The sequence below is a fragment of the Guptibacillus hwajinpoensis genome (genome assembly GCF_001039475.1).
GTDB lineage: Bacteria > Bacillota > Bacilli > Bacillales > Guptibacillaceae > Guptibacillus > Guptibacillus hwajinpoensis.
In genome coordinates this window covers 287733-403075 of sequence record NZ_LELK01000001.1, presented here as the reverse complement: position 1 = coordinate 403075, position 115343 = coordinate 287733, and the positions used below count along the sequence as shown (strand labels likewise).

At 38.8% G+C, this 115343-nt stretch carries 129 protein-coding genes and 2 riboswitches (1 of these 131 only partly in view); of the genes, 16 read left to right on the top strand and 113 right to left on the bottom strand.

What is annotated here, in order from left to right; genetic code table 11:
- Positions 1–719, bottom strand: partial view of a 3-dehydroquinate synthase gene (gene aroB, locus AB986_RS02180; RefSeq protein ID WP_048309240.1) — the 5' portion only. It extends 355 nt beyond the left edge of the window; 719 of the gene's 1074 nt are visible here — the first part of the coding sequence; its start codon is at positions 717–719; the stop codon falls past the left edge of the window.
- 2 nt (positions 720–721) lie between these two features.
- A complete protein-coding gene (gene aroC, locus AB986_RS02175; RefSeq protein ID WP_048309239.1) occupies positions 722–1894 on the bottom strand; it encodes a chorismate synthase in 1173 nt (390 codons plus the stop codon).
- 454 nt (positions 1895–2348) lie between these two features.
- Here aroC and AB986_RS02170 point away from each other — a divergent pair, with 454 nt between their 5' ends.
- Positions 2349–3770: an amidase gene (locus AB986_RS02170; protein WP_048309238.1), complete on the top strand. Its 1422-nt coding sequence runs from the start codon at positions 2349–2351 to the stop codon at positions 3768–3770.
- A 78-nt stretch (positions 3771–3848) separates the two neighbouring features.
- Here AB986_RS02170 and ndk read toward each other — a convergent pair whose 3' ends face one another.
- The 17 genes from ndk to AB986_RS02085 form a co-directional block, all read right to left on the bottom strand.
- Complete coding sequence (ndk, locus tag AB986_RS02165) at positions 3849–4292, bottom strand: nucleoside-diphosphate kinase (protein ID WP_048309237.1); 444 nt, start codon at positions 4290–4292, stop codon at positions 3849–3851.
- A 102-nt stretch (positions 4293–4394) separates the two neighbouring features.
- Positions 4395–5366 carry a heptaprenyl diphosphate synthase component II gene (hepT, locus tag AB986_RS02160; RefSeq protein WP_048309236.1) on the bottom strand — a complete coding sequence of 324 codons (972 nt, stop codon included), beginning with the start codon at positions 5364–5366 and terminating at the stop codon, positions 4395–4397.
- A gap of 43 nt (positions 5367–5409) precedes the next feature.
- Positions 5410–6123: a demethylmenaquinone methyltransferase gene (locus AB986_RS02155; protein ID WP_048309235.1), complete on the bottom strand. Its 714-nt coding sequence runs from the start codon at positions 6121–6123 to the stop codon at positions 5410–5412.
- 3 nt (positions 6124–6126) lie between these two features.
- Positions 6127–6957 carry a heptaprenyl diphosphate synthase component 1 gene (locus AB986_RS21040; RefSeq protein ID WP_053216005.1) on the bottom strand — a complete coding sequence of 277 codons (831 nt, stop codon included), beginning with the start codon at positions 6955–6957 and terminating at the stop codon, positions 6127–6129.
- A gap of 216 nt (positions 6958–7173) precedes the next feature.
- Complete coding sequence (mtrB, locus tag AB986_RS02145; RefSeq protein ID WP_048309234.1) at positions 7174–7395, bottom strand: trp RNA-binding attenuation protein MtrB; 222 nt, start codon at positions 7393–7395, stop codon at positions 7174–7176.
- Between the two features lie 23 nt (positions 7396–7418).
- Positions 7419–7985, bottom strand: coding sequence for a GTP cyclohydrolase I FolE (folE, locus tag AB986_RS02140; RefSeq protein WP_048309233.1), 567 nt, complete (start codon positions 7983–7985; stop codon positions 7419–7421).
- Between the two features lie 118 nt (positions 7986–8103).
- Entirely contained in the window at positions 8104–8376 is a 273-nt protein-coding gene (locus tag AB986_RS02135) for an HU family DNA-binding protein (RefSeq protein WP_048309232.1), read from the bottom strand.
- Positions 8377–8746: 370 nt separating this feature from the next.
- The gene (gene spoIVA / locus AB986_RS02130) at positions 8747–10225 is read right to left on the bottom strand and encodes a stage IV sporulation protein A (RefSeq protein ID WP_048309231.1); all 1479 of its coding nucleotides are present in this window, start codon (positions 10223–10225) and stop codon (positions 8747–8749) included.
- A gap of 220 nt (positions 10226–10445) precedes the next feature.
- On the bottom strand, positions 10446–11165 hold the full coding sequence (locus AB986_RS02125) for a hypothetical protein (protein ID WP_048309230.1): 720 nt from the start codon (positions 11163–11165) through the stop codon (positions 10446–10448).
- Positions 11166–11196: 31 nt separating this feature from the next.
- Positions 11197–11394 (bottom strand): DUF2768 domain-containing protein, encoded by a 198-nt coding sequence (locus tag AB986_RS02120; protein WP_048309229.1) that lies wholly within the window; start codon positions 11392–11394, stop codon positions 11197–11199.
- Positions 11395–11714: 320 nt separating this feature from the next.
- Positions 11715–11966, bottom strand: coding sequence for a stage VI sporulation protein F (locus tag AB986_RS02115; protein WP_048309228.1), 252 nt, complete (start codon positions 11964–11966; stop codon positions 11715–11717).
- A gap of 69 nt (positions 11967–12035) precedes the next feature.
- Positions 12036–13091: an NAD(P)H-dependent glycerol-3-phosphate dehydrogenase gene (locus tag AB986_RS02110; RefSeq protein WP_048309227.1), complete on the bottom strand. Its 1056-nt coding sequence runs from the start codon at positions 13089–13091 to the stop codon at positions 12036–12038.
- A 12-nt stretch (positions 13092–13103) separates the two neighbouring features.
- Entirely contained in the window at positions 13104–13703 is a 600-nt protein-coding gene (gene plsY, locus AB986_RS02105) for a glycerol-3-phosphate 1-O-acyltransferase PlsY (protein ID WP_048309226.1), read from the bottom strand.
- Positions 13704–13756: 53 nt separating this feature from the next.
- Positions 13757–15070, bottom strand: coding sequence for a ribosome biogenesis GTPase Der (der, locus tag AB986_RS02100; RefSeq protein WP_048309225.1), 1314 nt, complete (start codon positions 15068–15070; stop codon positions 13757–13759).
- Between the two features lie 196 nt (positions 15071–15266).
- Positions 15267–15452, bottom strand: a complete 186-nt coding sequence (locus tag AB986_RS02095; protein ID WP_048309224.1) for a capping complex subunit for YIEGIA — start codon at positions 15450–15452, stop codon at positions 15267–15269.
- On the bottom strand, positions 15449–16339 hold the full coding sequence (locus AB986_RS02090) for a YIEGIA family protein (RefSeq protein ID WP_048309223.1): 891 nt from the start codon (positions 16337–16339) through the stop codon (positions 15449–15451). Before AB986_RS02090 ends, AB986_RS02095 begins: the two co-directional genes overlap by 4 nt.
- Positions 16336–16938: a YphA family membrane protein gene (locus AB986_RS02085; RefSeq protein ID WP_048309222.1), complete on the bottom strand. Its 603-nt coding sequence runs from the start codon at positions 16936–16938 to the stop codon at positions 16336–16338. Before AB986_RS02085 ends, AB986_RS02090 begins: the two co-directional genes overlap by 4 nt.
- Positions 16939–17074: 136 nt before the next feature.
- Here AB986_RS02085 and AB986_RS21330 point away from each other — a divergent pair, with 136 nt between their 5' ends.
- Entirely contained in the window at positions 17075–17212 is a 138-nt protein-coding gene (locus tag AB986_RS21330; RefSeq protein WP_084006366.1) for a YpzI family protein, read from the top strand.
- 72 nt (positions 17213–17284) lie between these two features.
- Here AB986_RS21330 and rpsA read toward each other — a convergent pair whose 3' ends face one another.
- From rpsA to prsW, 7 genes are all read right to left on the bottom strand, one after another.
- Positions 17285–18430: a 30S ribosomal protein S1 gene (gene rpsA / locus AB986_RS02080; RefSeq protein WP_048309221.1), complete on the bottom strand. Its 1146-nt coding sequence runs from the start codon at positions 18428–18430 to the stop codon at positions 17285–17287.
- A gap of 182 nt (positions 18431–18612) precedes the next feature.
- Positions 18613–19182 carry a lysophospholipid acyltransferase family protein gene (locus AB986_RS02075; protein WP_048309220.1) on the bottom strand — a complete coding sequence of 190 codons (570 nt, stop codon included), beginning with the start codon at positions 19180–19182 and terminating at the stop codon, positions 18613–18615.
- A 19-nt stretch (positions 19183–19201) separates the two neighbouring features.
- Positions 19202–19873 (bottom strand): (d)CMP kinase, encoded by a 672-nt coding sequence (gene cmk, locus AB986_RS02070; protein ID WP_048309219.1) that lies wholly within the window; start codon positions 19871–19873, stop codon positions 19202–19204.
- Between the two features lie 149 nt (positions 19874–20022).
- Complete coding sequence (locus tag AB986_RS22190; protein ID WP_161797315.1) at positions 20023–20190, bottom strand: DUF5359 family protein; 168 nt, start codon at positions 20188–20190, stop codon at positions 20023–20025.
- 15 nt (positions 20191–20205) lie between these two features.
- Positions 20206–21555, bottom strand: coding sequence for a germination protein YpeB (gene ypeB / locus AB986_RS02065; protein ID WP_048309218.1), 1350 nt, complete (start codon positions 21553–21555; stop codon positions 20206–20208).
- A 15-nt stretch (positions 21556–21570) separates the two neighbouring features.
- A complete protein-coding gene (sleB, locus tag AB986_RS02060) occupies positions 21571–22362 on the bottom strand; it encodes a spore cortex-lytic enzyme (RefSeq protein ID WP_048309217.1) in 792 nt (263 codons plus the stop codon).
- A 259-nt stretch (positions 22363–22621) separates the two neighbouring features.
- A complete protein-coding gene (gene prsW, locus AB986_RS02055) occupies positions 22622–23308 on the bottom strand; it encodes a glutamic-type intramembrane protease PrsW (RefSeq protein ID WP_048309216.1) in 687 nt (228 codons plus the stop codon).
- A 125-nt stretch (positions 23309–23433) separates the two neighbouring features.
- On the opposite strand from prsW, the gene AB986_RS02050 reads away from it, so the two are divergent.
- Positions 23434–24405 (top strand): asparaginase, encoded by a 972-nt coding sequence (locus AB986_RS02050; RefSeq protein ID WP_048309215.1) that lies wholly within the window; start codon positions 23434–23436, stop codon positions 24403–24405.
- Positions 24406–24443: 38 nt separating this feature from the next.
- On the opposite strand, the gene AB986_RS02045 is transcribed toward AB986_RS02050, so the two are convergent.
- From AB986_RS02045 to AB986_RS02035, 3 genes are all read right to left on the bottom strand, one after another.
- On the bottom strand, positions 24444–25439 hold the full coding sequence (locus AB986_RS02045; protein ID WP_048309214.1) for a YpdA family putative bacillithiol disulfide reductase: 996 nt from the start codon (positions 25437–25439) through the stop codon (positions 24444–24446).
- Positions 25440–25555: 116 nt separating this feature from the next.
- Positions 25556–26836: a Glu/Leu/Phe/Val family dehydrogenase gene (locus tag AB986_RS02040; RefSeq protein ID WP_048309213.1), complete on the bottom strand. Its 1281-nt coding sequence runs from the start codon at positions 26834–26836 to the stop codon at positions 25556–25558.
- A 281-nt stretch (positions 26837–27117) separates the two neighbouring features.
- Positions 27118–28035 carry a D-alanine--D-alanine ligase family protein gene (locus tag AB986_RS02035; RefSeq protein WP_048309212.1) on the bottom strand — a complete coding sequence of 306 codons (918 nt, stop codon included), beginning with the start codon at positions 28033–28035 and terminating at the stop codon, positions 27118–27120.
- A 201-nt stretch (positions 28036–28236) separates the two neighbouring features.
- Here AB986_RS02035 and AB986_RS02030 point away from each other — a divergent pair, with 201 nt between their 5' ends.
- Positions 28237–28953, top strand: a complete 717-nt coding sequence (locus AB986_RS02030) for a PIG-L deacetylase family protein (protein WP_048309211.1) — start codon at positions 28237–28239, stop codon at positions 28951–28953.
- A gap of 29 nt (positions 28954–28982) precedes the next feature.
- Here the strand turns inward: AB986_RS02030 and AB986_RS02025 are convergent, their stop codons facing one another.
- From AB986_RS02025 to AB986_RS02005, 5 genes are all read right to left on the bottom strand, one after another.
- Complete coding sequence (locus AB986_RS02025) at positions 28983–29573, bottom strand: genetic competence negative regulator (RefSeq protein ID WP_048309210.1); 591 nt, start codon at positions 29571–29573, stop codon at positions 28983–28985.
- Between the two features lie 139 nt (positions 29574–29712).
- Complete coding sequence (locus AB986_RS02020) at positions 29713–30636, bottom strand: MerR family transcriptional regulator (RefSeq protein ID WP_048309209.1); 924 nt, start codon at positions 30634–30636, stop codon at positions 29713–29715.
- Positions 30637–30730: 94 nt separating this feature from the next.
- Positions 30731–31489, bottom strand: coding sequence for a metallophosphoesterase (locus AB986_RS02015; RefSeq protein ID WP_048309208.1), 759 nt, complete (start codon positions 31487–31489; stop codon positions 30731–30733).
- The gene (locus tag AB986_RS02010) at positions 31486–31881 is read right to left on the bottom strand and encodes a hypothetical protein (protein WP_048309207.1); all 396 of its coding nucleotides are present in this window, start codon (positions 31879–31881) and stop codon (positions 31486–31488) included. Before AB986_RS02010 ends, AB986_RS02015 begins: the two co-directional genes overlap by 4 nt.
- A 59-nt stretch (positions 31882–31940) precedes the next feature.
- Positions 31941–32576: a CBS domain-containing protein gene (locus tag AB986_RS02005; protein ID WP_048309206.1), complete on the bottom strand. Its 636-nt coding sequence runs from the start codon at positions 32574–32576 to the stop codon at positions 31941–31943.
- A 210-nt stretch (positions 32577–32786) separates the two neighbouring features.
- Between AB986_RS02005 and AB986_RS02000 the strand changes: the two genes are divergently transcribed.
- Entirely contained in the window at positions 32787–33002 is a 216-nt protein-coding gene (locus tag AB986_RS02000; protein ID WP_048309205.1) for a hypothetical protein, read from the top strand.
- Positions 33003–33005: 3 nt separating this feature from the next.
- On the opposite strand, the gene AB986_RS01995 is transcribed toward AB986_RS02000, so the two are convergent.
- The 4 genes from AB986_RS01995 to AB986_RS01975 all read right to left on the bottom strand — a co-directional run bounded on the left by AB986_RS01995 (position 33006) and on the right by AB986_RS01975 (position 36889).
- Entirely contained in the window at positions 33006–33455 is a 450-nt protein-coding gene (locus AB986_RS01995) for a DUF2663 family protein (protein WP_048309204.1), read from the bottom strand.
- 287 nt (positions 33456–33742) lie between these two features.
- Entirely contained in the window at positions 33743–34321 is a 579-nt protein-coding gene (locus tag AB986_RS01985) for a CPBP family intramembrane glutamic endopeptidase (RefSeq protein ID WP_048309202.1), read from the bottom strand.
- Entirely contained in the window at positions 34302–35843 is a 1542-nt protein-coding gene (locus AB986_RS01980; RefSeq protein WP_048309201.1) for a RecQ family ATP-dependent DNA helicase, read from the bottom strand. Before AB986_RS01980 ends, AB986_RS01985 begins: the two co-directional genes overlap by 20 nt.
- Positions 35840–36889 carry a YpbB family protein gene (locus AB986_RS01975; protein WP_048309200.1) on the bottom strand — a complete coding sequence of 350 codons (1050 nt, stop codon included), beginning with the start codon at positions 36887–36889 and terminating at the stop codon, positions 35840–35842. The genes AB986_RS01980 and AB986_RS01975 overlap by 4 nt, the downstream gene beginning before the upstream one ends.
- Positions 36890–37108: 219 nt before the next feature.
- Between AB986_RS01975 and AB986_RS01970 the strand changes: the two genes are divergently transcribed.
- Positions 37109–37357, top strand: a complete 249-nt coding sequence (locus tag AB986_RS01970) for a ferredoxin (protein ID WP_048309199.1) — start codon at positions 37109–37111, stop codon at positions 37355–37357.
- A 412-nt stretch (positions 37358–37769) separates the two neighbouring features.
- The gene (gene serA / locus AB986_RS01965) at positions 37770–39350 is read left to right on the top strand and encodes a phosphoglycerate dehydrogenase (protein WP_048309198.1); all 1581 of its coding nucleotides are present in this window, start codon (positions 37770–37772) and stop codon (positions 39348–39350) included.
- Between the two features lie 41 nt (positions 39351–39391).
- On the opposite strand, the gene AB986_RS01960 is transcribed toward serA, so the two are convergent.
- From AB986_RS01960 to AB986_RS22185, 16 genes are all read right to left on the bottom strand, one after another.
- On the bottom strand, positions 39392–40201 hold the full coding sequence (locus tag AB986_RS01960; RefSeq protein WP_048309197.1) for a histidinol-phosphatase: 810 nt from the start codon (positions 40199–40201) through the stop codon (positions 39392–39394).
- Between the two features lie 218 nt (positions 40202–40419).
- Positions 40420–42216 (bottom strand): ATP-binding protein, encoded by a 1797-nt coding sequence (locus AB986_RS01955; protein ID WP_201779265.1) that lies wholly within the window; start codon positions 42214–42216, stop codon positions 40420–40422.
- Positions 42213–42929, bottom strand: coding sequence for a response regulator (locus tag AB986_RS01950; protein WP_048309195.1), 717 nt, complete (start codon positions 42927–42929; stop codon positions 42213–42215). Before AB986_RS01950 ends, AB986_RS01955 begins: the two co-directional genes overlap by 4 nt.
- A 131-nt stretch (positions 42930–43060) precedes the next feature.
- On the bottom strand, positions 43061–44260 hold the full coding sequence (ccsB, locus tag AB986_RS01945) for a c-type cytochrome biogenesis protein CcsB (protein ID WP_048309194.1): 1200 nt from the start codon (positions 44258–44260) through the stop codon (positions 43061–43063).
- Between the two features lie 21 nt (positions 44261–44281).
- Complete coding sequence (gene resB, locus AB986_RS01940; protein ID WP_048309193.1) at positions 44282–45913, bottom strand: cytochrome c biogenesis protein ResB; 1632 nt, start codon at positions 45911–45913, stop codon at positions 44282–44284.
- Positions 45914–45925: 12 nt separating this feature from the next.
- Positions 45926–46453 carry a thiol-disulfide oxidoreductase ResA gene (gene resA, locus AB986_RS01935; RefSeq protein WP_048309192.1) on the bottom strand — a complete coding sequence of 176 codons (528 nt, stop codon included), beginning with the start codon at positions 46451–46453 and terminating at the stop codon, positions 45926–45928.
- A gap of 65 nt (positions 46454–46518) precedes the next feature.
- The gene (locus AB986_RS01930; protein ID WP_048309191.1) at positions 46519–47256 is read right to left on the bottom strand and encodes a pseudouridine synthase; all 738 of its coding nucleotides are present in this window, start codon (positions 47254–47256) and stop codon (positions 46519–46521) included.
- Between the two features lie 143 nt (positions 47257–47399).
- Positions 47400–47921, bottom strand: a complete 522-nt coding sequence (locus tag AB986_RS01925; protein ID WP_048309190.1) for a spore maturation protein — start codon at positions 47919–47921, stop codon at positions 47400–47402.
- Positions 47921–48508 (bottom strand): nucleoside recognition domain-containing protein, encoded by a 588-nt coding sequence (locus AB986_RS01920; RefSeq protein ID WP_048309189.1) that lies wholly within the window; start codon positions 48506–48508, stop codon positions 47921–47923. The genes AB986_RS01925 and AB986_RS01920 overlap by 1 nt, the downstream gene beginning before the upstream one ends.
- The gene (locus AB986_RS01915; protein WP_048309188.1) at positions 48501–49664 is read right to left on the bottom strand and encodes a D-alanyl-D-alanine carboxypeptidase family protein; all 1164 of its coding nucleotides are present in this window, start codon (positions 49662–49664) and stop codon (positions 48501–48503) included. Before AB986_RS01915 ends, AB986_RS01920 begins: the two co-directional genes overlap by 8 nt.
- 66 nt (positions 49665–49730) lie before the next feature.
- The gene (locus AB986_RS01910) at positions 49731–50279 is read right to left on the bottom strand and encodes an isoprenylcysteine carboxyl methyltransferase family protein (protein WP_048309187.1); all 549 of its coding nucleotides are present in this window, start codon (positions 50277–50279) and stop codon (positions 49731–49733) included.
- 3 nt (positions 50280–50282) lie between these two features.
- Positions 50283–51374, bottom strand: coding sequence for a type III polyketide synthase (locus tag AB986_RS01905; protein WP_048309186.1), 1092 nt, complete (start codon positions 51372–51374; stop codon positions 50283–50285).
- Between the two features lie 119 nt (positions 51375–51493).
- The gene (locus AB986_RS01900) at positions 51494–51844 is read right to left on the bottom strand and encodes a hypothetical protein (protein WP_053216003.1); all 351 of its coding nucleotides are present in this window, start codon (positions 51842–51844) and stop codon (positions 51494–51496) included.
- Positions 51845–51873: 29 nt separating this feature from the next.
- Complete coding sequence (gene scpB / locus AB986_RS01895; protein WP_048309185.1) at positions 51874–52458, bottom strand: SMC-Scp complex subunit ScpB; 585 nt, start codon at positions 52456–52458, stop codon at positions 51874–51876.
- Entirely contained in the window at positions 52455–53201 is a 747-nt protein-coding gene (locus tag AB986_RS01890; RefSeq protein WP_048310787.1) for a segregation/condensation protein A, read from the bottom strand. The genes scpB and AB986_RS01890 overlap by 4 nt, the downstream gene beginning before the upstream one ends.
- A 303-nt stretch (positions 53202–53504) precedes the next feature.
- Positions 53505–53648, bottom strand: a complete 144-nt coding sequence (locus tag AB986_RS22185) for a hypothetical protein (protein WP_161797314.1) — start codon at positions 53646–53648, stop codon at positions 53505–53507.
- A gap of 133 nt (positions 53649–53781) precedes the next feature.
- Between AB986_RS22185 and AB986_RS01885 the strand changes: the two genes are divergently transcribed.
- Entirely contained in the window at positions 53782–54309 is a 528-nt protein-coding gene (locus AB986_RS01885) for a DUF309 domain-containing protein (protein ID WP_048309184.1), read from the top strand.
- Between the two features lie 25 nt (positions 54310–54334).
- Here the strand turns inward: AB986_RS01885 and AB986_RS01880 are convergent, their stop codons facing one another.
- From AB986_RS01880 to AB986_RS01750, 27 genes are all read right to left on the bottom strand, one after another.
- Positions 54335–54697: a GNAT family N-acetyltransferase gene (locus tag AB986_RS01880; RefSeq protein WP_048309183.1), complete on the bottom strand. Its 363-nt coding sequence runs from the start codon at positions 54695–54697 to the stop codon at positions 54335–54337.
- Between the two features lie 227 nt (positions 54698–54924).
- The gene (gene ribH, locus AB986_RS01875; RefSeq protein ID WP_048309182.1) at positions 54925–55395 is read right to left on the bottom strand and encodes a 6,7-dimethyl-8-ribityllumazine synthase; all 471 of its coding nucleotides are present in this window, start codon (positions 55393–55395) and stop codon (positions 54925–54927) included.
- A 46-nt stretch (positions 55396–55441) separates the two neighbouring features.
- Complete coding sequence (locus AB986_RS01870; protein ID WP_048309181.1) at positions 55442–56635, bottom strand: bifunctional 3,4-dihydroxy-2-butanone-4-phosphate synthase/GTP cyclohydrolase II; 1194 nt, start codon at positions 56633–56635, stop codon at positions 55442–55444.
- Positions 56636–56657: 22 nt separating this feature from the next.
- The gene (ribE, locus tag AB986_RS01865; protein ID WP_048309180.1) at positions 56658–57311 is read right to left on the bottom strand and encodes a riboflavin synthase; all 654 of its coding nucleotides are present in this window, start codon (positions 57309–57311) and stop codon (positions 56658–56660) included.
- Positions 57311–58396, bottom strand: coding sequence for a bifunctional diaminohydroxyphosphoribosylaminopyrimidine deaminase/5-amino-6-(5-phosphoribosylamino)uracil reductase RibD (gene ribD / locus AB986_RS01860; RefSeq protein ID WP_048309179.1), 1086 nt, complete (start codon positions 58394–58396; stop codon positions 57311–57313). The genes ribE and ribD overlap by 1 nt, the downstream gene beginning before the upstream one ends.
- A gap of 141 nt (positions 58397–58537) precedes the next feature.
- A riboswitch (FMN riboswitch) is annotated at positions 58538–58685 on the bottom strand.
- A 24-nt stretch (positions 58686–58709) separates the two neighbouring features.
- A complete protein-coding gene (locus tag AB986_RS01855) occupies positions 58710–59147 on the bottom strand; it encodes a peptidylprolyl isomerase (protein WP_048309178.1) in 438 nt (145 codons plus the stop codon).
- Positions 59148–59239: 92 nt separating this feature from the next.
- Positions 59240–60559, bottom strand: coding sequence for a diaminopimelate decarboxylase (gene lysA / locus AB986_RS01850; protein WP_048309177.1), 1320 nt, complete (start codon positions 60557–60559; stop codon positions 59240–59242).
- Positions 60560–60660: 101 nt separating this feature from the next.
- Positions 60661–60849, bottom strand: a riboswitch (Lysine riboswitch).
- Positions 60850–60895: 46 nt separating this feature from the next.
- Entirely contained in the window at positions 60896–62389 is a 1494-nt protein-coding gene (locus tag AB986_RS01845; protein WP_048309176.1) for a spore germination protein, read from the bottom strand.
- Positions 62370–62951, bottom strand: coding sequence for a stage V sporulation protein SpoVABEA (gene spoVAEA / locus AB986_RS01840; protein WP_048309175.1), 582 nt, complete (start codon positions 62949–62951; stop codon positions 62370–62372). The genes AB986_RS01845 and spoVAEA overlap by 20 nt, the downstream gene beginning before the upstream one ends.
- Positions 62952–62956: 5 nt before the next feature.
- The gene (gene spoVAE / locus AB986_RS01835; RefSeq protein WP_048309174.1) at positions 62957–63307 is read right to left on the bottom strand and encodes a stage V sporulation protein AE; all 351 of its coding nucleotides are present in this window, start codon (positions 63305–63307) and stop codon (positions 62957–62959) included.
- Positions 63307–64320, bottom strand: coding sequence for a stage V sporulation protein AD (gene spoVAD / locus AB986_RS01830; RefSeq protein WP_048309173.1), 1014 nt, complete (start codon positions 64318–64320; stop codon positions 63307–63309). Before spoVAD ends, spoVAE begins: the two co-directional genes overlap by 1 nt.
- A 13-nt stretch (positions 64321–64333) precedes the next feature.
- A complete protein-coding gene (gene spoVAC / locus AB986_RS01825; RefSeq protein ID WP_048309172.1) occupies positions 64334–64792 on the bottom strand; it encodes a stage V sporulation protein AC in 459 nt (152 codons plus the stop codon).
- Entirely contained in the window at positions 64792–65223 is a 432-nt protein-coding gene (locus tag AB986_RS01820; RefSeq protein ID WP_048309171.1) for a stage V sporulation protein AB, read from the bottom strand. Before AB986_RS01820 ends, spoVAC begins: the two co-directional genes overlap by 1 nt.
- Complete coding sequence (locus AB986_RS01815) at positions 65220–65837, bottom strand: stage V sporulation protein AA (protein WP_048309170.1); 618 nt, start codon at positions 65835–65837, stop codon at positions 65220–65222. Before AB986_RS01815 ends, AB986_RS01820 begins: the two co-directional genes overlap by 4 nt.
- A 136-nt stretch (positions 65838–65973) precedes the next feature.
- On the bottom strand, positions 65974–66729 hold the full coding sequence (gene sigF / locus AB986_RS01810) for an RNA polymerase sporulation sigma factor SigF (protein WP_048309169.1): 756 nt from the start codon (positions 66727–66729) through the stop codon (positions 65974–65976).
- A 12-nt stretch (positions 66730–66741) separates the two neighbouring features.
- Positions 66742–67182 (bottom strand): anti-sigma F factor, encoded by a 441-nt coding sequence (spoIIAB, locus tag AB986_RS01805; RefSeq protein WP_048309168.1) that lies wholly within the window; start codon positions 67180–67182, stop codon positions 66742–66744.
- Positions 67182–67532, bottom strand: coding sequence for an anti-sigma F factor antagonist (gene spoIIAA / locus AB986_RS01800; RefSeq protein ID WP_048309167.1), 351 nt, complete (start codon positions 67530–67532; stop codon positions 67182–67184). Before spoIIAA ends, spoIIAB begins: the two co-directional genes overlap by 1 nt.
- Positions 67533–67632: 100 nt before the next feature.
- A complete protein-coding gene (locus tag AB986_RS01795) occupies positions 67633–68811 on the bottom strand; it encodes a D-alanyl-D-alanine carboxypeptidase family protein (RefSeq protein ID WP_048309166.1) in 1179 nt (392 codons plus the stop codon).
- A gap of 167 nt (positions 68812–68978) precedes the next feature.
- Complete coding sequence (locus tag AB986_RS01790) at positions 68979–70280, bottom strand: pyrimidine-nucleoside phosphorylase (RefSeq protein ID WP_048309165.1); 1302 nt, start codon at positions 70278–70280, stop codon at positions 68979–68981.
- Between the two features lie 22 nt (positions 70281–70302).
- On the bottom strand, positions 70303–71133 hold the full coding sequence (locus AB986_RS01785; RefSeq protein ID WP_369810596.1) for a purine-nucleoside phosphorylase: 831 nt from the start codon (positions 71131–71133) through the stop codon (positions 70303–70305).
- Positions 71134–71152: 19 nt separating this feature from the next.
- Positions 71153–72331 (bottom strand): phosphopentomutase, encoded by a 1179-nt coding sequence (gene deoB, locus AB986_RS01780; RefSeq protein ID WP_048309163.1) that lies wholly within the window; start codon positions 72329–72331, stop codon positions 71153–71155.
- A 142-nt stretch (positions 72332–72473) separates the two neighbouring features.
- Positions 72474–73364, bottom strand: a complete 891-nt coding sequence (gene xerD, locus AB986_RS01775) for a site-specific tyrosine recombinase XerD (protein ID WP_048309162.1) — start codon at positions 73362–73364, stop codon at positions 72474–72476.
- Between the two features lie 12 nt (positions 73365–73376).
- On the bottom strand, positions 73377–73604 hold the full coding sequence (locus AB986_RS01770) for a YqzK family protein (RefSeq protein WP_048309161.1): 228 nt from the start codon (positions 73602–73604) through the stop codon (positions 73377–73379).
- Between the two features lie 96 nt (positions 73605–73700).
- Positions 73701–74183, bottom strand: coding sequence for a ferric iron uptake transcriptional regulator (fur, locus tag AB986_RS01765; protein ID WP_048309160.1), 483 nt, complete (start codon positions 74181–74183; stop codon positions 73701–73703).
- Positions 74184–74303: 120 nt separating this feature from the next.
- A complete protein-coding gene (gene spoIIM, locus AB986_RS01760) occupies positions 74304–74945 on the bottom strand; it encodes a stage II sporulation protein M (RefSeq protein WP_048309159.1) in 642 nt (213 codons plus the stop codon).
- Positions 74946–75027: 82 nt separating this feature from the next.
- Positions 75028–76182: an endonuclease Q family protein gene (locus tag AB986_RS01755; protein WP_048309158.1), complete on the bottom strand. Its 1155-nt coding sequence runs from the start codon at positions 76180–76182 to the stop codon at positions 75028–75030.
- A gap of 11 nt (positions 76183–76193) precedes the next feature.
- A complete protein-coding gene (locus AB986_RS01750) occupies positions 76194–76727 on the bottom strand; it encodes an NUDIX hydrolase (RefSeq protein ID WP_048309157.1) in 534 nt (177 codons plus the stop codon).
- Between the two features lie 117 nt (positions 76728–76844).
- Between AB986_RS01750 and mciZ the strand changes: the two genes are divergently transcribed.
- A complete protein-coding gene (mciZ, locus tag AB986_RS21325; protein ID WP_084006365.1) occupies positions 76845–77003 on the top strand; it encodes a Z-ring formation inhibitor MciZ in 159 nt (52 codons plus the stop codon).
- Positions 77004–77051: 48 nt separating this feature from the next.
- Here mciZ and AB986_RS01745 read toward each other — a convergent pair whose 3' ends face one another.
- Positions 77052–77591: a cysteine hydrolase family protein gene (locus AB986_RS01745; protein WP_048309156.1), complete on the bottom strand. Its 540-nt coding sequence runs from the start codon at positions 77589–77591 to the stop codon at positions 77052–77054.
- A 146-nt stretch (positions 77592–77737) separates the two neighbouring features.
- Here AB986_RS01745 and AB986_RS01740 point away from each other — a divergent pair, with 146 nt between their 5' ends.
- On the top strand, positions 77738–78649 hold the full coding sequence (locus AB986_RS01740; RefSeq protein ID WP_048309155.1) for an aldo/keto reductase: 912 nt from the start codon (positions 77738–77740) through the stop codon (positions 78647–78649).
- A gap of 223 nt (positions 78650–78872) precedes the next feature.
- Here AB986_RS01740 and AB986_RS01735 read toward each other — a convergent pair whose 3' ends face one another.
- The 3 genes from AB986_RS01735 to AB986_RS01725 are packed head-to-tail and all read right to left on the bottom strand — an operon-like array spanning position 78873 to position 81448.
- Positions 78873–79544, bottom strand: a complete 672-nt coding sequence (locus AB986_RS01735; RefSeq protein WP_152670903.1) for a CoA transferase subunit B — start codon at positions 79542–79544, stop codon at positions 78873–78875.
- A 7-nt stretch (positions 79545–79551) separates the two neighbouring features.
- On the bottom strand, positions 79552–80238 hold the full coding sequence (locus AB986_RS01730) for a CoA transferase subunit A (protein ID WP_048309153.1): 687 nt from the start codon (positions 80236–80238) through the stop codon (positions 79552–79554).
- Positions 80239–80263: 25 nt separating this feature from the next.
- Complete coding sequence (locus AB986_RS01725) at positions 80264–81448, bottom strand: acetyl-CoA C-acetyltransferase (RefSeq protein ID WP_048309152.1); 1185 nt, start codon at positions 81446–81448, stop codon at positions 80264–80266.
- A gap of 163 nt (positions 81449–81611) precedes the next feature.
- Here AB986_RS01725 and AB986_RS01720 point away from each other — a divergent pair, with 163 nt between their 5' ends.
- On the top strand, positions 81612–82535 hold the full coding sequence (locus AB986_RS01720; RefSeq protein ID WP_048309151.1) for a hydroxymethylglutaryl-CoA lyase: 924 nt from the start codon (positions 81612–81614) through the stop codon (positions 82533–82535).
- Positions 82536–82584: 49 nt separating this feature from the next.
- Here AB986_RS01720 and AB986_RS22180 read toward each other — a convergent pair whose 3' ends face one another.
- From AB986_RS22180 to AB986_RS01655, 14 genes are all read right to left on the bottom strand, one after another.
- Positions 82585–82746, bottom strand: coding sequence for a hypothetical protein (locus AB986_RS22180; RefSeq protein ID WP_161797313.1), 162 nt, complete (start codon positions 82744–82746; stop codon positions 82585–82587).
- Positions 82747–82766: 20 nt separating this feature from the next.
- Positions 82767–83081 carry an iron-sulfur cluster biosynthesis family protein gene (locus AB986_RS01715; RefSeq protein ID WP_048309150.1) on the bottom strand — a complete coding sequence of 105 codons (315 nt, stop codon included), beginning with the start codon at positions 83079–83081 and terminating at the stop codon, positions 82767–82769.
- Between the two features lie 608 nt (positions 83082–83689).
- Positions 83690–84781, bottom strand: a complete 1092-nt coding sequence (locus tag AB986_RS01710) for an FAD-dependent oxidoreductase (RefSeq protein ID WP_048309149.1) — start codon at positions 84779–84781, stop codon at positions 83690–83692.
- An 18-nt stretch (positions 84782–84799) separates the two neighbouring features.
- Positions 84800–86227: a dihydrolipoyl dehydrogenase family protein gene (locus AB986_RS01705; RefSeq protein ID WP_048309148.1), complete on the bottom strand. Its 1428-nt coding sequence runs from the start codon at positions 86225–86227 to the stop codon at positions 84800–84802.
- A 15-nt stretch (positions 86228–86242) separates the two neighbouring features.
- Entirely contained in the window at positions 86243–86824 is a 582-nt protein-coding gene (locus tag AB986_RS01700; RefSeq protein ID WP_048309147.1) for a CDP-alcohol phosphatidyltransferase family protein, read from the bottom strand.
- Between the two features lie 17 nt (positions 86825–86841).
- Complete coding sequence (locus tag AB986_RS01695) at positions 86842–87498, bottom strand: TVP38/TMEM64 family protein (protein WP_048309146.1); 657 nt, start codon at positions 87496–87498, stop codon at positions 86842–86844.
- A complete protein-coding gene (locus AB986_RS01690; RefSeq protein ID WP_053216002.1) occupies positions 87495–88484 on the bottom strand; it encodes an ABC transporter ATP-binding protein in 990 nt (329 codons plus the stop codon). Before AB986_RS01690 ends, AB986_RS01695 begins: the two co-directional genes overlap by 4 nt.
- A 13-nt stretch (positions 88485–88497) precedes the next feature.
- Entirely contained in the window at positions 88498–89280 is a 783-nt protein-coding gene (locus tag AB986_RS01685; protein WP_048310785.1) for an ABC transporter permease, read from the bottom strand.
- Positions 89281–89312: 32 nt separating this feature from the next.
- On the bottom strand, positions 89313–90197 hold the full coding sequence (locus tag AB986_RS01680) for an ABC transporter permease (protein ID WP_048309145.1): 885 nt from the start codon (positions 90195–90197) through the stop codon (positions 89313–89315).
- On the bottom strand, positions 90166–91404 hold the full coding sequence (locus AB986_RS01675) for an ABC transporter substrate-binding protein (protein WP_048309144.1): 1239 nt from the start codon (positions 91402–91404) through the stop codon (positions 90166–90168). The genes AB986_RS01680 and AB986_RS01675 overlap by 32 nt, the downstream gene beginning before the upstream one ends.
- Positions 91405–91638: 234 nt before the next feature.
- Positions 91639–93021, bottom strand: coding sequence for a copper amine oxidase (locus AB986_RS01670; RefSeq protein ID WP_425545184.1), 1383 nt, complete (start codon positions 93019–93021; stop codon positions 91639–91641).
- A gap of 344 nt (positions 93022–93365) precedes the next feature.
- On the bottom strand, positions 93366–93839 hold the full coding sequence (locus AB986_RS01665) for a GNAT family N-acetyltransferase (protein WP_048309143.1): 474 nt from the start codon (positions 93837–93839) through the stop codon (positions 93366–93368).
- Positions 93840–94038: 199 nt separating this feature from the next.
- Positions 94039–94470, bottom strand: a complete 432-nt coding sequence (locus AB986_RS01660) for a GNAT family N-acetyltransferase (protein WP_048309142.1) — start codon at positions 94468–94470, stop codon at positions 94039–94041.
- A 120-nt stretch (positions 94471–94590) separates the two neighbouring features.
- On the bottom strand, positions 94591–95154 hold the full coding sequence (locus tag AB986_RS01655) for a GNAT family N-acetyltransferase (protein WP_048309141.1): 564 nt from the start codon (positions 95152–95154) through the stop codon (positions 94591–94593).
- A 146-nt stretch (positions 95155–95300) separates the two neighbouring features.
- Between AB986_RS01655 and AB986_RS01650 the strand changes: the two genes are divergently transcribed.
- Positions 95301–95924 carry a LysE family translocator gene (locus AB986_RS01650; RefSeq protein WP_048309140.1) on the top strand — a complete coding sequence of 208 codons (624 nt, stop codon included), beginning with the start codon at positions 95301–95303 and terminating at the stop codon, positions 95922–95924.
- A gap of 49 nt (positions 95925–95973) precedes the next feature.
- On the opposite strand, the gene AB986_RS01645 is transcribed toward AB986_RS01650, so the two are convergent.
- The 6 genes from AB986_RS01645 to AB986_RS01620 form a co-directional block, all read right to left on the bottom strand.
- The gene (locus AB986_RS01645; RefSeq protein WP_048309139.1) at positions 95974–96750 is read right to left on the bottom strand and encodes a 3-hydroxybutyrate dehydrogenase; all 777 of its coding nucleotides are present in this window, start codon (positions 96748–96750) and stop codon (positions 95974–95976) included.
- 143 nt (positions 96751–96893) lie between these two features.
- On the bottom strand, positions 96894–99143 hold the full coding sequence (locus AB986_RS01640; protein ID WP_053216001.1) for an FUSC family protein: 2250 nt from the start codon (positions 99141–99143) through the stop codon (positions 96894–96896).
- Between the two features lie 114 nt (positions 99144–99257).
- Complete coding sequence (locus tag AB986_RS01635) at positions 99258–100787, bottom strand: glycine betaine uptake BCCT transporter (RefSeq protein WP_048309138.1); 1530 nt, start codon at positions 100785–100787, stop codon at positions 99258–99260.
- A 195-nt stretch (positions 100788–100982) separates the two neighbouring features.
- Positions 100983–101738: an anti-sigma factor gene (locus AB986_RS01630; RefSeq protein ID WP_048309137.1), complete on the bottom strand. Its 756-nt coding sequence runs from the start codon at positions 101736–101738 to the stop codon at positions 100983–100985.
- Positions 101722–102294, bottom strand: coding sequence for an RNA polymerase sigma factor (locus AB986_RS01625; RefSeq protein WP_048309136.1), 573 nt, complete (start codon positions 102292–102294; stop codon positions 101722–101724). The genes AB986_RS01630 and AB986_RS01625 overlap by 17 nt, the downstream gene beginning before the upstream one ends.
- 144 nt (positions 102295–102438) lie before the next feature.
- The gene (locus AB986_RS01620) at positions 102439–102684 is read right to left on the bottom strand and encodes an HPr family phosphocarrier protein (RefSeq protein ID WP_048309135.1); all 246 of its coding nucleotides are present in this window, start codon (positions 102682–102684) and stop codon (positions 102439–102441) included.
- Positions 102685–102880: 196 nt separating this feature from the next.
- Between AB986_RS01620 and fabL the strand changes: the two genes are divergently transcribed.
- A complete protein-coding gene (fabL, locus tag AB986_RS01615; protein ID WP_048309134.1) occupies positions 102881–103636 on the top strand; it encodes an enoyl-[acyl-carrier-protein] reductase FabL in 756 nt (251 codons plus the stop codon).
- 100 nt (positions 103637–103736) lie between these two features.
- Here the strand turns inward: fabL and AB986_RS01610 are convergent, their stop codons facing one another.
- From AB986_RS01610 to AB986_RS01600, 3 genes are all read right to left on the bottom strand, one after another.
- Positions 103737–104666, bottom strand: a complete 930-nt coding sequence (locus AB986_RS01610; protein WP_048309133.1) for a manganese-dependent inorganic pyrophosphatase — start codon at positions 104664–104666, stop codon at positions 103737–103739.
- 144 nt (positions 104667–104810) lie between these two features.
- Entirely contained in the window at positions 104811–105455 is a 645-nt protein-coding gene (locus AB986_RS01605) for an SDR family oxidoreductase (RefSeq protein ID WP_048309132.1), read from the bottom strand.
- Between the two features lie 62 nt (positions 105456–105517).
- Positions 105518–106693: an MFS transporter gene (locus AB986_RS01600; protein WP_048309131.1), complete on the bottom strand. Its 1176-nt coding sequence runs from the start codon at positions 106691–106693 to the stop codon at positions 105518–105520.
- Between the two features lie 147 nt (positions 106694–106840).
- Here AB986_RS01600 and AB986_RS01595 point away from each other — a divergent pair, with 147 nt between their 5' ends.
- Positions 106841–107599 carry a TrmB family transcriptional regulator gene (locus tag AB986_RS01595; protein ID WP_048309130.1) on the top strand — a complete coding sequence of 253 codons (759 nt, stop codon included), beginning with the start codon at positions 106841–106843 and terminating at the stop codon, positions 107597–107599.
- Between the two features lie 124 nt (positions 107600–107723).
- Here the strand turns inward: AB986_RS01595 and AB986_RS01590 are convergent, their stop codons facing one another.
- Positions 107724–108029: an AbrB/MazE/SpoVT family DNA-binding domain-containing protein gene (locus tag AB986_RS01590; RefSeq protein WP_048309129.1), complete on the bottom strand. Its 306-nt coding sequence runs from the start codon at positions 108027–108029 to the stop codon at positions 107724–107726.
- A 373-nt stretch (positions 108030–108402) separates the two neighbouring features.
- Here AB986_RS01590 and AB986_RS01585 point away from each other — a divergent pair, with 373 nt between their 5' ends.
- Both AB986_RS01585 and AB986_RS01580 read left to right on the top strand, forming a co-directional pair.
- Positions 108403–108855 carry a MarR family winged helix-turn-helix transcriptional regulator gene (locus AB986_RS01585; protein WP_048309128.1) on the top strand — a complete coding sequence of 151 codons (453 nt, stop codon included), beginning with the start codon at positions 108403–108405 and terminating at the stop codon, positions 108853–108855.
- Positions 108852–111494: an MMPL family transporter gene (locus AB986_RS01580; protein WP_048309127.1), complete on the top strand. Its 2643-nt coding sequence runs from the start codon at positions 108852–108854 to the stop codon at positions 111492–111494. Before AB986_RS01585 ends, AB986_RS01580 begins: the two co-directional genes overlap by 4 nt.
- A 43-nt stretch (positions 111495–111537) precedes the next feature.
- Here the strand turns inward: AB986_RS01580 and AB986_RS01575 are convergent, their stop codons facing one another.
- The 4 genes from AB986_RS01575 to AB986_RS01560 are packed head-to-tail and all read right to left on the bottom strand — an operon-like array spanning position 111538 to position 115336.
- The gene (locus tag AB986_RS01575) at positions 111538–112059 is read right to left on the bottom strand and encodes an RNA polymerase sigma factor (RefSeq protein ID WP_048309126.1); all 522 of its coding nucleotides are present in this window, start codon (positions 112057–112059) and stop codon (positions 111538–111540) included.
- A gap of 11 nt (positions 112060–112070) precedes the next feature.
- Positions 112071–114092: a DUF6449 domain-containing protein gene (locus AB986_RS01570; RefSeq protein WP_048309125.1), complete on the bottom strand. Its 2022-nt coding sequence runs from the start codon at positions 114090–114092 to the stop codon at positions 112071–112073.
- Positions 114067–114966 carry an ABC transporter ATP-binding protein gene (locus tag AB986_RS01565; protein ID WP_048309124.1) on the bottom strand — a complete coding sequence of 300 codons (900 nt, stop codon included), beginning with the start codon at positions 114964–114966 and terminating at the stop codon, positions 114067–114069. The genes AB986_RS01570 and AB986_RS01565 overlap by 26 nt, the downstream gene beginning before the upstream one ends.
- A complete protein-coding gene (locus AB986_RS01560) occupies positions 114959–115336 on the bottom strand; it encodes a GntR family transcriptional regulator (RefSeq protein WP_048309123.1) in 378 nt (125 codons plus the stop codon). The genes AB986_RS01565 and AB986_RS01560 overlap by 8 nt, the downstream gene beginning before the upstream one ends.
- Positions 115337–115343 lie beyond the last annotated feature (7 nt).

Sequence of the window (115343 nt, the reverse complement as noted above, 5' to 3'; positions counted from 1 at the left end):
AAGTTCAAATATGCTCTAACGCCTGTTTCACGTTCATCCTCTTTAACAATTGCGCCTTTAACGTTAATGCCCTTTTTCAGCATGAATTGAAGCTCTTCATCAGAATAATTCTGAACAGCCTTTCTTCGATCGACTAGCCAGTTCAAGAATGTCTCGTCATGAATGAGTGCGTGCTTAATCACTTCACTAAATCCAGAGCGCCACTCTCGATCAGGCAGAGTTCTTAAACATTCGATGTCATAAATAACTGCAGCAGGTTGGTGAAAAGCCCCAATTAAATTCTTACCCAATTCATGATTAATGCCTGTTTTACCACCAACACTTGAATCATGTGCAAGCAAAGTTGTAGGAATTTGAATAAAATCGATCCCTCTCATATATGTAGCAGCAGCGAAGCCAGCTAGATCCCCAACTACTCCGCCACCGAGTGAAATGATACATGATTTACGATCGAGCTCAGCCTCAAGCAACGCAGTCATACATTGGTGATATTGCTCAAAGGATTTAGATTCTTCTCCAGACGGAACTATGAAATAGGAGAGCTTCTCTTCTCCCAGAATAGAAGACAAATAGTGCGCTTCAACAGCTTCATCCGTAATAATAAAGAAACTAGAGTAGGAAGCATAATCGTCTATCAATTCTCTCCACTTCGTCCGAATGCCCTTTCCGATATGAACCGGGTAACTACCACCACTCGTTTCTATTCTAATTGTATCCACAATTAAAACTCCCGGCTGTATTTCCTGTGCTGATTAAGCGCTGCTGAAATTTCTTCAATACGATCATGTCCGAATTTATCAAGAATTGAGCATGCAACTTCCCAAGCTACTACATTCTCTGCTACGACACTTGCTGCAGGTACAGCACAGCTATCAGAACGCTCAATACTTGCTGAGAATGGCTCTTTTGTATCAATATCAACGCTCTGAAGAGGTTTGTATAGAGTCGGTATTGGTTTCATCACGCCTTTTACGACGATTGGCATACCTGTTGTCATGCCACCTTCAAAACCTCCGAGTCGATTCGTTTTTCGCGTGTAGCCCTCTTCCTCTGACCATTGAATTTCATCATGAACTTCACTACCAGGTTTCTCCGCAGCTTCAAATCCAATTCCAAATTCAACACCTTTGAACGCATTGATGCTCATAATTGCTCCAGCTATCTTGGAATCTAGTTTACGGTCGTAATGAACATGACTACCAAGTCCAACTGGTAACCCTTCAACAACAACCTCTACAATGCCACCAATTGAATCACCATTACTTTTGGCATCGTCAATAGCAGTCATCATTTTCTTTCCTGCCTCTTCATCAAGACTTCGAACAGGAGATTCTTCTGACACACGTTGCATTTCTTCGAGTGACATACCACCTTCATAGCTACTTTCAATGCCACCAATCATTCGCACATGCCCCGCTACTTGAATGCCTAGTGTTTTAAGCAACTTCTTAGCAACTGCTCCAGCAGCGACCCTAACCGTTGTTTCTCTAGCTGAAGAACGCTCCAATACGTTTCTCATATCGCGATGTCCGTATTTAATAGCACCATTTAAATCAGCATGTCCTGGACGGGGACGTGAGATTTGTCGTTTCATATTGTCTTCCTGTTCTTTTGTTAACGGTTCAGCACCCATATAATTCTTCCAGTGCGTCCAATCTTTATTTTCAACAACTAACGCAATTGGAGCCCCAGTTGATTTTGCATGACGAACACCGCTTAGGATTTGTACTTGATCTTTTTCAATTTGCATACGACGTCCACGACCATATCCAAGTTGACGCCTTGCTAATTCTGTATTAATATCTTCCGCTAATAGCTCTAGACCTGACGGAAGCCCCTCTAGAATTGTCGTTAATTGTGGTCCGTGTGATTCTCCTGCTGTTAAGTATCTCATCCTATCTCCTCCATATGCTTTGACGCTTTTACGTACTACTATATCATACCGAATAAAATTAGTGTAACGATTATTTAATTTTCAGGCTATGTTAATGTACAGTGTTGATTTTTGACTCATTTACGCCCTGCGGTGACCAATCGCTTCGAGCAAATTCATTTACTCAGACGATTGATCACCGCAGGACGACCTTTCAGCAGAGCTGAAAGGCGAGTGAAACTAAGGTTTCACTCGAATGAGCCAAAAATCGAGAAACCAACAATTTGAGCTAACATAGCCAAATTTCAATGAATGTTGCAAATATCCTATCACACTCTCACTAAAAAAACAGTAATAGAATGCTTTAAATTATTCTCGATCATTTCGCTGTTATGAAGTATCCGATTTTCAAGTTTGATTGTAGATCTACTATTCGCTACAGTTAAGACAACTGTTTCTAAAAGGAAGTGTACATATGTCTATAACTGATTTTACTGCAAGAGAAATGGCCCAACAAATAGCCACGAGAAAAATATCTCCAGTAGATGTTATTACTAGCCATCTTGAACGAATTAGACACCTTAATCCAAAATTAAATATGTTCATCACGGTATTCGAAGAAGAAGCTTTAAAAGAAGCTCAATTAGCCGAGAAAGATCTTATGAAAGGTAAACCAATTGGCCCTCTCCACGGAGTACCGATCGCTATAAAAGATCTCACACCTGTTAGTGGTAGGTGCACGACGTTTGGCTCACCTCTTTTTCGTAATCACATTTCTACCCATGAGCCTACAATTATTAAACGAATTAAAAAAGCCGGTGCCATAATAATAGGCAAAACAAACACTCCCGAATTTGGCCATAAAGGAACAACCGACAATCACATACTTGGTCCTGCTAAAAATCCATGGAATCCTTTATTAACTGCAGGTGGTTCGAGCGGAGGTTCAGCAGCTGCTGTAGCGAGTAAATGCGTTCCGTTAGCAGAAGGTAGCGATGGCGGTGGTTCCATTCGGATTCCTTCAAGCCTTAATGGAATCATTGGATTAAAACCGACTTTTGGACGAGTTCCATTTGATAGCTCACCTGTGAATCGCTTTGGAACAACCCAGCCCTTCGTCCACTATGGGCCCATGAGCAGAACAACAGAGGATGCAGCCCTTCTCCTTTCCATTATCGAAGGTTACGAACCGAATGACCCTTATTCAGTTCCGATACCCGAAGAAAACCTTCTCAATAGACTTTCAGAAGGTGTTAAAGGGTTAACACTTGCTTATACAGAAGATTTTGGTCTGTATCCATGTGATCCCAAAGTGAAAGCACAAATAGAAGATACGATTGAAATTTTAAGAAAGCATGGTGCAATGGTCGAAAAGGTCTCCGTTCAATTTGGTATGAAGCTTGAAGAGCTTATTTCTTTCTTTAATAAAATGTGGTTCGCAGGGCTTGCTTCAGCTTATGGCCCTTTGTTCGATCAATTTCCAACACAATTTAGCACATCTGTTTCGGATATGATTAATGCTGGTAGAGAGTTAAGCGCGGTTGAGCTTCGTGAGACTGAACTTCAACGAACCGTCGTATGGAATACATTACAAGAGAAACTAAATCACTATGATGCGATTCTCTCACCAGTTTTAGGAGTACCCGCATTTCCTCACACCAGTGAGGGTCCATCTTCCATTAATGGAAGAGCGACTTCACCAATTTCTGATTGGATGATGACGCAACTATACAACTGTACTGGTCATCCTGCTATTTCAATCCCGGCAGGATTAACTCCTGAAGGGCTCCCTGTAGGGTTACAAGCTGCAACAACTAAATTTAATGATCGTTTACTGCTACAAATGGCACGAACAATTGAGTTAGAAAGAGCGTTTCCTTCGCCTATCCTTTCCTAATACTTACTCCAAAAATAAAAAGCCGGACACTTAGTCCGGCTTTAATAAATATAAGCGCTTTCATTTCAGGGTGAAAAATTAAACCCACTTAGAAATAGTTTTTGTATACTCGTTCAATTCATTTTCATTGAAAAACAAGGAAATTTCGCGTTCTGCACTCGTTGGAGAGTCTGAACCATGAATAACATTCATGCTAACTTGAACACCATAATCGCCACGAATCGTTCCAGGGTTTGCATCTTTAGGATTCGTTGCTCCCATCATTGTACGAGCAGTTGAGATCACATTGTCACCTTCCCAAACCATGGCAAAGACAGGACCTGATGTGATGAAGTCTACAAGCTCACCGAAGAATGGACGCTCTTTATGTTCTCCATAATGGTTTTCTGCAAGTTCTTTTGAAACCGTCATCAATTTTGCGCCTACTAAGTGAAAGCCCTTTTTCTCAAAACGTGTAACAAGTTCACCAATCAAATTGCGTTGCACGCCATCAGGCTTGACCATTAGAAATGTTTTTTCCATGAAAATCTCCTCACCTTCAACAAAGTATATGTACAGGGCAGAAAGCGTTTTTCTGCCCTTCAAAATTCTATCAAATATTCGCAAAAATAACAACATTTCCTTTTAATGTTTTCTTTTACCGATATATTCTGCAATTTGTCTAAGTGAAGTTCTAGCAGACTGAGATGGAAGCTGATCAAGTTCATTAAACGCTTTCTGAAGATAGCGGTCACTGATACGCTGTGAGAATTCAATTCCACCAGAAGATTTTACAATCGAAATAACTTGATTGACCTTCTCTTGTGAGGTATTCAATTCTTTAGAGAAAATGTCCATGATTTCATGCTTCTTGTTATCTTGATTCATAGCGTATAGTACAGGCAACGTTATATTGCCCTGTAGCAAGTCACCACCAGCTGGCTTTCCAAGTTCTTTAACAGTTCCAGTATAGTCTAAGATATCATCTGTGATTTGATAGGACATGCCTACATAGTACCCGAATTGTTTAAGGTGTCGTTGTTCTGCCTTAGATGCGCCTGCAGCTACAGCACCTAATTCACATGATGTAGCAATTAAGAGAGCCGTCTTCCGTTTAATTCTGCGAAAATAATCCCTAACATTTTGATCCCAATTGAATTGGTCTTTTATCTGTTCGATTTCTCCTATGCTCATTTCTAAAATGGCATTTGATAAAATGGTATTAGCCGATGGCTCTTTAAGCTCAGTAACAAGTTCAATCGCGCGCGCAAAAATATAATCTCCTGTATACATTGCTACACGATTATCCCACTTAGCCTTAATCGTTTTCTTGCCTCTTCTCATCTCTGCATCATCGATAACATCATCATGTACAAGTGATGCCATATGAATTAATTCGAGTGCAACTGCAACATTCTTCATAAGTACTAAATTATAATCTCCGAACTTTCCTGAAAGTAAAACGAAAACAGGACGGATTCGTTTCCCTCCTGCTTTTAATAGGTGGTTAGAAGCGTCACGTAGAACAGGATGATGAGCATTCACGGTCTGCTCCAATTCGGATTCAATAAAGGATAAATCATTTTTTAAAGAAGCATAAATTGTTTTTAATTTCATGAGATCCACCTAACTGATTATCACAAAATATCTATTGTCTTTTTTATGGTTGAACTGCTTTAAATCCTCTATGCATTGCTGCAACTCCACCAGAATACGGTTTAACATCTACGCGACTAAACCCATTCTTAAAGAAAAGCTGTTTTAACTCATCTCTTCCAGGAAACGTACTTGCTGATTCTTGCAACCAAGAATACTCTTCATAGCTTTTCGCTAACATTTTTCCTAGAGTAGGCATGATATATTTGAAGTACCCGTAGTATACCTGTCGAAAAACGGGAATTGTTGGTTGAGATGTTTCAAGACAAACAACTTGACCACCAGGTTTCACCACGCGATGCATTTCTTGAATCACCTGATCATAATCTGGAACATTTCTAAGACCAAAACCAATAGTCACATAATCAAAAGAATTGTCCTCGAATGGCAGATTCATTGCATTACCGTGAATAAGGGTTACATTCTTTCTTTTCTTCTCTTCCACTTTCACTTTCCCAACTTCTAACATATTCTCGCTAAAATCAAGCCCTATCGCACTTCCAGTTTCTCCTACGGCTTCACCCATAGCAAGTGTCCAATCCGCTGTACCGCAGCATACATCAAGTGCAGTTGAACCTTTTTGGACATCCATTAATCGCATAGTATCTTTGCGCCAAGCTTTATGACGTTGAAAACTAATAACCGAATTCATGACATCATAACGTTTTGAAATGGTTTGAAAAACATCGTGTACGCGTTCTTCTTTAGATGTAGACATGCCTTATCCCTCTTCCGCCAATTTCTCTTCCTTTATTCCAATAATGCCCCAATTATACTCGAGTCGATTTTGAAACCAACGATGTAGCTCTGAATAATGCTGACATAGAAAATCAATTTCTTTTTTGGCATGTCCCACATAGGAGTCCAAAACGATTTTCGCTTTTGATGCTTGCTGATCGGAAGAAAGCTTAGATTCTTTAACTGTTAGAAGAGTTAAAGCAATCTTCTGTAGCAAATTAGAACTAGAATGAATTAATCCTTGCTTCCGCTCTAAGAGAAGGCGGTTCATGTAGAAATACTGCATGCCAAATGTTTTCCAGTTATCTAACCCATAATGTTCAGCTACTTTTCTAACTAAAATGGATTCGATTTCCTTTAAATTATCAAAAATAGGTTCAACCGTTCTATGATCTGTTTGATAAAAAGACATTTTGGCTTCGTTTATTTCTTGAATCGCTTCAGATAGCGTGCGAATCATTTCATTATCATTCCATTTTGAAAGAATTTGATAATACATGCTACTAAAGTAGTCGCCTGCTAATACGGTTAGCTGACGATTCTTTCTATCATTCTCATTCGTAACATCATCAAGTGAAATCAGATCATGGGTATCGAGTGCAATTTGCACCAGCATGATTGATAGAAGGGTATCTTCCTTCCTTTTTCTTTCGAGCTTGGTTTGTTCTAGCATGCCGTAGAACACATATAACCTCTCTTCATCGATAATTGGAAAATCAATGAATTGAAGCAAATATGAATGGGATAGGCGAGACTGCAGCATGTCCCGAACTCCAGCTATGTGTTTATATGTGGTTTCCTTTGGATTTGTCATATCCCATACCCCTTACATGTCATCCAATTAGAAAAATTCGCCTTCCTATCCTACTTAAATGGAAGTCTTTACTTTCGTTATACTTTATTCCAACCCACTAAATGTTCATAAAGTACAAATTATGTATTTATTCATAGTATAGCACAATAAGCCCCTAGCTAAAACGTGACTTGCTCCGTTCTTAAATCAAAGAAAAGCAGGTTCACACCTCCTGCTTTACTCTTCTGTGCTTATTTCTCCATGCTCTGTTTGAATTACTGCTTTTCCTCTTACCTTAACGGCAGAAGTATGTTCAGTAAACTGAGCAATCATCACTTCGCCTTTGTCTAGCTTTTCTGAATGATGAAATCGTGTATCAGAACCACGTGTTAACCCTATGACGTTAACGCCATTCTCTAGGGCTTTAATTACAAAAAAATCAGTACTTTCGCTTTTCATAGTTATCACTCCGCTCAACAGAATTAACCTTTAATTAGGCCAAGCACTTCAGAACGCGCTGCAGTATCATGTTCAAACACGCCTCTTACAGCTGATGTAACAGTAGATGACCCAGGCTTCTTAACGCCTCTCATTGTCATACACATATGCTCAGCTTCCACTACTACCATTACTCCATGAGGATCTAGCGTTTCCACCATAGAATTAGCGATAGTTGACGTAATACGTTCTTGTAGCTGTGGCCGCTTGGTTACAGACTCTACTGCTCTTGCAAGCTTACTTAGACCTGTTACTTTTCCACCTTTAGGTATGTATGCTACATGAGCTTTTCCAAAGAAAGGAACAAGGTGATGCTCACAGGTTGAATAGAAAGGAATATCCTTTACTAGTACTAACTCTTCGTGATCTTCTCCAAAAATGGTTTGGAAATGTTCCTTAGGATCTTGATGAAGTCCCTGAAAAATCTCTTGATACATTCTTGCAACGCGTTTTGGAGTATCTAACAAGCCTTCACGCTCAGGGTCTTCCCCAATTGCTTCAAGAATCATTTTAACTGCTTCTTCTATTTTATCATGATTAACTTCGTACATGGTTCTTAATCCTCCATTCAGGGCCTTTAATACCTATGAAGATTCTAGCATAAGGTGAAAAAGTTAGCAAAAAAGAAGAGCCGCAGAATGTGCGGCTCTTCTTTGCCCTATGTATTTCTTACTTCACTGCATCCTTAAGGGCTTTACCAGGTTTAAATGCAGGAACCTTACTTGCAGCGATTTCGATCTCTTCGCCAGTTTGAGGATTACGCCCTTTACGAGCAGAACGCTCACGGACTTCAAAGTTACCAAAACCAATTAGTTGAACTTTGTCACCCTCTTGCAAGGATTGCATAATGTTATCAAAAACTGAGTCAACAGCTTTTGTCGCTTCTTTTTTAGAAAGCTCTGCAGATTCTGCAACAGCATTGATTAGATCTGTCTTGTTCATTCTGTTCACCTCCTCTCAAGAGAGATGGATAATTACATTCATTCACTTAATGCCCAATATTTATACGTTGCAATGCGCGTTTAGTACGTTCGCAAGCCCTATATTATACGAAGATGCGAAAGAATTCAATACGTTTGTCTTGATTTGGGCGATTTTTTACTTATTATCTGCATAAAGTACCATTTGTAAACGCTTTACATAGCAGTTTAGTGAGATAAGTTCATGTAGTCAATTTCCTTTCTATTTACCATTTAGATACGAAAAGGAGGGCATAGAATGAAGAATGGCAAACTTTTTTTCATACCAAAGTGTTATTTCTCATCTTATCGGATCATAAAAAAACTGACTCCATATAGTGGAGTCAGCTAAGTTATAGTATGATCGCAATTAATCCTCCTGAACCTTCGTTAATAATGCGTTCAAGCGTTTCCTTTAATTTATAGCGAGCATTCTCAGGCATTAATCCAAGCTTTGCCTGAATGCCTTCCCTTACAATTGAATTTAGAGAACGTCCGAAAATATCTGAATTCCATATGGAAAGCGGATCCTCTTCAAAGTCTTGCATAAGATAACGAACTAATTCCTCACTTTGTTTCTCAGTGCCTATTATAGGGGCAAATTCTGACTCTACATCCACTTTTATCATATGAATGGATGGAGCTACAGCTTTCAGTCTTACACCAAATCTTGATCCTTGGCGAATAATTTCAGGCTCATCTAAGCTCATATCTTCAATTGCAGGTGCGGCTATTCCATAGCCGGTTTGTTTAACCATGCGTAGAGCATCTGAAACATGATCGTATTCAGCTTTTGCAAAAGCAAATTCTTGCATAAGTTGAAGTAGATGATCCTTCCCTCTAATCTCAACTCCTACTACTTCTTTGAGAATTTGATCGTACAAATCGTCTGGTGCATAGAGGTCAATTTCTGCGATCCCTTGCCCCATTTCGATACCTGCGAGCCGTGCATCTTGGATAAATTCGAACTCTTCAAATTGTCCTACGACCCGATCAACATCCCTTAGACGCTTAATATCTTTTACAGTTTCTCTTACAGATTCTTCATAATTTTGTCTGAGCCAATGATCTTGGTGAAGTACCATGACCCAGCTAGGCAAGTTTACATTCACTTCCAATACAGGAAACTCATAGAGTACTTCCCGTAATACATTGTTAATATCATGCTCCGTCATACTTTCCACACTCAACGAGATGACCGGAATATCGTATTTTTGTGACAAATCCCCTCTTAAACCTTCAGTTTGTGGATGATGAGGATGAGCTGAGTTAACAATCATAATAAATGGCTTGCCCACTTCTTTTAATTCTTCTACTACTCTTTCTTCTGATTCCAAATAATCGTGTCTTGGAATTTCACCAATTGATCCATCTGTGGTAATGACAACACCAAGTGTAGAATGTTCTTGAATTACTTTTCTTGTACCGATTTCCGCAGCTTCTTGGAATGGAATTGGTTCTTCATACCACGGTGTATTAATCATTCGCGGACCATCTTCGTCTTCGTATCCTTTTGCTCCTGGTACAGCATAACCAACGCAATCGACAAGCCTCACATTGACATCAAGTCCATCTTCAACATGAATCTGAACTGCATGATTTGGTACAAATTTTGGCTCAGTTGTCATAATCGTACGGCCAGCAGCACTTTGTGGAAGTTCATCTTGAGCTCTAGCTCGATCTGAATCACTTTCCATATTTGGCAGTACGATAAGTTCCATGAACTTTTTAATAAATGTCGATTTTCCCGTTCGAACAGAACCTACGACTCCAAGGTATATATCTCCCCCTGTACGCTCTGCGATATCTTTGAAGATATCCACTCTCTCCACGTGATCGCCTCCTGAATTCCGTCTCGCTGGACGAAATGATTCACTCTAGACCGCAGACTTTCTTGAACACTATCATTCTATGATGTTGTCCAACAAATATGACAGTTCATAGTAAAAGGATTTGATACAGCAGGTAAGCTTTCCGTCCTCTAGTAGAAATAGTCATAAAAAAGTCCCTCCTCTTTTTAATAGTTGTATTGCTAAAGAGAAGGGAAAATACCTATTTAACTAAAAAAACAGCTTCATCGTCTTTAATTGTATATGGTACAGAAGTTACTGGAACGTAAAACGAATTATCTGCTAATAGATCTCTAATGTCGTCGCCATTTTTATACGTATGATCAGGGTTATTCACAATCGCTTTGTTGAGATCATTGGTGTAATCTATATATACTTCACCATTCTCATTTAAGAAGAAAGGCAATTGATCATTTGTATATGGACTTTTCACAGTTGGCTCTTCATCCATACCAAGCGCTTCATAATCAATCGAATACCTATTCTTTTCTAGGACATCTTTAAACGGTGGATACGAATTGTTACGTCGGTAATCGTTGACTTGAAGCTGAAGATCCTTTACCTTCTCTACAGTCAATAAGTCAATTAATCTAACAGTTGGGTTTTCATCTGGATGAATTAATACATATTGAAAGACACCACCGTTTTCAAACGAATTCCCAGGTGCCTGCTGTAAAAAAGAAGGTACGATTTTTTGAAAATCGATTGGATACTTTTGATAGATCGGTGTACTCTGATCTCTTGTTTTAATAGGTAGTATGGATTTATTCTCTTGATATTGCTCTACGGCAGATTGAACAGATTGAATTTGATCTGTATATGGAATTTGATTCTCGTTTTTCTGACTTTCTGGATAAAGACATCCAGAAAGCACGGCTACTAAGCATGTCCATACTAGGATCTGCGTTACTAATCGCTTCATTACACTCATTCCTTATTCAAGATTTCCTGTCTTAGTTCGTCGGACCTGTGAATACCACGAGTAGCATGAGTACTCCCGCTACAAACATACACAGATAAGCGAAGGTTGAAACAAGTATACTTATAATTCCTTTTAATTTCGATCGGCTCAACATTATAGCCATTACTGCAATAAACATTAAACCAAGCGCCGCTAGCGCTACCCACATCTTAATTAATGCTGGTGACATGATTATCCCCCTACTCTTAGTACTCGCACTGCCCACCATTATAACAAAACTTCCTATGATTTACCTATAGCGGTTTTAACAAATCATGGACAGCTCTTCTAAGCTAGTTTAAAATTCTATAGCATCTACACAAAACCCTGGCATTTTTCTCTAGAAGACTTGGAATCCCACAAGTAAAAAGCTGAAGAAAGGGGCTTTTCTTCAGCTTTGACTATATTTTTCATTTTGAAGTGTGCTCATGCACATTGATGGTTCCTTTTTAGTATATGTTCTTAATTGAAGGTGGTATGGTTGATTAGCCTATTTTTGAAACTCTTTTCCTATTTCTGGCTAAACAACTTAGCTATGGACGAGAGGTCAAATGGAATATTTTTGTTCACAATGGCCTTCACAATCCGGTCTTCTTTTTCTTTAGTGACGTTTACATTCGCAACGCGTGCAACATTCGCAATTAGCTTGCGCACCGTTTTTTCATCGGTAAAATCTGCTCCTTGAACCGAATTCGCCAATTTAAAGATGTCTTCCTTTTTTACGTTCGTTTTCTTTTCTATGTTATCAAACAAATCGCTCACGCTGTTTCCTCCTTACCATTAACGTTCAACATAGTGTATGCAAGGAGGAATACTTCGTGCTTCGCCTATTTATAGTTCTTTAGGATTTAATTCAAAACGATCTGCTAATAACGATGTTAAGTCTTCCGTTTCATGAGTACGAAGTCGTCCCATTAGTTGGTCAACTCCATCTTTTGCAGCTTTGTTATTAAAGAGTACCTCAAATAAGACAGATGTTATCGGCATCTCAACGTTTTGTTCTTTGGCAAGGTAATACGCTGCCTTAGTTGTTCGAACACCTTCTACAACCATCCCCATGTTCTCCAACACTTCTTCAAGGTTGTTTCCTTTACCAAGGAGGTTACCAGCACGCCAGTTACGACTATGTACACTTGTGCACGTAACAACCAGGTCACCTATTCCAGTAAGGCCCATAAACGTTAAAGGATTTGCCCCCATAGCGGCCCCAAGTCTTGCAATTTCAGCTAAGCCTCTCGTAATAAGAGCTGCCTTTGCGTTATCGCCATAACCCAAACCATCAGATAAGCCAGCACCTAATGCAATGATGTTTTTCAACGCTCCTCCGAGTTCCACTCCGATGATGTCATGGTTTGTATAAACACGGAAATTTGAGTTGATAAAAAGATCTTGAACAAATTCAGCTTCTTCAATTGATTTGGAAGAAACTGTAACTGTAGTTGGGTGACGAAGACTCACTTCCTCTGCGTGACTAGGACCAGATAACACAACGACTGCTTTACGAAGGGATTCTGGTATTTCTTCCTCAATCACCTCAGAAATACGTTTGGAGGTATCTGGTTCAATCCCCTTACTTGCGTGGATGATTGTGACAGGATTATTCAGATATGTCTTTAGTTCTGGTAATACTTCTCGAAGTGCTTTTGTTGGCGTAACGAGTAATATTGCTTCTGAACCCTTCACACATTCTTCAAGTGAACTCGTTGCTTTAATTCCATCAGGTAATGTAATCCCAGGCAAATACTTTTCATTTGTATGCTTTTCGTTTACTTCTTCTGCAAGATCTTCTCTTCTTGCCCACAGTTTTACAGTATGATTGTTGTCTGCTAGTACAATTGCAAGAGCCGTTCCCCAGCTACCTGCCCCTACTACTGATATAGTTGCCATTGAATTTCCTCCCTACTGCTCGACCTTTTGACCGAGTTTGCTTTCAGTTCCAGAAACCAAACGTTTTACATTTGTACGATGTCTCCATACAGAAACAACTGCTAGTATCGTCCCCAGCCAAATATAAGAAGCTGGATAGCCGCCAAGCAAGAAGATAAATGCTGGAGTTAACACTACAAAAATCAGTGATCCCAGTGATACAAACCTAGTAATAAAAATAGAAAGAATTGCAATAATCCCTGCATATAAAGATGGTAGAAAAGCAAGTGTTGCAAATACCCCTATTGTTGTTGCCACTCCTTTTCCACCTCTAAATCCAAAGTAAACCGGCCAATTATGACCAATGATTGCACATATTCCCGCAAGGAAAGGGACAATCGGTTCACTAGAGAACCAATACCCTAACCAGACGGCAAGTATGCCCTTCACTACATCTAGACTCAGGACTGCAATTGCAGGACCTGTTCCTAGAACCCTAAGTGTGTTTGTCGCTCCTGCATTACCGCTTCCATGATCTCGTATATCTATCTTCTTAACTATGCGAGCAATTAAATAACTAAAGCTAACCGAACCAAGAAGGTAAGCAGCAATGCAAATCAGGATCGCGATCATGTTATTTCCCCCTTCTTATTAGCATGACTCCCCCTGTGGAATAGAAACAGAAATTATTCGCTTTTTCTTCGAGCAAAAATACGAAGTGGTGTACCTTGGAATCCAAACGTCTCACGAATGCGATTCTCTAAGAAACGACGGTAAGAAAAATGCAATAGCTCTGGATCATTTACAAAGAGAACGATTGTTGGTGGCTTAACCGCAACTTGTGTCGCATAATTAATCTTCAATCGCTTTCCGTTATCTGTTGGTGTAGGGTTCATTGCAACAGAATCCATAATTAATTCATTTAGAATATTAGTCTTCACACGAAGAGCATGGTTCTCAGCCACAGTGTTCACGACCGGCAATAGCGTATGAAGACGCTGTTTTGTTTTAGCAGATAAGAAAACAATTGGTGCATAACTTAGGAATAAGAAGTGATCGCGTATTTTTTGTTCAAAGACGCGCATCGTTTTATCATCTTTTTCAACAGCATCCCACTTGTTGACTACGATAACAACTGCTTTACCCGCTTCATGTGCATAACCTGCCACTTTCTTATCCTGTTCAATAATACCTTCTTCTCCATCGATCACAACGAGTACTACGTCAGAACGTTCGATTCCTCTCATAGCACGGAGAACACTGTACTTCTCAGTCGTTTCATAAATTTTTCCGCGCTTTCTCATTCCTGCGGTATCAATAATAACGTAATCTTGTCCATCTCTTGTAAACATTGAGTCAATAGCATCTCTTGTCGTTCCAGCAATATCACTTACAATTACTCTTTCTTCACCTAAAATGGTATTAACAAGAGAAGATTTCCCAACATTTGGTCGTCCAATTAATGAGAATTTAATTGTACCTTCATCGTATTCTTCTTCATTCTCTTCAGGGAACGATTTAAATACCTCATCTAAAAGGTCACCTAGACCAAGTCCATGTGATCCTGATATGCCATACGGCGTACCAAAACCTAGTGAATAGAAATCATAAACGAGTGTCTGCTGTTCAGGATTATCAACTTTATTAACTGCAAGAACAACAGGTTTATTAGACCGATAAAGAATCTTCGCGACTTCTTCATCTGCGTTTGAAATGCCATCACGGCCATTCACCATAAAGATAATAACGTCAGCTTCATCAATAGCTATTTCTGCTTGATAACGAATCTGTGAAAGAAATGGTTCGTCACCTATCTCAATACCACCTGTGTCGATGATATTAAATTCACGGTTTAACCACTCACCTGTACTATAAATACGGTCTCTTGTTACTCCTGGAGTATCTTCTACAATAGAGACTCTTTCTCCTACTATACGATTAAAAATGGTCGATTTCCCAACATTTGGTCGACCTACTATTGCGACAACTGGTTTTGTCATTACTTTGCACGCCCTTTCTAAAAAACTATCTAAGCTTACCTCCAGAAAGTCGTGGACAAACTTTCCAGCAGTTCATTGTAAAAAACCCTCCTCTATAAGAAGGGTATAGTCTTCGATAGCTTTTATATCTTATCAAAAAAGCAACCAATGAACAACAGAGGAAAATGAATCTTCCTGCAGTGGTTCTTTTTTCCTGCTAGTGTTTAACGATAATATACACACCATTACTTAATTTATGTGCGATTCCATCTAATATAGCCTCAAGGTCAGCAGCTACCTGGTCCATTTCATCTTTTGTTTCACATACAAATACATTTGCACCAACTGGCACTTTACTCCCAGAAAGAGTTACTGCCGCTAGAATCAACTTCTCTAAAGTCACGATTGTCCACTTCCCTTTTCTTTTGTTTCAGTTGGCATTCTAATCGCATTTTCTAGGGTTGGCACTTGTGAAATAACTTTCATGGCGAGATCAGCGCTTTTGTTTTGCGGAAGAATAAATATACCTATTCGACCATCATCCAAATCCCTTTTGATTAGTGGAACCAAAGCAGGAGTTCCAGAATCGCGATAAACACCAAGAGATATAGCAAGATCGTGAAGTATAGCTTGGCGTTGACCTAGATTTCCGATCGTCGAGCGAGCGTCAAAGTTCTTTGGATTAATAACAAAGCCAAGTCCGTGTTTCAGGATTTCTTGTTGCCTTACTGGAATCCCTATGTTCATAATATATATATTATCGACATATAGTCCCGCACCATCAAATGATACAGTTGCCTGCTCAACCTCTGCTATTTCCCCTAACCTACTTCCAGTCATGTATTTTTTTGCAACTAAAAACGCAAGAAATGCCGCTATACATGCAGCCCATAAATTAATTGAAAGATATGCTAATGAAGATACAAACGAAATAAAAATCACAAGATAGTTACGTCCTTCAAATGTAACCGCGATTCCTTCAATATATGAAGCCCCTCTTGGAACAAGCTCCAGCGAGTCCATTTCATTAAGAGTTTTCCTTTCCATATTCCTTACTTCCCTAAATTGCGATGCGGCTAATGTCAGGAAAGTTACAGCTGTAAATTCCTCCTCCATGATCGATGGGACTACTAATGCACCTAAAGCGGCAGCAATAAAGCCTAGCGCAAGGTGTATAACCATCCCGTGTGGATAGGTCGGATATTGACGATAATCAGTACGGAACATATAGATACGCGATAATGTGCCAACTGTAACGCCAAATAGAATTGAGAAAGTATACTCATTCATGAATATCCACGCCTTTCTTGATGTTTTTTAACGAGTTTTTCTAAGTGTTCCGTAACTTGTACGAAATAATGCCATGTGACTGTTCCCATAATAGAGATGGCTATGATATCGAATGAAGCTAGTTCACCAGCAAGCCTCTTGATTCCCATCTGTTGAAATAAGATTGAAAGAATAACCTCTCCATGAACGACACCAAGGATCAAGAGTGAACACCTTTCAGATGAGTTATGCAGTGAAATATGAATGATAATGAATAGAATCGCTGATACTGACCATTTCGTATACAGATATGTAAAAACAGGGTCGTAAATTGAAAACAGCTCAATTGACGTATACGCTGCCGTTAACATAAGCACAATGATGACAGCGTATATTCTTGTGACTTGCATGTAAGTTAACAACAGTAAGTAACCATAAACAATTGATAATACCACTAGTGCCGAGAAAGAATACTCCATCACTTGAAACTCGAACGTTACAATACAAATCGCAAGCAACAAAACGAATAATAGAGAATTTCTATTGTTTGACGCTTTAAGAAAAAAAACCGTAATAATGACGCCCATCCAGGCAAACCATAGAAATAACGCCCCATCCACTGTAATCCCCTCCTTTCATTATGATCAGTATGGGAAGATTTCATAAGGTATAGACTCACAAGTTTTAAATGAATAACTTTTGATTTTTTCTATCATGATAAGAAAGTGGAGAATTAAACAAAAGGAAGTGATAATAATGGGTAAAGACCGTCAAGAGAAAAAGCTAAAAAAGTCAAGAAGTGTAGAATCAGATCGTGATCAATCTCTTGAGCACCGAGGAGCAGCTACGATGGAAGGGCCTACTGAGGCAAGAAAAAGAAACGGGTTAAAGTAGACCGTTCGTTAATTCGGGGTTTATTTCGTGACATATAAAAAAAGCTTTCTGCCGGCGGCAGAAAGCTTCTTGTTATTTGTACTTTTTAAGTTGATCACCGATCATATCACCTAGCGAGAATGGTGAGTTTCCATCGCTTTCTTTTTGATATTCTTCAACTTCATTTGAAACTTGCTCAGTTTCAAGTACTTTAATGCTCAATGAAATCCGTTTTTCATCAAGATTAACATCAAGGACTTTCACACGAACGGTTTCGCCTTCAGAAAGAACTTCCTGAGGTGTACCGATATGTTTGTTCGATATTTCAGAAATATGAACAAGACCCTCAACGCCAGGAGCAACTTCTACGAAAGCACCAAAGCTTACGAGACGCTTTACGGTACCTTCAATCTCATCGCCTGTATTAAGACTGCCTTTCACTTCTTCCCACGGACCCGGTAGTGTTTCTTTGATGGATAATGAAATTCGTTCGTTGTCACGGTCAACCGATAAAATTTTGACATTTACCTGCTGTCCTTCTGAAACAACTTCAGATGGTGTTTCGACGCGATGATGAGCCATCTGAGAGATGTGAACAAGTCCATCTACTCCACCGATGTCAACAAAAGCACCAAAGTCTGTCAATCGCTGAACAGTACCTTCAACAACCTGTCCTGCTTGAAGAGATGCAAGTGTCTCCTGCTTCTTATGATCCGCTTCTTGCTCAAGTACTGCACGATGTGAAAGAATTACTTTCGCTTTTTCTGGATCAAATTCAACAATTTTGACGCTAAGGTTTTTGCCTTTGTAATCTGAGAAATCTTCCACATAATGTCTCTCAACAAGAGATGCTGGAATAAATCCACGCACACCAAGGTCAACTACCAAGCCGCCCTTAACTACGTCTGCAATCTCAACATCAAATGCTACTGAATTCTCATATTTCTCTTGCAAAGCGTCCCATGCTTTGTCAGCCTCAACAGCTTTCTTAGAAAGCACTAGCTCATCTTCAGATACTTTGATTACTTTAACTTCTATTTCATCACCTTCTGAGAGCACGTCGCTGACTTTTTCGACGTGAAGGCTTGACAGCTCGCTGATTGGCAGCACTCCATCAATTTTAAAACCTACATCTACAGATGCATGTTTTTCTTCGACTTTAGAGACCTTACCAGTCACCACATCTCCAATTTCGAATGATTTGAACTCAGTCATTTCCTGATTCATCTCTTCACCCATTGACAAACTCCTCCTTCAATCCAAAAGAAATAAAACTTTTCGATATGATTTATAAAAGTCTTCCACTGGTTGCGAAAGAAATTTATTGAAAAGTTAAGCACCCTTTCCTCTAACTTTCACTAAAATTGACGGATTTGTCAAGTATCTTGACGCATTTGTTTAAATTTTTTAACAATATTGAATTATTTATGATGTTTTTCGATAAGTTCTTGAATTTCTTGCATAATAGCCTGGGTTGCTTTTTTAGCGGCTCCTTGCTCTTCGCGAAGCGGAGATAAATCAACAGGCTTACCATAAACGATCTTCAAGCGACCAAATGGCTTATACGAACCTTGAATAGCACACGGTACAACAGTGACTTCGGGTCGAAGCGCAAAAAATCCAGCTCCCGAGAGTCCTTCTCCAAGTTCACCATTCTTACTTCTAGTTCCTTCAGGAAAAAGCCCTACCACGCCGCCATCTTTCAAAATTTTCATACCACTTCTTAATGCCTGTTTATCACTCATTCCCCTTTTGACAGGGAATGCACCTACTTTATAAATTAATTTACCAAGTACAGGTATAGTAAATAGCTCTGACTTCGCCATAAACCGAACATCCCTCGGGCACATTGCTCCAACTAAAGGAGGGTCAAGGTTATTAATATGATTTGAGCAGAGAAGTATCCCTTTACCTTTAGGGAAATTCTCTTCACCTTCAACTGTTACTTTATTGAAAAGCTTGAAGTATACGCGGAACAAGCCTTTCCCCACTCTATATAAACTCACTTGATCAAGACCTTTCTTTCGCTAATTGTAGAATACAATCCACTACTTCAGAAATCGTCATCGACGTTGTGTCAATTTCACTTGCATCGTCCGCTTTCACAAGTGGGGCTACTTCTCGCTCAGTGTCGCGCTTATCTCTTAATGCTATTTCATCCTTGATTGTGTTATAATCTGCTTCAATTCCCTTATCAATCAGCTCTTTATAGCGACGTGATGCTCTTTCCTCAACTGAAGCAATTAGAAATACCTTTAGTTCTGAATTTGGTAGAACGTGTGTACCAATATCTCGTCCATCCATTACTACTCCGCCTTTGTCAGCTAACACCTTCTGACGTTTAACCATTTCTTCTCTCACTTCGCTCTGTCTTGCAACGAACGAAACATTATTCGTTACATTATATGAACGAATATCTGTTGTAACATCCTTATTGTCAAGGAATACATGCTGTTCTTCTTCTCCAACTTTAAGATCGATAATTGTCTCATTCAAAAGTTCTTTAAGTAATGGACCATTCTCAAGATCTATTTCTCTTTCGATTGCTTTATAGGTTAATGCACGGTACATTGCACCCGTATCAATATAAAGAAAAGAAAGGTAATCCGCTACTTGTCTAGCTACTGTACTTTTGCCAGCTCCTGCAGGTCCGTCTATTGCTATATTAATTCTCTTTTTCATGTAAATCTTGCCCCCACATTCCATTCATCAATCGTTATTTAAATGTAAAATTACAAATTAACGTACAAAAAAAGCAGGGATTCCTGCTTTCTTTGTAAACCCAAAAGGTCATATTTATCATAACACAAGACCTATTTTCGGTCTATTGACTATTGGCGTGTAGTGCCTGGTGGCAGTCCTTTTACTACACCTTCATAATAAAGTGCTTTGCTAAGATAAATTCTAAATTCATCTTGAGTGAGCAGTACCTGTGAAATGAGCAAAAAGATAAATTGAATCATAATTAACTTGATTATCAACTTTTCAACTTTGTCCATCTCAGGTCCTCCCTCTTACATCGTATCGTAATTCATTTCAGTACCATCCATTTTCTCCACACGTTCTTCCCGACCAGTATCTGCGTTGACGAATATTCGATAGGTTTCATTTTCAATCGTACCCATAAATTCATAACATAATACTTCTTCTCCAAGATCATTTTTGATAACTCCAAGTCCTTCTTCCATAATCTGAACATTCGGATTGACTTGCTCTAGCGCCTCATTACGGGAGATTGTCGGTTCAGTAACCTTCCTTTCATGATGGTTAGTCAAATATTCGATTGATTCATACCCTGTTATATCGCCATTATCAAGTGCTACTTTAATATGAACTGCATCAGGATAGATCGTTACATCCCCCTGTTGGTATACGAAAGTAAAAACCCCCATCCTTTCATATTGACTGCTTTCTGATATTTCCATATTCGTAATATCATGTTCCTTCAAGAAATTAGTAGCTTTGTTTGCTGCTTCATTCAAACTTAGTTTTTGTTTACCTATTTTCCTATCCATTAGAATCCAAATAGGCTTTGCCCCTTTTTTGGTTACATCTAAATTAACACTAGATTTGTTTTCTGGATTTTCTATGGAAAGGCTATAGGCCTGGTATTTCGAGTCTTTACCAGTCGTTGTAATATCTATTGACGCATTTTTATCAATATCAAGAAAATCAAGCACATGCTGCTTTGCTTCTTTTTCACTAAGTTCTTCACCTTCAATATTCTTAGATAAATTCTGCTTTTTTTCATTCAATTGATTTACTTCAGGTCCCCAATTTACTTCACTATAACCTTCTACTTGTTTGTCTACGGTTTTAAAACCATCTATGATGGTGTTGTCTTGTGGCTCAGACTCTGATGCAAGTGCTAGTTCCACATCCATCCATCTTAAATTGTGATCGATGACCATTGCTTGAACCTTTCTAAGCTCATTCTTAACATCATTTGAATGATTATGAAGTTTTTTTAGTGTCTCATACTCGTCCTCTGAGAGAGGTTTCTCGTCAAGATCTCTTACGGCCACTCGGTAACTAAATGACCCAATGTTGGATAGAAACTCTTCTGTTTTGTTAAAGGGCATTAATGTTAAAGGGAGCTGACCAACGTCATTTTGTGCTTCCGAAGTTAAACGCCACACTTCTGCTAGCGCTGGGGATAAACTGCTTCTAGAGTTCATCGCTAGAGTTGACCCAATTTTCTCCTCTAGAGCATCCATATGAAAGTTCAAATCGTGGAATGCACGTTGGTACGTATTCTCGGCGTTAATTAACACTGCATTCTTCTCTTGATGCTCCTTATATCCCCAGTAGCTTGTCCCCACAACACCGATCGCTAATGCTCCAATAAGTATCGAACGAATCATGTCTAACCACCTCCATTATTCACAGAATATATGTTTACCAATTTGTTTTATTTGCGGTCTTGTCCATATCCACCCTGAAGTAGCTGTATTAGGATTAAAATAGTACAACGCCTCTCCAGTTGGGTCCCAACCATTAATCGCATCGATAACAGCCTCTTTCGCTCGTTCATCGGGAGTTAGCCATATTTGTCCATCTGAAACAGCAGTAAAAGCTCTAGGTTCAAAAATCACACCCGAAACTGTGTTTGGAAAAGAAGAACTTTGAACGCGATTAAGAATGACAGCCGCAACTGCAACTTGCCCTTCATATGGCTCACCTCTCGCTTCACCATATACTGCATTCGCAATAAGTTTAATATCATTTTGAGAATATCCTGAAGGAGTGTTTTTGCCTTGAGCGTTCGTGTTTGGGCCTTTAGACTTATTTCCAGAAGATTGAGCTGCATTAGGACTTTGGCCCTTATTCGACTGTTGCTGAGAAGACGGATTATAGCTAGTAGACTTATTTAACTTCGCCTTCATGTCGGGTCCTACAAGTCCATCTACCTTCATCCCAAACTCATATTGAAAATTACGAACTGCCCAATACGTTCCCCAACCAAACACACCATCAATAGCGCCAGTATAGAAACCAATATTCTTTAGTCTAGCTTGCAGTTCGATGACATCTGTTCCTGTTGCTCCTTTTTGAATAATTTGATTAGAAAACGCATCAACATTATTACCTGTATCTAGTACCGTGATAAGCGGGATACATAGTAGACCGACTATCAGAGGGATTTTCAAGATACGAACTACCTTTCTCATGATGAGGACCTCCTGATCATTCAATTTTCATATATGTAGTTTTTGTAGCAGCTATCATTTTATACAACAATCAACTTAAGTTTTCTTTTCTTTACTTTAGACAATATTAGCTCTTATTGTTGATTTCTCGATTTTTGGCTCATTCGAGTGAAACCTTGGTTTCACTCGAATGAGCCAAAAATTAACACTGTTAATTAACATAGCTTTAATTTAAAAACAAAAAAAAGATGCCATATGCGGCATCTTTTTTGTTTAATCTCTATAACATTCTCATATCTTTTGATTGCAGAAACTCAGTTTGGTTCAAATCAGCTACCTTCATTTTTCTTAGTCCGACAAACCAAAGTATGAGCATAAAAGGAATCATTAAATAAATTGTATTGCTATTAACCTGGAGTACGAGATAATTATAGGTTCCATGAAACAAGAATGGAACTAATAGTGAAAGTGAAATCCACTTTCCTATTTTGTTTTGCAGTGAGAACTTTCCTCTACCGAGATACGAACCCATCATTAACCCAAACAAGGCATGACTTGATACAGGAAGAAGAGCTCTCCACCACGCTTCTTGAATACCATAAGCGAATAGATAGAACACATTTTCAACGGAAGCAAAACCTAGTGAAATCGCCACTCCATAAATAATTCCATCATAGAAATCATTAAATTCTATATGAATGTACACTGTAAAATAGAATATAAACCACTTTAGAAACTCTTCTAACAAACCGGACATTAGGTATGCCTGACTAAATGGAGACTGTAATACATCCTCTACCTTAAATCCATGTTGGATCACCATTACTGGGAATACTAGCATCGCCCCAAATACAAAGCTTCGTACAACTGGTTTAATTGGCTCAGTTCCATACTGATGCTGTTTGAGGTAGAAAAAACAAAGAAGCGCAATGCCCGGTGCTATTCCAGCAGTTATTGCGGCTAACATAGGCTTTCCTCTTTTCTATCTGCACGTAATTGAAAAGACTGACTCATTTGTAACTATACTTTTATAATCGTAACATGTTACTTTATTTATGGATACAATTATTAGGAATATGAAGAGGTGGCCCGATGAGTAAAATATTGATTATACATACGGGAGGAACCATTGCTATGGAGGAGAATAAGGAGTCCGGTGCAGTAGCACCTGGAAAAGAAAATCCTCTAAATGCAACTCTCGAAAACTTATTAAGCGGTGTAGATGTGATGATTGACGATTTCCTCAACATTCCATCACCACATATGACCCCTGATATCATGTTTAAAATAGCTGAGAGAATCGAAACTAGAATCAGACAAGAGCACATAAGTGGAGTTGTGATATCACACGGTACTGACACGCTCGAAGAAACAGCCTATTTACTTGATCTTGTTCTACAGACTGACTTACCTGTTGTTGTAACGGGCGCGATGAGATCTAGTAATGAACTAGGTTCAGACGGCCCTTATAACCTCATATCTTCAATTAAAGTGGCCTGCTGTGACGAAGCGAAAGGCAAAGGTGTTCTTGTTGTGTTAAATGATGAAATACATACAGCAAAGAACGTAACAAAAACCCATACAAGCAACGTATCTACCTTTCAAAGCCCTCAATATGGTCCCATTGGAATTGTTACGAAGCAGCGTGTCTTCTTTCATCACACGTTAACAAATCGAGATCGTTATCATATTTCAGGATTAACAAAAAACGTGATGCTACTTAAAGCTTATGCTGGAATGGACTCTCAACTACTTTTTGCTGCCGGTAACCTAGAGATCGACGGCATTGTTGTAGAAGCGCTTGGACAGGGCAACCTGCCACCTGAGATGATGGAAGGGATAAAGCACCTAAGGAAGAAAGGAATCGCTATCGTAATGGTTTCTCGCTGTTTTAACGGCATTGTTCAAGATGTCTACGGGTATGAAGGCGGAGGCAAGATGTTAAAAGACAACGGGATCATTTTCTCAAACGGATTAAATGGGCAGAAAGCTCGATTGAAGTTACTTGTTACACTAGAGGCTACAGAAAATCCCGAAGACTTGCACAAACTATTTCTGCGGTAAATCGACTTGATATTTTTTATGAACGAGAAAAACCTACCTTACTCGGTAGGTTTTTTTGCTTTATTAATAATAGCACGTGCAATCATTGATCCATGTAGTCGACCGTTTTCGATAAAGATTTCATTTGCATTGTTACCAGCTGCTATCACACCTGCAATGTAGCAATCCTCTACATTCGTTTCCATAGTTACATCATCAAAAGTAGGGCGTCCACTTTTTTCATCAATTTCAATACCAATTTCTGTAAGGAAGGAATGATCCGGATGATATCCAGTCATTGCAAATACAAAATCATTTGTAATCGTTTTTTTCTCACCATCTACTTCATACTCTATTTCCTTCTCACGTACTTCAATTAGGCTCGCATTAAATTCCATTTCCACTTTCTTATTTCTAACAAGCGCTTCAAATTCAGGAAGAATCCAAGGTTTGACACTTTTAGAGTAGTCGGCTCCCCTATACAAAACGGTAACTCTTGCTCCAGCCTTCTCAAGCTCTAATGCAGCATCCACTGCAGAATTCTTTCCGCCAATGACCGCAATATCCTGATCAAAGTAAGGATGAGGTTCTTTAAAATAATGGAGAACTTTATCAAGATCTTCTCCTGGTACACCCATATAGTTAGGGCTATCGTAGTACCCTGTTGCAATAATGAGACGCTCTGCATGATACGTTACATTTTTGGATTCGTGCATTTTCTCTGTATGAATCACAAATCCATCATCTTCTTTTTTTATTTGATAAGCCTTTTCAAATGGATGAATACGAAGATCCTTGCGTTTCGCTACATCTCTGTAATAGGCTAGTGCTTGATTTCGTTTTGGCTTCCGCTCTTCAATAATGAAAGGCACATCACCTATTTCAAGCTTTTCACTCGAACTAAAAAATGTTTGATGCGTTGGGTAATGATAAATGGCATTTACTATATTGCCTTTTTCAATTAATAACGGGTCATACCCCTCATTCATTAATTCAATGGCTGCTGACATACCACAAGGGCCAGCACCGATAATAATCACTTGTTCTTTTATCATTTTACTCACTCCCGAACCTATCCATAAAAACTACAATTTCTAATTTTATTGTACGCATACTAATAGAAAAATTCCCTACCTGAATGATAGGGAATTTTCATCGGTTTAGCAACTATTTATATCCAACCTCTAAATCGAGATGCTTCTGCCATTTTACGAACGCCAACCATATAAGCAGAAAGTCTCATATCAACACGACGAGTTTCTGACGTACGATAAATGGAATTAAATGCGTTAACCATCACTTTTTCAAGCTTGGCTTCTACTTCTTCTTCTGTCCAGTAGTAACCTTGATTGTTTTGAACCCATTCGAAGTATGATACTGTCACTCCTCCAGAGCTTGCAAGTACGTCTGGTACAAGAAGGATTCCACGTTCTGTTAAAATTTTTGTAGCTTCAATTGTTGTTGGTCCATTAGCCGCTTCCACAACAATACTCGCTTTAATTTGATGGGCGTTCTCTTCTGTGATCTGGTTTTCAATAGCGGCTGGAACGAGAATATCACAATCTAACTCTAGAAGTTCTTGGTTAGTGATTGTTTCTTTGAATAGTTTCGTTACCGTTCCGAAGCTATCACGACGATCCAATAAATAATCGATATCTAATCCATCAGGATCGTGAAGGGCTCCGTATGCATCAGATATACCTACGATTTTCGCTCCAGCGTCGTGCATAAACTTGGCAAGGAAGCTACCAGCATTTCCAAAGCCTTGAATAACAACACGAGCGCCTTCTATCTTAATATCCTTCTTCTTAGCTGCTTCACGGATACAAATTGTAACCCCTTTTGCAGTAGCTGATTCTCTACCATGGGAACCTCCTAGTACAAGCGGTTTACCCGTGATGAATCCTGGAGAATCGAATTCACGAATTCGGCTGTATTCATCCATCATCCAGGCCATAATTTGAGAATTTGTAAAAACATCTGGAGCTGGAATGTCTTTAGTAGGTCCAACTATTTGACTAATTGCTCTTACATATCCACGACTTAATCGTTCAAGTTCTCTAAAAGACATTTCACGCGGATCGCAAACGATACCACCTTTACCTCCACCATAAGGAAGATCAACGATACCTGCTTTTAAACTCATCCACACTGATAGAGCTTTAACTTCTGTTTCAGTTACATCTGGATGAAAACGTACCCCACCCTTAGTAGGTCCAACTGAATCATTATGCTGAGCGCGGTAACCAGTAAAGATTTTGGTAGATCCATCATCCATACGAATTGGAATACGGACAGTCATTAACCTCATTGGCTCTTTCAATAATTCATATACTTCACTTGGATAACCTAATTTATCAAGCGCTTCATGAATGACCGATTGTGTCGACTCTAATACGTTCCGTTTGTTCTTCTTCCCTTGTTCATTATCTGTTTCGTTTTTGTCGACCATTGATTTACCTCCCATTACTGTGCACTTACTTAGTTGTTTTTAGATTGAAAGCCTTACAGTTCTAAAAGCTTTCACTTAAATATTGGATATTTTCTTAATTTGTTTATAGGATACTCGTTGCTCTGCTTTCAAAACATAGTATACACGTTTCGCTAAACGATGAGAAGGCATTATGGGTACATTTATGCAATTTGTTACGCATAAAATGAAAACGCTTACTAATTGCACATAAATAAACTTAATTAAAAACAAGACCTCACATGTTTTGTGAGGTCAAACGTTTATTTCTTCTTTAATCCAAGTTGAATGAGGTGTTCAATCATTTGCTCATATGAATAACCAATTTCCTTCGCCGCATCAGGATATAAACTAGTAGGCGTCATACCCGGCAACGTGTTAACTTCTAGGAAAACGGGTTCTGTTCCATCATTAGGAACGATGTAATCTACCCTTGAATACGTTTCACATCCAAGTAGTTCATGAGCCATAACAGATTGTTGCTGAATCATCTCAGTATAAGACTCAGAAATACGAGCTGGTACAATATGCTCACTTCCACCTTCAGCATATTTTGACTCATAGTCATAGTATGCATTTTTAGGAACAATCTCCACAACTGGGAGGGATTTGACGTTACCCTCTTCTCCCATTACCGCAACAGTCACCTCTGTGCCAGAAATAAACTCCTCTAGTATAACGGTATTGTCAAAACGAAACGCTTCCTCAATACCTCTATTAAGCTCTTCTTGATTTTGAGCAATGGTTAAGCCAATAGTGGATCCTTCACTGTTAGGTTTAACTACAACTGGGAAACCAAATGGCATATCTATAGAATAATTATCATTTGATTTATGCAGTACAAGATCTTTTGCCAATCGAATACCTGAATCCTTCAATACCTTTTTACTTTTCGCTTTATCCATCGCAACCGCTGATCCAAGGACACCTGATCCTACGTATGGAATTTCAAGCATATCAAGAAGTCCTTGAATACGTCCATCTTCTCCAAATCTACCGTGGAGGCCAATAAATACAATATCAACGTCTAATTCCATGACCTCAGTTAATCGTTCAGGATGAAAATCTATTCCGATTACGTCATGACCATTTTCTTTAAGTGCTTTCATAATTCCTTTTCCACTGGATAGTGACACTTCTCGTTCAGCAGATGTGCCACCATAAAGTACTCCTACTTTCATTATCTATACCTCCTGGGCTGCTTTTATGTAAGTCATTATATTCGATTGTTAAAGGTATGGAACTTACCAAAACTTCTCTAATCATACCATGTTTTTGATTCGCTATGTAATCTCTTTACCTATCTCCAAACAATATTATTGGTAAAAAGTGCTCAACTTTCGATATACTAGCACTAGTCTTACAATGAAAGGAAATGTTCTATGTCAAGAACCATTATGTTTGTATTTGCCCACCCAGATGACGAAACGTTTACTTCAGGTGGAACAATTTTAGAGTTAGCACAACAAACCGATACGAAAACCATTCTATACAGCGCTACTCCTGGAGATGCGGGAAAATGTGGTGAACCACCTCTTTGTACTCGAGAAGACCTTGCAACTTTCCGAAGAAGAGAGTTAGAGGAAGCTTCTAGGTTACTACGAATTGACGATCTCATTATTGATGACTTTCAAGATGGTAAATTAAGCGATCTTCCTTCAGGTGTATTAAAAAATAGAGTACTTAAACAACTTCAGGTTGTAAAACCCGATGTAGTTGTAACCTTCCCGCCACATGGTTTATCGGGGCATCCTGACCACAAAGCAATACAACAGGCTACGCTACAAGCTGTGCAAGAAACATCTTCAGAAGTGAAAGAACTATATTATGCTACTTTTCCGCAATCAGTAGCAAGTGAAACGGGGAATCCTGCCTTTTCTGATCCTGACGAGGCCATTTCGTTGGTTAAATCATTTTCACAAGAGCATATGAATGTCGTGAAAGAAGCGCTGCTCGCACACAAAACACAGCATTTATCTGTCGAACGTGTTTTTCCTACGATTAAACAAGATTCAGCATTTATGAAGTTTAATAATAAAGAATACTTTATTTGCGCATGGCAGCACCCACAATATAACTCCGGTCCGCTTCTCACATAACGAACAAAACCTCCCAATTGGGAGGTTTTTTATTTAAAATACTTATTCAACTGCTCAATTGCAGTAGAGTCCATTAACGTTTTTCCATATTCAATTACTCTATAGCTTGTGATTGTAGATGGATTTCCATATTCAGCAAGAAGTGCAATGAGAGAATCTAATTCATACTCTGCAAATTCTTCTTCATCAAACTTCAAGTAGAAATGATTTAGGAACGAATAGAGTGTACCTCCATATATTCCTACATTGATTAACATTTTAGATAGCCCAATGACATCCTCTAATGAAGCAAATTCATAGAACACTTCATCGCTTTCATCAAGAGTAACTTGCATTTCGATATAATCATCACTGTAGTCGTCTTCAAAGTCGTTTTCATTTGAGCCTTTCGTCACAATGACCACCATTCCCTGTGCAGGTAGCGAGAATACCTCTACAGCGATAGGACCATCCACTTTAAAACCAAGCTCGTCATCAGCTTCCATAATCATTTCTCGAAAAAGCCTGTGAACTTTTGGTACGTCCTGCCAGAGCTCTTCTTTCGTAATTCCCCGTTCGTTTAAGTCGTCATAAGTTAGAAAGATCTTTATTTTATCGTATGTTAAACGTTCAAGACGCATCTAATTCCCCCCTACCGTCTGTCACCCACAAATCCTTTATTCATACTATATGTGATTATGCAGAGTTGGTTCTTGGTTGACATTATTGTTCTAGTTTACACCGATTAGGGAAGACTAGACAAGTCAGGACACTTGTCCTTTAAAAGGTTAATTTCTGTAGCTTATCTTTAATCCAAATTTCCCATTCATCCCTTACATTTCCTACACAAAAAGATTCATAAGCTTGTCTTTTTTCATTATCAACTTGTGCAATAGCCGGTCCACCAATACCGACTGTTAACTCAGGAAATTTGTTGTCTAATGTATCAACAAAGTCCAGGCACCTAGGTAGATTTTTCATAAGCGTACAGGATAGAAATAGAATCTTAGGATCTGTATCTTCTACAACTACTTCTATATCCGTTTCAGGAATACTTGAACCTAAGTAAATAACTTCAAATCCCTTTCTTCTTAAATAAAGAGTAAAGATTAAGAGTCCTAATTCATGATACTCCCCCGGCGAACAAACCGTCATAACTTTTGGGAGATAACCGTCTACAGGAAGCGTATGAAAAATCATTCCTATTCTTGAGCGTAAAAACGCACTAGTAAAATGCTCATGAGCAATCGTAATCTTTTCTTCTTCCCATAAATCCCCCACTCTAACGAGAAGCTTGGCAAGAATATCGTGAACTACTTTATCGATGCTAAAGATGGAGAAAGCCTGGTTTAACAAATCCTGTGCTTTATTTTCATCGAAAGCTAGAAGTGCTTCAAGAATTTCGTCAGCGAGCATATTTGCTCGATCTTGCCCCATACTCATATCTATACTTCGTGAATCAGCCGATGCCTCGCCACTTTCAAGCAACTCAACAGCCTGACTTATCGTAAACCCCTGTTCCGTTTTTTGAACAAGCCACTTCAAGATAGACATATGTTCTTCTGAATAGAGACGATGACCGGCTTCATTACGAATAGGAGAAATAATATTGTAACGCCTTTCCCATGCCCTTAAGGTCCCCGGTTGAATACCTAGTTTTTTCGAGACCGCTTTAATATTATATTTACCTTCAGACATAGTCATCTTCCCCTCTAGTATTGCCTTTATCACACCTAGTATAAAGGGTGAATGACGTTTGTGTAAACTTTGTATAAGCAGTTAGTGAAAACAATTGTATTTATTTCCTTTTTAATATAAAAATATGTGATTCAGCAGGTGCCATTAGCCTTAACGGTAGCGTTGTTGTACCATAACCGTTACTAATTACTACTTTCGTTCCATTTACTTCCTTTGTGCCACCTTTTTCTCGTAGACCCCAACCGAACAAACGAATTTGACCTCCATGAGTGTGGCCTGAAAGAATTAGTTGAATCTCGTTACTCACTGGAAGATCGTATTGAATATCAGGATTATGACTAATAAGTATTTTAGTTTGTTCTCGTGCTGAATCTAAGGCTTGCTCAAGTGAAGCATTCTCTGTAGATAAGTCATCAATTCCTAGTAAATTAATTGATTCATTGGCTTTTGTAATTTTAACAGCGCCGTTTTTCAGAATAGTTATGTGATGACCTTGTAGTATTTTTTCAAGTTTTTTCGGATTCTCTTCATAATCATTATTGCCCCAAACAAAATAGCATGGCGCAAGGTTACTTAACTGCTTCAGATTTTCATTTACTTTCTCAAATGAAACTCCCTTCTCCATCACGTCTCCACCTATTACCACCACATCTACGTTATTTTTAACCTTACTTAGAATTTTGTTAGAGATTAATCTGTTATGCAAATCTGATATAAAAAAGATTCGATAGGACTCAAAACTCTCCGGCAAATCCTTTATTTCAAGTTCTTGTGTAACAATTCTGTTGAGGTGTGCTTCAACCCACATGTAGCTTAATAACAAAAGACCAGCTACAACCAATCCGATAATATAAATCATGTTTCATTGCTCCTTCTGAATCTTTTCATCGCTTTCGCAGCACTTATGTCAGCAGATAGGCCTCCATATATAATTGCCATTACGAGAGACGCAAGAGATAACCATTTATTAGTTTGGAACAATATCCAGTATACTCCAGTTAGTAAAGTAACCTCAATTATGAAAATTCTAAGATGAACATTATTTTGAAAAGACCACGATACAATACCTTCAACGTGTTCCCTGATAATTCTTGCAACTAACAGAAAACCTACCAAGAAACAAACAGCTCCTAATCCGTATTGTCCACTGTTTAACATCATGTCTGTAAACGTTATGCTATTTAAACTTAAGTTACTTTCTGCAAGATATAGAAAGCAAAAGACTCCAAGTAACCTAAATAGACGAATCATCAGCAAAACCTCCCACTCTAACGTATGTAAGAGTAGGAGGTTTTATGGGTAATAAGCAATTAAACTTCTTTAATATCTAATACTTTAAAACCATTCTGTTCTAGCTTAGCAATAAATTGATCAAGGTTCTCCTTTTTCTCTATTTTCATGACTATTCTTCTCACATTCTGGTTTGATTCATCAAAGGTAGAAAGCGAAATAATATTCTCATGAAAGTTTTTGGCGATTTTAGCAAGCCTTGCGATTCTTCCTTCTGTCTCTGAAGAAGCAAAAGCAATTCGAATACCTGGCTTTCGCATGCCAAAAACGCTTTGAAACTGGTCTAGAATATCAGATCTTGTAATGATTCCAATAAAATCCTGCTTCTCATCAACAACTGCAATGAGCGGAGCATTTTTCGCTAGCAAAAGTGTTGTTTCAAATACTGCTTCTTGATCCACAGTAACATCTTTTTGGTAAGCAATTTCTCCAGCACTTGTTTCATTTAAAAACTTTTCTTTATCTGTAATATCACTTTTGAAATATGCTTTATAAATACGATTAAAGGTCACGATTCCTACATATTTATTTCCTTTAATAACCGGTACACCATCAACCTCACGCTCTTTCAGCAACTCTAAGGTTTCACTTAACTTTGTGTCATCATTCACATAAATCGTTTCTCGAATAGTTTTCATCGCACTACGTACATACACAACTATCACCTCTTTTTAAAATCACTACACTTAATTAATACCACAATTCAAGAATAATATCCTTCCAAAAACAAAATTAACTAAAAATCAGGCTTGAATTTCCGTAAATTGGGCTTTTAAATTTCTTGAAGATTCAGTCTATTTACTGTAATATATAAGTATAACCACACCGAATGGAACGGATACCAAAAAAACGGAGATGATGGATCAATGATTAATAAACTGAAAACAAAATCATTGTTGGGAAATGAAGATTTAGATTTTAATCGCCGTCTTGGCATGCCCGTTGAAGTATTCTGTCCTAAACTTAAAGATACTGTAGCTTTTGGCAAAATTGAAATGTTTGTAGAGGATGAACTATCAATTAACGGAAATTGTTTTCAAATCGAACAATATCTGTTTTTCGGGTGTCCTGAGCAACGTTAACAACTATTTATAATATAGATTAACGTCGTGTGTTTCTTTCATGTATTTAAAAACATCATCCCTATTCTCCCATTGAATCTGACCTTCGAAAAGTTCGTCGCTTCGATCCAATACCTCTAATCTAAGAGATTCAAATTCATCCTCTGCTTTCTTGCACTTTTTGTTAAACTTCCTTAACTGATAAAATGCTGCGATACTCATTAAAATTGTTACGGAGAGAAACGGCGTAGTTGTAGGAGAAACCGACCGTACAAAAAGCGCCGTACTCCTCTCAAGCTCGTACAAAAAGATCGCTCCAATGATTAGAATCAAAAACGTTAGAACATATCCATAGAAAAGAGACTTCGCTTTAAAGTGTTTTTCATCATTTTTCCTTTCCACTAATTCTTGCAGCAATACGATTGTTACGTTAGATTGAGGCTGCGGAAGATTCCACTGTTTGAATACATCCACTTCGCTCCCCCCTTTACTGAGACTAGTCTATGCTTCTCTGTCATCAGATAATACTGGGGAAATACCTGATCTAGATAAATTTTAAGCGAAGTACGAATAGAGAAGGAATATTGAAACCATTCCAATAAAAAGCAGAGCTAGAACACGTATTAGGGTAAGCGAAGGTAACTCGGTTTCCTTTTTGCTACTACTAGCTCTCTTTTTTTTGTTTTCTTTATTGCGATGATAATCTTTCCTCGATGGTAATGGACTTTCGTTCTTCATATAACTCACCTTTCATGATGTGATCAAGAATGCGCTTTTTGTTTGATGAGGATTCCCATTGTTGAATCAATTAGAAAATGGGCTGTAATCGTAACGAGTACATTATCGGTGAACTCAAATAATATTCCTAGCATAAAGCTAATCCCGATGACTACTGTAAATAACACTGGCTTAGCTAGATACCTAACATGAATAATAGCAAATAAACCACTCGCTATGAATAGACCTAAATGAGTTTGGATTACGCCACGAAACAGTAGCTCTTCACTAAATGAAATGACAAAAGATAGGAACAATATATGCGGTATTGAGAGATTTGAGAAGATCCTCTCGTTAATTCCCCCATCATCTAGTTTATCTTCAGGCAATACAACCATTAGGAGTTGATCAATTAGAACAACAAATAATGCCAACCCACCTCCTAGAAATATCATATTACCCAAATTAAATTCTACAATTTCATCTATAAACCATACTTCAGAAAATAGAATGACACCAATCACAACAGACAGGATAAGAAGGATCCCCTGTGTTAAATAAACATTGATGAGCAATTCTCGATCCGAAAGGTTTTTTACAACTTCAGCCTGTCGGTTTCTCACCACGATCCTCCTTTTTTACTACAAGTAACCTTTCCAGCTCTTGCTTCCAATTGCTTATTTGAATCCTATGTTGATCCATCTTGTTTACATCTTTAGAATAGTTTTCTAACGAAAAACCACAATAATCGCAACAATCTTCTACGCTAACTGGTGTTTCGCGAAATATAGAAAGCAGTCCATTTCTTCTACACTGATTGTCTTCTAGCCAGCTTTTAAACCTCTTCCACTTCACTAGCTTTTCTTTTCTTCGATCTTCGGCTTCTGAAGTAATCACCTCAACAGCATTATTGAATTGAAAAGGCTGTATAATATCATTCTTTAAGATTCCGTGAACTTCTAACTTATGGACGATAAGCCGCCAGGCCGTTTCAGGTAAACCAACTGGCATCTCCTGACTCTCATACTGCTTTGCATTTATTCGTTCTCCAATACGGTTAGAAAGGTGACTTATCACATCCGCAACTTGAGTCCGATCTGGAAGCTCACTGTCTATAAAAGATAAAGGCAGAAATTCATCTTCTTCTGTATAAAGATGAATTGCAATAGCTTTCTCCTGATCTCTTCCTGCCCGACCTATTTCCTGCAGATAACTTTCGATCGTAGAAGGAGGATGAAAATGGATTACATAACGTATATTACTTTTATTTATCCCCATTCCAAATGCATTAGTTGAGCATACAATCGAGAGTTCATCACTTAAGAACTGCTGCTGTATAAGCAAGCGATCTTCTTGATTAAGTCCTGCATGATACGAAGCTACGCTTCCTATTCCCGCTTCTTCTAACTCACGTGCTATTTTGTCAGCCCAATTCCTGCTAGAAAAATAAATAATGCCTGGTCCTTTAAGCTGTCCAGCGTATTGATGTAACGCTTTAACTTTTTCGACTAGTGAACGGTGTTTTTCTAACTTAATTGCAATGTTTGGTCGATCGACAGTATGAACATGAAATATTGGGTCAACCATTTGTAGTTGCTTAACAATATCTTGACGAACTTCTTGAGTTGCTGTGGCTGTTAATGCTAGTAAAGGAGGAAAACCTAACTGTTCTCTAAGTAATCCAAGCTTCAAGTAATCTGTTCTAAAGTCATGACCCCATTGAGAAACGCAATGAGCTTCATCTACAACCATTAAGCGAATGCCGATTTGACTCAGGGCACGTTGAACATTTCTATTTTGAAGAATTTCTGGTGATGCATAAATGAAAGAATAGCTAGATAATTGTCTTAGAATCGTCTTTCTCTTATTAAAATCCAGGAAGCTATTTAAAGCAACGACCCGTTTCTCTCCGTGCGTTTTCAATTGTTGAACCTGATCTTCCATTAAAGATACAAGTGGGGAAACAATTAATACTGGAGACGCTCCTGCGTAAGCTGGCACTTGATAGCAAAGCGACTTTCCTGCACCTGTTGGTAGCATAGCAAATACATCTTTACCCTCCAGCACATCTTTAATAATTTCTTCCTGACCTAATCTAAATTTTTGATAACCAAAGTGTTTATATAAAATGCTGACTAGATTCATTGAACCCCTTCTTTGCATAGTGTTAATCTAATTTCAAAATAAGGATATTTATGATTTAAATGTTCCTTGACCGTTTTCAGTCTTTGGCTCTTTGTTTCTTGACTAGCTGTCTTAATTGATTGCTGTGCTTGTCTAGTAACAAAAGGATCAATTGAAAAGTCCGGTACATTGATTGCTATTTCTACTAAATGATCTTCAATCGTGCTTTTCTTTAATTGTCGCTTGTTAACGATCTGGTCCATTGTTAAACCTTTCATTAACAATTCGTATGTTTGCCTTGTAGATGACGTTAATGGCATTTCAGCATGCTCATCTGCTGCTAAAGATGCTAGCAACGGATAATCAGAACTAGTTTGAATGAAGGTTAGACAAGCATGTATAACACCGTAAAATTTAATTGTAGCTTCTTCAAGAGTAATCCTAAACTCGGTAGCAGTTTGTTGTAAAGTAAGTCCTGTCCTTCCAACTCCACTAAGACGATGAACGAAAAAAGTGGCAAGGTAATTTGGTTGTTTTTCAAGGACATGTGTCACTTCTTGATAAAGCTCTGCAGCGATCTTTACTCGATCCTCTGAACGAGTAGGGAAATGATTTCTAACCCAACCTTGAATCAGCTCATCTTTCATGACGGGATAGAAATTCATATTGTTATGAACAGAATAAGAAAGACTCTGAACGTATAAACTAAGGCGCTGCCAGAATTGATCGGCTAAATGATGATACTTCCAACCGTTCAAATGCATTGGAAATGGATGCGTACTTACAAATGTTTGAAGAGCACTATTACCATCTTGTGTTATCACATACCGATCTTGATCTGTTTGGAAAAGTGATCCTTCATTTACTAAATTCACAGTTACGTCTTGAAGTTGATTTCTGTTCAAGTGCTTTAGCATTCCAAACAAAAACGATACGTCGAAAAGTCTGGCATCTTGAATTGTTTGTGAAGATTTCTTCCCTCTTAGTAGGTGATACACCGCTGATATTGAGCGTTCCCCTTTATAACGATTAAGTACAAATAATACCACACCATTTAAATATTCCATGATCAGACCACCCTGTCACTTACTCTGTTCTTATTGTATCAAATTTTATGGTGTGTTTACTTAAATTAAAATCGGGTAACTACCTATTAGGCAGTAAGAAAAGTATTTGACTATTGAAAAGTCAAGAAATCACCTTTACAATGAAGTTATTAAAAACTTTCATTTACGTATAAAAGAATGATGAAAGGCATATAGAAGTATTGAATAGGAGGTTAAATCATGGCTAAGTATACTATTGTAGATAAAGACACATGTATTGCTTGTGGCGCTTGTGGCGCTGCTGCACCAGACATTTATGACTATGACGATGAAGGTATCGCGTTTGTAACCCTCGACGATAACGAAGGTATCGTCGAAATTCCTGAAGTACTTCATGAAGATATGATGGATGCATTTGAAGGTTGCCCTACTGACTCAATCAAAATTGCTGACGAGTCTTTCGACGGTGACGCACTAAAATTCGAATAGTAATCCTTTAATCCCCGGTTAACCTAGCCGGGGGTTTTTTTCTAGGCTCTTTTCAAAAGGCTCCTTTCTAAAAGATTGTTGCTCTGAAAAAAAAATTATATAAAAAACCACACTTCGCTAATTGGAGCGGAAGGATGCTCGACTCCTGCGGGACTAGTGGGACAGGTGAGACCCCACAGGAGCGTAAGCGACGAGGAGGCTCACCGCCCACCCCGCGGAAAGCGAGCATCCTGAAGCGGAAATGAATCCACTCATCTAGCAACAATGAATACGAGAAGAGCCTTTTTCTATTAAAAAAATCGTCCCATTTAAATTCTAATTGAAATTGACACTTTAGTGCTTTCATGATAAAAAGTATAGTATTAAGTTTTCAAAAAAATTAGAAGAGATAGAAAAAAAGGGAGTGGAGTAATTGGCTTACGTTCTTGTTACAGATGGTATTAAAGAAGATGGATTGCAACCCTTACTGAATGAAAGTACAATTCAATGCGATATTGGTTCACTGAACGAATTTAGCGATCGACTAAATCAATATGAGGCACTACTAGTTAGAAGTGCGACCAAAGTTACAGCCGAAGTTCTAAATCAAATGCCAAATTTAAAAATTGTAGCTAGAGCAGGAGTCGGTGTTGATAACATTGACCTTGATGCTGCAACTAAACGTGGTGTAATCGTTGTTAACGCACCTGACGGTAACACAATTTCTACAACTGAACATACTTTCGCAATGATAGCGTCACTAGTGCGGAACATCCCACAGGGAACTTCTTCGTTAAAGAGCGGAAAGTGGATGCGAAAAGACTATGTGGGTACAGAGCTTTACGGTAAAACACTCGGAATCGTTGGTATGGGAAGAATCGGAACTGAGCTATCACGAAGAGCAAGAGCGTTTGGAATGAATGTAGCTGTTTTTGATCCATTTTTGACAAATGATCGAGCTCAAAAGCTCGATGTAGAATCCGTTGAATTTGATCATTTGCTTGATGTTGCTGATATCATCACCGTTCACACACCTCTCACAGACAAAACACGAGGCTTGTTGAATGAAGAAACGATTGCTAGAACAAAAAAAGGCGTCTTTCTCATTAACTGTGCTCGCGGTGGGATTATTGATGAAAAAGCATTAATCCCTTACCTCGACTCTGGTCATATTGGTGGTGTAGCACTTGATGTATTTGAATCAGAGCCACCTGAACATAACCACCCACTTCTTGGCTACGATCAAGTGATCGTCACGCCTCACCTCGGCGCTTCTACAAAAGAGGCCCAGCTTAATGTTGCTGCTCAAGTGGCTGACGAAGTTTTATACTTCCTACAAGATAAACCGATTAGAAATGCTATTAATCTTCCAGGATTTTCGAAGGAAGAGTACGAGAAGATCAAACCTTATTATGAACTCACTCGTAAAATGGGAAGTATTCTTTCACAATGTATGAAGTCAGCAGTCAACCTCGTCGAAGTAAGCTACGCTGGTAAATTGACAGAACTCGATACAGCTATTTTGACAAGGAACCTTATGGCTTCTTTTCTTAAGTCAAGATTGGATACGACAGTTAATGAAGTAAATGCTCCTTCCATTGCAAGAGAGCGCGGTATAACGTATGGAGAAAAGCATAGCTCTGAAACTCACGGGTATTCAAACCTCATTTCAGTAACCGTTCAAGGTGATAAAGAAACTTTTTCATTACAAGGGACTTATATTAAAGAATACGGTGATCGGATTACACAGTTAAATGGATTTGATATTGACTTCCATCCTCAGGGACACCTACTTTATATTCAGCATAATGACAGACCAGGGGTTATTGGGAATGTGGGGAAGGTATTAGGTGAACACGAAATTAATATCGCTACGATGCAAGTTGGAAGAAAAACAGCTGGTGGGGAAGCTATTATGATGCTTTCATTTGATAGTGAACTTCCTAAAAATATCGAAGAAACGCTTGAATCTGTTCAGGATATTGTAAAAGTTGAACAAATTGGCGGAGTGTAGCAATGAAAAAGAACAAGAGCGAGAATCTCTTGTTCTTTTTTCTATAGAGGAATCGATTTACGCTCCCCTTGTTCAAAAGTCATTAATTTAGAGTAACCAACAGATTTCGCAAGATCCACTGCTTTGTCATAATCTGCTCCAACATCTCGCGGAACATGAGCGTCTGAAGAGAGAACAATGGGAATGTCTTTTTCATAACACATTTTAAGAAGATCTGGGTCAGGATATAACTCACCTACTGGTTTCCGCAACCCTGCTGTACTTATTTCTACACATGTCTTTGAATTAGACAAAGCATTTGTTGCGCGATCATACTGTTCTAGAAGAAAATCTCGATTGTCAGGCTTATACTTAAAAATTTTGACAAGATCCAGGTGCCCAACGATGTCGAATAAATTTGATTCGGCAAGTGTAACAACTTGATCAAAATACTTTCGATAAACCGTTAGAGTATCCCTCTCGTCCCACAAATGACGATATTCAGCTAAATCAATGCCAAAGTCTTCTACCCAATGGATTGAACCAATAACGTAATCGAACTTGTAATTGGATATAAAGTCTCTCATTTCAGCGTGTTTACCTGGTGTATAATCCATTTCAATTGACATTTTAACGTCCATGCCATGTTTCTCCGCTTGTTTAAAGAGATCAACATATTCACCCATATTATACCATCTCCGCTGGTTCACCCATGGATTACTTAAAATATTCTCTGTCTCATAGAAATGATAGGCATGTTCAGAGATACCAAAGTGGTTAACATTTTTCCGTTTAGCTTCCTCAACAAACTGTGATAAATAATCTAGTGTGAGTGTCCCTTTCTCAAGATGATTATGATAATCAGTATACAAAATGTCAGCTCCTTTATCGAACTAGTTTGACAGTTTCCTCTACCATTGTATCGCAAAACTCGAATTTTAGCATACCACTTCTGACTCTTTATTTGGTTGATTCCAACTCGATCATCCATCCCGATTGGTTAACAAAGAAAAATGAAAAAGCTCCTGAGTTACACTCAGGAGCTAACTAATTCGTTCGACAACCTTCAACAAATAGCGGGTGATGCCTGTCACTTGTCAGGCTGATCAGGGATAAAGAAAGAAAATACTGTGCCTTCACCATTCTTGCTATGGACTGATATCTGCCCTCGATGTGATTCCACAATATTTCTTGCAATCGCGAGACCAAGACCAGTACCAGATCTCCCCCTAGTCCTAGCTTTATCAGCCTTATAGAACCGTTCAAATACAAATGGTAGATCATCTTCTGGAATTCCAGACCCAGTATCTTTCACATTGAACTGAACGCCTTTTTCAAGTGAAGTAATAAGCAAGCTTACTTCACCGTCATTTGGCGTATGTCTTACTGCATTATCTAATAAATTTGTAAGAACTTGTTCGATACGATCCGGATCTATCATTAACATGCGATCAGAATTCGATAGATGAAACTTCAGTTCGACTTCTCGATCACGAGCAAGACCAGAGAATTTCCTTACGATTCTTTGACCGAAATCTTGAAGGTGAACGTTACTATAGTGCAACTCGTTGTGCCCTGCTTCCATTCTGGCAAGATCAAGCAATTCGTTTACAAGTCTACCCATTCGTAATGATTCGTCATAAATAATCTGAGCAACTTCTTTCTTTTCCTCATCGCTACTTGCAATATCATCTACAATCGCCTCACTATACCCTTGAAGCATAGCAATCGGAGTTCTTAGCTCATGGGATACATTCGCTATGAAATCCTTCCTCAGCTTATCTAAGCGCCTTTCCTCTGTCATGTCACGAAATACTGCAACAGCTCCACGAATACTCGATTGATTATAAAGTGGTGTCATCACCACAACCCAGCTTCGACCTTGCAATTCGACTTCTGTAAGCTGTTCACGCTCAAGCATGACAACAAGTCTAAACAATTCATTTATGTCTTCAGGTATATCCGTACCCGGCTGTTCATCCATTCCTTGCTCGTAATACCATGCTTTTAGAAAACGTTCTGCAGGTGGATTAGTGCTAAGTATAGCGCCAGTTTTATCAAACGTGATTACACCATCGGCCATACTGCTTAAAATACTAGAAAGCTGTTCTTTCTCTTGATTCAGCGCTGTTACATAGTTGTTCAATTGGCGGCCCATGCGATTAAAAGCTATGGATAACTCCCCTATTTCATCGTGAGTTACCATTGGCACTTTTGTATCAAATTTTCCTTTAGCCACTTGAGTAGCAGCTTCCCTCATCTTTAGAAGAGGTGCTGTAATACGAGTTGATAAGAAAAAAGCAAAGATGGTCGTTAATACAATCGCAATTCCTGCAGCTATGTAGATTAAATTACGTGCCTGCCCCGTTGTTTTTGCAATTACATCAAGAGATTGATAAAGAAACACCGCACCATGATCTTCTCCATCAATTTGCATAGGTACACCAACCACTAAAAGTTCATTTGAAAATGCCGCTTCCGTTGCTGTCTCAAAATTCCCTTGTTTCACAACCGTTTCACCATCTGTGAATACCTTATTTAAAACAGAATCACCTTTAATAACATCTAATGAGATTCTTGGGAGACCGTGCGCATTAGGAGAGTACCACCGACCTTCATTCACTTCTTCGTCCTTAATAATCATTACTCTAGTAGGATAAAAGTCAGTGATTTCCCATGCAGTATCAAGCGCTTGATCGCGATCATCGTATCGTTCAATGACGGAAGCCACTTTGTTCGCGAGCCGCTCCATTTGTTCTGCTTCTTTCTCAACATGAAAGTCTTCAAAGAACTGAAGCAACAAGATCGTTAAAATTGAAAGTACAAATGCGACCAGTAAAATAATTGTAAGCCAGAGCTTACCAACTACACTTCTCCAGATCATTATTCTTTTACTGCCTCGAACTTATACCCAACTCCCCATACAGTCGAGATCATAGCGGCTGCATTTGGTGACACTTTATTTAATTTTTCTCTTAGACGTTTAACATGAGTGTCTACGGTACGAAGATCCCCAAAAAACTCATAGTTCCAAACATCTTTAAGCAGTTCTTCACGAGAAAATACTTTATCAGGTGCTTTCGCGAGATAATACAGAAGCTCATATTCCTTTGGAGTTAAATTAATAATTTGATCTTCTGCGAGAACGCGGTGTGCATCGTGATCAATCGTTAAATAAGGAAATACAATGACATTCTTTGTTGTTGTTTCTGTTTGAAGAAATTTGGTTGTCGATGATCTTCTAAGAAGCGCCTTCACTCGAAGAACGACTTCTCTCGGACTAAATGGTTTTGTAATATAATCATCCGCGCCCACTTCAAAGCCTTGAACACGATTGGCTTCTTCCCCTTTAGCGGTCAACATAATAACTGGCGTCGCTTTTTGCTCTCTCATTTGCTGACAAACTTCGATGCCATCCATACCAGGAAGCATTAAGTCTAATAAGATAAGATCAAAATCATCTTCTGTTGCTATTTCCAGTGCTTCTTCTCCATTTTCTGCTTCTTCAATCTCATAGTTTTCTCTTTCAAGATACATGCGCAATAACTTCCTAATACGCTCTTCATCATCTACAACTAAAATTCTTGCATCTTTTTCCAAGAAGATTCCCTCCTACAATAACTCATATCTGCTATTCTACCACGTATAAAGCTTTCTAGACCAGTCAGAGGAAACCGTATACACTTATAGAGTATAAGAAAACCTCCACGAATCCGTGGAGGTTTTCAATCTTATGCGTACGAATGTAGTCCAGAAATCACGAGGTTAACAACCACGAGATTTAACATAATAATAACAAATCCTACAACAGCAAGCCATGCCGACTTCTCACCTTGCCACCCACGCGAAAGACGAAGGTGAAGATATGCTGCATAGAACAAAAATGTAACAAGTGCCCATACTTCTTTTGGATCCCAACCCCAGAAGCGAGTCCAGGCAGCTTGTGCCCAAATCATTGCAAAAATGAGGGCGCCCAGCGTGAAAACAGGAAATCCAATTGCAACTGCACGATACTGGATTTCGTCGACCAATTCTTCATTAACGTTTTTCAATGCTGGCTGAATAGCTGCACCAATTCGTTTGCGAAGAATGAGACGAATCAAGCCATATAACACTAGACCTCCAATAATAGACCAGATTAATGTGTTAAGCTTGTGAGCAGCTTTCTCGCCTTTCATCCAGGCTGGTGCTTCTACAAGTGGCCCAAATTCATTTCCGCTAACATAAGTTCCATCTGTTGGTCCAGTTAAGGCAGGTAACGTATATTCTACCGTAACTTGCTGTTCATTCTGATCAACAAACTGATAAGTTGAGGAGTAACCAGCAGCTTCAAATCCCAATGAAAGAATAACAAATGCAACTGTACTAATCAGTGTATACATAACTGCTTCTAGCCAAAAAGTAGATTTGCTCGCTTTCTCTTGATTAACTGTACGAACAAGATAGACGAGTCCAGCTGCGAAGCTAATCGCTAGAATACCTTCTCCAAGAGCTGCAGTTGTTACATGGATTTTAAGCCAGTTACTTTGCAACGCTGGGATCAAAGGCTGAATTTCAGATGGAAACACACTAGCATAAGCAATGACAATAATCGCAACTGGCATTGCAAATAAGCCAATGACATTACTTTTGTAGATCAAATAAATAATCAAGAACGCAAAAACCATTGCCATTCCAAAAAATGTCGTAAATTCAAAAAGGTTACTAACAGGTGCATGACCTGCAGCGATCCACCTTGTAATAAAATAGCCCAGTTGAAAGAGAAATCCAACTGCAGATAACGTAAAACCCCACATTCCCCACTTCTTTGAATGTGTAGCTTCATCAGATTTCCGCCATTTCTTACCGAATAACGAAATCGCGAAAACAATGCTTGCCGCAAAATAAATGAAGAAAGCAATATAAAGCAAGTTACTACTTAGTTGAGCCATTTTATCGCGCCTCCCTTCGTGCTAATATCTATTTTTTTGTTCCGATTGATCGATTGGCATTTGCAGACCTGTTTGATTCGTAACACTTTCAAGCTCTCGTTTGAGTCCATACCAATTCTTATTTGTATGACTAGAAAGCCAAATCTCATTGTCTTTTCTACGCACCCAAATACGACGATGATTCCAGTACATCCCTTGGATTACACCGATCATAAAGATCGCTCCACCTATAGCAAGAATCCAAAGTGTATTGTCTTTTCGAACGACAAGACCCGATACATTTTTCGTATCAACATTCTGGAAGGACATTTTGTACTCATTCTCACCAAGAGGTTCTAAGTTCTGCTTGATTGCAACAAATGCGACTTCACCATCTGGATGTTCAGGAGAAATCATATTAAGAATAAATGCTGGGTTATTAGGAACTTTGGACTTGGTTGTAGGTTCACCTTTATCATTAAATTCAAAATCAGGAAAATAGTCCATTACCTCTACTCGATACCCATCTTTAAGCTCATATTCTTTTTCTGGATTATAAAGATTAACTGTTAGTTCACCTACTGATTCCTCAGTCTCCTTATTATCCATCGTAAACGTCATGCTCTGAAGCTCGTTTAACTTGTAATCAACTTGATAGATTGCGTATCCATCAAATTTAAGTGGCTTATTTACTTGAATCGGATGCTCTTTAATCTTTTTTAGTTCTGGATCCGTTCCTGCTATTCGTTCGCCAACTTGTTTATAAAGTACGGAATCTGTTTGATAGTTTTTGACAACCGCTGCTTGTCCTGACGCTTCGATTGCATCTTTGAATTTTGCATCGTTATTATCATATGTTTCGAGAATGAAACCATCGCTTTTTAAATAGTACGCTTCTTCTGTTCCCTTAATCTGTTCTGTTTCTCCTTCTCGTAACCAGAGTACCTCATCAACATACATACCAGGGAAGAAACGAAGCATTCCACCAATTAGAAATAGTATTAGTCCAATATGGTTAACATAAGGGCCCCATCTTGAGAATCGATTTTTCTCAGCGAACAAATGGCCGTCCTCTTCTTTTACGTTGTATCTTTTCTTCTGCAAAGCTTCTTTAATACTGGTTAACTCAACTTTGTTGTCATCGACCTCAGTTACACCGAAATATTTCTGGCGCTTCATAAAGCTCTCATGACGAATCACACGCTGTTTTTTAAGTGCACGATAAAGTGGAACAAATCGATCAAGACTAGCAACTATTAAAGATAAACCTAGAGCTGCAATTAGCAACATATACCACCATGATCCGTATAAATTATGAAATCCAAGATCATAGTAAAGTTGTCCTAGTATTCCGTATTGTTCCTCGTAATAAACTGTCGGATCTGACAGTGGCGGTATGTACATTTCTTGAGGGAATATCGTCCCAATTGCAGAAGCAACGAGAAGAAGGACAATAATCCATATGCCTACTTTAACAGAAGAGAAGAAATTCCATATCTTATCAACTATCGTCGTTCTATAAGTTTGAGATCTACGAGCGCTTCCCTCATACCTCATGTTAAGAAGTTTATTAGATTTCAAATCTCCCTGCAGCGGCTTACCACAAACTTCGCATATCTCAGTTCCATAAGGGTTAACATGTCCGCATTCACAGGTGATGTTTTTTTTGCTCATTGGAACACCCCGTTACGGTTGGATTTGCTTCATATAGTCATCGATGACTTCTTCAGACAAGCTAGCTTCTGTCTTTCTAATAACTTGACCATCCTTGTCGATCAAGAATGTAACCGGAATTGGACCAACTCCGTAGTGATTTGTTACATCATTGCTTTTATCAAGAAGTACTGGAAAACTTAATTTATAGCGATCTACGAAACTTTTTGCAGTTAGTCTAGGTTCTGATACATTAACTGCTAGAATTTCAACACCTTTGTCTTTATACTCATTGTACTTCTTGTCCATGGCTGGCATTTCATCCTTACATGGCTCGCAGTATGTTGCCCAAAAGTTTAGAAAGACGCCTTTTCCTCTATAATCTTCAAGCTCTACTTCATTTCCATCTAGATCAGTTAAGATAAAGTTAGGGGCCTGATCCCCGGCCTGTACGATTCCGCTTTCATTTGCGAAAAAGTTTGTATAGAACGTATAGCCGACTGCTATAAAGACAATTGCCAATATAGCAGTCCGCACGATCAGCCGGTTTTTCTTTTTCATTCGAACCAACTCCAATCAAACTAAGCAATACTACTCTCACTATAACGTGCTGTTACCGTGTCAACTTATCGCTTTTTTGACTTTTGTGTGACAGCTTGGTTACGGAGCTGTTTAACTTCGTAAGGTTTTAACTCACGATAATCTCCTGGATTCATGCCTGATAACTCAAGAACGCCATAGCGTTCTCTTTTTAACTTTTGCACAGGGAAGCCAAGTGCTTCAAACATTCTTCGCACCTGTCGATTTTTACCTTCGTGAATCGTCAGTTCTACAATCGATTTCTCTTTTTGTTTATCCACTGACAAAATCCGTGCACGTGCCTTAGAAGTTTTGCCATCTTCAAGTTGCACGCCTCTCTCAAGCTTTTGAATCGTTTCTTTGTTCATAAGACCCTTTACTTTCGCAACATATACCTTATCTACATGGTAGCTTGGGTGCATTAGCTTATTAGCGAAGTCACCATCATTTGTTAGAAGAAGAATACCTGAAGTATCATAATCAAGTCTTCCTACAGGGAAAACTCTCTCTTCAATTTCATGAAAATAATCGGTTACAGCTTTTCTTCCTTTATCGTCTTCAACCGCTGAGATAACTCCTGTCGGTTTATAGAACAAAAAGTAAACCGGCGCTTCGCGTTCTACCTGAATACCGTTTACCTCGATTTTACAACGATCAGAAACCTTCGTCCCGAGTTCAGTAACGACTTTACCGTTAACTTTAACTCTTCCTTCTTCAATTAATCCTTCTGCTTTCCTTCTAGATGTAACTCCAGCTTGAGCAATTACCTTTTGCAAACGTTCCATCATATTCACCTCACTAAAACATCATACTCTTGTCGTAGTCAAACCTCAAGTACAGATTCATTCTATCATTTATTATACTCAAACTTGAATCCTACAAACCCTCTATCAAAATCAAAAAAGCCACCGCCATTTTGCGATGACTTTCATCCAAAAACAATCGTGACAAACACGATTGCTGCAATCATTCCAACGAGATCTGATAACAAGCCTACCTTCAAAGCGTTCCCCATTTTCTTAATACCTACAGCACCAAAATAAACGGTAAGGATATAAAGTGTTGTATCAGTGCTACCTTGCATCGTTGATGCTAGCCTTCCTATGAATGAATCAGGTCCATATGTGTTAATAATGTCAGTTGTCATTGCCAAAGCGCCTGTACCTGAGATAGGACGTATGAGTGCGAGAGGCACAATTTCTGTCGGAACTCCTAAGGCGTCTAGTGGCGCTCTTAGTAAGCCACTCAGAAAAGCCATAGCTCCAGAAGCACGAAAGACAGAAATAGCCACCATCATACCTACTAGATACGGAACGATTGAGATAGCGATTGACAGACCTTCTTTTCCACCTTCTACAAACACTTCATATGTTGGTACTTTCTTCCACGTTCCATAAGCAAGGATAAAGCCAATTAATAAGGGGATAATCCAAATCGAAATGTTCACGATTAAATCCCCCCTTTATTTCTTCTATGGAAAAAGCGATCAATCATTAGTGCACCAATAGTTGAACATGCTGTAGCTGCTATTGTAGTACCGACAATTTCAGTAGGCGATACAGAACCATACTTCATTCGAATGGCAATAACACTCGTAGGTATTAACGTTAAGCTAGAAGTATTGAGTGCTAATAGCGTAATCATCGACCTTGAAGCATGATCTTTCATATCGTTCAGCTTCTTTAATTCCTCCATAGCTTTTATACCCATTGGTGTTGCAGCATTCCCGAGTCCAAACATATTAGCCATCATGTTAGATAGAATATAGCCCATTGCAGGGTGGTCTGGCGGCACTTCAGGGAAGAGTTTCCTTGCAAATGGTTTGAACCCACGTGCTAGCACATCCAGTAGCCCTGCTTTTTGGGCAATTCTCATTAAACCTAGCCAGAAAACAAGAACACTTAGAAGACCAATACAAACAGCAATCGCTTCTTCAGCACCACTAAAAATAGCTTTATTTACTTCTTCCATTGTTCCATTTATGAACGCAAAGATTATCCCGATAAGAAATAAAGCCACCCAAATTAGATTAACCATTGAGATCACGTCCAGAATCTAGAGAGAAGAGATTCCTAAAAAATCCCCAAAATCCTTCTGATTTTTTCTCGACGGTTTCATAAGTAAGTGGCGCTTTAATAAGCGTCTCATTATTTAGTGTCACTTTGTATAAACCGACTGGATTATGGAAAGCATCTGGCTTATCCCATTCACTTTTTTGTGGAGGTTTCGCAAGCTGGATTGTTGACTCAATGCTCTCCCGTTCATCTTCCGTTAATGGATAGAAGAGATCCCGGTTTAGTTTTACTCTACCTTTATAAGGCTCCTTCTTTAAGTTCTTTAGCACTCCTTTTGATTGCAGCAGAGTAAGCTCATAATTTGTATATCCAAAGTTGAACATTGCAATATGATCATTCCAATCACTTGGAGCATCCAAAGTTACCGCAATGAGCTTCATTCCATCACGTTCTGCTGTTGAAACAAGCGTACGCTTTGCTCTCTTCGTATAACCTGTCTTTCCACCTGTAGAATTCTCATATAACCCAGTTAGAAGCTTATTTTTGTTCCGCCATACATAATCCCAGTTCTCTGTCTCATTGGGAGCTTTATGTACCTTTGTTCCTGAGATGGCCTGATAGATCTCATTATTCATAGCATACTGCGTAAGAAGAGCCATGTCATATGCTGTAGAAAAGTGGTTCTCATGATCATCAAGTCCATGAGGATTTGCAAAAACAGTATTAGACATGCCAATCTCTTCTACCTTTTGATTCATTAAATTCACAAAACCTTCAAGACTACCACCAACAGCTTCTGCTATCGCCACTGCTGCATCATTACCAGATCTGAGCATTAGTCCATACACGAGGTTCTCGAGCTTTATTTTCTCCCCTTCTTTTAAGTACAGTGATGATCCTTCCGTTCCTGCAGCCCTGGCACTGATAACCACTGTATCATCTAACTTCCCTGATTCAATCGCTACTATTGCAGTCATTATTTTTGTTATGCTTGCGATTCTTCTTTGTGTATAAGCGTCTTTTTCGTAAAGCACTCGGCCTGTTTCTTGTTCCATTAGAATGGCACTTCTAGCAGAGACGCCAACACCTTCGCCTGAAGCATTTTGAGGAATCATTAGAAAAAGCAGAGCTGCGATCAATATAAAGACGCCAATTTTTGTATGCACCGATTTAATCATGCCATCCACGTCCCCTATGCTCCGTATTTGTACAAGTCTATGAACAGGAGACGTTGGATATGAGTATCAATTCTTAGTTGGTTCACTGAAGACATCTGTATAATTTGTTACTTCGTTTAAGGCTTTTTCTTCAGCTGGGATACGCACTTTCAACAATAATCCAGCATTTAGAACTGTAAACACAATCGCTGTCCAATACGAAGAAAATATAAGGGGAAGTGTTAGAATTTCCAACGCTACAATCACATAGTTCGGATGTCTTATAAAACGATATGGCCCCTTAGAAACAACGTTCGCTTTTGGCAATACGATGATTTTCGTGTTCCAGAACTTTCCCAAGGACCTTATCGTCCAAATTCTGAGCATTTGTGCGAATAAAAATAAACCAAGCATTGTTGTCCATATAAAGGAAAGAGTGAAACCACGAAGAACTGTTTCTAAAGCAACTGCTAGTAGAAACCCGGTGTGCAACATGACAATGTACTTGTAATGATCGGCTCCACTTTCTATTGCACCGCGTTCCTTCATCCATCTTTCATTTTTTCTAGCAAGTATGAGTTCTCCAACTCTTTGCGCAACCAGAAGAATAAACATCACAGTAAAGAGAACAGCCATTGATTACGCTCCTTCTTTCCACTCTAAGAGTAACAACTCTGAACAAAAACCTGGACCAAGAGCGGCCATTAAACCTGTGGCACCTGTTTCGCACCCACTTCTCAGAAATTGATCCAAAACGTAAATAACAGTAACTGAGCTCATGTTGCCGTAATGTCTCAAAACCTCACGTGATATAGCAGTCATTGACTTATCCAATCCCAAAGCCTCTTCATATGCTGTTAGAACTTTTGTACCTCCCGGGTGCGCAATAAAATAATCAATTTCGTCTGGTACTTTATTCTGAGAAGTAAGAAACCCTTTAACATTTGGTTCGAGCCAAGTCGAAACAATTGATGGAATTGATTTTGAGAAAACGACGTGTAGACCTTCATTACTTACTTCCCAGCCCATGACGTCCTCAGAATCTTTCATAAGGGTAGACTGAACTGAAATGATAGTTGGTACATTTTTCATTTTCGAATGTTGTAGCAAAGGAGATTTCTCTCCAGTTACGAGCACACATGATACACCATCTGCAAAAAGGGCTGTACCTATAAGATTGCTTTTGGAATAATCTCCATGCTGAAACGTTAAGCTACATAATTCTAGATTGATAACAAGTACAGCTTCTTCGGGATGAGCGGTGCAATACTCATTTGCCCTTGAAAGACCTGAAGCTCCTCCAGCGCAACCGAGACCCCAGATCGGAATACGCTTTGTATGTGGTGAAAAAGGAAGAACATTCATAATTCTCGCTTCAATACTCGGAGTTGAGATACCCGTAGTTGAGACATAATAAATTGCTGACACTTCACTACACTCTATTTCTGTGTCTAGATAAAAAGAATTGTTTAAACAATCTTTTATTGCTTCTGCAGCATATTCAACTGACAATGAGATATACCGTTCATTCTTTTCTTCGAAAGTTGGTCCACTGCTATACCAATCTAACGGCATGGCAAAATACCTCGTATCAATTTCAGCACTTTGAAAAACTGGAAGTAGACGATCAATATCACGAAAGTGGTCACCAAATTGTTTTTTTGCAAAAGCTGCAGCATCTGACTGATGAAGGCAATGTGGTAGAAGATGTTTTCCGATCGATAAAATCATTCCGCTTATCCCCTTTAGCTACTCTTTTTTAGTAGTTTGAGAATGGATAGCGAATTTTATGCAAGATATGGCAGGGATCGAAAAACTCATAAAAAAAGTGATGCCTAGAAAGGCATCACTTATACGTGATAAGAACCATTTACTTTAACTTGTTGCGCAATTTCAAGAAGATTTGACAGATCTGCTTCCTTTAATGCTAGTAAATACTCAGACTCATCGCTTATATAAAGTCGTTTTCTCCCGGTGTAGGTCTTTAACAGATTGAGGGCAACCACTTCATCGACAGGCGAATCAGCCGTCCAGACCCCCTCTTCGCTAGCACGTGTTGCAAAAATAGCAGGATAGAGCACATAGAAAGTCTTCTGAATGCCAGCTTCCTCATATGTTACTGAGGAACGAACAAATGAATCTTCAGGGGAATTGGAACGTTCTTTCTCAAGATGTTCGTAAGCTATATTAATTAAACGCAAGTATAGCCCTCCTAATGAACAACCAGTTACTATTCTTGATCTGGAAGTTCCTGAAATTTCTCAAAAAACAGATCTGCTTCATCATCTTCTGCGTCCTCACTACCATCAGGCAAAGGAGGCAGTTCGTTAATAGTACTTAATCCAAAATGAAACAGGAACTCTCTTGTTGTTCCATATAATATTGCTCTTCCAGCCTTTTCAGCTCTACCAGCTTCTTTAATGAGCAACTTACTCATTAACGTTTGAAGCGGTTTATCTGTTTTAACTCCGCGAATCTCTTCAATTTCTACTCTTGTAATTGGCTGTTTATAGGCAATAATAGCTAGGGTTTCCAATGCAGCTTGTGATAAAGAATGATTCCCAGGTTTATCAATTAACTTCTCTATAAATGGAGCGTTTTTGGCATTTGTAGTAAGTTGATAGCCTCCACCAATAAATACAATTTTAAATCCACGGTCTCTATCATCATATTCTAGCTGTAAGTCATTTAGAGCATCTAAAAGCGTCTCTTCTTCTATTGATATTGTTTCGGCGAGATCTTTCACCGTAATTCCCTCATCACCAACCACAAATAAAAGACTTTCGATAATGCTCTTTACTTCTTCTTTCGTCACTCCGAGACCTTCCTTTCACGTTCAAAAATCATAATTTCTCCAAAATTCCCATCTTGCTCACACGCTACATCTCTCGTTTTCATTAACTCCAAAACAGCAAGAAAAGTCACGATCATATGACCGCGATCTTCTTCTACAAAAAGATCTAAGAAACGCCTTCTGCCTTTTCCAAGTAACTGCTTCCGAATATCTTTCATGCGTTCTTCAATCGAAATATCTTGTCTTTGAATTCTAGTACGCTTTGGTTTTTTCTCTTTCACGCGTCGAGACATTTTTTGAAAAGCCGCAAGCATATCATAGAGAGTGACATCTCCGATCGAAGTGTGACTATCTTCACTGCTATACTCACTTATATCCGCTGGAGGACGAGCGTAAAGAAGGCTACGACTACTCTCCTTCTCTTTCAAATCATTAGCTGCTTCTTTAAATTTTCTATATTCTACAAGGCGCTGAACTAACTCATCTCGAGGATCTTCATCAAATTCCATGTCATCTTCCAGTAATTCTTCTTCCCTTTGAGGTAGAAGCATCTTGCTTTTTATAGCTAACAAGGTTGCTGCCATAACGAGATACTCACTAGCTACATCCAGTTGCAATTCTTTCATTGTATGTATGAATGTTAAATATTGGTCGGTTATTTGCGAAACAGGGATATCATAAATATCCACTTCGTACTTATTAATAAGGTGCAGCAATAGATCCAGTGGACCCTCAAATGCATCAACCTTAACACTATATTGCATCATGTCTTCATCTTCCTTTATCCTTGTCCATCTATTAAACGATTATATCATAGATGAAACCTTCGACGGTCAATAGAAATTCTTTAGAAAGTTAACAACTTTAGGTAGGCTCTTTTCGTAGACATTGTTGCTATTGCGATTATTTCCGCTCCAGGATGCTCGCTTTCCGCGGGGCGGGCGGTGAGCCTCCTTCCGCTCCAATCAGCTAAGTTGTTTCTTTATTCAATAATTGTTTCAAAAGCAACAATCTTTTAGAAAAGAGCCTTTAGATAAAAGGAAAGACCGGGCTTTGACCCGGTCTTGTTATTGCTTTTGCTGGGAGAGGATACTTTGAATCACGTTTCCAGAGTTCTTTTGTTTGGATTTGTGATTTTGATGATAGCTGAACACTGCAGCACCTGCACTAATCGTTGCCAGTACAGACATCATTCCGCTTCCTTTGCCCATATGAAGCAACTCCTTTGATTCTTATTGGTTCTTATTAGAACCATTCCTATTATGCTGCTTATCATTCAAACCCATGCGCTTTCTCATACGAACTTGAGTATGCTACACTACTTAAAGAAATGGAGGGGACGACATGTATTCAGAAGCTTATATTGACTATTTGGTGCATTTCCATGGGCTCAGAGATTATTTCGAGTGTCACGAGATACTTGAAGAGCATTGGAAAGAAAATCCTCGAGGGGAAAGAAAGCTTCACTGGGTAGGTCTTATTCAAGTTGCTGTCGGGCTTTACCATCATCGGAGAAGTAATTTCATAGGGGCAGACAGGATGATCTCTAATGCTATACGTATCATCACTACTGAACGAAACGAGCTCGAAAAGCTCTCCATTGACGTTGATCAGCTTCTTTTTGATCTATCCCATGAACAAAATTTAATTAACTCAAAAGCGCCATATGCCGGATTTGAGATTCCGATTAATAATAATGACCTTCTAGAAAAATGCCGAGAGCGATGTACTGAATTGGGCTGTATATACGGGAGCTTTAGTGACTTATCTAATGATGACCTCGTTCATAGACATACTAGACGCGATCGCACTGAGGTACTTGAGGAAAGAAAGGAACAATATCGAATAAGACAACAAAAAAGGAACGGCTAAGCCGTTCCTTTTCAAATAGGAGAATTTAGTTAATGTTTTCTTCTAAATGGCAACGTTCAAAGAACGTACCTGTATATTCATTACCTTTAATATTAATTTCTTCGCTTAGCATTTCACGAAGCGCTTCTACCATATGTTTCCCAATCCCTTGATGACGATGAGAAGGGTTAACACTAATATGCTTAAGCTCAACTTCATTATCATTGACCCACTCAATACCGAGTAGACCGATAATATCTTCCTCTTTCCAAAGAAAAAGCTGCCATGAATCCATTTCTTCATAGTCTTTAATCGACTGTTGCAATCGTTTAATGTCTTTTTCATTTGGCATAAAGCTTAATAATCCCATAGCAATTTTCTCATGGGCTTTCTTATAACGAATTAGCATGATTATCCCTCATTAATGTAATTCTTGGCTCGCCGTTTATATAACTATTCAAGGAACGAATAAAATGTTCAAATTAATCTACGGACAAGCGCAGCGAGCATGATGACCGCAATGATCACACACATACGAATCAACCATTTTTCTTGATCTCTTCCTGGCTTCAAAAGTAGAACTCCCTTGCCTTTGATCGAACACCATACTCATCATAGCCAAAAATCAGCTGATAATCAACCTTCAAATGATTTTGATAAATTCGCCATTTCAATCGCAGCCGTTGCAGCGTCCCAGCCCTTATTACCTGCTTTTGTGCCAGCTCGCTCTACAGCTTGCTCAATTGTATTTGTAGTTAGTACTCCGAAAATAACAGGGATACCTGACTCCATCGTTAAGCTCGCTACACCTTTAGAAACTTCCCCACACACATAGTCGAAGTGAGGTGTCGCTCCACGAATAACAGTGCCAAGCGTAATAACTGCATCATAACGTCCAGTATCAACCATTTTCTTTGCCGCAAATGGAATTTCAAAAGCTCCCGGCACCCATGCAATATCAATGTTTTCTTCAGATAAACCGTGCCTTTTTAATGCGTCTTCAGCACCTCCTAGAAGCTTACTGGTAATAAATTCATTAAATCTCCCTACTACAATACCCACTTTTAGACCAGATCCAACCAAATTTCCTTCAAATAACTGTCCCATAATAAATTACCTCCTTGTTTTTTCAACCGAATAGTATTTCTACCCTTTAGAAATGAAGCATGTGTCCTAGCTTACCTTGCTTTGTTTTAAGATAACGTTCATTTTCTTTCTTCGATGGCATCTGTAAAGGAACACGCGCAGATACCTCAAGTCCGTACCCCGTTAATCCAGCTATTTTCCTTGGATTATTTGTGAGTAGGTTCATTTTTGAAATTCCTAAATCTCGTAGGATTTGGGCTCCAATTCCATAATCTCTTAAATCAGGCTTGAAGCCAAGCTTCTCATTTGCTTCAACGGTATCAAACCCTTGCTCCTGAAGTTTATATGCTTTCATTTTATTAAGAAGTCCAATGCCCCTACCTTCTTGTCTCATATATAACAAGACGCCATGACCTTCTTCTTCGATTTGTGATAACGCTGCATGAAGCTGAGGTCCGCAGTCACAGCGATATGAACCAAAAACATCTCCTGTTAAGCATTCGGAATGAACACGGACAAGCGTTGGTTCATCGTGCAATATTTCACCTTTAATTAGAGCGATATGTTCTTTTTGATCAAGAATATTCGAATAGCCAACTGCACGAAAAGAACCAAACTCTGTTGGAAGCTCGATTTCAACTTCCTTTTTTACTAGTACATCTTTACGATTACGATACTGAATCAAATCTTTAATCGTAATCATTTTTAAATCAAATTCCTTCGCAATCTCAGCGAGATCGGGTACACGTGCCATCTCGCCATCTTCTTTCATAATCTCACAGATAACACCTGCAGGAGCTGAACCTGATAATCTCGCTAGATCCACTGCTGCTTCCGTATGACCAGCTCTTCTAAGAACGCCACCATCTTTTGCTATGAGTGGAAAGATATGACCAGGACGATTAAAATCAGCCGGTCCTGCATTCGGATCAATAAGTGCTTGAATCGTCGTCGCACGTTCTGCAGCTGAAATCCCCGTTGTCGTACTTGTATGATCAACGCTAACTGTAAAAGCAGTTCCATGTGAGTCAGTATTATGATCAACCATAGGACTTAACTTTAGAGCTTTTGCCCGTTCATCGGTAATTGGAGTACAAACAAGCCCTCGGCCCTTCGTAATCATGAAATTAATTGTCTCTGGTGTAACTTTATCTGCAAGGGCAACAAAATCTCCTTCGTTCTCACGATCCTCGTCATCACATACGATAACGACTCTGCCCTGCATTAAATCATAAATGGCTTCTTCAATTGTATGAAACATGTCTGACCCTCCTGTTACCTCATTATTTAAATCCATGGTCTTCATAGAATTGGCTACCAAGTGAAGCAGGTTCTGACTTAGATCCATTCCTTTGATCTAAGTACTTCATAATGTATTTACCGAGCATGTCGCATTCGATATTTACTAAATCCCCAACGCGTTTTCGACCAAGAACCGTCTCTTCAACTGTATGTGGAATAAGTGAGATCGTTAGAGAATGATCACCTATCCCAAAGACGGTCAAACTTGTCCCATCAATTGAAACCGATCCTTTTTCTACAAAATAAATGAGAAGGTCCCTCGAAATGGAAATGTCGTAATAAACTGCGTTTTCAACCTTTTCCACACGAGTGATTTCACCTACTCCATCCACATGACCAGATACAAAATGGCCTCCAAAACGACCATTAGCTGCCATAGCCCTCTCTAGGTTAATAGAAGAATTAGGTCCAAGGTGACGGAGCGCAGTCGATTTAAACGTTTCAGGCATAATGTCTACTGTAAAAGTAGAATCTGTAAATGACGTTACTGTTAAACATACCCCATTAATGGAAATGCTATCTCCTAAATGCACGTCTTTTAAAACGGTAGAAGCAGCAATTTGCATAACAATGGATTCGCCAGCTTGCTGTACACTTTCTACTCTACCTATTTCTTCAACGATCCCTGTAAACATTATGCATTCTCCTTTCGTGTTGCAATCACTCTAATGTCTTGTCCAATTTGTTCGACACTCTCAATCGTTAGGTTAACTGCATCACTCATCATTGAGAACCCGTCTGCTCCAAATGAAGTTGGTGCATCTCTCCCCCCGATTAACTTAGGAGCAAAGTATGTAATAACCTGCTGAAAGTGGGATCCTTCAAGAAAACTTCCGTGAATTTCTGAGCCGCCTTCTACGAATAGCGATGTAATGTTACGCTTCCCTAGAAGGTCGAGCACTTCATCTATTAAAATTGAGTTCTGTGATACTTCTATTACGTGAACGTGCTTCTGAAAGGTACGATCATTTTTCTTTACTGCATCTTTCGTTGTCACGATCCACGTTTCAACAGAATCATCAGTAAGTACCATTGAATCGGTTGGAATTCTAAGGTGATGATCAAGCACAACCCTAATTGGTGACAACCCCTCTCCATATCTTGTGGTTAACGAAGGATTGTCAGAGATCACTGTACCGACACCTACGAGAATAGCGTCGTGAAGATGACGAAGAGAATGGACATCTTTTCTTGCTTCCTCTCCCGTAATCCATTTACTATCTCTATTTCTAGTGGCTATTTTACCATCAAGTGTAGTAGCAGATTTCAGCGTTACAAAAGGTCGTTTATTGGTTATGGAATGAAAAAACATTTTATTAAGCCCCAATGCTTCTTCTTCTCCAAGACCTATCTCAACAGTTACGCCTGCATCCCTTAGTTTCGCCACACCACCTCCCGATACAAGAGGATTTGGATCCTGACTCGCAATATATACAGTTTTGATTCCCGCTTCAATGAGAGCATCTGCACATGGAGGCGTTCGCCCATGGTGACTACATGGTTCAAGTGTAACGTAAGCCGTTCCACCACTGGCTTCCTTCCCAGCCATTCTTAGGGCATGTACTTCAGCATGGCCTTCCCCAGCTCTTAAATGTGCTCCCATACCAACGATACGACCCTCATTAACAATGATTGCGCCAACGGCTGGATTAGGATTTGTCTGACCAAGAGTCGCACTAGCCATACTGATTGCAGTTCTCATATAATCCAAATGCTTCATAACAATCGTCTCCTATATTACTCTCCCGTTTATGGTAAAGAGAAAGACACAAAAAAAGCCTCCCAAACCATTGTCAGGGAGGTAAAAAGCATATGCCAAATAAGCCTTTTGAATCTATGATTCAAAAGGAAATATGGTAACTTTTTCCTTCTCCCATCCAGACTATACTGTCGGTTCTGGTTTCTCACCAGATCCACCGTTTGCTTCTGCAACCGGGTCACGGACTTAGCTAGCGTTAACGCCAGTCATCACCGCCGGTTGGGACTTTCACCCGACCCCGAAGGAAAGTTTTTAGTTTTAATTTAAGGAAGAACTATTCTTCGTCCCACACCTTAACTTCTTTCATTACGTCACCTTGCTTAATGCGAAGAACTGTATCCATTCCGTCAGTTACTTGACCGAAAACAGTATGCACGCCGTCAAGATGAGGCTGTGGTTCATGAACAAGGAAGAATTGGCTACCGCCAGTATTCTTTCCAGCATGTGCCATAGAAAGAGAACCTGCTTTATGCTTATGAGGGTTTCCTTCAGTTTCACAGTCAATTGTGTAACCAGGACCGCCCATACCAGAACCTGTTGGGTCTCCACCCTGCGCAACAAAACCAGGAATAACGCGGTGGAAGTTCACTCCATTATAGAACCCTTCGTTTGCAAGCTTTTCAAAGTTAGCTACTGTGTTAGGTGCTTCTTCTGGGAAGAATTCAATTTGAATTACTTCGCCGTTTTCAAATGCAATTGTACCTTTTTTCATTCGTATATCCTCCTGCATAAACAATTTTCTTAAAAGCTCCTTCATTATAGCATAGACTATAGAACATCCATATCATTTCTACTTATCAAATGTTATTTTGAAATAATCGCTTGTTTGAGTGGCATATCATGACGGATTAAATCTTCGTATGATTCTCTTCTTACGACGAGACTCACTTCACCATTTTCAACAAAAACGACAGCCGGCCTAGGGAGTCGATTATAATTGTTTGCCATTGAATACCCATATGCTCCTGTTGAGAAAACCGCCATCGTATCTCCAGCTATGGCTCGCTGCAATTCACAATCCCAAATGAGCATATCACCTGATTCACAACACTTTCCTGCAACCGAATAAAGGTGATCACTTGGTTCATACATCCGATTGGCAATTGTTGCTTCATATTTCGCCTGATAAAGTGCTGGACGGAGGTTATCACTCATACCTCCATCGACAGCTAAGTAATTTCTAAGCTCAGGAACCTGTTTATGTGAACCAACCGTATAAAGTGTAATCCCAGCTTCTCCTACAAGAGAGCGCCCTGGTTCAATCCAAATTTCTGGCATTCTCATACCCGCGGTCATTTGACTTTTAACGGTTTTGATCATTGCGTTTATATAGTTTTCTACCGGTAATGGCTCATCATCAGATGTATATCGAATTCCAAATCCACCACCAAGGTTAAGAACTTCAGGTTGAAATCCGAAAGATTCATACCATTTTGAAAGATAACTATAAATTTTTTCGATCGCCATTACAAATCCAGTCGTTTCAAAGATTTGAGACCCTATATGACAATGAAGACCTAACAGATGAACTTGATTCATTCCATTGGCAGATTGAATGGCTTTCTCTACCTGACCACTTTGCAAGTCAAATCCGAATTTCGAATCCTCTTGACCTGTCAAAATATAATCATGTGTATGTGCTTCTATTCCCGGAGTAATACGTAACAATACATTTGCTCGAACACCTTTTTCTTCTGCAAGCTGCTCAAGCAATGTTAACTCGTAGAAATTATCAACAACAAAGCAGCCAATCTCGGCATCTAACGCCATGCGAATTTCAGCTTCACTTTTGTTATTACCATGAAAATGAATGCGATCGACAGGAAAACCAGCCTGAAGAGCAGTATATAGCTCTCCTCCAGAAACAACATCAAGACTTAAGCCTTCTTCTTCCGCTAGCTGGATCATTGCTACACAAGAGAACGCCTTACTTGCGTATGCTACCTGATAATTTAATTCTTCTCTTTCAAAAGCGCTTCGAAACGCTCTCGCTTTCTCTCTAATCATTGAGACATCATATACATACAATGCAGTCCCAAACTTCTTCGCCAATTGAACGGTATCTACCCCTCCAATTGTTAAATGTCCATTTTCCGAAATCGTTGATGTTCCATATAGGTTCACATCGTTCTCCCCTCTCGCTTATAAATTATGCGAGCACCCTCCATACAATAAGAAAAACAGCCAACTATAGATACATTGGCTGTTTTCTCCGTATCCTCACGAGTTGGATTAGCTCACCACTGAAAGATATCCATCTAACAGTGACAGTCTGCAGCCTATTCAGCAGCAGCCCAGCAAGAAAAGGTTGGTCCTTTATCCCACTTCGGCAAATTGACCTTTCAGATATCTTCTTCGCAATCCATTATATGCTCAGATACCTTACTCATTCGTTTTGCGCCTCTATCCCCATTACTTTAAATGAGGTCTATTCTATTAAGAAATAAATTACCACATATTTTAGGATTCAGCAAGTGGTTTGTCCCGTTGCTTGCTCTTGTTTTGAGGTTCTGTAATACTCGGGCGCAGCTTTGTTAGTGGGACGGATACACGTATAAGCACTTGAATGAATGCTTTCGGATTAAATGGGATAAACGGCCACATGTATGGTGTGTTGAGAGGCCTCAAACTAACTAGAAAGAGAATAACCGCCGTTACTCCTACAATATATCCTGGAACTCCGAAAAAGTAGACACTAAAGAGCAGCACTAACCTTATCAGTTTATTTGCGATAGCTAGTTCGTAACTTGGAGTTGCAAAAGATCCTACCGCAGCGATTGAGACATATAGAATGACTTCAGGTACAAATAATCCAACATCTATCGCAATCTGACCTATTAATACAGCAGCAATAAGCCCCATTGCAGTTGATAAAGGAGTAGGTGTATGAATAGCCGCCATCCTCAAGGTTTCAATACCGATCTCAGCAAGGATAATCTGAAGAAAAATAGGAACATTTGATTTGTCGTTCGGACCAATAAAATCAATCGTCTTTGGAAGCAACTCAGGTTGGTCGACGACTAATAACCATAATGGTAACAACAAGAGTGCAGCAAGCATGCCCCCAAATCGAACCCACCGAAGAAACGCACCCGGAAGAGGCGCTTCACGATATTCTTCTGCATGTTGCACATGATGAAAGAAGGTTGTTGGTGTTATGATTACGCTTGGAGAAGTATCTACAATTATGAGAACATGTCCTTCTAATAAGTGAGAAGCTGCTACATCAGGTCGTTCAGTGTACCTAACTAATGGAAATGGATTGGCAGCCTGATGAACAAGAAATTCTTCAACTGTTTTATCTGCCATTGGTATACCGTCGATGTTAATTTCTTCGAGTTTCTTCTTTATTATTTCAATCAAATTCGGATTGGCTACATCCTGTATATACGTAATACAAACGTCTGTCTTAGAACGCTCACCTATCTGAAAGATTTCGTTACGTAATCTTCCATCTCTAATTCTACGTCTCGTTAAAGCGGTATTTTCAATAATATTTTCAGTATAACCATCTCTTGATCCCCGGATAACTTTCTCAGTGTCTGGTTCTTGAGGTGTTCTACCTGGGTACTTTCGAACATCTATAATAAATGCTTGCTCTTCGCCTTCCATAAAAACAGCAATTAACCCTGATAGTACCTGATCGACCACTTCATCAAACGTTTCAACCACACTAACCTGCTGATGAGGTAAATGATTATGAATGACTTGTTCGAGTTTTACAGTTAGTCTGTGGTGGTCATCAATAAACATCAACTCACGCATGATTTCAACGATAATTGAGGTATCACAAAGACCCGTACAATAATAAAATTGGATTTCTTTGTTTAAAATCTTTAATTTACGAACCCCAACGTCAAAACTTTTACCTATCCCAATTGATTTCGATAGAAACTCTTCATTTTCCTTAATTTTTTTAAATATTTTCTGTTTGTTATCGATCTTGGATGTCATTAAAACCGCTCCTTTCGAGCAGAATTTCAACAGCTTTTAACGTAATTGGAGAACCGACTGCTGGATCATCAATCCCAGACATTTTACCTATATCTCCAACTCCAACAATAATAGGGATATTTAACCGATCTAGAATGGATACCGTATCTCCATCTATTCTTCCAGCCTCCATATCAGCGAAGCCATTTTTATCCACTCCATAATGAGTGAGCTCTCCAGTTCGGTCAATTGACACGTCCACTCTTGTCCACTCAGAAAAGTGTGTTCTTGAAGCAACCGCTATCGCTCCAAGGACTTCAATATCCTCTTCTTCTGCTACAGCTTGCATGGCAAGTTCTCCATATCCTTCACCAGGGAAGCCACTATCATCAAACATGACGAAAACTGGATCATGAGGTGTTTGATGAATGAGAGACACAATTTCATAACCAGCGAGCGGGCTAGGATTCCCTGCTGACTGGCTAATGCACCTACCCCCAATATCATTAGCTACCTTTTCTATTGCCTTTTGTGCATAGAGATCACCGTCGGTTACGAATACAACCCGCCGCTTTTTATTCATTTATCTCACCCCTTTGGTTTAAATAATATTGCTACGATAAATCCAAAAACAATTGCTGAGGATATACCTGCTGAAGTTAGTTTAAAAATCCCCATTGCAATGCCTATAAATCCATGTTCCTCTCCTTGTTGCATTGCTCCATGTAGCAATGAATGTCCAAAGCTTGTGATTGGCACGGTTGCTCCTGCTCCAGCAAACTCAATTAATCGATCATAAATTCCAAATCCATCAAGTACAGCACCGATTACAACAAATGTAGACATAACGTGTGCAGGTGTTAATTTAAAAATATCTAGAAGAAGTTGTCCAACAACACAAATGGCTCCACCAACGGCAAAGGCTATAAAATATTCCATTAGCTAACACCTCCAACTCGCTCAAACACAACTGCATGCGCTATAGCAGGCATGCTCTCTTTTTGTTGAATCATAACCGGGCTGTGGAGACATCCCGTTGCAGTAACAAGTATTTTGTTATACATGCCCTTTCTTAATAAATCAATTAAATGCCCATACGTTACAACGGCAGAACAAGCACAGCCGCTTCCACCAGCAAACACTTCCTTTTGATCCGGTCGATAGATCATTAACCCACAATCATTATGATTATTTGTTATATCAAACCCTTTCTCTAGCAGCAATTCTCTCAGTATAGGCGAACCCACAGATGAAAGATCCCCTGTTACGATCAGGTCATAATCAGTTGGTTTCACAGCTAAATCAGAAAAATGCGCTGCGAGAGTATCTGCGGCTGCAGGTGCCATGGCAGAACCCATATCGAATGGATCTTTTATTCCCCAATCAACAACCTTACCGATTGTAGCTGCAGATATTCTAATATCCGAAACCTCTCGACCAATTAATGCTGCTCCAGCTCCAGTTACTGTTGCAGTGGCCGTTCCGGGCTTCTGTCCACCGTATTCAGTCGGATAACGGAACTGGCGCTCAGCTGTTGCATTATGACTACTTACACCTGCTATTGCATAATTAACAAATTTCCCTTCAACTAGTGAGGAAGCGACCGCTAGAGATTCCATTGAAGAGGAACAAGCACCGAAAACCCCTAAAAATGGAATTTGATTTGTTCTTGCATTATAAGTCGCGCTTACGATTTGATTTAATAAGTCACCTGCTACAAAAACATCTACTTGATCCTGTGTCATTCCCTTCTTTTTCAAGCAGTTGTTAACAGCATCTTCAAGCAATTTACGTTCAGCAAGCTCCCAATTATCCTCATCGCAGTGAAGGTTTTGATACGTAACATCAAATTGATCTCCGAAAGGACCTTCTGCTTCTTTAGGACCCACAGCAGTCCCCACAGACTGTAAATATACGTTTGAGAATTTCCACGATTGATTACCTAGCTTCATCTATGATCTCTCCTTAAAACAAGGCTTTAAAAATCATTCTAACCATTCCTACAATATAAGCGGCAACAACTCCAAATACGATTACAGAACCAGCTAGCTTGAACATATTTGATGCAATTCCAAGCACAATCCCTTCGCTTTTATGTTCTAATGCAGCGCTAGTTATGGAATTAGCAAAACCAGTAACAGGAACGGCCGATCCAGCACCAGCAAACTGACCAAGTTTGTCATACCATCCAAAAGCGGTCAAAAGCGCTGCAAATAGAATTAACGTAGCGACTGTAGGGTTTCCTGCTGTTTCTTTTGAAAAGTCAAATACATTCATATAGAAATTCTGAATCCCTTGCCCCAACATGCAAATGAGTCCCCCAACAACAAAAGCCTTTAGACAATTAAATACGTAAGGCGGTTTCGGTTGATAAGGTTTGATGTTGTCCTTATACTGCCCCTGATCATTAAGTGATTTAGACATTATTTTGCTCCTCCATCTACAAAGATTGTCCAATGAAATAGGGAACCGAACACTTTCCCAAGTACAATGGCCATAAGTAAGATTAGAATTTTGTCAATAAATCCAATACGCTTTGTTAGAATCGGTAATACATTGAGTACCTCTGTTAATGCAGCTGCAAGCATTCCAATAAAAACACCTGCTCCAAGCCCAATTGGAATGACAGTAATTTTCGGTAAGCTAAGTACCGGGTTCCGAAGTGAAAGCCAACTTGAGACAACTGCACCAATGATGATTCCCCATTCATAATAGCGAATAAGGTGCACTGTTTTGGATAGCTGCGTTAGTCTTGGAATAATACCGAGAACAGATAGAAATGCTACAAAACCCGCTCCAACAGCAATTCCTTCTGCAAATCCTACTAACATTACAAAAATAAATTGTGCATTCATGGTTTCTTTTGTCCGTTTTCTTCATTTTCATGAACAATGACATACTGGTCGAGGTCCTGCTGGTAATTAAACATTTCTACCTCTAATGGACTTGGTTCCTCATTAAACCGCTTTTTGAATAAGTGATTAAAAAATAGGATCATCCCAATTCCTAACCCAAGAGAATAAGGGACTTGCAGGAGAAGAGGTTTAGGGTTATCAATTCCTGTCACAATTTTGTAGATCTGCTGGTGAACTTCCCTCATGCTTACGTCTTCATGGAAGTTCATGATGGCTAGTGCTGCACCAATAAATAATAGGCACCAGATAAGCACAAAATAGATCGGTGCTAATTTTTTCTTAGGGAACTGCACCTCTATAATGGTTTGCGTTGGACCAACCACCTGAATCTCAAGTTCTGGAATACCTTGTTGAATTACGGCTATTACTTTCATAACATCAATAACAATAAGGTTTTTATCTTCTTTGGTGATTTGATAAATTGGCATTTTCTCTACTTTGGAGCAGAACGCTTCATCACCAATAAGTTGAGCAATATTCCCAATGACCAGTTTTGCATAAGGGGACACTTTGTTTTTCTGTCTAAGCCTAAGATAGATTACTTCTTTTTGCATTATCCTCTGCCTCCTTATTCGAGGGGCATATTGCTTATAGTATGTTTCTGCCAATTAACTCTCATTCTAAAGGCACTAATGTTCCATTAATTCCCTTGGAATGGTGGATATCTCTACAAACAAAAAAACAGACGAGCTATTTGCTCATCTGTTCTTTAATTTGCTTTAATATTTTCTTCTCTAGTCTTGAAACCTGCACCTGTGATATTCCGAGACGTTCTGCTACTTCCGATTGTGTTTGATCCTTATAATATCTTAAATACACAATTAGTCTTTCTCTAGTATCAAGGTATTGCAGCGCTTCTTTTAGAGCAAGCTTATCAAACCACGCTGTATCCGTATTATCAGCAATTTGATCCAATAAAGTAATTGGATCACCATCATTCTCATAAACGGTTTCATGGATTGAGGAAGGTGCTCGTACAGCTTCTTGCGCCATCACTACTTCTTCAGGCGTTACCTCTATTCTCTCAGCTATTTCATTAATAGTAGGTGTTCTTCCAAGCGATTTCGATAACTCATCTTTAGCTTTTCGCACTTTGTTGCCAGTTTCCTTAAGTGAGCGGCTTACCTTAACGGTTCCATCATCTCGAATAAAGCGCTGAATTTCCCCAATAATCATAGGAACTGCATAGGTGGAGAATTTAACATCGTAACTGAGATCGAATTTATCAACGGATTTTAACAGACCTATACAACCAATTTGAAATAAATCATCCGCTTCATACCCTCGATTTAGAAATCGTTGAACAACGGACCAGACAAGCCTCATGTTCTTTTGTACAATGTGATCTCTTGCGTCCTGGTCACCGTTCTGGCTTTGTTTAATCAATTCCTTCACTTCATCAGGCTTTAGTTGCGATTGTTTTCCTTTTCTAACCTCCACGTCCATATGCAGGTCCCCTTAATTACATAGCGCTTTATTTTTTGATAAGTACTTCATTAAGTGAATTGTCGTACCCTGACCACTTGCTGATTCCACTTTTACCTCATCCATGAAATTTTCCATAATTGTAAACCCCATGCCAGAGCGTTCAAGCTCCGGCTTTGTAGTAAAGAGTGGCTGTCTTGCCTCATCTAGATCTTGAATTCCAATCCCTGTATCACGGATTGTTAGATTGACTGTATCATCGTTTAACTCTACTGAAATAAAAACCTTTTCCTCTGAATTATCTTCATAACCGTGAATTATCGCATTTGTAACCGCTTCGGATACCACTGTTTTGATTTCTGTTAGTTCATCAACAGTCGGATCAAGCTGTGCAATAAAAGCCGCAACAGTAACGCGCGCAAATGACTCGTTTTGACTGAGAGCAGAGAATTCAATGTCCATTCGATTTCTCATTATGCCACCCCCAGAGTTGCGAGAGCATGCTGCTCATCTGCCTCAAGCCTCACGATTTTAAATAACCCTGACATTTCAAATAATCTTTTTACTGGTCCCGAAATAGAACAGACTACCATCTCACCGCCAAAACTTTTCACCTTATTGTACCGTCCAAGAATGACGCCTAGACCTGAACTATCCATAAACGTTAATCCCTCAAGACTAAGCACAATATGTTCAATTTTGCGTTCTTCAATAATTAAGTCTACCCTGCCTCTTAGTTCTTCAGCTGTATGATGATCCAGCTCCCCATCAAGTCGAATTAAAAGAACGGGATGTCTCACTTCCAGGTTGATCGAAAGACTCACGTAACATTCCTCCTCATGTTTGCTTGTGAGTTTTTTCTCTCTTTACAGGGTCAAATCCTTCTTCGTGACAAAACTAGTGGCCGTTCGATTAAAGTTTTAATCACCTGACATTTTGAGAAGGGGTTTTGGCGAACTGTGAAGCGGTTCGTTTCATTAACTGCCACCATGAAGCTGGATTGATATTTTCAGAAGAAAGAACAGGGGAAGTCGCAGTTACGTTTCCATCTATTTTCACGGACAACACCCCAACTTCATCGCCTTTCTTTATAGGTGTCTCTATGGAATCATTCATTTTAATAGATGTCGTAATGTCACCATTTTCTTGCCCTTTCTTTAAAAGAACAGACACTCGTTCAGAAGTAATAACATCCATTAACGATTGATCACCTTTATTTACTTCAACTTTTTTAACTGTGTGATGACGATCAAAAAGCTTTTGCGTTTTGTATTGTGAAAAAGCATAATCAAAAAGCTTTGAAATTTCTGCATTACGAACTTTTGGTGTTGGAGCACCCATCACAACCGCTACAACGCGCATATCATCTCTTTTTGCTGTTGCTGTTAAACAATACTTTGCTTCTCTTGTAAAGCCTGTCTTTAATCCATCAACACCTGGATAGAATTTCACTAATTTATTCGTATTAACAAGCCAGAACTTCTTATCTGAATCCTGTCGTAAGTAATCTTCATAAAGCCCTGTGTACTTCGTTATCAACTCATATTTCAATAATTCTTTCGCCATTAACGCCATATCATTAGCAGTAGAATAATGGTTCTTAGCCGGTAAACCTGTTGGGTTTACAAAATGAGTATGTTTAAGCCCCATTTCACTTGCCTTTTCATTCATTTCGTTAACGAACTCTTCTTCTGAACCAGATATTGCTTCTGCCATTGCAACAGATGCGTCGTTACCGGATGCTATTGCAATACCTTTCAGCATATCGTTAGCTGTCATTTCTTCACCGGCCTCAAGGAAAATCTGGGACCCACCCATTGAAGCAGCATATTCACTTGTTCTAATTTTTTGGTCGAGATTTATTTTGCCGCTCTCAATCGCTTCCATTATTAGTATCATCGTCATGATTTTCGTCATACTTGCAGGAGGAAGCTTTTTATCACTATCTTTTTCAAATAATACTGCACCTGTATCTCGCTCAATCAGAATAGCAGATGAAGAATTCTCTGCGATTTTCGTCTTAGATTCTTCTGCATTTGCAAAAGTTGGAACCAGCAAACTTCCTCCCAGCAAGATGGCGAGCAATGTTGCAACAACTTTCATAGGTGATCCCTCCATTCTTAGTATTACAAGGTTTTCCATCCTACTGGAAAAATATACGAACTCCATCTCAGTAATTGGTTGCAAATCCAATACTAAGTGGCAATAAGCTGTCAATAAAAGCAGAGCAAATAAAAAAAGCCTCCATTTAGGAGGCTTCCTTGATTAACTTAGTTAATCACTTTATAAATTAATTGATGTTTCTCGCGCACTTCTTTTGAAAGCGAATAAGCTTCGTTAATTTTTTCAATTGAATTCGTTGGTTCTTCATCATCACTATGAAGCACAACAAGTACTTCACCTTTAGTTACTTGATCGCCAACTTTTTTCTTAAGCGTTATCCCAACGCCATGATTAATTTGATCGTCTTTCGTTGCTCGACCTGCACCAAGGTACATAGCTGCTACCCCAATGGATTCAGCATCAATTTCAGAAACATATCCATCCTGCTCTGCAGTTACTTCAATGTGATACTTCGACTGAGGAAGTTTCGTTAAGTCATCAATGACACTCACATCGCCACCCTGTGCTTTAACAAGCGTTCTAAATGATTCGAAAGCTTTACCATTCTGAAGGTTTTGCTCAAGGGTTTTGTAAGCTGAATCGAAATCTTCAAATGCACCTGCAAGCACAGTCATATGTGAAGCTAGTTCAAGAGAAAGAAGACGAAGATCTTCAATGTTCTCACCTTGAAGAACCTGACAAGCTTCACGCACTTCGTTTGCATTCCCAACTTCAAAACCAAGCGGTTGATTCATGTCACTAATTACAGCAACCGTATTACGACCAAGGTTATTTCCGATGTTCACCATTTCTCTTGCAAGTGATTCAGAATCCTCTAGTTTCTTCATAAATGCACCAGAACCTGTCTTAACATCTAGAACGATCCCATCCGCACCAGAAGCAAGCTTTTTACTCATGATGGAGCCAGCGATTAGAGGAATGGAGTCAACTGTAGCAGTTACATCTCGAAGAGCGTAGAGCTTTTTATCAGCAGGGGCAAGATTTCCTGTTTGACCTGCAACTGAAAGCTTGTGCGTGTTTACATTATTCACAAACTCTTCTTTCGTCATTTCGATATGGAAACCTTTGATTGATTCAAGTTTATCTAGGGTACCCCCTGTATGTCCAAGTCCACGACCAGACATTTTTGCAACCGGAACACCAACAGATGCAACCAATGGTCCAACAATAAATGTCGTTTTGTCGCCAACTCCACCTGTTGAGTGCTTGTCCACTTTATGACCTTCAATAGCAGAAAGGTCAATAGTTTCACCTGATTCCACCATTGCTTGCGTTAGCGTAGCTGTCTCATTCGACTTCATTCCATTAAAATAGATAGCCATCATTAGGGCAGAAGCCTGATAATCAGGGATTTCACCTATTGTATATCCTTCAATAAAGAAGTTTATTTCCTCTTTCGTTAGTTCCTTGCCGTTACGCTTTTTTTGAATTACATCTACCATTCTCACTGGAATAGCTCTCCCTTCAATTCTAAACCATTTTACTTACAATCGTTTTAACAAGTAATAAAAAATTTGATTTAACTAATTCAGTCGTCTCAATCACCTCATCATGATGGAGTGGTTGATCAAGAATGCCAGCAGCCATATTAGATATGCAAGAGATTCCAAGGACTTCCATACCTGCATGTCTTGCGATAATCACTTCCGGTACTGTAGACATACCGACCGCATCTCCTCCAAGCGTTCTTAGCATGCGAACCTCAGCAGGCGTTTCATAAGTGGGACCTGTATTCCCAACGTATACACCTGACTGGAGCTTCAATCCGAGGTCTTTCGCAGTTTCATGCGCTAGCTCTTGGAATTTAGCAGAATAGGCTGTTGACATATCAGGAAAACGAGGACCAAATTCTTTACTATTAGGGCCGATTAAAGGATTTGTTCCAAAGTTATTGATATGATCGGAAATAACCATTAAATCACCTGGCTGAAATGACTCATTTATACCACCTGCAGCATTTGTGACGATCACTTTATCAATTCCAAGCTCTTTCATTACACGCACGGGGAACGTTACTTTATCCATTGGATAGCCCTCATAGAAATGAAATCTTCCTTGCATAGCTGCAACTGTTTTACCATTTAAGGTACCAAATACAAACTGTCCAGCATGTCCTTCAACTGTTGATACAGGGAAATTAGGAATATCGCTATATGGAATGTGCACAGGGTTTTCAATTTCCTCAGCTAGTACACCAAGGCCTGAACCTAGAATAAGTCCAATCTCAGGGTGAAGTTCTCCCACTTGCTCTGAAATATAAGACGAAGCGTCTTGAATCTCTTGTTTAACTACAGTCATCATTTGTTCCTCCTCTTAATTCCTACAACTTGTTAAGAAAGCTTGTACCATGTTCTGGCAAGCTCACTTCAAAATTCTCAGCTACAGTCGCACCGATATCTGCAAACGTTTTGCGGATACCAATGTCTTTCCCTTCTTCAATACCTTTATGATATGCAAGCAATGGGACATACTCTCTTGTATGATCTGTTCCGTGATGAACTGGATCGTTACCATGATCGGCCGTAATTAACAGTAGATCATCTTCTTTCATTCGTTCAAGCACTTCAGCAAGTCTTACGTCATACTCTTCTAACGCTTCTCCGTAGCCTTGTGGGTCACGTCTATGTCCATAGAGTGCATCAAAATCAACAAGATTTAAGAAGCTAAGCCCATTAAATTGCATTTGTTGAGTCTCAAGTAATTTATCCATTCCATCCATATTCGATTTTGTACGTAGAGATTTTGTTACTCCCTCTTCATCATATATGTCTGAAATTTTTCCAATGGCAATAACATCTTTGTCATTGTCCTTTAATTCATTCATAACAGTATGACCGAAAGGCTTGAGAGCATAATCGTGTCGATTGGAAGTACGCTTATAATCGCCAGCTTCTCCTAAAAATGGTCTCGCAATAACTCGGCCAACCATGTATTCTTCAGCTTTTGTCATTTCTCTTGCAATCTCACAAATGTGGTACAATTCGTCCAATGGAACAACGTCTTCATGCGCAGCAATTTGAAGAACAGAGTCTGCAGAAGTATAAACGATAATTGCACCAGTTTTCACTTGCTCTTCACCGAGCTCAACAAGAATTTCAGTTCCTGATGCTGGTTTGTTTCCGATAACCTTTCGTCCTGTTCTTCTTTCAAGTTCGGAAATTAATTTGTCAGGAAAGCCATCTGGAAATGTACGGAAGGGTTGTTCAATATGAAGCCCCATGATCTCCCAGTGTCCAGTCATTGTATCTTTCCCATTAGATGCTTCCATCATTTTAGTGTAATGTGCCATTGGCTTGTTGGCTTTCGGTACGCCATTTAACTCACGAATGTTACCTAGTCCAAGTTTCTCCATATTAGGCATCTTAAGACCGTTCATATGATCTGCAATGTGTCCGAGCGTATCAGCACCTTTATCATTAAACTTCTCAGCATCCGGAGCTTCACCGATCCCTACTGAATCCATTACGACAAGAAATACCCTTTTAAAACGTTTTGTCATCTTAATCCTCCTCTTGTGAATCTACTTCAATTACTATTCCCTTTCGCAAAACAAAAAACACGTTCATGAATGCGTTTGCGAAACTAGAAAAAAGAAAAATCTGGTCATAGACCAGACGAACTTTCTGGATAAAAGCCTGTCCTCAGGCTCTTGGATGATAGGTTGAATAAATATCCTTTAACCTTGTTTTTGTTACATGAGTATAAATCTGTGTTGTTGAAATATCAGCATGTCCAAGAAGTTCTTGAACTGCTCTTAAGTCGGCACCGTTTTCTAATAAATGTGTCGCAAAAGAATGTCTTAACGTATGTGGAGTAAGCGGCTTTACAATATTCGCTTTAATCGCAAGCTTTTTAAGCATTTTCCAGAAACCTTGCCTAGATAGTCTCTCACCACGATGATTTAGGAATAACATATCCGTTTTCTTCTGCTTCATCAACTGAGGTCTTCCCTCGTCGAGGTAAGTTGTCAAAGCATCTCTAGCCATTTTACCAAGAGGGACAATTCTCTCTTTATTCCCCTTACCGATAGTACGAATGAAACCCATTGTAAGATGAACATCTTCCATCTGCAAATCTACAAGTTCCGAAACGCGCAAACCTGTTGCATATAACACTTCTAACATCGCACGATCCCTTTTTCCAAACGGGGTCGAGTAATCAGGTGCTTCCAACAGCTCTTCAACTTCCGTAGTTGAAAGAATCTTAGGTAGTTTTCGCTCAGTCTTTGGTGTTTCAATATGTACTGACGGATCCTGATCCACTGCTTTTTCCCTTAACAAGAATTGATGAAAAGAACGAATGGAAGCAATGTTTCGGGCAATAGTTGTCGAAGCTTTCCCACTATCTTTAAGTTCATATAAATAGTTCACAATATGAACTCGACGGACTTCACCAAGGGACACAAGCGCTTCTTTCTCTTTGAGATGAACAACATATTGAGCTAAATCTCTCCTATATGCATCGAGAGTATTTTTTGACAAGCTACGCTCAACAATTAAATAGTGTAAAAAATCCTGTACTTGATCTTCCATTGTAAACGCTCCTTATTCACCTGTCTGGTAAAACAAACCGAGCCTTTCAAGGAATGTATGCTGGGTAGTGGTTTCCATCTGAACAACTTTCACTGCTTTTCCCTGAGGAACATCATACCTGTGATAATTCTGGTATTCTTGATTTACCCAAAGAATTCCGAAGTAAAATAATAATGTACATCCAGTAAATAGCAAGAAAACTTTCATTGTATCTAAAACAAGTAATAGACCCTTTCTCAATCTAACGCACCTCCATCTCTAGTAAAAGATATGCCAGCGATGGAGATTTTTATACATCGTTAGGTATAATTAGGGTCTATATAGGATTGTAATGAATTATGAATGGTTAGTAGCTGCTTGTTCTTGTTGTTCTGGATCTTCTTGCTTTTGACAACGATAACAGATACCGTGAAATGTTAACCTATGATCCTTAATTTTGAAGTTCCAGTCATTCTCAACGACTTTTTCTACATCGCCAAGTAAATCCTCTTGAATCTCATCCACTGCTCCACATTCAATACAAACCAAATGGTGATGAAAATGGGCAGCACCTTCTTGCCTTAAATCAAATCTTGAAACACCGTCTCCAAAGTTGATTTTATCAACAATTTTCAATTCTGCAAGAAGCTCTAACGTTCTATAAACAGTTGCAAGACCAATTTCAGGAGATTTTTCTTTAACGAGAAGATATACATCCTCTGCACTTAAATGATCTTCTTCATTCTCAAGAAGAACTCTTACAGTTGCTTCTCTTTGAGGAGTAAGCTTATAGCTTTGAGAATGAAGGTGTTTCTTAATTCGATCGATTCTGCTTTCCATATCCCATTCCCCTCCCTCGATCGATGCCATTTTCATTATAAGCAGTAGGAAAATAGGTGTCAAATTAAAATCATTATCATTCGATTTTTGTAATCAACATTAATTGATAATAATTATAATTTAATCAAAGTCAACAACTGCTTTAATTAATCCTGGTGATAAATAAGCTTCAAACCAAGCTGCAATACAAAGAACTCCGAGCGTACAAACCACTAGTGCTGAGAACCTTAAGAAAGGAGGTAGAATTAATTCCGTTCTTCTTTTCATAAAAAGTTGCCTCATTAGCCTAAGAGAAAAGGTTAAGGACGCGGTTCCCACGACTATCATAGCTGGTACAGCAAGGATGTTTTGAGGAAAGACTGAAACAAATGCAAGAAAAAAACCTTTCCAACTCATCTGATTAACAAGAAATCCTACAGTAAAACCTACAACGATTCCTTTAAGAAATAACATAATTAGTACGATTGGTAATCCAATAATCGTTAGACCTAGAATCCACATCAAACCAATGTACTTCACATAGTGAGTAAAACTTTGCTGAAACATTTCAGAGGCTGTAGCAAATTGCCCGTCAGAGACTTGTCCAAAGAATCTACTTAAATAAATAGCAAGATCTTCTTTTTGAGTAAGACTTAAACTATTTACAATAATGGCGCCGAAAACAATTCCCATAAGAAACAAGACGGCTATGAATGTGTATAAAGATAAATGATCTGATAGATGGGCAGAAATACTCTGCTTCAACTGCCTACTCCGATTCATAAGACATCCCCCTTTGCACTACCTTTGGTTAAGTCTATGAATCGGGTTATAAAGGTATGACAGTATTGCTAGATTGTCACCTCTAGCCAATTACTTTGCCGTATGTACCGCCCCCACCCTGTTTAAAGATGAGTTCTCCATTTCTTGAAAGCTCGATTAAGTGTGCAAGTTTATCCCCAACAATGCTTGTAAGTTCCTCCTTACTTGCACGGTGAAGAATGTTCATTTCTGTTCCAAAATAGTCGAGAAGTCGCTCCAAGGTTTTTGGACCTATTCCTGGAATGAATTCAAGCGGTACATGATGAATATAGGGAGGACGAGTGGGTGAGCTAGAGCTAGAACTTAATTCATTTATCCGATTCGACACGCCTTTCACTACATGCTTGCTTCCGCATTCCATACATTGATTTCCTTCTGCAGTGCTGTTGCAATCAGAACAAATGGTTTCATAATACTTCCCTAATTCCGGATTCAATCCATAATTTGCTATAATTTCACACCCGTCAATTCCCTTGAGTGCATTCTTCCAATCAGTGAATGTTGGCGCTGCAAGAAGCATATGCTGATATTCTCTTGCAATCTTTGGTGTAGAATGTGCATCTGAATTCGTTAGAAAAGGATATTCATGCAGCTCCTCAATTTGATCAGCCATCATTGTATTTGAAGATAAACCAAGTTCGACAGCATCAATTCGTGTAGGATCAAACACTTCAGAAATTGATTGCATTACTCCTTTGCCATAAAGGCTTTTGAACGGCGTAAAGATATGAGCTGGAATGAATAGACCACCAAGTTCCTTAGCTTTCTTCTGAATAACAATGGCATCTTCATAGATCCGTTGCGAACTTAAGTTAATATTCTTCATTCTTGCACTTAACCACTCTGAAAAATGTTTCATTTGCGCTAATTTTGGCAAATACACTAATACATGAATTGGACCATTGCAATTTTGATCATAGATTTCAAATTCAGTCCCTAGAATAAGTGTGAGTGAACCAAATCTTATTCCACCATTATGTAGCTCATGCCCCTCGCCAACTAAGATTCTATTATCGAGTTCTTGAATTACTTCAGGAACGTGACAATCAATGATTCCAATCATATCTAATCCTTTTCGTTCTGAGGACTCTGTTAATATATTTGAAAGAGTAAGGGAGTTGGATCCAGTTATTTTAACTGGCTTTCCCGAAGCTGTCCTTCCAATGTGAATATGAAAATCAGCAAAAATATGTTGCATTGATCTCACCTTTACTTCATTTTCAAATACATTAATGCATAAGCTGTTTTTGCATCATGAATTTCTTCAGTTTCAAGCATTTTTTCCATTTCTTCTAATGATAAATGGAGTACATCTAAAAACTCATCTTCATCAGCAGCTTGCTCACCATTTTTCTCCAAGCCCTTTGCTACGTATAAATGGACAAGCTCATTCGCAAATCCCGGTGAAGTGTAGAAAGAAATAAGTTTATCTAACGATTCACAAGTGTACCCTGTTTCTTCCTCAAGCTCTCGGACAGCTGTTACTTCAGGCTTTTCTCCAGGTTCAAGTTTACCAGCGGGTATTTCAACAATGGCTTTCTTCAGTGCTTTTCGATACTGCCTTACAGCTAATATCTTGTTATCAGGGGTAATCGCAATTACAGCAACTGCCCCGGGATGATCAATTAATTCGCGTTTACTACTTTTCCCGTTTGGTAACTCGACGTCTTCTACTCTTACATTAATAATTCGACCTTCATAAATTGTTTCTGAATGTAGGGTCTTTTCATATAGATGGTCCATTACTACTCATCTCCTCGTTCTAAAAATTCGGTACGATACATAAAGTCTATCACAAGAGACAGATAATAGGGAAAGCAAGGCATTCCATTATGTATCGATCTATTAGGAGGTTTTGATATGAAAGTTTACATTCAACCAAACGGTGTAACGATGGTAGGAAAACCAAAGCAAATTCAATTAATGCTTAAACATTATATGAATCATTACGAAACCATCGAAGAATGGATTCAAGCTCCTTCCATTCGAACAAAATCACACTTACGCTTAATACAATAATGATCCAGTAACTAAGAAAAGCTGCCTACGTAAGGCAGCTTTTCTTAGTTATCTGATTTCAGTTTTAAAGATTGTTTCCATTTGTTCTAGAAAAATATCATGATGAGCAGAAAACGTTGCCATACAAGACCTATGTGCAACCGTTTTAAATCCTCTTGCATAAGCACCATAGGCAGTTAAAAAGTCGCAAATGTCCGTACAAACACCTGTGAGGTGAACAGTTTTAACACTTCTTGATGTTAATAGTTCTTCTAAGTTCGTTTGATAAAATGCATCATATTCTGGTTTTGGTACATAAGAAACAAGTGGATGCGTTTTATTAGATTCGTACCAGTGATTGAGTTCGCCGTATAATTCCTGTCCCCACGTCCCTTTTACATTATGTACTGGCCATAAGTTAAAATGAGAATCTTCTTTTTCGTGTGCATCCATACAAATCACCACTTCTTTACCCTCATTGAGAAAAGCGTTAGCAAGTGAAACAATATTTGAAACAACTGCTTGTCCTTTCTCCCCTACTGTCAGTCCACCGTTATCGTGAATAAAATCATTACTCATATCAATGATTAAAAGCGCCTCATTACCCATTATACCGCCTCCTAATGCTATTACTATAGCAAGAGAACACACAGCTGACAAGACAGATCTCGCGATGAACAAACTCAAAATATTGGCATCAAACCTCCTATCACGGTACACTTAATTTAGGTATATAATGGGAGGTATTGATAACAATGAAGAAAAACCAACTTGGAAAATCAGAACTTTATGTGAGCGAAATCGGATTAGGAACAATGTCACTTGGAACAGATCGTGATAAAGGAATTTCATTGATCCATGAAGCACTGGATAACGGTGTTAATTTCATTGACACAGCGGATTTATATGATTTCGGTTCAAATGAAGAGATTGTAGGTCAAGCCCTCAAAGATAGAAGAGATTCCGTCATCTTAGCTTCGAAAGGTGGAAACCACTGGGAGGAAGGAAAAGACGGATGGTATTGGGACCCATCCAAAAAACACATTAAAGAAGCCTTGAAAAAGAGTCTACTTCGCTTACAAACAGATTATATTGATTTGTATCAATTGCACGGTGGCACTATAGAAGATCCTATGGATGAAACAATAGAAGCATTCGATGAATTAAAACAAGAAGGTCTTATTCGAGAGTATGGTATTTCTAGTATTCGTCCTAATGTGATACGAGAATTTATCGAACGATCATCCATTGCTACTGTGATGATGCAATATAGTATCCTCGATCGAAGACCTGAGGAAGAAATACTTGATTTACTAAATGAAAATGAGATCAGCGTTATCGCACGTGGACCACTTGCAAAAGGTATGCTAACCGATCGTTATGACGAAAAAGTTAAAGAAGATGGTTTCCTAGGTTATTCAAAATATGATGTACTGGATGTCGTTAAGCAACTTTCAGAGTTAAAAGGTGAGCATCGGAACATCACGCAAACAGCCCTTCGCTATGCGCTTGCACATCCTGCCGTAGCAACTGTCATTCCTGGAGCAAGTAAGAGTGAGCAGCTTCTTGCTAATTTAACAACACAGAATGCGCCTGAATTATCACTTGATGAGGTAAGAAAATTCCGTGAGATTTCAAGCGCAAATAAATATGATAAGCACCGCTAACTAACAACAAAGAGCGCAGTCATCAGGAACTGCGCTCTTTTCGTATACATTGTTGCTATAAGAGTGGGTTAATTTCCGCTTCAGATGCTCGCTTTCCGCAGGGCGGGCGGTGAGCACCTGAAGCGGAAATGAGCTAAGTGTGGCTTTAATTTATATTAACTTCTTTCAAAAGCAACAAATTTTTAGAAAAAGCCTTTTAAAAAAAATATACCTTAAATGAAATTTAGAAAGCATTAAGTTTAACATCACCAATAACAATGTCTGGCTCTGTAGAGTCTTTAATATCATCGATGCTAAAACCAGTTGCAACTTCTATTAGTACAAGACCTTTTTCTGTTACATCAAATACAGCTCGATCTGTAATAATACGATCAACAACACCTTTACCGGTTAATGGAAGTGTACAGGCCGATAATATTTTGGGTTCACCATTCTTATTAACATGATCCATGATAACTACAATTCGTTTTGCGCCGTGGACGAGATCCATAGCCCCACCCATTCCTTTAATCATCTTACCTGGTATCATCCAGTTAGCAAGGTCTCCATCCTTGGATACTTCCATTCCGCCAAGGATCGCTACATCTATATGACCACCTCTGATCATTGAAAAAGATTCAGCGCTATCAAAATAAGAAGCTCCTTGCATAGCAGTAACCGTTTCTTTTCCAGCGTTTATTAAATCGGGATCTACTTCACCTTCAGAAGGGTATGGTCCAATACCTAGTAGACCGTTTTCCGATTGTAAGACTACTTTTTTACCTTCTGGGATATAATTGGCGACCATTGTTGGCATCCCTATTCCTAAATTCACATAGAAACCATCAAGTATTTCCTTTTCTGCACGTCTTGCAATCTTTTCACGTACTACCGCTTTATCCACTTTAACCATCATAATCCTCCTATCGCGTTGTTAGCCGCTCTATTTTCTTTTGCTGCTCTCCTACAATCACTTTTTGAACATAAATGCTTGGAGTATGAATATGATCTGGATCTAGCTCTCCTACTTCTACAAGTTCCTCCACTTCGGCGATCGTAACGTTACCCGCAGCAGCAATCATAGGATTGAAATTTCTTGCGGTCTTGTTATAAACCAGGTTCCCCATCACATCACCTTTTAGTGCACGCACTAAAGAGAAGTCTGCTTTGATTGCAGGCTCTAATAAGTAGTCTTTACCATTGAAGTTTCTAACTTCTTTGTCTTCTGCAATAGGCGTTCCAACACCAGCTGGAGTGTAGAAAGCAGGTATTCCAGCACCACCCGCTCGAATTCGTTCTGCTAATGTCCCCTGTGGAATTAGTTCTACCTCAAGCTCTCCTGATAGAACCTGACGTTCAAACTCTTTGTTTTCTCCGACATATGAGCCGACCATTTTCTTAATTTGCTTATTTTTCAACAGCAAGCCAAGTCCCCATTCATCTACTCCACAGTTGTTTGAAATAACCGTTAAATCCTTAACTCCCTTGTCTCTAATCGCGATAATTAAATTCTCAGGTATGCCAACGAGTCCAAATCCACCTACTAAAATCGTTGCCCCATCTTGAATATCTTGAACTGCCTCATCAAATGAATTTAGTATTGGTTTCATTATGATATGCCTCCTCTTAAATCATTTATGGTCTTTCAACGATTGTTGCTACTCCCTGTCCGCCACCAATGCATAGTGTCGCAAGTCCATAGCGATTATTCCGTCGTTTCATCTCATGCAATAAAGTTACTAGAATTCGAGTACCACTCGCTCCAATTGGGTGACCTAGTGCGATAGCACCACCACTTACGTTGAGAAGATCTTTATTTACATCCAGATCTCTTCCTACCGCAAGTGACTGAGCAGCAAATGCTTCATTTGCTTCAACTAGATTCATATCATTCATTGAAAGCCCAGCACGCTCAAGCGCTTTCTTTGTTGCGGGTACCGGACCGAGTCCCATCACACTTGGATCTACTCCTCCGCTAGCATTTGCTCGAATAATAGCTAGAGGTTCGATTCCTAATTCATCAGCTTTATCACGACTCATGAGAACAACTGCAGCTCCTCCATCATTAATACCTGAAGCATTTCCTGCAGTTACACCGCCATCCTTCTTAAACGCAGGTCGCAATTTTGCAAGTTTCTCTGCTGTCGTACCTGGCTTTACATATTCGTCTGTATCAAAAATGATAGGATCGCCTTTTCTCTGAGGGATGGAAACAGGTAATATTTCATCTTTAAAACGCCCTTCTTCTATAGCCGCCTGTGCTTTTTGCTGACTCAAAGCAGCAAACTCGTCCATCTCTTCTCGAGTAAGGTTATAGTGATCACATAGGTTCTCAGCCGTCACCCCCATATGATAATCATTAAATGCACACCATAATCCATCGTGTACCATACTATCAATCATCTTCTGATCACCCATGCGAAGACCTTCTCGAGCTCCTTGAAGAAGATAAGGTGCTTGACTCATATTCTCCATACCGCCTGCTACTACAATATCTTGATCGCCTAGCATGATTGATTGTGCACCCAAATGAACAGTTTTAAGCCCTGAGCCACAAACTTTATTTATCGTCATAGCAGGTGTTGAAACTGGTATACCAGCTTTTATTGCTGCTTGACGGGCCGGATTCTGACCGAGTCCTGCCTGAAGGACATTTCCCATAATCACTTCTTCTACCTGATCTAACGTTAGCCCAGCCCTATTCACAGCTTCTTTAATAACCATTGCTCCAAGCTCAGGTGCTGATATTGATTTAAGTGAACCATTGAAAGAACCTACCGCCGTTCTGACAGCGCTTACAATCGCGACTTCTCGACTCATTTCGATCTCCTCCTTATGTAACTATGACTCTCTTCTACAATATTCTTACTTAATTCAGTGAAATCCTTCAATTCTAAAGAATTTCCATTATTCAAACGATTGACTTGCAACCTTATTAATGGTTTGTTTTAATTAACAAGATAGCGCTTACAAACGAAAGGTGATGATAGTCTTGCTTCCAGAAAACGTATCTATTATTGAAGTTGGGCCAAGAGATGGTCTCCAAAACGAGGCTAACCAAGTACCAACTGAAGCTAAAATACAGTTTATTCAATTATTAAAAGGTGCTGGCTTTAATGAAATGGAGCTTACTTCCTTCGTTTCACCTAAATGGGTCCCACAAATGAAAGATGCGACTGAAATAACAGACTCATGTCTAGATGACACTAGAAATTTCGTACTGGCACCAAATCGTAAGGGTGTTGAGAGAGTACGATTAACAGATGTATCAGCCATTGCCGTATTTGCTGGTGTAAGTAACTCATTTAATCAAAAGAATAGCAATAGAAAAACAGACGAACTTCTTAGTGAACTTCTTCCACTTGTTCAAGAATTAAAAAACGAAGGCTACTTCATACGCGCTTGTATTTCAACAGCTTTCTATTGTCCCTACGAAGGTAAAATGGATATAGAAGATACGATTCGAGTATGTAAGAAGTTTGTAGAGGCAGGAGCAGATGAATTAAGCGTAGCAGATACTATTGGGATGGCCACTCCTGAAGAAGCGAGCGCCCTCTTTACTCGACTTACAAAAGAGTTTAGTTCTACTTTGTTAACCGCTCATTTTCACGATACTCGAGGTATGGCACTGGCTAACATCTACGCTTGCCTCCAAGTAGGTATTTCGCGTTTTGATACATCAGCTGGTGGGTTAGGTGGATGTCCATTTGCCAAAGGGGCTACCGGTAACGTTGCAACTGAAAGTGTAGTTTACATGCTGGAACGAATGGGCATTTCCACTGGGATCAACCTCGCAGAAGTGATGAAAGCAGTTGATCTTATAGAGCCTCACCTTTCAAGGAGCATTACAACTCCTTTTCGATCGCTCTATTTGAAAGAGAAAGAATCCCTGCCAAATAAAACATAATAATATTATGGTTAACTAAATAAAAAGCACACAATAATGTGTGCTTTTTTCATCCTTTAACAATCGTTAAAATTGTACTGTAAACTAGTGCTAGAATAATTCCGCCTATTAATGTAATACGATCCATCTTTTGACCTTTGAATAAATTTAGAATCCCTTTGACGATCATAAAAACAACGAAAAATATTAAAAAATACATTGCAAACGTCACGAATTATTGGCCTCCCATGTTTATCCCTTACTAATATATCTCATTCTTGGATTTAATATTTCATTATCACTTTTAAGCATAAAGCATTGATGCTTAGGAAGGTAGTCAATTTTCAATTCATTATCAAAAAAGACAGCATACTGCTTTTGAATTCGCACTGATCTGAAATTCGATTCCAGTTCCATGTTGTAACTACCTTGTTCATCTTCGCGAATCAATTGAACTACTCCATTTACAACACAACCGCAATCTTCTATGTCATAATGTAATTTCAGAAAACCATCTGGCTCGTGTTCCAATTTCTCAATCGCTTTATCAGTAAATGTTACTTTCAAATTAATTCCCCTCTCAAATCTCTTCTTTAAACACGTCTATCAATTCAATGGCCTAGTTATATCAATCAATCCATGTTCTCATTTATCTTCTACCATATTCAAGTGTTAAACATTCACCTTGTATTTACTATAAATGAATCATTGTTTCTTTAGTTTCATTATAAACTTCTTTACAAGATTTTTGCACATTTGGAGATCCAATTCATGAGTAATCATTATATGTGAATAAATAAAAAATCCAGAGTACAAATATTGCACTTTTTAATGCGAAAGGCTATGTTAATGAACAGTGTTGATTATTGGCTCATTCGAGTGAAAATAAGGTTTCACTCCAATGAGCCAAAAATCGAGAATTCAACAATATAAGCTAACATAGCCATGCGAAAAAAAGAGCTGTTCCATGTACACCTGGAAGCAGCTCATTTCTTTACATATGGCTCTTTTCGTAGACATTGTTGCTATAGTAGGTGAATTTCCGCTCCAGGATACTCGCTTTCCGCGGGGCGGGCGGTGAGCATCCTTCCGCTCCAATTAGCGAAGTGTGGTTTTTATTCAATAATTGTTTCAAAAGCAATAATCTTTTAGAAAAGAGCCTTACATATAAAAGATTAAGCATCAGTTGTTTTATACTTCTCCATAAAGCGGCGGTCAATTTTATTTTTTAATTTCCATGACAAATGATGATGGAGTATGAGTTTTCCATATAACAGCAAGCCTTCTTCTTCACCCGTTGAAAGAATAGATAAATAGGCTTTTTTAGGTTGAAACCGAACCCCGTCTTTTTGTTGTAAAAAAGCTTTCAAGTTCTCCCAAAGCACTTCTGATTGTTTCACCGCAACAACTCCTGCTTTTGGAAGATCAGGGTAATCGCGAAGGGTTGCACAATCTCCGGCTGCAAAAATCGCAGGGTACTCTTTCACTTGCAAGGTATCTTCAACGAGTAAATACCCCGCTTGATCAATAGGTAATTTAGAAGCCCTAAACAAATCAGGTGCTTTTGGTCCAGTTAGCCATAGTAATTGATCATAGGAAATATTATTACCACTTGAAGTTACAACATGATTTGTCGTTACATTCGATACTGCTTCTTCCAAATAAAGGTGCATTTCTTTATTTCTCGCAATTTGTTCAATTTTTGATTGTGCTTTCATAGGAGATGCTTGTAGTAGCTTAGAGTGTGAAATTAATGTGACAGCTTTCTTCCCTTCTTTTCTCCTTCTAGCCGTTAGAGAAAGCGCTATTTCGATACCTGCCGCTCCACCCCCCACAATAACAGGGTTTTCGGCTTCCCACATTTTCTTAGCCACTTCTTCGATGCGATAATTTGGTTTAATACGAAGCGCGTGATTTCTAGCGCCCGGTACATTAATCCCAGCTGTATATGAACCGATATCCACTGAAAGAATATCATAGGAAAGGACATCGCCTTTTTCGGTTAGGACTACCTTTCCTTTCGCATCAATTGACAATGCAGCACCATTAACAAATGTAACGCCTGCGCGATCAGCGAGTGATGGAAGGTGTACGCGCATCTCTTCTTCACTATATACGCCTTCCATATAGCCTGAGAACATACCTGAATAATATTGATAGTCTGAAGGAGAAACGATCGTTACTTCTATATCAAGTTGTTCTTCCTGAAATTTCTTCATAATATGAAGGTGTGCATGTCCCGCTCCAATTAACAGAAGCTTCTTCATTCAGATCCCTCTTTCCGATTACCTAACCCATTTAATGTATTTTTCAGACACTTTAGGTAACCAACCATCAAATAGCTTTTCTCTCCAATACATATCTGCTGCTTGATTGAGTATGGCACCTTTGGTTGGATAGGGGTGAATTACCGTTGAAATATCACCAATTTTATGACCATGTTCTTTTGCAAAGACAATCTCTTGCATCCAGCTTCCAGAATCTTCTCCAACTGCATGAGCGCCAAGAATATGACCTTTCTTATCAGTGATCACTTTCACAAGACCATCTTTTTTCCTCTCAGCAATGAAACGGTCAACGTCATCTGTACCAACCTTAAATACACGAATTTCTTCTCCATGCTTTTCCTTAGCTTCTTGTTCTGTTAAACCAAGATGAAAAACTTCAGGTTCCGTATAAGTAACCCACGGCACGTTACCATAGTTAACTTTTCTCTTTAAACCAAAGACTGCATTTTGGACAATTAACTTCCCCTCCATACCAGCTCCGTGAGTGAATGGAAACGCACCGTTTACGTCTCCGATTGCATAGATATGAGATTTATTTGTTTGAAGGGATTCATTCACGGTAATATACCCTTTGTTTTCGTTGACACCTGCTGCTTCTAGGTTAAGTTTGTCTGTATTCGGTTTTCTTCCTGTCGACATCATAATAGCTTCTGATTCTATTGTTTTCTCTTCACCATTTACTTTATAAGTCACTACTTTATGGCCATTTTGCTCAGAAATGCCCGTTACATCCGCTTCGAAAACGAAGGTAAGCTCTTTCTCAAGTGCTTTCGTAACAATCGGAATAATTTCATGATCTTCTTTCTTGAAAACGGATTGGGATGTTTCAATTACTGTCACATCTGATCCAAATCTTGATAGAGATTGTGCAAGCTCAAGACCAACTGGTCCTCCACCGATAAATACAACGCTTTTTGGAAGATAGTCGAGATTAAAGATCGTTTCATTCGTAATAAATGATACGTTTTCAACTCCATTTATAGGTGGCACATTAGGTCTAGAGCCCGTTGAAATCACAATGCGCTTCCCTTTAATCGGGTTTTCGCCGTCAATTGTAATCGTATGCTCATCTTTAAATGCACCTTTACCTCTATAAATATCAACTCCGAGGCTTTCAAACCGTTCATCGCTATCGATCTCTTGGATTTCATCAATCGCTTCCTTCACGCGTTCAATGGCTCGCTCAAATAGAACATCGCCACTAACAGTTAGGCCGAATTCCGCTGCGCCTTTGTAGACTGCATGGACTTCTTTGGCAGCAGTAATAAACGCCTTTGATGGCACACATCCAAAATGCAAACAATCTCCTCCAAGTCCAGGCTGATCATCAATTAAGGCAACCTTTGCACCCATGCTTGCTGCACCAGATGCTGCAGTTAGTCCACCTGAACCTCCACCAATAACGATTAAATCATACTCCACCATTCTCTCTCATCTCCTCTAATCTAATATACGCTTTGCTTCAGCTAACCTTTGGAAAGCTGTAAATAGTTCAATTGCTAGAAATACGAGTGTTAATAGTGTTAGGACATCGTGAAAGAGTATCATCGCTGTAAATAATATAAATCCTTCCGTCCGTTCTGCTGCTCCAGCTTGATAATAGAAGGACTTAATTCCTTTCTTTTCAGATACTGCCCCCACAGTCAAAAAAATGGTCATTGCAAAAATAATAGATGTACTTAATAGCAATAGCGCCCACATTGAATCTGGGAAACGAAAAGCGAGACCTAGGATAACACTAACTTCGACCACTCGATCAAAACTAACATCCAAGATGGTTCCAAAGGAAGAAGGTTTTGTTTTCCTGGCCATTGTCCCATCTACAGCATCAAGAAAACCTGAAAGCCATAGAACAACCACCGCTATAACAAACTGATCTAAATAAATGAACAAACCAGAAGTAACGCCAATAATGAATGAAATGGTTGTCACCTGGTTTGCAGTGAGCCCAACTCGTAACAAAACATCAGCTGTTCGGTCCATGATGGGCTGTACATATTTTCTAGCATGTGTATCGAGCAAGACTGCACTATCCTTTCTTATCTAAGTTCCTCTTCAATAACAGCTCCAAAAACTTTCTTGCGGATAAATAGACTAATTAGCAATAACAATAGTAAAACAACGGCTGCAAGCATGATGGATCCTATATTATTTGAAAGAAAGCTCGCCCCTAGAAAATTCAAGGCAAGTGCCCCTGGTAACATACCAAGTAACGTTGCCATATAGTATTTCCGCCTGTTTACAGAAGAAACCCCACAAACGTAACTCACAAGATCAAAGTGTAGGAAAGGTACTAACCTCAAAAGAAGCACATAAACGAAGCCATTTTCTGAAAGTCTTCGTTCAAGTGTTTCTCCGCGTCTACGCCACGATTTCGGAAGAATTTGTAACCCCAGTTTTCTTGCCACTGAAAAAAATAAGAGAGCACCCGTCGAGCCTCCTATTACGACCAATAACGTACCTAGATATGGACCAAAAACCAGTCCCCCTGCAATAGAAAGAATTGAAGTAGGAAAAAGCACGAAGGGCCTAACTATGCAGATTAGAAGAAAAACAAGAGGAGCGTAGAACCCAAACGATGAAATCCACTCGCGAATTGTAGAAGGACGAAAGTCAAAAACATACTGATTTAAGAAGAAAATAATCACAAGAACAACAGTTAAAGATAAACCTTTTAAGATCGTTTTCATTGTCATTGCACTTTTCTCCGATGCTCTTCATTCTGGAGATACTTTCTTATCGCTCTTCGATCAGCTTTTATATTCGCCTTTTCTCCTTGATGAAGATGATTAATAGAGGGAACTAGCACCGTACCTTTATCCCAAGAAACTCGATAGTATGGATGATTGTTTTTCACAGTAACAGCCGTTATTTTACCTGGAATTGATATAAAGTTAGGTTCTATGGTTTCGTTTTGCTTAACCAAAATTAATTCATGGAGAGGTATAAACCCTTCATCGAGCGCTAACCCCTCACCTATAATCATTGCACTTTCTAAGCATGAAGGTTTTGTAACAACGTCATATGGAAGACCCATTTGGATAAACTCACCATTGTTCATCACAGCAAGGCGATCAGCCATCTCAATCGCTTCATCTCGATCATGTGTAATGAATAACGATGAGATGTTCTCCTGTTTTAACAACTCTTTCACTTCTCCCCTAAGGGATTCACGTAAAGTAGCGTCAAGTGAGCTAAATGGTTCATCAAGAAGGAGAAGATCTGGTTTAAGTACCAATGCTCTAGCCAGTGATACGCGTTGTTTTTGCCCTCCAGACAGTTCATGCGGGTAAGCATTCTTCCACTTAGTTAATTTTACTTTTTCTAGCATTTCTTCAGCTTGTCTTATACGGTCTTTTTTTGATGTTTTTATACGTTTTAAGCCATATGTTACGTTCTCAAATACGGTGAGATGAGGAAATAACAACGCATCCTGAAACATAAGTACAACCGATCTGTCTTCAGGTTTTACTTTAGCAAGTGATTTACCATTCAATATGATATCTCCGCCATCAATTGACTCTAAACCAGCAAGACATCTAAGAAGAGTAGTTTTACCGCAACCCGAGGGTCCAACAACAGTAAAATGCTCTCCTTTTCCCAATGAAAATGTGACGCCTTTTAGAATAGAACTTTGTGAATATTTTTTTTTGAGTGTGTTGCATTGCAATAGCTGGTTCAAGACCATCTTCCTTTCAAACGCGATTAACTGCCCGAATTACCAGCCTTAATAAAATTTCTGCTGCTCCTATAAATAGAAGTGGCAATAAAGCAAAAATAATCGAAAAACCAGCAATTACTGCTTCATTCGAGCCTGAAAAATAAGGGTAATATAATAATGGTAGAGTTACAACCGTACCACCGCCAATTATAGCAGTCAGAGCATATTGACCAAGTGAAATCACAAAAGTCAGCAGCATTACACTCCTTATGCTTGGCAAAAGTAGTGGGAGGGATACAGTTAAAAATCGGATAAGTGGACTTGCCCCAAGAACAATTGCCTGTTCTCTAAGACCATTTCCCAATCGTTCATACCCTGCTCTCATGATTCGTATAGCATAAGGCAATGTTGGAATTAAATGCACTAACACAACACCAGCCATACGATCTGCTAGTCCAAACCGAATTAAAGTGAATTGCAGTCCCATGGCAAGAAGAATACCTGGAATTAGGATAGGAGAAAGCAAGAAAGCTTCAATTAATGACTTGCCATGAAACGTGTAAATAGATAGTGCTCTAGCAGCAGGAATAGCTAATAATAAGTTCAATCCGACTACCATTAGTGCTATTTTAATTGTTGTAAAGATTGATTCAATTAATGAAGGGTCCCGAAAGATTACCTTCCACCCTTCAAAGCCATAACTATTGGGTAATAGATCAGGCCAACGCCATCCAATTGAGAAACTCTTCATTATTATTGTTAGAAATGGCAGTATAAATAATAGAATAAATAATAATACCATCAAAATCGTAGTCATCTTTTTCTTCCCTATATTTATCGAGTGAAACATCAACGTACTCTCCCTTTTACCATTCGCAGACGGTGTTTCTGTATTGCTCCGATCAACGAAATCGATAATAGAAGAGCTACTACTCCAGGAACAATCATTGCAGAGAAAGCCAGTGGTCGCTTACTCCAGTCTCCATTGAAGAACCATTCATATGCTCGAACTGGGAGCATTTCTGGTCTTGTGACGCCAAGCAGGTAAGGAACTTCAAAAGCTGAAGCAATGAATGCGAATAAAATCACACCGGTTTCAACGAGAACGGGAAGGAGCCAAGGCCACTCAACGGTTTTAAATGAATCCCACCTAGACCCTCCAAGCGTTCTAACTACTTCAGAATAGCGATGATCGATTTCGTAATAAACTGGCAAAAGCATTAAGATAACAAAAGGCACTTCTTTCCAAACATAAGTTAGTATAATTCCTAATCCAAATTGATCTTGCACAAGAACTGGAAAATCAGCTCGATTTTCAATCACACCAAGATGAGAAAGAAATGAAGATAATAATCCACTCTGTGAGAGGAACAAGAAAACTAAATAGCCAGCCACAAAATGTGGAATTAGGATGGGGATCCAGACTAACAACTTTGAAGATGAGTCTTTAAAAAACTGATACAAAAGTCTTGTCATAACTAATCCAATCGCTAACGCAAGAATGGTAGCGATTGTTGTGACTCGTATAGTAAGTATAATGGAGTCTAAAAACAACTGATTACGAAACAAGGTAAGGTATGAATTGGTTGTCCAACTACCATCTATTGTTTGGAAACTCTGAGCAACAGCAGACCACATTCCATATCCTACTAGTAAGAAAATGACCATTACTGCAGGTAACAGATAAAGTCCTGCTTTCCATTTATTTTTCAATAACCCGATTTGCCCATTCATTGTTTATCCACTCCGTATAGCCTGTATCTAAATCCGGAAGCTTGTACTGATTTAATATTTCTGGTGAGAGAACACTTTCACCACGATCAAGGCTTTTTATCTTTTTTTGGTTGTCTTCACTTAATTTATCGAAATTCAATACTGTTCCTTCTCCCCACATATCCGGATCCATTTTCGCGATCTGTGCTTCAGGAGATTCAAGGAAATTGATTACTGTCATCGCACCTTCTGGATTAGGACTATTAAATGGAATACTAAGGTAATGTGTATTTGAGATGGAGCCTGGTTGTTCAAGAATGAAAGATTTTGTACTTTCAGGGAATATGCCGTTCGCAATTAGACTTTCCGCTCGGGCACTATTAAATCCCATGGTCATCCATACTTCACCCTGGCTGTATAACGTGTCGAGTTTTGTTAAAGATTCAGGATACGTTTCCCCTCTTCTCCATAATGAACCTTTAATGTCACTTAAATATCCCCAAATATAGTCTTCAGATTTTTTCAGAAGATCTTGGTCTACTTCTTTTGCAAGGATATCAGTATTTCCACCAGCTCCTGCCACAAGGAGATGCTTGACGAAAGTATTCCCTGTGAAATCTGATACGTTTGGATATGTGAATTTGCCTGGATGATCTATAATCCATTGCTTTAATTCATCTAATGTTTTAGGAGGTGAGTCAATTTTGCTTGAATCATAATTAAAAACAAATTGAACATTTCCCCATGGCGCTTCTAATCCTTCAATTTTCGTTCCTTGATCAAATTTAGCATTTTGATCAGTAGAACTGATGTACTCATTGAAATTCGGAAGTTTGTTTGTAAATGATCCGAATAATAAATCACCATTTTTGGCATTTTTGAAGTTTGCTCCATTAATCCAAATAACATCAATCGTTCCTTTGTTCTTACCAGCTTTTTTCTCTGTTAATAATTTCTGCATAAATTCTTCAGTATTCATAGGTTGGCGATTTAACGTTATATTATATTCCTCTTGTAACCTTGGGGTAGCCCACTCATCGATATATTGGTTAATCCCCTCGTCACCTCCCCACATGAAAAGGTTCACTTTTGTACCTTTAGCGGATGATTCAATTTCATCCCATTTTTTTGAAAGTACATCTTTATTCTCTACCTTGTTTACGTTATCATTTCCACAACCAACAATTAAAAAAAGCATCCCTATTAGCAGTAATGATTTCAACTTCATTTCATTTCCCCCTATCTGCTTTATCGTAGCAATCAATCATCTACTTTGACGAACCTGATTGTGTTTTATCATTCATTTATGTACTCTATCCCAAATGTAATTATACCTTTTTTACTATGACTATGCTGTAATGCAACTTACAAGGAACTTTTCTTATATAGAAAAAGCAATAGCCCTAATGGCTATTGCTTTAACATTATAGGGTATTTTATTCTATCCTTAGCTTATTATCGCTTAGTTCTTTTGCATTTTTCTACGAACTACCACGCCAGTAGCTGCCATCGTTGCAAGGACTGCTGCAAGGATCCACTCAATAGGTAACTGCTGTTCCGCTGTACCACCTAAACCTGTTTTCGGCATGTCCGTTGGCATTGCTTCCATTGCGAATTTATCAGGGAATTGATTTACAAACGCTCCTGATAGCCCTTTTGCAGGCTTATACATATGAGCATATGCTTCACGTACGGAATCATACGCGGCTTCATAATCCTCTGCTGTGTAGCTATCAAATGCTGCAACCAATTGGTTTACGTGCATTTGTAATCCTTCAGATAATGCTCCTGCTTCTAAGCGCTCCTCTGTTGCTGTTTCAAGGAAGCTTGAGAAATCAGCTCGGTACGCTTCAAGAGCTTCTAGCGCTTTTTCTTTAGCTGCTTCGTCTTCAGCACCTGTAGCTTGAACGTATTCTACGAAGTTACCGATATGTCCAGACCACATTTCTTTAAATTGATTCCCTGCTTCTTCACCATATACGGAAGTAATTGCCGCTGTTAGATCATCAGTGTTTTTACTTAGTGCAGCAGCAGAAGCATCAAAATCTTCAGATCCATCAATACCGTTTTGCATCGTCATCATAGCAAGACCAGCATGTTCAGATAGAAGGTGTCCTAGCCCTGCACGAAGGTCAGAAGCTGGAGTTACCGCTTTCGTGTTATCAAACTTATCTGGGAATTGGTCTGTAATAGCACTTGAGAAACCTTTTGCTACCATATGCATATGACCAATTGCTTCGCGTTCCTTCTCATATGCCATTTCATAGTCTCCGGCAACATAGCTATCAAATGAACCTATTAATTGATCAATATGAGCTTGTAGTCCTTCTGCTAGCGTTTCAGCTTCAAGGCGCTCACCTGTTGCACTCTCAATGAACTTAGAAAAGTCTTCTTTATATCCTGCTAAGTTATCAAGTGCTTTTTGCTTCGCTTCTTCATCATTGCTATCTGTGGCTTTCACATAGTCTACGAAGAATCCGATGTGATTACTCCAAATTTCGTTAAATTGAGCACCTGCTTCTTCCCCATATACGGAAGTAATTGCTGCAGAAAGATCTTCAGTATTTTCATTTAGTGCGCCTGCAGCAGCTTCAAAATCAGCAGAACCTTCAGCACCTTTTCTCATTGTTTCTACTGCAAGATAAGCATGTTCACTTAGTAGATGTCCTAGATCTGCTCGAAGATCAGCAGCAGGCGTTTCAACTGTAGGCTTGTCCATGTGGTTACCATGGTCATCTGCAAATGCTCCTGTAGTTGGGATTAATAGTGAAAAACTAATTGGTACGATTAGAAGTCCTTTTTTCCAGTCTATAACTTTCTTCTTCATATTTTTTTCCGTTCTCATTTTCAAATCCACTCCCCTTGTTTTGTTTTACACTAAGCTAACGGGAGGAAGATCATTTTGGATCATTCTTTTTTGAATTTCTTTTTATTTTTTATTCAACTATATCTAAATAACCTACTAAAACCTCTGATTTATGGGGGTTTTAGTAGGTTATACGTTTCTTTAATTTTTCTTCTCTTTTTAGATTAACGACGAAAGATTAGTCGAGTAAGAACGAATATAGACTAAAGAGCATTGCTGAAGCGCTACACGGAGTCAGTCCTTCTGCCCCTCGAGTTCAGGAAATACATTCGACATATGTTTATGATAGACTACAACGTTTTTCTGCTTGGCACGGTTACTAATTATGTAGTTTGATTCAGTTCTTTAATCATGCTAACAAACGGATACATTCCACCATTTGTACGCTGAACGAATGTATTCTCTTTGATGAATCCAGCTTTTTGATATACCTTAATCGCCCTCTTATTGAACTCTGCAACAGACATCGAAAGCGAACTTGGTTGATACAAATCAATTGCTTTCTCAATACCAGCCTCTAGGAAACTCAAGCCATATCCTTGTCCTACCATTTCGGGATTCATTCCGAGGCCAATTTCAACTTGATTTAGATCCTGATCATGATAACTAAAAAATCCTACGAGCATCTCTTTTTCATAGACGCTCCAATAATTCCGGTTATCCGCTGCAAATTCACGGAATTCTCTTAGGTCTTCCATATCCGCTTCCATATCATAGAAGGCATAAACCCCTTCATACTTCCACGATATCACTTTCTCCACTTCATTTTGATTCATTATTTTAAAATGATAGTTCATTAAACTCCCACTTTCAGATCAGATTTTTCAATAAAAAAGCCCCATGCCGGGAAATGCATGGGGCTCACACTATATATTTTAAGGGGGGCAGGAACCGGGGAAGTTCCTGCAAAAACAGTGTACCAAGAACCATGCACATTTAGACTAATTATGTGTTCTTTTTCACATTGTTTTAATAAATGATAAGAATAGCAAACAACTATTTATAAACCATTATCGTTTGGAGTTCTTTGAACCCAATGTCTTTATAAATATACTTTGCGAAATTCGATGAGTATACATTTAATCGAATTTCATCATATCCTTGTTCCTTAAAATTCGCTATGCTTGCTTCAACAAGCTTTTTCGAAAATCCTTTGCCTCTAAATTTAGGAAACACAAACACATCATAAATAAAGCCATGCTTATTCTCTGTAAAATAATCTGTGTTTTCACCTAACAAAACCCACCCTGCAATTTCATCGCCGTCTCGGTAAATAAGATGATATCCACCTCGATCTAAAATAGATGAAACAATCTGCAGTGCTTTCTCTTCCTTTACAATACCTGGATTTGTTGTTCCTTCATTAACTGACTGAATGGAATTGGATAGAATATAATCCCTTTCCTCTATATTTGCTCTCTCAATCACGCACTGTCCCCTCCATCAACTTTATATTTCATTACTCGTTACTTCTTGATGATTGATGTTCTTTCCTTCTTCATATGAATATTGGATAAACCCTCCAATAAATTGGCGAATTGCAAACCATTATTTAGTTATTTTTGCATATACGCATGTATCAATTAATTCTTCTCCATTAATAGACAAGCTATCGTTTCGAAGGATCGCTTCTAGTTCAAAATTTACTCGCTCTGCTACTTTACGACTTCGGAAATTATCTTTGTTGCACCTTATTTCCACTCTCTTTGCTTCAAGGTGATCAAATGCGAAATCGGAGATACCACTTACTGCTTCACTCATAAATCCTTCACCAGAATACCTGGAATCTATCCAATAACCGATTTCAAATTTACGAAGGGTCCAATCGATACGATGAAGACCTGAAGAACCGATTAAGGAACCAGAATTTTTATTGAAAAGAAGAAGTCTTAAATCCGTTCTTTTCAAAAAATCAGCATGCGATTCACGAATATTCGCTTCAACATCATCAAGCGTTTGTTCAGATTGAGCAAATGGCATCCATGGTTTCAGTTCTTCAATAGAAGATTGAATAGCCTGATGAACAGCGGTGCCATCACCAGGTATTGGATACCTTATATGTAAGCGTTCTGTTTCAAATTCATAAGGGAAATCAATAAGAATCGGTTTCATATGACAGTTCCTCCAACTACTCCAAAAGATGTCAGAATTATACCATTAATGAGATATCTGTCAAGTGGCTCTACTTCAATCAATTTCACCTGTTCGAACGTATGCACCTCATATATACTATATAGTACAAGAAAGGGGAATGGATTATGGAAATGTCACTACTATTATCTTTTTTTGGAGCTGCTGTTCTTCTCACCTTGATGCCTGGCCCAGACAACTTATTTGTACTTGCACAAAGTATTTCTCAAAATAAACAAGCTGGAATAGCTACATCACTAGGATTATGTTCAGGGCTCCTTGTACATATTACTGCTGCTGCGGTAGGAATATCAGCACTACTATATCAATCATCACTCGCATTCTCGATTGTAAAATACCTCGGTGCGGCTTATTTACTGTACATGGCTTATCAAGCTTTTCGTGAAAGAGGGGCTACATCCACAATCAATAATCAGCAGTCACGTTCATATTCGTCCCTTTACCGAAAAGGCATTGTGATGAATATTCTAAACCCTAAAGTATCTCTCTTTTTTCTTGCACTACTTCCACAGTTCATTGACCAGAATGCAGGGTATCCTGCACTTCAAATGGTTTTGCTTGGAGGAATATTCATTATACAAGCTTTGTTGATTTTCAGTGGTATTAGTCTATTTGCTGGTAAACTATCTACTATTGTAAGTCGGAACGAAAAAGCGTCAAGAAGAATCAATCTACTAAAAGGAACTCTTCTCGCAGTCATTGGTATTCAAATTGCTTTTAGTGAAAAATGAAAACAGCGCCCGCATTGGATGCGGGCGCTGTTAATTTATGATTTCTGATTTACTGTGCCGTATATCCACCATCAATAATCAAGGCCTGTCCAGTAATACTTTTCGCTGCATCACTAGCAATAAACATAGAATAATCAGCAATTTCTTTCACTTCAAGAAGTCGCTTTTGAGGTACCAATGGATAAATTACTTCTTCTAATACCTTTTCTAATTCAACTCCACGTTCTTTTGCTAGATCTTCCATCTGTCCTCGAACTAGTGGTGTATCTACATAACCAGGTGCCATAGCGTTAACAGTAATCCCATGCTCTGCACCTTCTAGTGCTGACACTTTAGTTAATCCAATTAAACCATGTTTAGCACTATTGTATGCTGCTTTACCAGCAAAGCCTATTACACCATTAATGGATGCCATATTTATAATTCTACCAAATCCTTGTTTCTTCATTATTGGAAATACATGTTTCGTAGCAATGAAAGGTGCTGTAAGCATGATATCTTGCATCTTACGAAACTTATCGGTAGGGAAATTCTCAATCGCTGTTACATGTTGAAGGCCAGCGTTATTGATTAATACATCCAAACGTCCATATTTCTCTACGGTTCGATCAATTGCAGATTTAATTTCATCTTCATTTGTTACATCTGCTTTAATTCCAATAACATCATAACCTTTGTCTCTTAGGTTACGTGCCGCTTCCTCCGTACCTTCTTCATTAATGTCTGACAACACAACCTTCGCTCCGTTTGAAGCAAACGTCTCACCAATTTCAAATCCAATTCCTCTTGCTGCTCCTGTAATAAATACAGTCTTGTTGTTAACCATTTGTAAATCCTCCTATAAATAATGCTTTATATTTAGCTATCAGTCTAGTTTCCCTTTTTGCCAATATATAAACTACAAATTCCTTTATTATTTTATATCTTACTATAGTAAAAACCGAAGCCTTAGTTGAGCTTCGGTTTTTGCTATTCATTCAATTCACTAGTAGACGCTTCCCTGTTATTCAAAGAGCCAAGCTCTTTCCCTAGAACGAGTAACGATTGATTAATACGCCACACATAATAAAGGTCGTTTACAAATGTCTTCACATCCAGATCTTCATCTGTTAGATCCTCAGATAATCCTTCAATTTGTTCGCGTTCTTTATTTAGATGATACATAACAAGACCCTGCTCACCCTTTAAGAGCCTTAATAACGTTCCAATATTATGTTTAATAACTTGATTGATATGTTTCAATGTGTCATCTGTGCCTGCAATGATACGTACGTGATTACTTCTGTTTGTTGAAGCTAGTAAGTGTTTTGCGAAATAATTAATAGCTGTCAGAACAGTTAACCAGCGTTCAATTCCAGATCTAGCTAGAATGGCAGGTCTATTTCTTAATGGTCTTGCATCCTCTTCAATTCTTCTCATTTCTTCGTCTATCCCAAAAGCCTGATTAGTAAAATCAGCGGTTTTCTCAGGATACACGAACGATTCGAGGTAATCAGATACAAAGGTACTGAGTTTATTTAGGAAATCTTCTACTGTATTAGAAACCTTCTCTTGGGTTTTTCTTGGATAGATTAAAGCTGCAGCAAGAAAACCAATGAACGCTCCCGCTAGCGTATCAAAAACCCTTGCTAGAATAATTTGCTCTGTAATTCCCCCCAGAATGAAATCATACATAATTGCAATCAACATTGTCATCCAAAACATCATCATGGCATATGAAATGGATAGAAAATAGAATGCCAAGAAAATACAGCAAAACAGTGCAACAAGCTCTAAAACAACCTGTCCTGCTAGTAGTTGAGCAAGACCAAAGCCAGCAATTGCTCCAAAGATTGTTCCAAGCGACCTTTGAAAAGCTTTCTGGAGAGTCATTCCTACTGTATCCGTTCCAAGTAGAACAACAAAAGCGGATAGAAGAACCCAGTATTGATGCGCTGGTGATAATAAATTACCAAACATGATTGCAACTGCTCCAGCTGCTATAGCTTGTAAAGCTTTTTTTGTAGCAAGTCTTGGAAATGTACTGTTTTCTTCCTCTTCTTTGATATTATCCTTTTTGATTTCATCCGCATCTTCTAGCCATTCTTCTTCGTTAATATTTGCCATTCGTCTAGCACTAAGCTCATTAGAACTATCAACTAGGTGATTTGCAATTGACTCAATTCTTCGTATTAGCCAAAGCCAGTCTTTATTCTGATGATTTGCCATCCGCAGATGAATTAACTGGAGCTTTAATTCATCAATTACTTTCTCTGTTTGCATTAAGTTACCTATAATATCATGACTTCTTAGAACTTCCGCATCTCGTATTGACTCAACAACTTTATATAATAACTTCCTTACTTCATCATGTTCTAAAGCATGAAGTTCTTTAAGCCTCTTCACAGCTGGATAAAGCGTTTCAATTAACATTTCTGCGTCAAAGATATACAACCTTAATTGTTCTGAATCAATACCTTCCCAAACCTTACTAGGATTCGTTGTAGTTAACTGACTTGAAATCACCTGTGCATAGTCATTTAGCCTTTTAACATCTCTTTTAAGTAGAAAAGTCCTGTAACGATTTGGAATTGGATCTCCGATTACATCGAGAACAAGGTCTAGTGTAAGATTCGTTTGGATATGGAATGATCGCATACTATGACGAAGCTGTTTAGTAGGTTGATTACGAAGAACGATAAAGTGATACAAATAGGAATACATTCCACCCGCTAGAATACCTACTATAAAAACTGGCAAGTCTTGCGGTTGGAGATTTAACAAAGTCGAAAAGTAAATGGATAAGAACGCGACCATAAATATAGCAAAATAACGAAAACCATAGTGCTGAGTGTAGTAAGCACAAAAAATAACAAATAAGAAAAGGGCATCGATTACGTATGAAATAGAACCGAGCAATGTGCTTAACGAAAGAGCAGCAATGCTTGATATAACTAACAATCCAGTCGTTATCTTTTTCTGCTTCTCTGTGTCATCATTTACTAGTAAAAGTGATAAAAGACTGACTACACCCGCAAGAATTGCTGGTGTAAAGGATACTCCCATAAAGGAAGTTAACCATAACATTGTCATAACTGAAGATAATACACTAATTGTAATTCTAACTGCTTGATGTAACCTGGTCCTGCCGGGATCCGCAGCAGCTAAACGAGCAACCCAGCTTTGAATGAGTCTATTCTCTTTTTTAGTCCACATACTCTTATGATAGCCAATTTTCATCTATTCTGCCAACCTTAGCTCTCTTATTTGTAATAAAAACTGAACAATCTTAACGTTATTTCTAAGAATGAAAGAAAGAAACCCTTAAAGTGCAAGCACTTCAAGGGTTTTGAATTAGACTGTTTTTATTTCTTTCTTTGCTTTTGGTTTCTTATCAGTACTTCTCTGCTTTCTTGGTACTTCTTCATTGAATGACTTAATCATACCCCAGCAAGTAAATAAGAGAATGATTGTTAACGGAAAGGCACTAACAATAATTGCTGTTTGCATGCTTTCTAGTCCACCAGTAATCATTAATACAACTGCAGAAGCTGAAAGAATAAAGCCCCAGCTAAATTTAACAAACATAGGCGGATTCAAACTACCGTTTGTTGTTTGCATCCCCAGTACAAAAGTTGCAGAGTCAGCTGATGTAATAAAGAACGTAGCAATTAACAATAGTGTAATAACTGTTAGGACAATTCCAAGCGGAAGCTGTTCGTAAAGATAGAACAATCCTGCTTCAAGACTTTGACCAGCAATATCAGTTCCTTGCGTAAAGTCGAAGAAAATCCCTGATCCACCGAAAACTCCAAACCAGAATGCACAAACAATGGTCGGAACAACAGTTACTGCAACCATAAATTCTCTCACTGTGCGACCTTTTGATACCCTAGCAATAAACGTTCCTACAAATGGAGACCATGCAATCCACCATGCCCAATAGAAGATCGTCCAGCCCTGAATCCATGATTCATTCTGCTCGTTCATTGGTGATAGACGCATACCCATTGCGAAAATGTTTTGAACGTACTCACCGAATGTTGTTACAAATATATCTAGAACGAATTTAGTTGGTCCTACAATGAGGAATACAAAGAGCAATAGAACCGCCAGTATCATATTCGTATTACTTAAGTATTTAATACCCTTTTTAATTCCTGTTCCAGCTGATATTGTAAATAGAACTGTGATAATTGAGATAATAATTAACTGTACTGTAAAGTTATTCGGTATGTCTGTTAAATAGCTTAACCCACCATTAATTTGTTGAGCCCCTAGTCCTAGTGAAGCTGCAACTCCAAAAATCGTGGCAAATACGGCGATAACATCTACTGTAATTCCAATCGGACCTTTAACACGATCCCCGAGTAACGGATAAAGTGTAGCACTCATAAGGCCTGGAGCACCTTTTCTAAACTTGTAATAAGCAAGGGCTAGAGCAATTGTCGCGTATATAGCCCATGCATGAAATCCCCAGTGTAAATATGTATAACGAAGGGCTAGGTGAGCTGCACCTACGGTACCTGCTTCACCATATGGCGGGGTAGAAAAGTGGGACATTGGTTCTGATACTCCAAAGAACAATAGCCCTATTCCCATCCCGGCGCTAAACAACATTGCGAACCAGGTGAGTCTGCTGTACTCAGGCTTGTCGGTATCTTTACCGAGCTTGATATTTCCAAATCTACTGAAAATTAAATAAATCGCAAACACTAGAAAGAATGTTGCTGCAAGTTGATAGAACCAACCAAACTGATTTAGAAAGAAATTTTGTGATACGGTCATAACCTGGTCGAGATTGCCAGGCATGATCACGCCCCAACCTACGAAGACAATCGCCAGTGCGATGCCTATCCAATATACTTTTGTAACTTTTCCCATTCAATTCACTCCCGTTTGTATTATATGGCCGATAAAAATATTTCAAAATAACAACCACATAGTTATTAATCATAATCAAATTGCGCCACATTATCAAATTTTTTAAAGATTTTAGTATAATATACCCCTAACCCATTTACTACAAACCATCAGCCAAAAAAATAAAAGCAGAGACATTACTGCCTCTGCTCTCTCTTATAATCCTGAACTTAATACGACTTTCCCTTTCGGTGTTTCACTCGAATCATCAGGCTCAAGTGTGATAGCAACTGCATCCCACTTATGCTCACCTTCATAATCAACCTCATAGGTAACTTCACCATTTCCTTGTTGATTCGGTGTAAAGGAGCCTGCTCGATAAGGTGTATCCCCTTCAAGCAACCAAACTTGATAAACCTGATCTCCATCCACATCAGCAACATCGTTCACCTGAACAATGAGATTCATTCGTCCATTCTCATTCATTAACGCTGCCGAACCTCCAGATGCTTCTGCCTCAGAAGGCTGCAGCTGGACGGCTTTTATAAGCGAAGCAATTTCCTGGGTCTGTTCTGGATTGCTTTCATTCATATAATTATATACATTTCCAGCTAAGGAAAGGAATAGCGCTGCCGCAAGCGCTGGTGCAACCCATTTTCTTTGTCTAGATTTTCTTTCAGACTGAAGATCTGTCACTTTGTTTTGATTTGTTAAATCATTCATTTCAGCATGATTCAGATTGGTTTCTTCTCTATCATCTTCAAACACGCTTGCTAGTACACGTTCTTTCATCCCAGCAGGCGGTTCTTCCGGTATAGAAAGATAAGGAAGGTCACCTGTCAATTCTTCCAGCTCCTTTAACTCCTCTCTGCACTCTTCACATGATTCGAGGTGAGCTTCGAACTGTACTTTCTCATGTTCTGTTAACGTTCCGTTGAAATAGTCAAGTAGCTGTTCACAAGTTGCTTTCATCTGAGACCCCTCCTTTCTCACCGAGACTGGTTTTTAAATGTTTTAATGCAAGCCGAATTCGGCCCTTAACAGTCCCCAATGGGAGGTCGAACTCTTCAGAGATTTTTTTATGCGTCATCCCTTTAAAGTAAAACATTTCAATGATTTTCTGCTGCTCATCTTTTAATTTAGAAACTGCCGTTCGAAGTACCTGACCTCGTTCTTTCCACACAACCTGATCTTCTACAGAGTCTTCGTCGCTATGAAGAGAATCTCGTTCGTCTAATTCAAAATCAGGTTCTTTGGACTGCCTCCTTAAGACATCAATCGCCGTATGACGCGTCATAGTTAGAAGCCAGGAAGAGAACTTACCTTTATCATCACTATATTGTGCCTTTCCTTTCCAAAGCTTAATGAACACTTCTTGCATTATTTCTTCAGCAAGTCCCCCATCCTTCACAATCCGATATGAAAAGGAATATAACAGCTTCTCATATCGATCGTAGAGGAGTGAAAGAGCTTCTTTATCCTTTGCCTGGACCTTAACATATAGGTCGGCATCATTGAGTTCTCTCATACCATTCTCCTTTTCATCATTACTGGCGCCAGCTTGAAGAGGCAGAAAGCTTATGTATAGCTAACGTTAATCAGTCTGATTTGGATGTGTTTTTGTGATAATTCGTTTCCTCTGCCGGAAAAAAGCCCTTCCAACAGGAAGGACTCACGCTTTTTTAAACAAGTCTAGTGAAAGAAATGCTTCCTTAATGCCTTCTAATTCTCCATTTTCCACAGTAATCTCTAACGTTTGCCCTGGTTGTAGTGATAATGCAAGAACGCCAAGTAAACTTTTCGCATCAACTACCCAGTGCTCTTTCCTTAATAAAATCGTTTCAGGGAATCGACTAGCAGTATTTACAAGTTGACTAGCTGTTTCAGCAAAAACTGGCTTTAGAACTTGAACTTTCATCTTCAGTCTCCTCTCCAATACTCACTCTCTCTACATAGGCTATAGTATAGCATAATTATCTTGTTTCATAATAAACAGACACTCCATGTACATTTTTAATGGTTAAAGTATTATATTTGTTTGATCTGACTAACTTTTCATGAGTCTTTTGTTCCTGTATGATAGGGATGATTAGAATTAGAAGAGGTGACTGAGGATGACTAATAAAGTAGCTTTAATAACAGGTGGTACTCGTGGGATTGGGAAGGCGATTGCTCATAAATTCGCTTCCGAAGGATACAATCTTGTATTAAATTTCATGAGAAAAAAGAAAGACGCAGAACAAACAAAACAAGAACTTGAAGAAGCATTTGGAATTACTGTACATATAGTAAAAGCAAACGTAGGTGAAGTGAAGCAGATCACATCTCTTTTCAATGAAGCAGAAGAAACATTCGGAAGACTTGATGTTTTTATTAATAATGCAGCTTCAGGAGTATTGAGACCCCTAATGGAAATCGAGGAAAGCCACTGGGATTGGACTCAAAACATCAATGCAAAAGCCTATTTATTTGCTGCTCAAGAGGCTGCTCGAATTATGGAGAAAAATGGTGGTGGATCTATTGTTGCGCTATCAAGCCTTGGCTCTATAAGAGCTCTTCCTAACTATGTAGCTGTCGGTGTATCAAAAGCTTCTGTAGAAGCTATTACAAGATACCTAGCTGTGGAACTCTCTTCAAAAGGAATCGTTGTTAATGCAGTATCTGGAGGAGCAGTAGACACTGACGCTTTGAAACACTTCCCAAACAGAGAAGAACTACTGGAATCTGCTAAAAAGCGAAACCCTGCTGGACGTCTTGTTGAACCTACTGATATGGCAGATACGACTTATTTCTTAACAACACCTGCAGCTCGTATGATTAGAGGCCAAACGATCATTGTCGATGGCGGGCTGTCATTGCTTGGTGAGTAAAGATTAAATGATAAACATCTAAGCTGTCTCTAATGTTAATCATTGTAAAAACGAAATGCCCTGAGAGAATTAGCAATTCTCTCAGGGCATTTCCAATTTATTATGATGTAAAAGTTTCAGTTAAAACCGGTACGATTTGTTTCTTACGAGAAACAACACCTTCTAAGACAGCAAGATTCTCAACAAGTTCAACATTAAATGCTTTCTCAACATCATTTACATGTTTTCCAAGAGCGAGTACTGTTGAATTATTTGTAAGAATATCTGTAACAACTAAAAGGAATAAGTCAAGTTCCTTCACTTCAATAACTTGTCTCATTTCCTCTTCTACAGCATCTTTTCGAGCTAGGACATCAAGCGTATCAACCACATTGACCTGAGCTACTTCTACTTTAGCCTCTCCCATACCAAATTCTTTCGCATCAAGCGAAATAAGTTCCGCAGGTGTTTTACTACTCATATCAGCACCAGCTTTTAGCATCTCCAGACCGTATGTTTCTGCATCTACTCCTGCGATTTCTGCAAGTTCACTAGCTGCAGCTATATCTTCCTCAGTACAAGTAGGTGATTTAAAAAGTAGAGAGTCTGAAATGATGGCAGAAAGCATTAATCCCGCAATACTTTTGTCAATTTGAATGTTCTTCTCTTTATACAATTTGTTAAGAATTGTAGCTGTGCAACCTACTGGCTCAGCTCTGTAATAAACCGGATCAGCTGTTTCAAAGTTTGCAATTCGATGGTGATCAATTACTTCAAGAATACGAACATTTTCAATATCCTCTGCACTCTGTTGACGTTCATTATGGTCAACTAAGATGACACTGCTTGCTTCATTAGCAACAGTATTAACCATTCTTGGTGCTTCAACATTAAATTGATCTAGCGCATATTGCGTTTCGCCATTTACAGCGCCTAAACGAACTGGTTCAACATTCATTCCTAGCTTTCTTTTTAAATCTGCATATACAAGAGCAGAAGTAATCGTATCTGTGTCTGGGTTTTTATGTCCGAAAATCAATACTTTTTCCATGAGTCGACTCCTTTAATATCATAAAATTTATGTACTCAATACATATTGTAAAGTGGTCTTGCGTTAAACTCAACATCAATTGTCAATCTCTTAACAAGAAAAGAAAGGAAACCGATTCTCTTTAAAAGAAAATCGGCTTCAAATTTACAGTGATGCTATCGCATTTTCAATTGAATCTTCACCTGAAATCAGATCAAAAGAGCGTCTAATTGTGTTTTCATTTAGTAATGAAGCAACAATAACGTTTGCAACATCTTCCCGCGAAACTGAACCACGCTTCAGATTTTCTGCGATCGATACGTGACCAGTTCCTTCTTCATTCAGTAATCCACCAGGTCGAACGATTGTGTAATCAAGAGAACTTTGTTCAAGTATTTTATCTGCATAATGTTTCGCTGCATAGTACGGCATTAGAGCTTCGCTCCAATTCTCTCGATTATGAGCTTGATGAGCACTTACCATTACATAGCGTTTAACGCCCAATTTCTCGGCTGCTTCCATTGTTTTAACTGCACCATCTAGATCAACAAGAAGTGTCTTATCAGACCCAGTACTTCCCCCAGATCCAGCTGCGAAGATGATTGCATCGCTACCTTCTATAGCAGATGATAGTGTTTCAACAGAATCTTCTAGGCTTGCTACAACTGACTCAATGCCTTTATCCGCTAATTCAGCAGCTTGTTCTTCTTTTCGAACCAGTGCCTTAACAGAATGCTCTTTACGATCATGAAGTAGGTTTACGATTTGATGACCGACTTGTCCATTGGCTCCAATAACTAGTACATTCATCATTAGCTCTCCTTCCAGGTTGTATCTGTTCCTATTATTTCAAACACACCTTTTCAGAGCAACTAACCTGCTCGGTGGTTAATGGATGAAGTGATTTGCTTCTTGTCTCTAGTCATTGAAAATACAGCTGTTGCTAAAGCAAGTACTATAAACAGGCTTCCTACTGTTGCATTCATTTCAACTGTTCCTCGATCAATGACGAAAGCTCCAACTGACGAACCAAGTGCAATACCGAGGTGAAGGGCTGAGTTATTTAGGCTTTGTTGAATATCAGACGTCTCGGGTGCTAGTTCAATTAAATAACTCTGTTGGGCTGGAGTTATGCCCCAGCTTATCATGCTCCAAATCACCATAATGATGATAAATAACGGAAATGAGAATGTTGTATATGGAATAACAAACATTGACACACCGAAAAGCACAATCGAAACGATAATAGTAGGCCTAGTTCCAAAGCGGTCAGAAGCTATACCACCAAGCCCTCCACCAGCTACGGCTGCAAAGCCAAAGATCAGATAAACAATACTCACCCAATTTCCACTCAAACCGAGCGACGATTTTAAGAATGGAGTAAGGTAGCCATAAAGTGTTAAATGACCACTAAGGAATAAGAAAGAAGTCAATTGCGCAGTAAATATACGATTATCTTTTAGCGTTTGAATTTGTTTCTTGATCGGTATAGCAGGTTTAGGCAGAATTTTCTCCATAAAGAAATATACCCCTGCCATCGATAATAAGGTAAGAACGATAATAAGAATAAATGGCGCTCTCCAACCAAAAGTATTTCCTAACATTAGTCCAATTGGTACGCCAAGAACAAGCGAAGCACTAATCCCCATAAATACAACGCCAATCGCTCTCGCTCTATATTCTTTTTTCACAATATTTGAAGCCATTGTAACGCACAACACGACAAGTAATGAACCACTTGCTGCTGAAATGATCCTCGCAAACATTAAAATACTAAATGATGCGCTGAAGACAGCCACTATATTACCTAGCAGAAAGACAACTAGCGAGAGCAAGGTTAATTTCTTGCGTTCAAATCCTGCAGTAACCGAAAGCAAGATTGGCCCCATCAATGCGAATACTATTGAAAACACACTAATTAAAAGACCGGTTTTCCCAAGACTTATATTAAGGTCTTCTGCGACTAAATCGAGAATTCCACCTATTATTAATTCCACCATTCCAACTACAAACGAAACAATTGTTAGTAAATAAACACGTTTGTTCAAACCTTTTCGCCTCTTTTCTAATAAGTTACCACTAAAAGAGTAACTCTTATTCCTTAAGAAGGCAACAGGTAAAAAGTGATCTCTTACGACTACTAAAATGATGTGCTATGATATAGAAAACGTTGGAATGGTAAGGAGAATAAAGACATGCTACAGCAATTTGGATTTACTCAATATGAAAGCCAGGTGTATGAAGCTCTTATCACAATTGACGAAGCTCTTGACGCAACCGCTATTGTAAAGCGTTCAAACGTGCCTCGCTCTAAAGTGTATGATGTGCTTCGTCGTCTGAGTGATAAAGGGATGGTTCTAGAATCAACTGTGGAGAAAAAACGTCTATACACTCCTCTTCCACTTGAATCCGCAATTTCAAAACTACGTCGTGACTTCGATGATAATATTACCCAGCTTAAATCCATTCAAGTTCGAAACAAGCCTGCTGATGACCGTGTTTGGACACTTAAAGACGATCAATCCATCGACTCTCTCGTATCCGCTATATTAAACCATGCAACGACTTCGATTGTTTTCTCTGGGTGGGCAGATGATATCGAACAACATCATTCATTACTTGAAAGCAAAGAAAGCAATGGGGTCTCGGTTGAGATTCACACCATTGGTAATCTAAATACGAATATTAGTAACGTAACAACCCTTATACCTGATTCCGAACATCAGAACCTTGAACGTAGCCGAATTGTGATTATTGATAAGGAAGAAGTCTTGTTTGCAGGAATTGAAGAAAATAATTGGCAGGCGATCCATACGAAATCAAGGCCACTTGTTACTTTTTTCACAGAGTTTTTCTATCACGATGTTGCTTTAACAGAAATCACACAAAAGTTCGGCACCATGATGATGGAGGACTCCGAAATCAGAAATGTATTGCTTAAATTGCGCTATTAATATAAAAGTTTTCAAAGAGCTGCTCCTCATTTCCACTCTTAATAGCGAACAATGAGTTGCCATATTAATTTCTTCTCATATAAAAAACACCCGTGCCAGCTTCCTGGACGGATGTCATTATCTACTATTCTGCTTTTTGCATTTCTTTGGAATTCAGACCTAATTTCATCTCAATTTCTTGCTTCATAATTGCCATTCCCTCGGGACTTAGAATGATGTTTCCATTACCAAATGCTTTGTTTTCATCTAGCACTTCTCCCGTAATCATACAGGCCATGTCCGCCTGATATTTCTGCAGTATGACTTTGTTATCGCTAGTGAATATTTCAATTGGGTCTTTCACCTGAATATCAAGCGTACGTCTTAGTTCCTTTGGAATGACAATTCGGCCTAGCTCATCGATTTTCCTCACCACACCAGTGCTCTTCATGATCATTCCTCCCTTTCGTTTTAAAGAACAAGTGACTGTTAAATCAATCATAATATCATTACGGGTATTTAGCAATATAAAAGTGCCAAAATTCTGTAAATTTACATTTTATATCTATTTTTATTTCAAATGTTTCAATTTAATTGGCTATGTTAGCTCATAATGTTGATTCCTCAATTTTTGGCTCATTCGAGTGAAACCTCAGTTTCACTCGAATGAGCCAAAAATCAACACTGTTCATTAACATAGCCATCTAATTAGTCCGTCATAGCTGAACTATATTATTTATGGGTGCAACTTTATAGTTGCACCCCATGTAGTTTAGGGTGTAAACTAAAATTGTTTAGAGGGTAAACTAGTGGAGGTAGTATAGTTGAATAAGAAATTATCTGAAGCCGTAGCGTTATTTGAAGAAGTTATTATGTATGGAACTGAGCGTATTATTCGCTCATTTGAACATCAAATTTTTGAGGAATATTCATCTGAACAACTCCAGATGCTCCAAATCATTTCTAAGTCTGAGCATATTTCTCCTGGGAAATTAGCTTCACTTCAAGGTGTGCACAAAAGCGCAATTTCAAATCGATATAAAAAGCTAGAAACAAAGGGGCTAGTTACGACAGTTGATTCAGATGAAGATTTAAGAGGGAAATTGATAGCTCTGACAGATAAAGGTCATGATGTCGTTTCTATGTTTAATGAAGTCATCTATGAGCATGTAGAAAAGATAGTGTTAGACGATTTTCAAGAAACAGAAATAGATGAATTTCTACGTATTTTCCGTAAATTAAGTACGATTCTTAAAACCGAGGGGGACCGTAAATGAGACAACTATTAAAATTCAAATGGCCAATTGCAATAGCTTTGATTGCAATCACAACTGTGCTGTTTATTCTTTCGCCAAACCTTTCACAGCAAGCTGAAGATGCTGGTACATTTCAGCTCCCAGCAACTTCCGATTCAAAACTGGCAGCTGATATCCTTGAAGAAGCTGGAGCTGGTGATGAAACAATCTCAGTGGTATTTACATATGATGAACCAGTTATGGAACAAACTCAGAATGAAATTTCATCAATTGCAAACGAAATTGAAAAAGAAGATTCATTGGTTTCGAAAGTACTTGATCCGTTTGAAAATGACGAAACTGCTGAACAGCTCGTATCAAAAGACAAAAAAACTGTTCTATTACCAATTACAGTTGATGGATCTTCCGATGAAGTCAATGAGCTAGCAGATACAATTCGACAGGATATTATTCCAGACGAAACAACAGCCTATGTGACTGGGGAAGCCATTATCAACCACGATGTTAATGAGAGTGCTCAGGAAGGACTTGAGAGAACTGAACTTATTACGGTTGTTTTAATATTCGTCCTTCTTTTCGCAGTATTCCGTTCAATCACTACACCATTTATCCCCCTTATTGCGGTTGGGGTTACCTACTTACTTAGTCAATCAATCGTTGCCTTTCTAATTGATTGGTTTGGTTTTCCTGTTTCAAATTATACTCAAATCTTTCTCGTAGCTATCTTATTTGGTATAGGAACAGATTACTGTATTCTTCTTTTAAGCAGGTACAAGGAAGAACTAATACAAGGTCACAATGTTGAAGACGCAATCGTTAACACATACAAAACAGCAGGTCGTACATTGCTAATAAGTGGATTAGCTGTGTTCATCGGCTTTACTGCAATTGGATTTGCTGATTTCCCTATTTTCAAATCTGCGGTAGGGGTAGCAGTTGGTATCGCAGTGCTGATGGTGGTCTTATTCACTCTCGTACCATTTTTCATGGCATTGTTAAAAGACAAGCTATTTTGGCCTTCCAAAACATCGATATCACACAAAGATAGTAAACTTTGGACTGCTTTTGGCCGATTTTCAATTAACAAACCCATCTGGTCAATGGTCATCGTTGCGATTATCATGGTTCCACTTCTCTTCACTTACGATGATCAACTATCATTTAATACAGTTGATGAAATTGGTCAAGATTATGACTCTGTCAAAGGACTAAACGCGATCGAAAATGGCTTTGGTAAAGGGGATTCTCTTCCCATCAAAGTTATTATTCAACGGGATACGGAGATTGTGACAGAAGACTATCTTCCTTATATTGAAACAATCAGCAAAGAAATCGAGAAAAATAAGAGTGTTGATTCAGTTAGGTCTATTACGAGACCAGCAGGTGACGTCATTGATAATCTCTATGTCGACTCTCAGCTTTCGGAAGTTGGAAAAGGATTAAGTGAGGCATCTAGTGGTATTAATGATGTCCAGGACGGACTATCAGAAGTACAAAAAGGCCTTCAAGATATTAGTGGGCAATTTCCTTCTAATGAAAATACAGGTGGACTCCAGGAGACTGTGAATGGTCTTGGTCAAATCAATGACCAGCTTGGCTTAATTTCACAAAGTCTTCAGGAAACACAGAATGTTAGCTCAGCAACTCAACAACTGGGTCAAGTTCAACAACAGTTAGGACAAATTCAGCAGGGACTTTCTGGAGCTGCGTCTGATGCAGGACAAGCATCAGAGCTTAGCGGAGGGATTTCTCAGCTATCAGAAGGCGTTGGGTCTTCTATTGACGGGCTGAATGAGATAAACAATGGTCTACAAGAAGCTGCAGATCTATTAAGTGAAATGGGCGAATCTGAATCCCTCCGTGATACAAGTGTATTTATACCTAATGGAACGCTTGAGAATAAGGACTTTGAACCAGCTATTGACAGATATGCTTTTGATGAACGGAAAGCAGTAATGTTAGAAGTTATTTTAGAAGATGATCCTTATTCCACTGAGGCAATAACATCTGTTCGAGAAATAAAAGATACTGTCACGAGGACTATGAATGGAACGCCACTCGAAGATGCTACTGTTGCGTATAGTGGGGTATCTAGTATTAATAACGATCTATCCGATATTTCAACGAGTGACTTTAAAAGAACGGTAATCATTATGCTGGTTGGATTATTCGTTATCTTGACGATCCTCTTCCAATCAATTATTATGCCGATTGTTATGATTGGATCTCTTTTGCTAACTTATTATACGTCTATCGCTATTTCAGAGCTGATCTTTATCAATCTTATGGGTTACGATGGCATTGTATGGGCTGTTCCATTCTTTGGTTTTGTAATGCTTATTGCGCTCGGTGTTGATTATTCGATTTTCTTATTGGATCGATTTAAAGAAGAAGCTTCCATTGGTATCAATGAAGCAATGCATCGCTCAATGGCAAAAATGGGTACTGTCATTATCACGGCAGCGATTATTCTTGCAGGAACGTTTGGAGCAATGATGCCTTCCGGCGTACTTAGCTTAATGCAAATAGCTACAATCGTTATTACTGGACTACTTCTCTACGGACTAATTGTCCTTCCCCTCCTCATTCCAGCGATTACCGTTTCATTCGGTAAAGGAATATGGTGGCCATTTAAAGAAAGTAAATCAAATAAATCTTAGAAACAGACAATGAAAAGGTGTTCCAAATGGAACACCTTTTTTATTATGCAATTTCATGTTTTTGAAGTTCATCAACCATTTTACTTTTCATCGCGTTACGCGCTCTGTGCAAGCGGGATTTGACTGCTCCAGGTGATAGTTGAAGCTTACTTGCAATCTCTTTTTCTTTCAGTTGATTGTAATAATACAACCGAAATACTGTTCGAAGCTTTGGTGAGAGTGTGCTTATTAACAACCCTACCCCCTCTTCTATTTGAGTGTTTTCGCATGCCTTCTCTACAGACGATTCTAGTGGTATATCAAATAATTGAGTAGGTATGTCCATTGATACTAACACAATTTTTTTCTGTCTTCTTATAAGGTCTATTGCTTTACGAGTTGAAACAGTCGATAACCACGAGCCGACTTTTGCTTCATTATCTATTTCGATTAGTTTGTCGTGAGCGGTAATAAACGTTTCTTGAAGCACATCTTCCGCAAGACCATGATCCTTCGTTACTTTAAGCGCACTAAAGTAAACACGCTTATAGTGTTGGGTATATAAATCATGAAATGACATTCTCATAAACTATCACCTCACTTCACATCTTCGAAGTAGTCTTTAATGAAATCAGGTGCGTTTTCTTCATTAAATGACAATACGTCAAAAAAATCATCATCGTCATCATAGTGAATCCCAACTACGAATTTCCCATCGCTTGCACTTTGCTGCCCTTTCAATGCTTCCTCAATTTGTTTTTCATCCGTCACTTCCAAATGCCTTTCCGTAAGAGCAGATGAATCACCGTTCATCATTTGATGGTAGACATCCTCTGGATATTGATTTTCACTAAGTTCCATAGAATATACTTTCATATGGTCAATTTCATCAACACTAGTGAATGCTATATCGTAAAGATCTTCTCCTTTTAACCATTTAGTTGTGTTTTCATAAGAGGTCGGAATCATCGTATTTCGTTGATATGCATAAGCTCTTCTATCTTTTTCATTATCTAATGTTACTGAAACGTACGATTGTAAGCCTACTGGATTATTCATTTCTTCAAATGAAAGAGCATTAATATCCGATTTCATATGACTAAAGAATTCTTTCATTTTAGCAGGATCAACTATTACTGCTTCTGCATTACCAGGTCCATGTGGGTGAATATTTATTTTCTGAACATTTGATGGATCCAGATTCATAAGAGGATAAGCTAGTTTCTTGTAATCTTCCGTTTCCCATACTGCTTTCAGCTCAGAGTTAATCTCTTTGGGATTCATTCGGTATGAACGCTGAACCTCTTCTCCACTTTTCATTTTGTACGAAATAAAGTAATACTTTCCACTTCTATTTAGTGGATCACCTTGTTGAATGAATTCTTCATGCAACGTACGAATCGCATTAATCGTTTCATCCGAGCGTATGAAAGAGAGGGATTCATTATATAGCTTTGCATCTTCATATTCGTAATAAGTATCTCCTATATAAACATAGTCAACTTCGTCTAATGGAGGGACATAGCTTTCATATTTTTGCCAGAAAACCGGAATGATCGAAGCTATTAAACTAGCAGCGATTCCATACACTAGAATTCCTTTCGCATGTTCGAATGTGAAAACACGCCAGGTCTTTGCTATCAACATCGTAGCTAACAAATAGCCAATAATAATGCCAAGAAAATAGCCCCCAATAATCCATGGTATTGAAGATTGCGTCTCTCCAAAATACATTCCTACAAACAATGCAAAGCAAAATGTCATACTGAATTTCAAGACGGGTTTTAATGAATGTAAGGCAATCGCCTGCGTTGCTGATTCAAGTGGGCGCTTCTTATATATGATCATTGCAAAATAATAAAGAACGATTGAAATAACAAAGTAAATAGCTAACGTTAAGTACCCAATAGGCAAAACGTCTTGACCTTCCAATCGGTTTGTCATTAGTACATCCGTAATAGGAGAAAAATGCTCAAATGTTTGATCCAAACCATTTATTTCTGCATATCCAACGGTAAAGTAGCTAACATGAAAGGTGATTAGAATATAAATGCCTGCAGGGAAAAGTAGGAGTATATAAGTCAACACACCCTGAACCGCAGAAAGACCAGTAAGTGTTCCAACAAAAACACTAGCAATAAACACAAGTAATGTAACGACTATTGTTACTAACATCCAGTACCCTAAATCTCCGAGCGTATAGAAATCTGATACGTCTACGAATATGTAGAACAGAAACATGATGATACTTGCAAACAAAATCGGAGTAATAAGCATGAATATTCCCGAGCCTATCTGGTGGCGAAAAAGTGCTTCTCTACGAATTGGCAAGCTATGCATAAAGTCAGATGAAGCACTCACCTGCAAATATCGAAGCAAAAAGACAGCCATAAGAACTGGAATAGTAAACAGGAAAAGAGACTGAAATTCAAAGAAAAAGGTATGATCAAACAGTCCTGACCCATACGGGTCTCTAACATACTCCTTACTTAACGCCATTGCTAGCTGCAAAGGTAGAGTGAATAATAGACCAACCAAATACAAAATACTGATCCAGCCTACATTTCTAAAATTCTGTTTAAATAATTCATTCCTAAACGAGGATGTTATCGATGGCATACCCTACACCTCCCATTTCATATATAAATATTTCTTCTAATGTTAGTTGTAAACGATCGAAAACGATTGGAGAATACTTTTGAATTTCAGCTATCACTTTCTGTTCCTCCCCTTTCACAATCATTAGAAGGACACTCCCTCTCTTCTCTCGGTGCAAAATTGTTAGGTCACTTTCTAGAATTTCTTCACTATCATCTTTGAAGGCTACTTGCACTTTATGAACATCTGCTTTCAATTCATCGAGGTCCCGTTCAAGTAGAATTTGCCCATCATGTAAAATACCAACATGATCACAAATATCCTCTACTTCGCGCAAATTATGAGATGAAATCAATACAGTCATTTCCCGATCAGCTACATCTTGGATGATTAAACTTCTCACCTTTTTTCTCATTACTGCATCTAACCCATCAAACGGTTCATCAAGGATTAAAACGTCTGGCTTAATTGACAACGACAACCAGAATGCTACTTGTCTTTGCATTCCTTTTGAAAACTGACTTATCTTTTTGTTCTCATCTAAATGAAACGATCCCTTTAGTTCTTCGTACCGCTCTTCATCCCAGCCATCGTATAAATCCCGATAGTAATTCGCCATCTGTCTCACTGTATATTGTGGCAAATAGTAGAGAGCATCAGGAACAAACACCATTCTTTTTTTAATTGGAATATTTTCAAAAACATCTTCTTCCCTTACAAGAACTTGACCATTATCGGCCTGAATAATACCAGCTATCATTCGCATTAACGTTGTTTTTCCTGCACCATTTGAACCTAGCAATCCATAAATAGAACCTCGATCGACCGTAAAGCTCACATCGTTTAGAATCTTATTTTTCTCAAAGCTTTTATGTATCTTTCTTACTTTAATCATCCTGCTGTCCCCCCTCTACCTCATTGATTAGCGATTCAATTTCTTCCGCAGTCATACCAAGGTAAATAGCCTCTGCTAGTAATTTTTTCAATTGCTCTCGCACTTTCTTCAACTCCTCCACATTCTCCATTTTTTTTGATGGATGAACGAAGCTTCCTTTTCCTTTCACAGAATAGATATATCCTTGAGACTCCAGCTCTCTATATGCTTTTTGTATTGTATTAGGATTTATTGTCAGCTGTTGAGCAAGTTCTCTGACAGAAGGAAGTTTTTCATCGTCTTTAAGGACATCTTTAATAATGAGCTGTTTCACCTTATCTACTAATTGTACGTAGATAGCCTTTCGACTTCTAAAGTCCAAATCAAACATTACTTCA

Excerpts from the sequence above, each read along its gene's own strand:
- aroC (WP_048309239.1), bottom strand. The coding sequence starts at position 1,894 with ATGAGATACTTAACAGCAGGAGAATCACACGGACCACAATTAACGACA.
- AB986_RS02170 (WP_048309238.1), top strand. The coding sequence starts at position 2,349 with ATGTCTATAACTGATTTTACTGCAAGAGAAATGGCCCAACAAATAGCC.
- ndk (WP_048309237.1), bottom strand. The coding sequence starts at position 4,292 with ATGGAAAAAACATTTCTAATGGTCAAGCCTGATGGCGTGCAACGCAAT.
- hepT (WP_048309236.1), bottom strand. The coding sequence starts at position 5,366 with ATGAAATTAAAAACAATTTATGCTTCTTTAAAAAATGATTTATCCTTT.
- AB986_RS02155 (WP_048309235.1), bottom strand. The coding sequence starts at position 6,123 with ATGTCTACATCTAAAGAAGAACGCGTACACGATGTTTTTCAAACCATT.
- AB986_RS21040 (WP_053216005.1), bottom strand. The coding sequence starts at position 6,957 with ATGACAAATCCAAAGGAAACCACATATAAACACATAGCTGGAGTTCGG.
- mtrB (WP_048309234.1), bottom strand. The coding sequence starts at position 7,395 with ATGAAAAGCGAAAGTACTGATTTTTTTGTAATTAAAGCCCTAGAGAAT.
- folE (WP_048309233.1), bottom strand. The coding sequence starts at position 7,985 with ATGTACGAAGTTAATCATGATAAAATAGAAGAAGCAGTTAAAATGATT.
- AB986_RS02135 (WP_048309232.1), bottom strand. The coding sequence starts at position 8,376 with ATGAACAAGACAGATCTAATCAATGCTGTTGCAGAATCTGCAGAGCTT.
- AB986_RS02125 (WP_048309230.1), bottom strand. The coding sequence starts at position 11,165 with ATGAAGCGATTAGTAACGCAGATCCTAGTATGGACATGCTTAGTAGCC.
- AB986_RS02120 (WP_048309229.1), bottom strand. The coding sequence starts at position 11,394 with ATGTCACCAGCATTAATTAAGATGTGGGTAGCGCTAGCGGCGCTTGGT.
- AB986_RS02110 (WP_048309227.1), bottom strand. The coding sequence starts at position 13,091 with ATGGCAACTATATCAGTAGTAGGGGCAGGTAGCTGGGGAACGGCTCTT.
- plsY (WP_048309226.1), bottom strand. The coding sequence starts at position 13,703 with ATGATCGCGATCCTGATTTGCATTGCTGCTTACCTTCTTGGTTCGGTT.
- der (WP_048309225.1), bottom strand. The coding sequence starts at position 15,070 with ATGACAAAACCAGTTGTCGCAATAGTAGGTCGACCAAATGTTGGGAAA.
- AB986_RS02090 (WP_048309223.1), bottom strand. The coding sequence starts at position 16,339 with ATGAATGAGTATACTTTCTCAATTCTATTTGGCGTTACAGTTGGCACA.
- AB986_RS21330 (WP_084006366.1), top strand. The coding sequence starts at position 17,075 with ATGGGTAAAGACCGTCAAGAGAAAAAGCTAAAAAAGTCAAGAAGTGTA.
- rpsA (WP_048309221.1), bottom strand. The coding sequence starts at position 18,430 with ATGGGTGAAGAGATGAATCAGGAAATGACTGAGTTCAAATCATTCGAA.
- cmk (WP_048309219.1), bottom strand. The coding sequence starts at position 19,873 with ATGAAAAAGAGAATTAATATAGCAATAGACGGACCTGCAGGAGCTGGC.
- AB986_RS22190 (WP_161797315.1), bottom strand. The coding sequence starts at position 20,190 with ATGGACAAAGTTGAAAAGTTGATAATCAAGTTAATTATGATTCAATTT.
- ypeB (WP_048309218.1), bottom strand. The coding sequence starts at position 21,555 with ATGATTCGTTCGATACTTATTGGAGCATTAGCGATCGGTGTTGTGGGG.
- sleB (WP_048309217.1), bottom strand. The coding sequence starts at position 22,362 with ATGAGAAAGGTAGTTCGTATCTTGAAAATCCCTCTGATAGTCGGTCTA.
- prsW (WP_048309216.1), bottom strand. The coding sequence starts at position 23,308 with ATGTTAGCCGCAATAACTGCTGGAATAGCACCGGGCATTGCGCTTCTT.
- AB986_RS02050 (WP_048309215.1), top strand. The coding sequence starts at position 23,434 with ATGAGTAAAATATTGATTATACATACGGGAGGAACCATTGCTATGGAG.
- AB986_RS02045 (WP_048309214.1), bottom strand. The coding sequence starts at position 25,439 with ATGATAAAAGAACAAGTGATTATTATCGGTGCTGGCCCTTGTGGTATG.
- AB986_RS02040 (WP_048309213.1), bottom strand. The coding sequence starts at position 26,836 with ATGGTCGACAAAAACGAAACAGATAATGAACAAGGGAAGAAGAACAAA.
- AB986_RS02035 (WP_048309212.1), bottom strand. The coding sequence starts at position 28,035 with ATGAAAGTAGGAGTACTTTATGGTGGCACATCTGCTGAACGAGAAGTG.
- AB986_RS02030 (WP_048309211.1), top strand. The coding sequence starts at position 28,237 with ATGTCAAGAACCATTATGTTTGTATTTGCCCACCCAGATGACGAAACG.
- AB986_RS02025 (WP_048309210.1), bottom strand. The coding sequence starts at position 29,573 with ATGCGTCTTGAACGTTTAACATACGATAAAATAAAGATCTTTCTAACT.
- AB986_RS02020 (WP_048309209.1), bottom strand. The coding sequence starts at position 30,636 with ATGACTATGTCTGAAGGTAAATATAATATTAAAGCGGTCTCGAAAAAA.
- AB986_RS02015 (WP_048309208.1), bottom strand. The coding sequence starts at position 31,489 with ATGATTTATATTATCGGATTGGTTGTAGCTGGTCTTTTGTTATTAAGC.
- AB986_RS02010 (WP_048309207.1), bottom strand. The coding sequence starts at position 31,881 with ATGATTCGTCTATTTAGGTTACTTGGAGTCTTTTGCTTTCTATATCTT.
- AB986_RS02000 (WP_048309205.1), top strand. The coding sequence starts at position 32,787 with ATGATTAATAAACTGAAAACAAAATCATTGTTGGGAAATGAAGATTTA.
- AB986_RS01980 (WP_048309201.1), bottom strand. The coding sequence starts at position 35,843 with ATGAATCTAGTCAGCATTTTATATAAACACTTTGGTTATCAAAAATTT.
- AB986_RS01975 (WP_048309200.1), bottom strand. The coding sequence starts at position 36,889 with ATGGAATATTTAAATGGTGTGGTATTATTTGTACTTAATCGTTATAAA.
- AB986_RS01970 (WP_048309199.1), top strand. The coding sequence starts at position 37,109 with ATGGCTAAGTATACTATTGTAGATAAAGACACATGTATTGCTTGTGGC.
- ccsB (WP_048309194.1), bottom strand. The coding sequence starts at position 44,260 with ATGGCTCAACTAAGTAGTAACTTGCTTTATATTGCTTTCTTCATTTAT.
- resB (WP_048309193.1), bottom strand. The coding sequence starts at position 45,913 with ATGAGCAAAAAAAACATCACCTGTGAATGCGGACATGTTAACCCTTAT.
- resA (WP_048309192.1), bottom strand. The coding sequence starts at position 46,453 with ATGAAAAAGAAAAACCGGCTGATCGTGCGGACTGCTATATTGGCAATT.
- AB986_RS01930 (WP_048309191.1), bottom strand. The coding sequence starts at position 47,256 with ATGGAACGTTTGCAAAAGGTAATTGCTCAAGCTGGAGTTACATCTAGA.
- AB986_RS01920 (WP_048309189.1), bottom strand. The coding sequence starts at position 48,508 with ATGGTTAATCTAATTTGGGTGGCTTTATTTCTTATCGGGATAATCTTT.
- AB986_RS01915 (WP_048309188.1), bottom strand. The coding sequence starts at position 49,664 with ATGATTAAATCGGTGCATACAAAAATTGGCGTCTTTATATTGATCGCA.
- AB986_RS01910 (WP_048309187.1), bottom strand. The coding sequence starts at position 50,279 with ATGGCTGTTCTCTTTACTGTGATGTTTATTCTTCTGGTTGCGCAAAGA.
- AB986_RS01905 (WP_048309186.1), bottom strand. The coding sequence starts at position 51,374 with ATGATTTTATCGATCGGAAAACATCTTCTACCACATTGCCTTCATCAG.
- AB986_RS01890 (WP_048310787.1), bottom strand. The coding sequence starts at position 53,201 with ATGCAATATAGTGTTAAGGTTGATGCATTTGAGGGTCCACTGGATCTA.
- AB986_RS22185 (WP_161797314.1), bottom strand. The coding sequence starts at position 53,648 with ATGGGCAAAGGAAGCGGAATGATGTCTGTACTGGCAACGATTAGTGCA.
- AB986_RS01885 (WP_048309184.1), top strand. The coding sequence starts at position 53,782 with ATGTATTCAGAAGCTTATATTGACTATTTGGTGCATTTCCATGGGCTC.
- AB986_RS01880 (WP_048309183.1), bottom strand. The coding sequence starts at position 54,697 with ATGCTAATTCGTTATAAGAAAGCCCATGAGAAAATTGCTATGGGATTA.
- ribH (WP_048309182.1), bottom strand. The coding sequence starts at position 55,395 with ATGGGACAGTTATTTGAAGGAAATTTGGTTGGATCTGGTCTAAAAGTG.
- AB986_RS01870 (WP_048309181.1), bottom strand. The coding sequence starts at position 56,635 with ATGTTTCATACAATTGAAGAAGCCATTTATGATTTAATGCAGGGCAGA.
- ribE (WP_048309180.1), bottom strand. The coding sequence starts at position 57,311 with ATGTTTACAGGGATCGTTGAAGAAATAGGTAGAGTAGAAAGTGTACAG.
- ribD (WP_048309179.1), bottom strand. The coding sequence starts at position 58,396 with ATGAAGCATTTGGATTATATGAGAACTGCAATCAGTATGGCTAGTGCG.
- AB986_RS01855 (WP_048309178.1), bottom strand. The coding sequence starts at position 59,147 with ATGAAAAAAGGTACAATTGCATTTGAAAACGGCGAAGTAATTCAAATT.
- AB986_RS01845 (WP_048309176.1), bottom strand. The coding sequence starts at position 62,389 with ATGACATCCAAGATCGATAACAAACAGAAAATATTTAAAAAAATTAAG.
- spoVAEA (WP_048309175.1), bottom strand. The coding sequence starts at position 62,951 with ATGAATAAAAAGCGGCGGGTTGTATTCGTAACCGACGGTGATCTCTAT.
- spoVAE (WP_048309174.1), bottom strand. The coding sequence starts at position 63,307 with ATGGAATATTTTATAGCCTTTGCCGTTGGTGGAGCCATTTGTGTTGTT.
- spoVAD (WP_048309173.1), bottom strand. The coding sequence starts at position 64,320 with ATGAAGCTAGGTAATCAATCGTGGAAATTCTCAAACGTATATTTACAG.
- spoVAC (WP_048309172.1), bottom strand. The coding sequence starts at position 64,792 with ATGTCTAAATCACTTAATGATCAGGGGCAGTATAAGGACAACATCAAA.
- AB986_RS01820 (WP_048309171.1), bottom strand. The coding sequence starts at position 65,223 with ATGAATGCACAATTTATTTTTGTAATGTTAGTAGGATTTGCAGAAGGA.
- AB986_RS01815 (WP_048309170.1), bottom strand. The coding sequence starts at position 65,837 with ATGCAAAAAGAAGTAATCTATCTTAGGCTTAGACAGAAAAACAAAGTG.
- sigF (WP_048309169.1), bottom strand. The coding sequence starts at position 66,729 with ATGGACGTGGAGGTTAGAAAAGGAAAACAATCGCAACTAAAGCCTGAT.
- spoIIAB (WP_048309168.1), bottom strand. The coding sequence starts at position 67,182 with ATGAGAAATCGAATGGACATTGAATTCTCTGCTCTCAGTCAAAACGAG.
- AB986_RS01795 (WP_048309166.1), bottom strand. The coding sequence starts at position 68,811 with ATGAAAGTTGTTGCAACATTGCTCGCCATCTTGCTGGGAGGAAGTTTG.
- AB986_RS01785 (WP_369810596.1), bottom strand. The coding sequence starts at position 71,133 with ATGATGACTGTAGTTAAACAAGAGATTCAAGACGCTTCGTCTTATATT.
- deoB (WP_048309163.1), bottom strand. The coding sequence starts at position 72,331 with ATGACAAAACGTTTTAAAAGGGTATTTCTTGTCGTAATGGATTCAGTA.
- xerD (WP_048309162.1), bottom strand. The coding sequence starts at position 73,364 with ATGGAAGATCAAGTACAGGATTTTTTACACTATTTAATTGTTGAGCGT.
- fur (WP_048309160.1), bottom strand. The coding sequence starts at position 74,183 with ATGGAAAGCAGAATCGATCGAATTAAGAAACACCTTCATTCTCAAAGC.
- spoIIM (WP_048309159.1), bottom strand. The coding sequence starts at position 74,945 with ATGAATCGGAGTAGGCAGTTGAAGCAGAGTATTTCTGCCCATCTATCA.
- AB986_RS01755 (WP_048309158.1), bottom strand. The coding sequence starts at position 76,182 with ATGCAACATATTTTTGCTGATTTTCATATTCACATTGGAAGGACAGCT.
- AB986_RS01750 (WP_048309157.1), bottom strand. The coding sequence starts at position 76,727 with ATGGACCATCTATATGAAAAGACCCTACATTCAGAAACAATTTATGAA.
- mciZ (WP_084006365.1), top strand. The coding sequence starts at position 76,845 with ATGAAAGTTTACATTCAACCAAACGGTGTAACGATGGTAGGAAAACCA.
- AB986_RS01745 (WP_048309156.1), bottom strand. The coding sequence starts at position 77,591 with ATGGGTAATGAGGCGCTTTTAATCATTGATATGAGTAATGATTTTATT.
- AB986_RS01740 (WP_048309155.1), top strand. The coding sequence starts at position 77,738 with ATGAAGAAAAACCAACTTGGAAAATCAGAACTTTATGTGAGCGAAATC.
- AB986_RS01735 (WP_152670903.1), bottom strand. The coding sequence starts at position 79,544 with ATGATGGTTAAAGTGGATAAAGCGGTAGTACGTGAAAAGATTGCAAGA.
- AB986_RS01730 (WP_048309153.1), bottom strand. The coding sequence starts at position 80,238 with ATGAAACCAATACTAAATTCATTTGATGAGGCAGTTCAAGATATTCAA.
- AB986_RS01725 (WP_048309152.1), bottom strand. The coding sequence starts at position 81,448 with ATGAGTCGAGAAGTCGCGATTGTAAGCGCTGTCAGAACGGCGGTAGGT.
- AB986_RS01720 (WP_048309151.1), top strand. The coding sequence starts at position 81,612 with ATGATAGTCTTGCTTCCAGAAAACGTATCTATTATTGAAGTTGGGCCA.
- AB986_RS01710 (WP_048309149.1), bottom strand. The coding sequence starts at position 84,781 with ATGAAGAAGCTTCTGTTAATTGGAGCGGGACATGCACACCTTCATATT.
- AB986_RS01705 (WP_048309148.1), bottom strand. The coding sequence starts at position 86,227 with ATGGTGGAGTATGATTTAATCGTTATTGGTGGAGGTTCAGGTGGACTA.
- AB986_RS01695 (WP_048309146.1), bottom strand. The coding sequence starts at position 87,498 with ATGACAATGAAAACGATCTTAAAAGGTTTATCTTTAACTGTTGTTCTT.
- AB986_RS01685 (WP_048310785.1), bottom strand. The coding sequence starts at position 89,280 with ATGACTACGATTTTGATGGTATTATTATTTATTCTATTATTTATACTG.
- AB986_RS01680 (WP_048309145.1), bottom strand. The coding sequence starts at position 90,197 with ATGAATGGGCAAATCGGGTTATTGAAAAATAAATGGAAAGCAGGACTT.
- AB986_RS01675 (WP_048309144.1), bottom strand. The coding sequence starts at position 91,404 with ATGAAGTTGAAATCATTACTGCTAATAGGGATGCTTTTTTTAATTGTT.
- AB986_RS01670 (WP_425545184.1), bottom strand. The coding sequence starts at position 93,021 with ATGAGAACGGAAAAAAATATGAAGAAGAAAGTTATAGACTGGAAAAAA.
- AB986_RS01665 (WP_048309143.1), bottom strand. The coding sequence starts at position 93,839 with ATGAACTATCATTTTAAAATAATGAATCAAAATGAAGTGGAGAAAGTG.
- AB986_RS01655 (WP_048309141.1), bottom strand. The coding sequence starts at position 95,154 with ATGAAACCGATTCTTATTGATTTCCCTTATGAATTTGAAACAGAACGC.
- AB986_RS01650 (WP_048309140.1), top strand. The coding sequence starts at position 95,301 with ATGGAAATGTCACTACTATTATCTTTTTTTGGAGCTGCTGTTCTTCTC.
- AB986_RS01645 (WP_048309139.1), bottom strand. The coding sequence starts at position 96,750 with ATGGTTAACAACAAGACTGTATTTATTACAGGAGCAGCAAGAGGAATT.
- AB986_RS01640 (WP_053216001.1), bottom strand. The coding sequence starts at position 99,143 with ATGAAAATTGGCTATCATAAGAGTATGTGGACTAAAAAAGAGAATAGA.
- AB986_RS01635 (WP_048309138.1), bottom strand. The coding sequence starts at position 100,787 with ATGGGAAAAGTTACAAAAGTATATTGGATAGGCATCGCACTGGCGATT.
- AB986_RS01630 (WP_048309137.1), bottom strand. The coding sequence starts at position 101,738 with ATGAAAGCAACTTGTGAACAGCTACTTGACTATTTCAACGGAACGTTA.
- AB986_RS01625 (WP_048309136.1), bottom strand. The coding sequence starts at position 102,294 with ATGAGAGAACTCAATGATGCCGACCTATATGTTAAGGTCCAGGCAAAG.
- AB986_RS01620 (WP_048309135.1), bottom strand. The coding sequence starts at position 102,684 with ATGAAAGTTCAAGTTCTAAAGCCAGTTTTTGCTGAAACAGCTAGTCAA.
- fabL (WP_048309134.1), top strand. The coding sequence starts at position 102,881 with ATGACTAATAAAGTAGCTTTAATAACAGGTGGTACTCGTGGGATTGGG.
- AB986_RS01610 (WP_048309133.1), bottom strand. The coding sequence starts at position 104,666 with ATGGAAAAAGTATTGATTTTCGGACATAAAAACCCAGACACAGATACG.
- AB986_RS01605 (WP_048309132.1), bottom strand. The coding sequence starts at position 105,455 with ATGAATGTACTAGTTATTGGAGCCAATGGACAAGTCGGTCATCAAATC.
- AB986_RS01595 (WP_048309130.1), top strand. The coding sequence starts at position 106,841 with ATGCTACAGCAATTTGGATTTACTCAATATGAAAGCCAGGTGTATGAA.
- AB986_RS01590 (WP_048309129.1), bottom strand. The coding sequence starts at position 108,029 with ATGAAGAGCACTGGTGTGGTGAGGAAAATCGATGAGCTAGGCCGAATT.
- AB986_RS01580 (WP_048309127.1), top strand. The coding sequence starts at position 108,852 with ATGAGACAACTATTAAAATTCAAATGGCCAATTGCAATAGCTTTGATT.
- AB986_RS01575 (WP_048309126.1), bottom strand. The coding sequence starts at position 112,059 with ATGAGAATGTCATTTCATGATTTATATACCCAACACTATAAGCGTGTT.
- AB986_RS01570 (WP_048309125.1), bottom strand. The coding sequence starts at position 114,092 with ATGCCATCGATAACATCCTCGTTTAGGAATGAATTATTTAAACAGAAT.
- AB986_RS01565 (WP_048309124.1), bottom strand. The coding sequence starts at position 114,966 with ATGATTAAAGTAAGAAAGATACATAAAAGCTTTGAGAAAAATAAGATT.
- AB986_RS01560 (WP_048309123.1), bottom strand. The coding sequence starts at position 115,336 with ATGTTTGATTTGGACTTTAGAAGTCGAAAGGCTATCTACGTACAATTA.